We start from the raw sequence: 111,062 nt of genomic DNA, 5'->3' as shown, positions 1-111,062 counted from the left end.
CGGCACCAGCAAGACCACGCCGGAGGAGATGCGCGGGATCCCGCACACGATGATCGACGTCACCGAGCCGGTGCGGAAGCTGGAACTGGAGACATTCGTCGCGGAGGCGCGGCAGCATATGGACGAGTGCTGGAACGCCGGTGGTGTCCCGGTCGTCGTGGGTGGCACGAGCGTGTACGTGCGCTCCCTGCTCGAAGGCTGGGAGGTGGACGCGGTCGCGGAGGCGCGGAACGCCGTCCGGCGGGACTTCCCGCGCAGCATGGCCGAGGACGCCTACGCGGTCCTGAGTCGGCTCGATGCCGGTGCCGCCGCGAAGATCCACGAGAACAACTACGACGCGATCGTGAACGCACTGGCGCGTGCCATGGGCAACGATCCGGAACGGGCCGTCGCGCCGGCCACCCGGCAGGTCGTGCTCTCGGTCGACCGTGCTGCGAGCGAGATCGATCAGCGGGTCGCGGCGACGTACGACCGGCAGGTCGAGCTCGGCCTCCGCGACGAGGTCCTCGGGTTGGACGAGCGGTACGACGTACTGACGCAGTACCGCCGCCTCGGCCAGAAGTCCCCGAACCAGGTCGTCCACACCCACGGCTACACCGAATGGTTCGACGTGGCACTCGACCGCGGCAAGTCGCTCGAGAACCTGGCCGGGCCGGACCTCGACGAGGTCCGCACCCGCGTCGTCGAGCGCATCCAGACCCACACCCGCCGCCAACGCTCGGCCATCCCCAAACTCACCGGCGTCAAGCCCGCCCGCAACGCCAACGACGCCTTCGCCGCGGTCAAGAAGGCCCTCGAGGCCGGGCCGCCGGCCCCGGCGCCGGCGAAGAACACGAAGCAGAAACCGGGACCGCGACGTCCGAAACCGCAACGCTCAGGGGCCGGCCGCCCCGACGGGTCGCGCCGGCGCCGAACCTGAAGTGGCCGGGGGCAACCGATCGACGGTTCCCCCGGCCGCCGTCCTAGCCCCGGCCGTTGCCCTTCTTCTTCTCGTCCTTCTTCGTCTGAGCATTTTCGCGGCCGCGACGAGTGTTCGGGTTCGTGGACCGATTCTGGTCGGCCTGCTTGCGGGACGCGCCCCTCTCGTGCCTGGGCGTGTTGCTGGGGCTCTGGTTGTTGGTGTGTTCCTGCGGCTTGCCTTTTTTGCTGAAGGGCATGGTCCCGTTCCTCCTGTCGAAGCCGCGAGACGCGGCGCATGATCGGTCGTGTGTGCAGCAGACGTTCCGAACCCGCAGGCTGGTTCCCTGCGGGTTCGAAGGCGCGACAGGCTAGTCGCGACCCTGGCCCTGCCCCCGCGGCTTACGCGCCGGGGTCAGGATCGGGAGATCCTTGGGCGGCGTCGCCTTCTTGTCCTGCTTGGGCTGGGGCTTGTCCTTGCTCGAGTCCTTGCTACCGAACGGCACCTGATGCTCCTTGCGACGAGAGCCGCGAGACGCGGCTGGGATCGGTCTTGTTGTCCAGCAGACGTTGATCGACGCCGGCCGGTTCCCCACTGGTTCGAAGCATCGGAAGGCTAACCACAACTGGGGTTCATCTGGTGTTCAGCCAAGGGCGGAACCGCTCGGGTGATTGACCGGCGCGTCGGCTATCGTTTCGGCGTGGTCAATCTCGCCCCCATCAACGTGCTGACCGCGCTCGGTGCGGCGGGTTGGTCGCGACCGGACGCGATGGCGTACGAGATCGCGCAGGAGGGTGTGCGGCAGGCGATCGGGTTCTGCGCCCGGCCGATCGAGGCCGAGGAAGCCGCGGCCGATCCGGATGCCGCTGCGAGCCGGCGGACCGACCAGGAGGCCTGGGCGGCGCGCGGACAGGAGCTCACCCCGCTGGACACCCGCGCGGTCAAGCGGATCCGCAAAGAGGTCGACGATCTCCTCATCATCGAAGACGAAGACGACGACGACGAGGACGAAGACGACGATCTCGACGAGGGCGATCAAGACGACGAAGACGACGAAGACGAAGAAGACGACGGGACGCTGGAGTAGTCGTGACGAGTCCGTGGGGGATCGGGCCGGTGGAAGCTGATCGGGAGCCGCTGGACGCGGGGGAGAGTGCACAGGTCTTTCGCGAGCGGATCGTGCCCGACCAGCTCGCCGGGAGCCCGCAGCAGCAGCCGGTCGTGGTGTTCGTCGGTGGTCAGCCGGGTGACGGCAAGGCCACGATCACCGCGCTGGTCGCCGCGATCCTGCGCCGCCGCGGCCGTCCCGTCGTCCTCAATCCCGCCGCCTACGAGCCGTACCATCCACGCTTCTACCAGCCGATCACCGACGTACCGCCGGTGCCGAGCCACGACGTCGAAGCCGACGGCCGGCGCTGGTACGCGATGGCCGAGGCGCACGTGATCGAGCAGCGGTACGACGCGATCGTCGAGACCGAACTCCTGGATCCGGACGCGTTCGCCGAGTCGGCCCGGAGCTTCAAGGCGGCCGGCTTCCAGGTGGAGGTCGCGATCCTTGCGGTGCCGGAGGCGTTCAGCCGCCTCGGCGTCCTCGAACGGCATCTGCGCGCATTGGAGGCCTACGGCTTCGGCCGGCTCGTCCCGCAGAGCGTCCACGACGCCGGCTATGCGGGTGTACTGCAGGCCGCCGAGCTGGTCGACAACGGCGAGTGGGCCGACCGGATCGCCGTACTGCGTCCGGACGGGCAACTGCTCTACGGCAATCAGCGCGACGCCGGCGGTGGGTGGCAGCAACCCGTGCGGACCGCGGAGGCGATCACGTACGAGCGGGACCGCCAGTGGACCGTGGTGGAGTCGCGGAACTTCCTGGAGATCGCCTCGCAGGTCGGCCGGATCGGGCTGGCAGCGCATGTGCAGTGGATTCGGGACGAGTCGGTCGAGGGCGACAAGGTGGTGACTGCGATGGCCCGCCCGCGGTTGCATCCCGACGCGGTGACGATGCACATCGCGACCGCCGGCACCAATCAGTAGGAGATGTCGCCCACATCCTGACTCCCCGCGGCGTCCTCGGTGGTGAGCAGCGATTACCGTTGGGAATCCTCAGGACGGAGGAGGACGGTGTCACAGTCGGTGAATGGGTGGCGACAGCGGGACGCGGAGTTGCTCTGGCATCCGTACTCGTCGCTGACCGAGCCGTCGCCGGTGCGGGTGGTCCGGGGCGCGTCCGGCGTACGGCTGCAACTGGACGACGGTACGGGCGGGACGGTCGAGGCGATCGACGCGATGGCGTCCTGGTGGTGCATGATCCACGGCTACCGGAACCCGGTGCTGGATGCCGCGCTGAAGCGGCAGGTGGACGAGTTCAGCCACGTGATGTTCGGTGGACTGACCCACGAACCGGCGGTCCGGCTGGGCGAGCGGCTGGTGGAGATCACGCCGGAGCCGCTGCGGCACGTGTTCTTCTGCGACTCGGGGTCGGTCTCGGTCGAGGTGGCGATCAAGCTCGCGCTGCAGTACCAGGTTGCGCGTGGCAACCATGGCCGGACGCGAATGCTGACCGTCCGGGGCGGGTACCACGGCGACACGTTCGCGCCGATGAGTGTGTGCGACCCGGTCAACGGGATGCATTCGCTGTTCACCGGCGCGCTCCAGGAGCAGGTGTTCGGGCCGCAACCGCCGGCCGGCTTCGACCGGCCGGACAACGATCCGGAGCTGCAGGCCTGGGCCGACGCGATGGCCGCGGTGGCCGAGCAACGTGCGGGTGAGATCGCGGGCATCATCGTGGAGCCGGTCCTGCAGGGCGCCGGTGGGATGTACCCGTACAGCCCCGCCTGCCTGCGCGTTCTCCGCGAGCTCGCCGACCGGCACGGCTTCCTGCTGATCTTCGACGAGATCGCCACCGGGTTCGGCCGCACCGGCACACTGTTCGCGTCCGAGCACGCGGGCGTCGACCCGGACATCCTGTGCGTCGGCAAGGCGCTGACCGGCGGCTACCTGTCGCTGGCCGCGATGCTGTGTACGACGGACGTCGCGCACACGGTCTCGAACGGACCGGGTGGTGCCTTGATGCACGGGCCTACCTTCATGGCGAACCCGCTCGCGTGTTCGGTCGCCCTCGCCTCGATCGACCTGTTGCTGTCGCAGGACTGGTCGTCTCGGGTGGCTGCGATTTCTGCGGGGCTTTCGTCCGGGCTTGCTTCGGCGCGTGAGCTGCCGGCCGTGAAAGACGTGCGGGTGCTCGGCGCGGTCGGCGTCGTACAGCTCGGTGGGCCGGTGGATCTGCCGCGGCTGACCGAGGCTGCGTTGCGTCGTGGGGTCTGGGTGCGGCCGTTCCGCGATCTCGTTTACACGATGCCGCCGTACATCTGCACCGACGACGACATCGCCACCATCGGCGCGGCGATCACGGCTGCGGTCGAGGAGGCCGGCTGATGCTGGAGGACTGGCTCGCCCCGAAGGCGGCCGCGCTGGAGGCCCGCGGCCTGACCCGACGGCTCAGCGCCCGGGCCGCGGACAGTGACCTGATCGACCTCGCGGGCAACGACTACCTCGGTCTCGCCCGCGATCCGCGCGTGGTGGCGGCCGCGGCCGACGCCGTACGCACCTGGGGCACAGGCTCCACCGCGTCCCGCCTCGTCACCGGTACGACGGAACTTCACGAGGAGCTCGAATCCGCGCTGGCGGGGTACGCCGGGCAGGGGTCCGCGCTCGTGTTCTCGTCCGGGTACCTCGCGAACCTCGGTGTTGTCACCGCGCTCGGCGGACCGGGAACGTTGCTGGTCTCCGACGAACACGTGCACGCCTCGCTGGTGGATGCCTGCCGGCTGGCGCGGTCCCGGGTCGAGATCGTCCCGCACAACGACGTCGACGCCGTCGAGAAGGTACTTGCCGAGCGCAACGAACCGCACGCGGTGGTGATGACCGAGTCGGTGTTCAGTGTGCTGAGCGACGAGGCGCCGCTGCTCGAACTCGCCGCGGTCGCTCGCGCGCACAACGCCGTACTCCTGGTCGACGAGGCGCACGGGTTGGGGGTCAGCGGCAACGGTCATGGGTCCGTGCATGCGGCGGGTCTGGCTGGGCTCGAGCACGTCATCGTGACCATGACGCTGTCCAAGGCGCTGGCCTCGCAGGGCGGGGTCGTCCTCGGGCCGTCGGTACTCCGCGAGCACCTCGTCAACCGGGCACGTCCCTTGATCTACGACACCGGTCTGAATCCGGCCGCATGTGCCGCGGCCCTTGCTGCGCTTGGGGTTCTGCAGGCCGAGCCCGACCGTCCCGCGGCGATCCATGCGGCCGCGGCGCGGTTGGCAGCTGCTTGCGAGGTGCCGCCGTCGCGTGGTGCGGTCGTCTCCGTCCCGATGCCGGGTCCGCGCGAGACCGTCCGCGCGGCCGAGCTGTGCTTGCGGAACGGCGTACGCGTGGGGAGTTTCCGGCCGCCGTCCGTGCCCGACGGCATTTCCCGGCTGCGGCTCACCGCGCACGCCGGGTTGTCAGCAGCGGATCTCGATCGCGCGTGTGCCGTGATCGTCGAGGCGATCGGCCAGGTCTCATGATCACCTTCGTCACCGGTACCGACACCGACATCGGCAAGACGATCGTCACGGCTGCGCTCGCGGTGCGCGCCGGCGAGTCGGTCGCGGTGGTCAAGCCGGCCCAGACCGGGGTCGCCCCCGACGAACCGGGCGACCTCGCCGACGTCGGCCGGCTCAGCGGTGTGAAGGTGCTGCACGAAGGCGTCCGGCTGCCCGAGCCGCTCGCGCCCACCACCGCCGCCCGGCGCGCCGGGATCGCGCTGCCGTCGGTCGAGGAGTACGCCGCGTCGATCGACGACCTCGCCCGCGAGTACGACACCGTGCTGGTCGAGGGCGCCGGCGGACTGCTTGTCGGACTTGATGCCGACGGCAACAACCTCGCGGATCTCGCGGAGCATCTGACGTCGCCGTTCAGGTTCGTGGTGGTGACCCGTGCCGGGCTCGGCACGCTGAACCACACCGGGCTGACTGTCGAGGCGCTGCGGTCGCGGGAACTTCCGGTCGAGGGACTCGTGATCGGGTCGTGGCCGGCCGAGCCGGATCTCGCGGAGAGCTGCAACGTGGAGGATCTCCCGGCGACGACCGGGGTCCCGGTGATCGGGCGGATCCCCTCCGGGGTCGGCACCTGGAGCCGCGAGGAGTTCCGGGCCGCCGCACCGGGATGGTTCGAGTGAGCGTGCCGGGGCGGTTCGCGTGAGTGGGTGTCCGGCCAGGTACGACGAGACGCTCGGGTACTGGGTCGTCGACGACCCGGCGCTGGCGCGCGAGGTGCTGCTGGACCCGCAGACGTACCGCCCGGACAACGCCGTACTCGCCCACACGCCGCTGTCCGTGAAGGCGCTCCGCGTCCTGTCCGGCGTCGGCTTCGCGCTGCCGCCGACGCTGGCGAACAACGCGGGCGAGTCGCACCGCCCGATCCGTGCCGCCGTCGCCCGCTTCTTCAGCCCCGCCCGGGTCGCCGCCGCCGAACCGCTGACCCGGTCGCTCAACGTTGCACGAGTCACGGCTGCCGCTGCATCACTTGCGGACGGTCAACAGGTCGACCTGGTGCAGGCGATCGCTGCGGAGCCGCCAGCCCTCGTCGTACTGCACCTGCTCGGCCTGACGGACGTCGACGTACCTGCACTGAAGGCCTGGAGCCTGGACTCGCTAGAACTGTTCTGGGGCTGGCCCGACGAGGACAGGCAGCTGGAACTCGCGCACACCGCGGCCGAGTTCTACGCCTGGCTGCGCGCCCGTACGACGGCCGCTCGCAAGGCTCCGGGCACCGATCTGTTCGGTGTGCTGGTCTCACTGGGGCTGACCGATGAAGAGGTGTGCGCGGTCGGCTACTTCCTCCTGATCGCCGGCCAGGAGACCACAACCCAACTCATCTCCACGACCTTCCAGCACTGTCTGGACGATCCCGATACGACGGTGGACCGGGTCCTCCGGGAGGCGTCGTCAGTCCCCACCTGGCGCCGAACCACCGCCAAACCAACAACCCTCGGCAACGTCGAGCTACCAGCCGACGCACCCGTCCTACTAAGCCTCACCGCCCACGGCGGCCCACCCGACCTAGCCTTCGGCCTAGGCATCCACCGCTGCCTAGGCACCGCCCTCGCCCGAATGGAAACCCAAGCCGCCCTGGACTGCGCACGGGAGCTGCTGAGCGGAGTGCGGCTGACCGAGCCCCCGCCGATCATCGACCTCCTGTCCTTCAGAGCCCCGGCGCGGTTGGTGGTGACTGGACGCAGCGTGAGGGTCTGAGGCTTACGGCTTGGTCTTCAGAGTCGCACTGACGCGCTGCCGCGAGACGAACCACGTTTCTAGGGCCGGATCGATCGCAAGCAAGACGGTCCTCATCCGGGTCAGCCGGTCCGCAACCATGCTGGAGTTGAGCAGTGGTTCGAGATGAGCGACGCGGTTGCGCAGTTTATAGATGTTGTCGACGTGATCCACGAGGTCCGACGGTGTGCCTGTAAAGCTCGGGAACGCGGCGGCTAGCGCCTTGCTCCAGAGATGCTGTCTGCCGGGATCGTTGTCGGGCAGCAAGAACCGCCAGGTGCCGAAGCTCAATTGGGCGAGTACGTCGGGGTGCCCAGGTGCCCTACCGGCACCACGTAGGGCGGTCTGTGCTCTCCGAGTGGCCTTGCGGATGTCGTCGCCGGCCAATCGTTGGAGCAGGCGGGCGGGGTCCATGAGCCAGTCCGACGCGTGTGATCGGCCCGTTTGCCGATCCCGCTGAACGGCGTTCCACCTGCAGAGCTGTTCGTCGAGCGCGTTGCGCAGGATCACCTCGAATCGATGTAGGCACTCGTACACCGCGCCCGAGAGTTCGACACTCCATTGGTACAGCGCCAGCGCTCGGCGGACATTGCCTTCCGTCGCCGCGAGGTACGGCGCGAGACGCGGTCCGCTGATCTTGGCGGCGACCACAGCGTGATAGAGGGCGGTTTGATTTGCAGGAGGCATGATCCTAAACTTCTTCGTGAAGGCGGAGGCAGGTCTCTCCGTTACATGAACACCTGAGGGCCCGTCGGTCTACGCCGACGGGCCCTCAGCATGTCCGCGGAGTTCTTCGTCGATGTTAGGTCGTCAAACGATCCGATCCGTAATCGGCTGGTGACTGTTCGACAGAGTTCAAGCGTCTTTGGGTTGTAACTGTCGGTAACACGGCTGACAACTAGCGGGGCTAGCGTCGGGGCTCGTGAGCTTTCCGAGTCGGCACCGCGTGCGGCTGTGGTTCGGTCCCCATCAGATCTCCGACTACATCGGTGAGCAGGCCGGTGCGGCTCGGTACGAGGCTGCTATGCGGCGGCGGTTTCCGGGGCTGGAGGTCACCAACGAGCTGTTGCCGGTGACTCCTCGACCGGCGGATTACAGCACTGCTGACCTGCACCGATAGGCTTTGTGCGTGGCCCAAGAATATGCACAGCATGAGTTGGTGCTAGTCGTCGACTTCGGGGCGCAGTACGCGCAGCTGATCGCGCGTCGCGTGCGCGAGGCGAAGGTGTACTCCGAGATCGTGCCGCACTCGATGCCGGTCGAGGAGATGCTGGCGAAGGGCCCGAAGGCGATCATCCTGTCCGGCGGACCGCAGTCGGTGTACGCCGAGGGCGCGCCGCGGGTCGACTCCGGGCTGTTCGAGGCCGGCGTACCGGCGTTCGGCATCTGCTACGGCTTCCAGGCGATGGCGCAGACGCTCGGCGGCGAGGTACGGCGTACCGGACTGCGCGAGTTCGGCCGTACGCCGGTGACCGTGAGCGAGGCGGGCACGCTGCTCGCCGACATCCCCGAGGACCTGAACGTGTGGATGTCGCACGGTGACGCGGTGCACGCGCCGCCCGCCGGGTTCGCCGTCCTCGCGGCGTCCGAGGGCGCGCCGGTCGCGGCGTTCGAGGACCTGGACCGGCGGCTGGCCGGTGTGCAGTGGCACCCGGAGGTCCTGCACTCGCAGGCCGGGCAGGCCGTGCTGGAACACTTCCTGTACGAGATCGCCGGCTGCAAGGGCGACTGGACCACGAGCAACGTGGTCGAGGAGCAGGTCGAGCTGATCCGTGAGCAGGTCGGCGACAAGCAGGTGCTGTGCGCGTTGTCCGGCGGTGTCGACTCCGCGGTCGCGGCGGCCCTGGTACACAAGGCGATCGGTGACCAGTTGACCTGCGTGTACGTCGACCACGGTCTGCAGCGGGCCGGTGAGTCGGAGCAGATCGAGAAGGACTTCGTCGCCGCGATCGGGATCCGGCTCGAGGCGATCGACGCGGAGGAGCAGTTCCTGACCGCGCTGGCCGGGGTGACCGATCCGGAGCAGAAGCGCAAGATCGTCGGCCGGGAGTTCATCCGCACCTTCGAGGCGACCGCACGCAAGGTGGACGCCGAGCGGCACATCGAGTTCCTGGTCCAGGGCACGCTGTACCCGGACGTGGTCGAGTCCGGCGGCGGTGCCGGTGCCGCGAACATCAAGTCGCACCACAACGTCGGCGGGCTGCCCGACGACCTGCAGTTCAGCCTGATCGAGCCGCTGCGGACGCTGTTCAAGGACGAGGTCCGCGAGCTCGGCCTGGCGCTCGGTCTGCCGGAGACGATGGTCTACCGGCACCCGTTCCCGGGCCCCGGCCTGAGCATCCGGATCATCGGCGAGGTCACCCGCGAGCGGCTGGACATCCTGCGCGCCGCGGACCTGATCGCGCGCACCGAGCTCACCGCGGCCGGTCTCGACCGCGACATCTGGCAGTTCCCGGTGGTGCTGCTGGCCGACGTACGGTCCGTCGGTGTCCAGGGCGACGGCCGGACGTACGGCCACCCCGTCGTACTGCGTCCCGTCACCAGCGAGGACGCGATGACGGCCGACTGGGCGCGCCTGCCGTACGACGTGATCGAGCGCATCTCGACCCGCATCACCAACGAGGTCGACGAGATCAACCGCGTCACCGTCGACGTCACCAGCAAGCCCCCGGGCACCATCGAGTGGGAGTAGCGTCACGGTGGGTGACCCCGACGGCTGTTACGGTCGTTGTGTTGCCCGTTGACCACGGCGGGTGACTTCCTCGGGGGAGGAGACCGTGGTGTTCCGCGTTCATTTCGAGTGTGCGGATCTGGCCAGGACGACGATCGCGCAGGAGCCCGATCCGTTGTGGGAGGTCCTGCTGGGTCTCCACGTCCTGCAGACCGATGACGAGCCGGAGACGTTCGGCACCTGGCGGGAGCGGGCGAGGGCCCGGCTGAGCGCGCTGGAGCAGGAGCTGCTCGCGCTGGCGCCGCCGGTCGGGTATTCACCGGATTTCCTGACACCGCGCGCCGCGGGTCAAGGACTCGAGGCGGGACTGGCGGCCGTTGCCGCCACACCGCCCGGGCAGCTGAGATCCGAGTTGGGCAGGTTGTCGGACAGCGTGCGGCTGCCGGCCTGGAGCCGGCGGCTCGCGGCCGGTGAGAACGGCGTGATGACCCGGCTCGTGCACGGGCTGCGGTCGTTCCACCGGACCAAGATCGCGCCGCAGATGCCGATGATCGCGCCGGCGATCGAGTCGGCCGTTGCCAGGCACAACGACACCGTCGCCAACGACGGGTTCGAGTCGCTGATCCCGCAGCTGCACCGGACGCTGCGCTGGGAGGCCCCCGTGCTGTCGGTCGACACGCCGCACATCGACCGGGATCTGCACCTGAACGGCCGGGGGCTGCGGCTGGTGCCGTCGTTCTTCTGCTGGAAGTACCCGATGATGCTGCTCGATCCCGCGCTACCACCGGTGCTCGTGTACCCGGTGCGGCACGCCGGCCGACCAGAGTCCGTCGTACGCCGTGCCGATCGCGATCGTGCCGTGGCCGACCTGCTCGGGAAGACCCGGGCACGGGTGCTGAAGAGCATCTCGAGCGGCGCGTGCTCGACGAGCGAACTGGCTGCCAGGGCTGGGATCTCGCTCGCGTCGGCCAGCGAACACGCCCGGATCCTGCACAACACCGGCCTGGTCACGACGCACCGCATCGGCAGCTCGGTCCGGCACATCCTCAATCCGATCGGCGCCGACGTTCTCACCGGATCCCGCACCTAGGGCTGGATGCCGTCGAGGAGGCGGTCGAGGCCGTAGCGGTACGAGTCGGCGGCGGCTTCGCGGGTGCTGGACTGGTAGCCCTTGGCGTGCCAGATCGTGGTCATCGCGGGATGCCGGTCGACGTCGAAGTACGTCTCCCAGAGTTCGTTCCGCTCGCCCCACCAGGCGTCGTTGGTCTGACCGGTCGCCCGCTCGACCAGTTGACTCTCCGCCTCGAGGCTCGCCGCGGAGTCGACGTACGTCGTGATTGCGAGCGCGGCTGTGTTCGTCTCGAGCGCTCCGAGTCCTAGACCGAGTAACGCGGACAGGAGGTACTCGCGACCCGCCAGCATGCCCGGCCCGACCGGTGGGCGGATCGTTGAGACCTGTGACAACCACAGGTGCCGCTGGAACATCGCACGGGTCTGCCGCGAGTAGAGCTCCACCTGCTGCCGCCAGTCGTCCGGTCGCGGCTCACCCGGGCCGGGCAGCTCGCGTTCGCCGAGCACCTGGTCGACCATCAGATCGAGCAGCTCGTCCTTCGACGGCACGTACGTGTAGAGCGTCATCGTGCCGACGCCGAGCTCCTTCGCGAGCCCGCCCATCGACGCCGCCGCGAGGCCCTGGTCGTCGGCGAGCTGGATGCCTGCCTGCACGACGTCGTCCACGTTCAACGACGGCCGCCGGCCGGCGCCGCGCTTTCGGTCGGTGGACTCGTCAGCTGTGGGGTGGCGGTGGTTGCGCCACAGCAACGCCAGCGTCTTGTCCGGCTGCCCCTCGCCACTCCGCCGCTCGCTCACGGGCCAACGATAGGCGCTTCCTTGAATTCTCGTATACCCTACGAGAATTCTGATCGAGAGGGGATTTCGGATGACGATCCTGGTGACGGGTGCGACGGCGAGCGTGGGGCGGCTGCTCGTCGACGAGTTGGTGGCGGCGGGTGCGCCGGTGCGGGCGCTGACCAACAAGCCGGTCCGGGCCGCGCTGCCGGAGGGCGTGGAGGTGGCGCGCGGGTACCTCGGCAAGCCGGAGACGCTGCCTGCGGCGCTCGCCGGCATCGATACCGTGTACCTCGCGCCGCTTCCGGCGTACGTCGACGACTTCGTCCGCTGCGCGCGGGACGCCGGCGTGCGGCGGGTCGTCGTACTGTCCGGGGAGCCTGCGGAGTACGAGGCGCAAGGGGATCCGTCGACGTGGCACTACTACCGGATCGAGCGGGCGATCGAGGCGGGCGGCTTCGACTGGACGTTCCTGAGGCCGGGGCAGTTCATGAACAACACGCTCGACTGGGCTCCGTCGATCAAGGCGGACGGGGTGGTGCGGGCGCCGTACGCCGGTGCCGTGCAGACGCCGATCGATCTCGCTGACATCGCCGCGGTGGCGCGGGTGGTGCTGCTGTCGGAGGAGTACGGCGGGCAGAAGATCACCATGAGCGGACCCGAGGGAATCACGCAGCCGGAGGAGGTCGCGTGTATCTCGGAGGCGATCGGGCGGGAGGTGCGGTTCGAGGAGCAGACGCCGGACGAGTACCTCGAGCGGCTGACGCCGGTGATCGGGCGCGAGACGGCGCAGTGGCTGCTGGACGGTTTCCGGATGATGGCCGAACATCCGATGAAGCCGGAGCCGGCGGTGTTCGACCTCACGGGCCGACCGGGTACGACGTACCGCGAATGGGCTCGCGCCAACGTGGCGGCCTTCGTCTGAGGCATGATGCGCGGTTGTGAAGGAAAAACTGCACGGCTACCTCCGTGAGGCCCGCGAGGCGATCGTCTGGAAGCTGGACGGGCTCGGCGAGTACGACATCCGCCGGCCGTTGACGCCGAGCGGGACCAACCTCCTCGGCCTCGTCAAGCACCTGTCGATCGTCGAGGCCTGGTACTTCGGGAAGACGTTCGACCGGCCGTTCCCCGAAGAGCTGCCGTGGTGGGACGACGACGCCGAACCGAATGTCGAGATGTGGGCCACCGCGGACGAGACCCGCGCCGAGATCGTCGACCGCTACCAGCGGGCGTGCGTGCACGCGGATGCGACGATCGAGGCGCTCGCCGTGGACGCGCCGGGCCAGGTGCCGTGGTGGCGCAACCCGTCGGTGACGCTGCACGGCATCCTCGTCCACGTCCTCGCCGAAACCAGCCGCCACGCGGGCCACGCCGACATCCTCCGCGAACAGCTGGACGGCGCGGCCGGCATGCGCCCGACCAACTCGAACCTGCCCGAGCAGGACGCGGAATGGTGGGCGGCGTACCGCGCTCGTGTCGAGGAGGCCGCCCGGGCTGCCGCCGTTTGACGTTCGTGCGAACATGTGTTCGACTATGAGGCATGAGGTGGGCCGGGCAGCGGGTTGATGCCGAGACTCCGGGGACGTTGCCGGGGCTCGGGTCGATCGCGGGGCTGGTCCGGTCGGTGACGACACCGGAGTTCCAGGGGATCACGTTCCACGAGGTGCTGGCGCGGTCGGCGCTGAACTCCGTCCCCGGTACGGCGCTGCCGTTCAACTGGACCGTCAACCCGTACCGCGGCTGCTCGCACGCCTGCCGGTACTGCTTCGCCCGGCCCACCCACCAGTACCTCGAACTCGACGCCGGCCTGGACTTCGACCAGCAGATCGTCGTCAAGACGAACGTGGCCGACGTCCTGCGCCGTGAGCTCGCCCGCCCGTCCTGGCGCCACGAACAAGTTGCCCTGGGCACCAACACGGACCCGTACCAGCGCGCCGAGGGCCGCTACCGCCTGATGCCCGGCATCATCGAGGCCCTCGCCGGATCGGGCACACCGCTGTCGATCCTCACCAAGGGCACCCTGCTCCGCCGGGACCTGGAGCTGCTGTCGGCGGCCTCCGCCGAGGTCTCCGTCGGCATCGGCCTCTCCCTCGCCCTGGGCGACGAAGCCCTCCGGCGCCGCCTCGAACCCGGCGTCCCCTCGATCCGCGGCCGCCTCGACCTGATCCGAGCCGTCCGCAACGCCGACCTCCCCTGCGGCGTCATGGTCGCCCCCGTCCTACCCTGGCTCACCGACTCGACAGACCAACTGGACGACCTCCTGGCCCAACTGTCCGAGGCCGGCGCCACCGGTGTCACCCCGCTACTCCTCCACCTACGCCCCGGCGTCAAGGAGTGGTTCATGCAATGGCTCTCCGACGACCACCCCAACCTCGTAAGCCGCTACAACTCCCTCTACGCCCACGGCCCCAACGCCGCCCCTAGCTACCAAAAATCCTTCACCCAAAAACTTCACCCCCTCCTGACCAAACACGGCTTCGCCAGAACCTCCCCCCATCGCGCAGCCCCCATCAACGGCACGCACCGCCCTGAGTCCAGCCAAGAAGCCCTCTTCTGACCCACTCCGCCATGGCGTGAATCCGCGCCCGGCTCATGACGTCTCGTCGCGGAGGTTTCCGGCGTGAGTCATGTTCAGCGGTGGAGTTGGGCGGATTCCGCGAAGGCGTGGGGGATCGTCAGGATGGCGGCCGCAGAGCGAACTGATAGGGGCAGAGACGAGAGGGTGAGCGGCTCGGCCGGAGTCCGCTGTGGCTACCTTGGGCACCGATCAGCCGTTTTCTGCCGTGCATTGTGGTTGACCCGCGCTCAAGGTGGTCACAGGCAAGTGCCGAAACCTCTGGCCGGGTGTGGGGAGTGCTGTTGCCTGTTCTGGGTGGGTAATCCTCCCCAGACCCGAGGAAGGGCCGATGACCGCGGTGGTCGCAGCGCCGGCCGACCGTCGCCGGAGCAGCGTTCTCGCACCCGGCGCGTCCGTGGACATCGACCCAACGCCGGCCACAGTCCGTCGACGATGTCTGCTGGCTTGGTGGTGTGGGGAATCCTGCTGGTCGTTTCAGGTGGGTAGGACTCCCCAATCCCCCTACGTACTGCGTGCAGGAGAGTCCGCTCGGCCAGCGTGCTCTCCGCCGCCGAGTTCGGCTACGGGAGGGTGAGGATCTGGGGGCCTTCGGGGGTTAGGGCTACGGTGTGTTCGGCGTGGGCGCCGCGGGTTCGGTCGGCGGAGCGGAGGGTCCAGCCGTCTTCGTCGATGCTGTAGGTGGAGCCGGGGCCGGACCAGAACCAGGGTTCGATGGCGAAGACGTGGCCGGCGCGGAGTCTGAGGCCGCGGCCGGGGCGGCCGCCGTTGGGGATGTGTGGCTCTTCGTGCATGCGGCGTCCGACGCCGTGGCCGCCGAAGTCCAGGTTGGTGCCGACGCCGGCTCGATGGCCGACTTCTCCGATCGCGGCGCCGATGTCGCCGATCCGGTTGCCTTCGACTGCGGCCGCGATCCCCGCGGCGAGGGCCTCTTCGGTCGTCGCGATCAGTTCCAGGTCCTCGGCCCGCGGCGTACCGATGCAGAAGCTGATCGCCGAGTCCGCGCACCATCCGTCGATGGAGGCGCCGCAGTCCACGTTGAGCAGGTCTCCGTCGGCGAGCCGCTGGTCGGACGGCAGCCCGTGCAGTACGGCGTCGTTCACCGACGTACAGATCACGCCGCTGAAGGGTGAGGTCGCGAACCCGGGCTGGTATCCGTCGAACAACGACACCGCCCCGGCGGAGCGCAGTACGTCGCGGGCCACCTCGTCGAGTTCACGCAAGGAGACGCCGACCGCGGCCTCCTTCTTCACCGTTGCGAGCGCGGTGCCGACGACCCGCCCGGCCGCGTGCATCTGCTCGATCTGCTCCGGTGTCTTCAACTCGACCATGATTCCTCCGGGATAGTTATACCGGTACTACTACCACAACCCCAACTAACACTCCCTGCGCAGCGTCTTCAACGACAACTAGGGTTTGGGGGTCGGGATGGCGGTACGACGACGCGCGGTGCTCGGGGGATTGCTCGCTGGAGCCGCGGCGGTTGCGACGAGTGGATGTCTGGCTGACACGTTCGCCGATACGGGTGATCAGCCGACGAAGACGGCGGAGCCGAAGCAGAGCAAGCCGCGGAACGGATCACGGTCGTCGCGACCGGCGACGTACTGCTCCACGAACGTCTGTGGACCACCGCGAAACGCGACGGCGACGACGGCCGCTGGGACTTCGCGCCGCTGATGAGCAGCGTGAAACCCCTTGTCCAGAAGGCGGATCTCGCGATCGCGCATCTGGAGACACCGCTGGCGCGCGACGGCGGGCCGTACCACGGCTACCCGCTCTTCCAGGGTCCGCCGCAGATCGCCGCGGCGCTCAAGCAGACCGGGTACGACCTGTGCACGACCGCGAGCAATCACAGCTTCGACGGCGGCGCGGCCGGCGTCGACCGGACGCTCGACACCCTGGACAAGGTCGGGCTGAAGCATGCCGGTACGGCGCGGTCGCGGGCCGAGGCCGAGCAGATCACGATCGTCGACGTCGGGGGAGTGAACGTCGCGTCGCTCAGTTTCACGTTCGGTTTCAACGGCCTGCCGTACCCGAACGGCGAGACCTGGCGGGCGGCCACGATCAGCGCGAAGACGATCAAGTTGAAGGCACAGGAGGCCCGTGATCGTGGTGCCGATCTCGTGCTGGTCAGCTGCCACTGGGGTACGGAGTACTCGAACAAGCTCAACGACCAGCAGCGTGAGGTCGCTCCGCAACTGCTTGCCGACAGCAACATCGATCTGGTGATCGGCCACCACGCGCATGTCGTGCAGCCGATGGAGGAGATCGACGGCAAGTGGGTCGCGTACGGACTCGGCAACCTGGTCGCGGCGCATCGCGAACCCAACAGCACCAAGGCCGAAGGGCTCCTGGCCCGCTTCACGTTCACCCGCACCGGCGACCGCTGGACGACCGCGGCCGAGTACGCGCCGCTGCTCATGACGGACGTGCTTCCGGTCCGCGTTCTCGACGTACGCCGGGAGCTCGCGAAGGGCGACTCGGTGGCGAAGCGGAGCCGGCTCGAGCTCGCGCAGCGCCGTACGACGGAGACCGTGACGGCACTGGGCGCGACGCCGAAAATGCTTTGAGCCAAGGCGTCGTGGCGGTCTAGGGTCGAGTGCATGATTACGTACTTCGTGATGGTCCGTCGTGCCCGCCTCCGGGCAGGCGAGGGGTGCCTGGGGATGGCATCCGCTCGATAGTCGTTGGGCCCAACGGGTTGTGGACGCGGCCGGGATCGAACCCGGCGAGCTCGTCCTCGATGTCGGGGCCGGACTGGGTGCGCTGACCGCGCCGCTGGTCCAGGCCGGCGCCCGGGTGGTCGCCGTCGAACTCCATCCCGGTCGTGCCGATCGGTTGCGCCGGCGGTTCGCCGACGCGCCGGTGACGGTCGTCCGGGCCGATGCCGGTGATCTGCGGTTGCCGTCGCGGCCGTTCCGGGTGGTGTCGAGTCCGCCGTACAACATCTCCACTCTGTTGCTGAAGCGCTTGCTGGCGCCGGGTTCACGCCTGGTGTCGGCGGATCTGGTGCTGCAGCGGCAGGTGGCGAATCGGTGGGTTCGCGGAGACGCACCCGGGGCGAACCGGTGGTTCCGCCACTACAACCCGTCCCTCGGACTTCGCCTTCCCCGCAAAGCTTTCACCCCACCGCCACATGTCGATTCAGCAGTCCTGGTACTGCGCAAACGCTAGAGGGGCGCAACCCCCACAAGGTCAGAGGTGACCTTGTGGGGGTTTCTGCTGTCAGCCGTGCCAGGAGGTCCAGAGGGCGGCGTAGGGGCCTTGGCGGGCTACTAGTTCGTCGTGGCTGCCTAGCTCCGAGATGCGGCCGTCCTCTACTACGGCGACGCGGTCGGCGTCGTGGGCGGTGTAGAGGCGGTGGGCGATCGCTATGACCGTTCGGCCTTCCAGTACGGCGGCCAGCGAGCGCTCCATGTGCCGCGCAGCCCGCGGGTCGATCAGCGACGTCGCCTCGTCGAGCACCAACGTGTGCGGGTCAGCCAGCACCAGACGCGCCAGCGCCAACTGCTGCGCCTGCGCCGGCGTCAACGCCAGCTGCCCGGACCCGACGCGAGTGTCCAGCCCGTCCGGCAGCGCCACGGCCCACTCTCGCGCGTCCACTGCTCCAAGTGCGTCAAGCAGGTCCGCGTCCGTTGCGGACGGACGCGCCATCGAGAGGTTGTCCCGGAGCGTTCCGACGAAGACGTGGTGCTCCTGCGTGACCAGAGCGACCTGCTTGCGCAGCTCGTCCAGCGGCAGCTCCGTCATCCCCACACCGCCGACCGTCACCGAACCGGTCCGCGGCGGATGGATGCCCGCGACGAGCCGGCCCAGCGTCGACTTGCCCGCACCGGACGGCCCGACCATCGCGATCCGCTCGCCTGGCTGGATCGTGAGGTCGACGCCGTGCAGCACGTCGCGGCCGTCGACGTACGAGAACCGCACGTCACGTGCCTCAACGAGCTCACCGGACGGCTCCCGCCCCGACGGCGTCCGGTCGTCCGGTACGTCGCTGATGCCGAGCAGTCGCGCGAACGCGGCGCCGCCGGACTGGAGCTCGTCCAGCCAGGACAGCAACCGGTCGACCGGGTCGATCAGTTGGTTCACGTACAGCACGGCGGCCGTCACGGCGCCGAGCGTGACGTGCCCGTTGAGGTGCAGCCAGCCGCCGAACAGCAGCGTGCCGACGACCGGCACGAGGTACCCGAGCTCGGCGGCCGGGAAGTACACGGTCCGCAGGAACATCGTGTAGCGCTCAGCCAGGTAGCTCCCGCGGATGTCCACGTCACCGCGCCGCACACGGTCGTCGTACCGCCGCAGGGCCTCGACCGTCCGCGCGCCTTCGACCGTCTCCGCGAGGGAGCTGGTCATCTGCGCGTACGCCGCGTTCTCGCGGAGGTACCCGTCCTTGGCGCGGCCCAGGTACCACTTCGTGCTCAGCCAGAGCAGCGGGACCATCGCGAGCATCGGCACCAGCACCCAGACGCCGACCAGCAGCGTGGCGACCGCGGTGAAGATCACGGTCACGAACGCGATGATCGTCTCCGGTACGGCGAACCGCACGGTGCGGGACAACGTGTCGACGTCGCGCGACGTCCGCGACAGCAGGTCACCGGTGCCGGCCCGCTCGACCGTACCGATCGGCAGCGCCAGCGCGTTGTCGACGAACTCCTCGCGCAGCTCGGCCAGCACCTGCTCGCCCAGCGCGAACGACCGGTACCGCGCCCACCGGGTCAGCAGCGACTGCGCGACGATGAAGCCGGCGATCACGATGATCACCACGTTGACCTTGGCGGCGGTCGTGCCGTTCTGCACGTCCTGCACCAGATTGCCGATCAGCCGCGGCGCCGCGAGCCCGCTGACTGCCGCGAGCCCGTGCAGGAGCAGTGCGATCGTCAGGTTGCGCGGGTGCCGCCGGGCCAGTCGCCGGGCGTGCCGCCGAATCTCGGCCGGCCCGGCCACGGGCAGGATCTGCCTCATCGAAGGGCCTCCTCTTCTTCGGTCTGGCGGGTGACGGTCCTGCGGTACTGCGGGGTGCTCTCGAGCAGCTCGCGGTGCTTGCCGGTGGCAACGACGCGCCCGGCGGCGACGAAGATCACCTCGTCGACGCGGTCCAGCAGCAGCGGGCTCGCGGTCAGTACGACGGTGCTGCGGCCGGATCGGTGGTCGCGCAGCCGGTCCGCGATCCGTGCCTCGGTGTGCGCGTCGACGGCCGACGTCGGCTCGACCAGGACCAGCACGGACGGGTCCGCGAGCAGCGCGCGTACCAGGACGAGCCGCTGGCGCTGTCCACCGGAGAACGAGCGGCCCTTCTCCTCCACCTCGGAGTCGAGCCCGTCCGGCAGCGCGACGAGCACGTCCTCCGCGGACGCCGTACGCAGCGCGGCCATCAGTTCGTCATCGGTACGACGACCTGCTGGGTCCAGCTCCGTTCGCAGCACACCGGTGAACAGCTGAGAGCCCGTGTCGCTCACCAGGATCTGCTCCCGGACGTCTGCGCGCGTAGCGCTGGCCAGCGTGACACCGCCGTACCTGACCTCGCTTGCCTCGTCGTACCGACCCAGGCGGTCTGCGAGCTTGTCGTAGCTGTCCAGCTCGGCGGAGACGACTGCGGTGAGCAGTCCGTCGCGGGCGCGGACACCGGAGACCGGATCGACCAGGTCGCCGTGGTCCGGCAACTGCACCGGTGTCTCCGGGTCGGTGATGTCGGTCTCCAGCTTCAGCACTCGGATGACCCGGCCTGCTGCGACCAGTCCACGCATCAGCTGGTTGGCGAACTCGGTCGCCGTACGCAGTGGCAGCACCAGGAACGTCGCGTACCCGTAGAACGCGACCAGCGAGCCGGCACTGAGGTCACCGCGCAGAGCGAAGTGCGCACCCAGACCGACCACCAGTACGACGAAGATGCCTGGCAACAGCACCTGTGCCGCGTCCAGCACGGACTGGATGCCGGCCACCCGTACGCCGGCCTTCCGCACCTCCTGTGACTCGCTCCGGTAGCGCTTGGAGAACGACTCCTCACCGCCGATGCCGCGCAGCACCCGCAGACCGGCCACGATGTCCGAGCCCAGTGAGTTCAGCTCGCCGACCGCCTCGCGCTGCGCGGACTGCCGCTTGTGCAGCGGCCGCAGCATCGGCCCGAGGCAGAACAGCATGATCGGTACGCCGATCAGCACCACCAGACCGAGCACGGTCGACGACGACAGCAGGATCGCCGCGACCACCACGAACGCGACGATCGCGCCGGCGAACCGGGCCGAGATCTCCATCAGGTTGCCGATGTAGGACAGGTCGCCGGCGCCGATGCTGACCACCTCGCCGGTGGCCAGCTGCTTGGGCAGTGTCGCGCCGAGGTCGGCCGACTTCCGCGTCACCACCTGGACCGTCCGGTACGCCGCGATCAGCCAGTTGGTGACCGCGAACCGGTGCCGCATGATGCCCGCGGTCGCCTGCACCACACCGACCGCGAACAGCAGCGCGGTCCAGCGCAGCAGCCGCTCGCCGTCGCGGGCCGCGACGCCCTCGTCGATCGCCCGCCCGAGGATCGCCGGGATGAACGCCTGCGACGCCATCCACAGGATGCCGAACGCCATCCCGCCGGCGAGCGTGCGTGCCTGACCGCCCGCGACCCACCACAGGTAGCGGGCCGGCGAGCGATGATTCGGGACGCCGGGATCGGCGAGCGGCAGTTGTCTCATAGCCTTCTCAGGCTAGGTGCCGCGACCGACAGTCGCATGCGAATTAATCGCACCTGTGGACACTCCAAACACGCGCGGTGACGGTGACGGTCGGTAGACCTTCACCTTGCGTTGGGCAACGGGTTCCCATCGGGTCATGTCCGGCCCCTGTCCTGGACCCATGTTGGTGATCGCGCATCGGGGAGCGAGTGGCTACCGCCCGGAACACACACCGGCGGCCTACCGCCTGGCCGCGGCCCAGGGAGCCGACTTCCTGGAGCCCGACCTGGTCGCGACCCTCGACGGCGTCCTGGTCTGCCGGCACGAGAACGAGATCTCCGGTACGACGGACGTCGCGGAGCACCCGGTGTTCGCCGACCGGAGGATCACCAAGATCGTCGACGGGACCGCGGTCACCGGCTGGTTCGTCGAGGACTTCACGTTCGCCGAGCTGCGGACGCTGCGGACCCGGGAGCGGATGCCCGCGCTCCGGGCGAACAACACGGCGTACGACGGGCTGGAGGAGATCCCCACCTTCGACGAGGTGGTCGCGCTGGCGCGCCGGGAGTCGGCGCGGCTGGGACGGCCGATCGGGGTACTGCCGGAGATCAAGCACCCGACGTACTTCCGGCGGCTCGGCCTGCCGCTGGAGGAGCTGCTCACCGAGCGGATCCTGGCGCTCGGGCTGCGTCCGGACGAGATCATGATCCAGTCGTTCGAGCCGACGAGCCTGCGGCGGCTGTCGGTGATGACACGGGTGCCGCTGGTGCAGCTGATCGACTCCGAGAGCGCACCGAACGACTTCCTGCGGACCGGTGACGGGCGCACGTACGCCGACCTGATCGAGCCTCGGGGGCTACGGGAGATCGCGACGTACGCACAGGTGCTGGCGCCGTACAAGGACCTGGTCGTGCCGCGCAGCGCGGACGGGTGCCTCGGGGAACCTACTCGCCTGGTCGACGACGCCCACCGTGCCGGTCTGGGGGTCCAGGTCTGGACGTTCCGCGCCGAGCGCCGCTTCCTGCCGACCGGGACCGATTTCACCACCGAACTGACCCGCTTCGCCGCCCTCGGCCTGCAGGGCGTCTTCTCCGACCACCCGGACCAGGCAGTAGCCGCCCTCCGCAAACCGGCTCTGAACGTCTAGCGGAGACTCGCGCGTAGTTCGGCCAGGGCCTTCGCGGCTGTCGGCTGGAGTTCGTGATCGATGGCGCGGCTGCGGTCGATTCCCAGGTCCAGACGGGCGGTGGTGGCGGGACGGCTGCGGAGGAGCCTGGTGCGGAGGTACGTCGGCGGGTGCGTCGCGTCGGTCCTCGTGTCGCGGAGGCGGCTGACCCGCAGACGGCGTTCGATCTCCCGCGCCGGGACTTCGGTCACTTCCCGCCGGACTGCCTCCAGCGGCTCGATCTCGGTCGGGAAGCGGACCGCTCGCTCCAACGCACGGTACGACGCGCCGGCCAGGACCAGCCGCTCGAGCGCTTGTGCGGTCGCCTCGGAACCGGCGATCTCACCGGCTTTGCGGTCGGCGAGATACTCCGCCCGCTGGCCGCCGCGCAGCGCCAGCCGCTCGAGCAGCCAGGCGACCCCTCGCACCAAGGTGCCGATGGTCGCGTTGAGCATCCGGCTGACCATAGTGGCACCGGTCGGTTCGTCGTAGCCGAGCTCTCGCCTGATCCGGTCGCCATGCTGCTCCGTGAAGGTCTCCTGCAGCTCATGCAGAACCGACCAGGCGGCGCCGACCAGCCAACCGCTCCGGGCATCGCCGTGCCGCCCGTGGCCGAATTCGTGCGCCAGGACCGCGATCCGCTCCTGCGGTCGCAGACCTGCCCAGAGCGGCAGCCCAATGCCGACGACCGGACGGAATCGCCAGCCGATCTGCTGGTACCAGACGTTCGCCTCCACGTTGACGACGACGGTCGTCACCCGCCTGGTGCCGATCGCGTCGGCCAGTTCGTCGAGGACGGCGTACAGGGTGGGGGCCTGGTTGCGCGGCACCGGCTGCACGTCCTCGGCTAGTCGCGCAGCGCGTGGGTGGAAGAGGAACGCCACAGCGAAAGCGAGGAGCGCGAGCATCCCGCTGAGCCAGAGTGGTCGGTAGAAGACGATCAGCGCGACGCCGGCCAGGAAGGCGATCAGCGGTAGCAGGAGGATCAGAGCGGACAGGACATGTGCACTGATCCTGGCGGCGTCCCAGCCGGGGCGGTGGATGCTCCCGGCCTCCAGTTCACGGTAGAGGGCTTCGGCGAGGCGGTGCTCGAGCCGAAGCCGCCAGGGCGGCGTCTGGTCGTCTACAGGTGTGGGGTCGACGTTCCAGTCGCACTTGTCACACCAGGTGACGTACCGCCGGTCGACCCGGATCTGATGCCCGCACTCGGGGCAGTTGGAGATCTCTTCGGTGCGCTGCACCACGGCAGTGTTGCAGCGCGGCGGCGGGGTGGCGAGTTGTCGTCACCCCGCCTGGGGTGCTGCGCCTCTGGTGGGCGCAGTCATGCTCACGCCGCCGGGGGCTTGTTGTTGGTGTCGTCGTAGAGGCGGGAAGCGATGTCGTTCTCGGTCGTGTCCTGGTTCTGGTTGACCGACTGCTGGACGTTCTGCCAGACGGCCTTGCCGTCGGACTCCGGGATCACGATCCAGGCGACCGCGTAGCCGATCAGCGCGGCGCCGCCGGTGATCAGGGTGAGGCCGACCCAGCCGAGGCGGACCAGCGTGACGTCAACGTTCAGGTAGTCGGCGATGCCGCCGGACACCCCGGAGAGCATCCGCTGGTTGGCGGAGCGACGGAGGACCTTGCCGGACAGGTTCTGGAATGGTGCGTTGGAGTTCGTCATGGCTCCACTGTCCCGTTCCAGGCACCTCCAGCACATCAGGATCGGTACCGACCTACCCCTGACCCGCCCCTGACGACTTTCGTGACAAGACGCTTCGCCGGCGCGGAGACTTAGGGGGTGGAGCCCCCGCGCGACGGTACGTCCCGCAGCCGCGGCGTGCTGGCGTCGGCCGCCGCCGCGACCACTGTGGTGGCCGTCATCGGCGTCACCAACCTGCTGAGCTCCAGTGGCACAGGGACCCTGATCCCGACCCCAGAGCCGACCCCGGAGCCTGTGGCGATGCGGACGGTCGGCTACGGGCACGTGGCGATCACCGTGCCGAAGGCCTGGGGCACGAACGCCAGTCGCTGCGGTACGCCGCACCGGGACACCGTTCTGATCGACGACCCGTCCGCTGCGTCGTACTGCGACCTGCCGCGCCCGCCGGACGTTGACAGCGTGGAGCTCGTCACCGCCCCGCCGAGTGGCTTCCGGAGGGACGAGACGATCACCGTGGACGGTGTGTACGCCGAGCGCCGCAAGACCGGCTGTGCGAGTGACGACGTGTGCTGGGGCGCAGTGGGCTTCCCGTCCTTGCACGTCTGGTTCAGGGCCTCGTCGTCCACAAGTGCCGACGAGGTGGATCAGATCCTCGCCCGGATCCAGATCCTGCCGGACCGGGTCGGCGTACCGAGCTCGTGGTCGTTGGACGAGAGCCGAGACGGTACGACGTACGCGCAGCGCATCCGGGCGCTGGGCCTGAAGACAGCGTTCCGTACCAGGACGTCGACCGTGTACAAGGCAGGCCGCGTCGTCGGCGTCTCTCCGCCTCCCGGGACCCTGCTGAGCCCCGGTGAGACAGTCACGCTGACAGTCAAGTAGGCCGGAACCTCAGGGACCCATCACCCTGTCTGTAGGGGTGAGGGAGGGACATGGACGAGTTCACCGAGTACGTCACCGCGCGCTGGCCCAAGCTGGTCCGTTCCGCGGTTCTGCTCGGCTGTACGCCGTCTGAAGCGGAGGACCTCGTCCAGTCCGCGCTGGAGCGATGCCTACTCAAGTGGAACCGGGTACGGGCAGCGGAGGACCGTGACGCGTACGTGCACCGCGTACTGGTCAACTGCTTCCGCTCCTCCCGCAGACGCCGCTGGCACGGTGAGCTGCCGTCCGCGTCCGTGCCGGAGTCCCCGGGTGGTGACCAGACAGCAGGTGTCGACGAAACGGACGCCGTGATGCGCGCACTCGACCGCCTGCCGGGCGACCAGCGCACGGCCGTCGTACTGCGGTACTACGCGCACCTGAGCGAGCAGCAGATGGCGTCCGTACTGGGCGTCGCCGCCGGCACGGTCAAGAGCCGACTGTCCCGAGCAGTGAAGGCCCTGGCACAGGACCCACACCTGGCAGAACTGCGAGAACCCCGATGACCGACCTGACCGACCTCCTGGAACGCACCGCCAACCAGACCCCCGTAGGCCCACCCCCACTGGACGCCCTCCGAGCCGGAGCGACCCGCCGCCGACGCCGCCGTACGACGGCACTCACAGTCACCGCTGCCGTCGCCGTCGCAGCTGTCATCGGCGGGACCACCCTGCTGACCTCCCGCGAACCAACCGCCCCTGTGACGTCACCAACCCCGACCCCGGTCGTGCCGGCGACCCGACTGGTCGGCTTCGGCCACGCCGCCATCGCCGTTCCGGCGGACTGGCCGACCAACAAGAGCGCGTGCGGCACACCGAAACAGGACACCGTCCTGATCGACGACCCGAGCGCTGCGACCTTCTGCCTGGCCTACCGCCTCCCAGGCATCGAGAGCGTGGGGCTGTACTACGGGAAGCCGAGAGTCGACTTCCGCGCTGACGAGACGTTCGAGATCGACGGTGTGCGCGCCGAGCGGCAGCGGACGACCTGCTCGACGTCCAACTACCCCAAGGCCAATACGACGACCTGTGTCAGCACTGTGAGCATTCCGTCGCTCAAGGTGTGGTTCCTGGCGGACTCGTCGACGAGCGCGCAGGAGGTCGAGCGGATGCTCGGCTGGATCCAGATCGTGCCGGACCGGTCCGGCGTACCCAGCTACTCCTCGCTCGCCGGCACGCCCATCAACCCCGTCGCGGGGGCCTATGCGCCGGAGCTGGCGGCAGCCGGACTCAAGCCGCAGTACAAGCGGGTGACGTCGCCCAGCTACCCGACCGGCACCATCCTCGGCGTGTCACCGGCCGTGGGCACGATGCTGGCTGTCGGCTCGAGCGTGACGGTGACGGTCGCGCGCTGATCCGAAATGTCGGTGGGGCCGCCTAGCGTGCTGGATATGGACGTGCAGACGGTGGTGAAGGTGATGGCGGGGTTGCCGGGCACCGAGGAGCAGGAGGGGTGGGCGGGGCAGCCGGTCTTCAAGGTCCGCAACAAGAGCTTCGCGTACCTGTCCGAGGATCAGACCCGCCTGCACCTCAAGGCGCTCCGCGAGGAGCAGGAAGCCCTCGTCGCCGAGAACCCGGAGGTCTACACGCCCTCCTGGGCCGGCGGCCGCTTCGCCTGGATCCTGATCCAGGTGGACCTGGCTGACTCCGACGAGCTCCGCGAACTGGTCACGGAAGCCTGGCGCCTGACCGCCCCGAAGTACCTCATCGGCCAGCTGGACAGCTAGGGGCTGGCTTGCACTCGTTTGGGTCGAGTGCTAATACTTGGTTAGCACTCCATGGGTGAGAGTGATAAGTGCTCGCGCCCGCTGGAGTGTGCAAGATGACGGCCTCGATGAGGTGCCGTTGCGCGGCGGGACATGAGCGTCGCGGATCGGTGCCGTCCGTCGCGGGCATCCGGGCCGGCTGAACCACAAAGACTCGACGCGGGAGGACTCGCGGAGAATGCCCAAGCTGATTGCTTTCGATGAAGAGGCGCGCCGCGGCCTCGAGCGGGGAATGAACACCCTCGCCGACGCCGTCAAGGTGACGCTTGGCCCGAAGGGCCGCAACGTCGTTCTGGAGAAGAAGTGGGGCGCCCCCACGATCACGAACGACGGCGTCTCCATCGCCAAGGAGATCGAGCTCGAGGACCCGTACGAGAAGATCGGGGCCGAGCTCGTCAAGGAAGTTGCCAAGAAGACCGACGACGTCGCCGGTGACGGTACGACCACCGCCACCGTGCTGGCTCAGGCCCTCGTCCGCGAGGGGCTGCGCAACGTCGCCGCCGGCGCCAACCCGATGGGCCTGAAGAAGGGCATCGAGAAGGCGACCGAGGCCGTCAGCGAGCAGTTGCTGGCGCTGGCCAAGCCGGTCGAGACCCGCGAGCAGATCGCGGCGACCGCGTCCATCTCGGCCGCGGACACCCAGGTCGGCTCGATCATCGCCGAGGCGATGGACAAGGTCGGCAAGGAAGGTGTCATCACCGTCGAGGAGAGCAACACCTTCGGCCTCGAGCTCGAGCTCACCGAGGGTATGCGCTTCGACAAGGGCTACATCTCGCCGTACTTCGTGACCGACACGGACCGGATGGAGGCCGTCCTCGACGACCCGTACATCCTGGTCGTGAACAGCAAGATCGGCAGCATCAAGGACCTGGTCCCGGTGCTGGAGAAGGTCATGCAGACCGGCAAGCCGCTGGCGATCATCGCCGAGGACGTCGAGGGCGAGGCCCTGGCCACCCTGGTCGTCAACAAGATCAAGGGCACCTTCAAGGCCGTCGCCGTCAAGGCGCCGGGCTTCGGTGACCGCCGCAAGGCCATGCTGGTCGACATCGCCGTCCTCACCGGCGGCGAGGTGATCTCCGAGGAGGTCGGCCTCAAGCTCGACACCGTCGACCTGGAGCTGCTCGGCCAGGCCCGCAAGATCGTCGTTACCAAGGACGAGACGACCATCGTCGAGGGCTCGGGCGACGCGGACCAGATCACCGGCCGGGTGAACCAGATCCGCGCCGAGATCGAGAAGTCGGACTCCGACTACGACCGCGAGAAGCTGCAGGAGCGTCTGGCCAAGCTGGCCGGCGGTGTTGCGGTCATCAAGGTCGGCGCGGCCACCGAGGTCGAGCTGAAGGAGCGCAAGCACCGCATCGAGGACGCCGTTCGCAACGCGAAGGCGGCCGTCGAGGAGGGCATCGTCGCCGGTGGTGGCGTCGCGCTGCTGCAGGCGTCGGTGATCGCGTTCGAGAAGCTGGACCTCGAGGGTGACGAGGCGACCGGTGCGGAGATCGTCCGCAAGGCCGTCGAGGCGCCGCTGAAGCAGATCGCCGTGAACGCCGGCCTCGAGGGCGGCGTCGTGGTGGAGAAGGTTCGCAACCTCGAGCCGGGCTGGGGCCTCAACGCCGCATCCGGTGAGTACGTGGACCTGATCAAGGTCGGCATCATCGACCCGGCCAAGGTGACGCGCTCGGCGCTGCAGAACGCGGCGTCCATCGCGGCCCTGTTCCTCACCACCGAGGCCGTCATCGCCGACAAGCCGGAGAAGGCAGCAGCCGCTCCGGGCGGCGCGCCCGACATGGGCGGCATGGACTTCTGATCCAGTAGTCCAGCAGCACACCAAAAGGTCCCGGGCTAGCGCCCGGGACCTTTTGTGTTGCGGGGTGCGAGTCCAACAGCTGGCGGGGTGCGAGTCCGGCAGCTGCTGGGGCGGTGGCCTCTTGTGTCTGGGGATTGCACAGGAACTGGGGGCGGTGCACCGGTTATTACCTGTTCAACGGGCCCGGCGCGCGGGGGGTGCCCCGACTCTTGGCTGTCAGGTGCCGGTGATGAGGTGGTGGGCGAGGAGCGGGGAGAAGGTTCGGGTGGGGAGGTCTGGTGTCAGGCCACACGGGCCGTCGGATTCGCCTGGTGTGCGGAGCCAGAGGTGCAGGTCGACCGGGGCGGGGGTGCGCGCCGGGGGCGTGCCGAGTTTGCGGGCGGGTGGGTTGCAGGAGCTGCCGTCGGAGCCGTTGCCGTTGCGGCTGGTGTCGATGACGTAGTGGGCGCCGCCGCCCAGCGCCTGCAGGATCTCGGTGCCGCGGGCCCCCGACTGCTCGGTGGTGAAGTAGTTCGCGGTGTTGAGGGCGAACCCGCGGACCTTGCCGATGTCCGCGAGCCGCAGCCGGCGCGCCATCTCCTTCGCGTCACCGGACGTCACGTTCCCGGCGTCGAGGTACGTCCACGTGTTCGGGTTCTTCGCCGCCAACACGCCCACGGCGTACTTCAGCAGTGCGATCCGCCCGTCCCACTCCGACGTCGGGTAGCAGTCGAGCCGCGCCAGAGCGTCCGGCTCGAGCACCACCACCGCCGGCCGCGTCCCGATCCCGGCCGACACCGCCGCGATCCACGTCCGGTACGCCGCGTCCGACGCGGCCCCGCCACCGATCCCGCACTGGCGGCCCGGAAGGTTGTCCGTCACCAGTACCGGCAACTTTCCCGCAGTGTCCGCTGCCGTCGTGTACGCCGTGACGCCCGCCTTCACGTCTCCGCTCCACGCGCCGACCCACCGCGCCGACGCCTGCGCGGCGATCTTCGAGGCGAGCTCGGTGTCCTCCGGATGCCGCCGTACGTAGGCAGCCGCGGGCGAGTCCGGATCGACGTAGAACCCGGTGGTGAGCTTCAGCGGATCGCCGGTCGCTTCGGCCAGCCCGGACTCGGGCCGGCCGAAGACGAGCAGCGCGGCGGTCAGCACAAGGAAGGCAAGTACCGGACGCGGGGTCGGCATCGTGAAGGATCCTCCTGATCACTCAACGTGCCGACGACATTACTCGCAGACAGCTCAGCTGTTCTCGTCGACCTCGCAGAACGAGGAGTAGTGGTCGCCGGTGTAGTAGACGTGTGTGGGTGTGGTCAGCGCGCCGCCGCCGACCAGCCGGCGCGCGCCGCGGTCGGGGGAGCCGGGCGTGATGACGGTGTACTCGTGGTAGTACCCGCTGGATTGGGCCGGAAGAATGCCCTCCCGGTTGGAGAAGACGGTGCCGTCCTGGTCGTACGGGAACGGTCCGCCGGAGTGGATGAGGTCGAGGGTGTCGGCGGCCTGCGACGGCAACGAGCTGAGCGCGCAGGTGTCGATCGCGGCAACGTGCGGAGCGGCAACGTGCGGAGTGGCGACGTACGACGAGGCGACGTACGACGAGGTAGTGGAGGGGGTTGGGGCGGCGTAGGCCGTGGAACCGAAGGCGGCGGTGGACGCCAGGGTCACGGCGGCGATGAGGGTTCTCATGCCCGAAGGCTTCCCGGCCGAAGCATCCCCGGTACATCCCAGCTGTGAATAACAGCTGGACTATGACCCCGGCGTACCCCTAAAGTCTGGCCCGGCGAGAGAGATCCCGGAGCGGAAGGAGCGACCGATGAAGACACTGACTTGTTTCCCGGCGCGCCCGACCCGCTCGTACAGCTCGCACTGAGCGGAGCAGCGCGCCTCCTGCTGGAGGATCTGTGACCATCCGCAACACCGTCGAGGCCGACCTCGACACCATCCTTGCTCTGATCGAGCAGAAGTCCGTCAACACCGTCACCGCCGAACGTTTCCGCGAGTACGTTGCCAGCGGCTACTACAAGCACGACTGGAACTGGGTCGTCGAGGAGAACGGCGCGATCCAGGCCCTGGCGATCTGGTGGGGCGTCCCGGGCGAGACCCACCCGTACAGCATCGACGGGCTCTACTACGCCGGTGAGGGCGACCCGGTCCCGGTGTGGACCGATCTGCTGACGTACGCCGTCGCGTCCCGGCCGGCCGACGCCGAGCCGCCGGAGTACCACTTCTTCCTGGACAGCGACTGGCAGGACAAGCCCGACGTCGTCGGGGCGCTGCAAGCTCGGAGCCAGGCGGCCGCCGCGGTCGGGCTGACTGGGATCACCGATCGGCTGCGCTACGAGTGGAAGCCGGCGTTCGGGCTGCCGGAGCGGTCCACCCGGCTGAAGTTCGAGCCGGCCGACGACGAGGCGTTCGTCGACGTGTTCATGCGGGTCAGCGAGGGCAGCCTGGACGCCGCGACCGCGCGGGAGATCGCGCGGCTCGGTGCCGAGGGCGCGGCCCGCGAAGAGCTGGCGATGTACAAGTCGATGCCGGGCGAGCGGGACTGGTGGCGGCTGGCGCACGACGGTGACGGCGAACTGGTCGGGTTCGAGATCCCGTCGGCGAACGCGGGCGGGCCGGTCGTCGGGTACCTCGGGGTCCTGCCGGCGCACCGCGGGCACGGGCTGAGCGACGACCTGCTGGCCGAGATCACGCACCAGTTGGCGGAGACCGGCGCCGAACACATCCGGGCCGACACCGACTTCGGCAACGTCCCGATGGCGAAGAGTTTCGAGCGCCAGGGGTACCGAAAGTTCGCCGTACGCCGGGTCCTGGCGTTCCCTGAGAACTGAGCGCCGAAGTGCAGACGCGCACGCCCCGAATCCCTATGCTCCCTGACATGTCAGAGAGCTTCAGGGGAGCGGGGCGATGCGTGACATCGCACTGATCCTGCATGTCATGGCCGGTGTGCTCGCGGTCCTGTTCGGCCCGTTGGCGATCGTGCTCACCCTGCGCCGCCGCGGGCTGAACTGGGCCGGCGAGGTATACCACTGGGCGATCGCGCTGGTCTGCCTGACCGCGCTCGTGATGGTCCCGTACGACTGGGGCCGGCTCTGGTTCTTCTGGCCGATCACGATCGCGTCGTACCTGTTCGTGTACGTCGGCCAGCGCGCGGCCGAGGCACCCGGGGGACTCTGGTACCGCGGCGTGCTCCGCGGGTACGGCGGCGGCTGGGTGGCCCTGTGGACCGCGATCGCGGTCGTCTCCCTGCCGCACCAGTGGTGGGCCTGGGCGATCCCGATCGTGGTCGGCTCGGCCGTGATCGAGTGGCTGTGCTTCAACCCGTCGCCGGGCTGGACCCAACAGGCCCAACCCGGCGCGAAGGCGTAGAGCTAGGCCTGGCCGGCCTGCTCTTCCGGGGTTGCCTTGCGGACCACGAGACGGGTCCAGGCGCCGACGTAGACACGGTCGTCCGAGTTCAGTTCCTGGCGCTGGCCGGGGATGATCGGCGTCTCCGGGAGCGGTCCGGCCGCTGAGGCGACGTACGTGCCGTTGGAGGACTGCAGGTCCTCCACCCACCAGCGCTGGCCGTCGGTGGTCAGCTGGGCCTGCCGGCGGCTGACGCCGGTGTCGTCGCCGCAGTCGATCTCCGGCGAGATCCCGCGGCTACGCGACGGCCGGCCGATCAGCAGGCTCTTCTCGGTCAGCGGGATCACCGTCGGCAGTCCTGGCGACGGACACGGGTCGTCACTCTGCTGTACGGCGTACCAGTCCGGGTCGACCCAGCGCTCGACGACCCACTCGGCCAGTGCGGCCGGTGCCGACGGGGCCGCCGGTGGGGTCGCTGTAGCCGGACCGGAGGACAGGTCGAGTGACGAGGCTGCTCGCGGCATGGTGCCAGTGGTGAAGTCGTAGCCGCAGTTCTCGCAGAACAGAGCGTCCACCGCGGCTGCTTCGGAACAGTTCGGGCACAACTGTCCCGCTGGAGCTGCATCGGGCACCGTGGGGGAGGCGTCGGGACCAGGGGCGGTGGTCGACGCCGACACAGCGGGTGCCCCGGCGGGGATGGGCAGACCGCAGACGTCGCAGTAGTCGGTGGAGGTGGAGGGGTGTCCGCTAGGACAGTTCACGGTCATTTCCGCACCCGGGTGGTCTTGGTGGAGGCCGTGTCGAGCGCCATCTCATCGGCTTTCTCGACCGTCCGCTTCAGCCGCACCGTACCCGTATCCTGGTCGTCGATCTCGACAACCTTCCGCAGCCGCGTGGTCGCCTCTTCGTTGCCGGTCTGCGCGGCGAGCTGCACTGCGCGACCGAGCTTGGTGGTCGCGGTCGCCGTGTCGCCGATCGCCTTCGCGGCCAGACCGTCCTGGATCGCCTGCGCCAGCTCGGTCTGCCCGGTGTAGTGCGCGACCTCCGGGTTGATCCGGGTGGTGAGCGCCTCGTCCGCGGACCACAGCGCCTTCACCAGGCCCTGCGCAACCGTGTCGTCGCCCAGCACCAGTTGCACGCGCGCAGCGAGCTGCTCCTGTCCGACCGCCTTCGCGGCCAGCCGGATCGCCACGTGGTAGTCGCGGGACTCGTCACCCCACGAGCCGGTCGGGTACGACCCGGTCAACGGGTTGATCGCCGTACGCCGGGACGTCAGGTCCTCGACTGTCGGCGCGACCTGCCTGACGAACAGCACCTCGGCGCCCTGCGGCGCCCACACGCGCAGATCGGCCTGGGCGACACCGCGTCCCATCGCGTTCTGGATCAGCTTGGAGAACTCGGCGGCCAGCTGGTCCGGCGCCGGGATGATGTCGACGGTACCGAGCAGGGCCTGCGCGATCCGGCGTACCTCGTCCACCTGCCAGGCCACGCCGACGCCGCGGGTGTCGCACTGGAACTGGCCGGTGACCGCCTGGATCGTCTGGGTCAGCGCCTCGGGCGTCTCGTGCTGGTTCTCACCGTCGGTCAGCAGGATCGCGTGCTTCTGGGTCAGCGACGGCACGGTCGCGAAGACCCTCGACGCCAGCCGCAGCCACGTGCCCATCGCGGTCCCGCCGTCGGCGTAGAACCGGGACACGGCGTCCTTGGCGGCCTGCCGGGTGTACGGATCCATCTTGACCATCACCGGCTCCGCGGACGGCGGGAACGCCAGCTGGGCGCGGTCGTTGCCGGAGATCACCGCGAACCAGACACCGTCGAGGATCTGGTCGAGCGCGGTCTGCGCGGCGTACGCGGCCGCCTGGACACCGTCGCGACCCATCGAGCCGGACGTGTCGACGATGATGATCTCGCCCGCATCGCCGCTGCCGGACTGCCCTGCGGCGCCGGCACCGGTGCAGGTCACCGTGACGATGGCGTGCACGTCGGTCCCGCCGTCCGGCAGGAACTCGTTCTGGTAAACGGAGGCGGTGAAGTCGGCCATCTCGGTCAGCCTTTCCTTAAATCCGTGCGAGCGCGACGGTGATGTTGTCCTGGCCGCCCTGGGCGTTGGCCCAGTCGACCAGGGCGGACGCGGTGGCCTTCGGCTCGCCACCCTTGTCCGCAGCTGTCTGACGTACGAGCTCGGCCAGCGGTGCCGCCTCCGAGCAGTAGTTCCAGAGGCCGTCCGAGCAGACCAGCAGCCAGCCCGGCCCGCTCACCTGCAGCGTCGTGGTCCGTGGCGTGTGGTCCGGCGCGTCCTTGCCGAGCCAGCGCGTGATCGCGTGCGCGTGCGGACCGGACTCCGCCTCCTCGCGGGAGACCCCGGTGGCGATCAGCTCGGCCGCCCAGGAGTCGTCGACCGTCAGAGCGACTGGCTCGTCCGTGTCCGGGAACCAGTACGCGCGGCTGTCGCCGACACTGCCCGCTACCAGCATCCCGTTCTCCAGGACGGCTGCCACGAACGTGCAGGACGCCGGGTTCGGGCTGTCCGGACTGGTGCTGTCGAGTACGGCGTCACTCGCCGCATCGGCCGCCGCCTTGAGCCGCGCCGCGATCGCGCTCGCCCGCGACGAGTCGGTGCCGAGGCCCTGCGCGTGGCCGGCCTCGAGCACCTCAAGCGCTGCCCGGGCGGCCGCGAGCGAGGCGACATCGGAGTCGAGTGACGAGCTGACGCCGTCGCACACCACCAGTAGTGCGCGGCTGCCCGGCTCGGCGTCCGCGGCGATGGCCATCGCGTCCTCGTTCCGGCTGTGCCGGATTCCGCGGTCGCACACCCCGGCCACCCACGGAGCGGGCTGCTCCTCGAAGTGGTCGCGCGGCTTGGCCGCCTTGGTGCCGCAGGTCTCGCAGTACCCGTCCGCGCTGACAGTGCCGCCGCACGACCTGCACGGGCCGATGGCCGCAGCCTCCGCTCCGGGCACCGCACCGATCTCCACGGTCGGCTCGGTGTCGGTGTCCAGCGCCGGTGAGGTCGGGGCGGTCCCCGGCTTCAGCTCGGCACCGCAGGCCTCGCAGAACAGGTCCGCCTCGGACACCGTCCCGCCACAGCTGGGGCAGACCGTGTCGGTCGTACTCGTCATCGCAACGTCCATCCTCGAACCTCGTTGGCCTGGTCGACCAGGGCGATCCGCTCCGGCCGGGTCTGCGCCTGGTCGGCCAGCAGCCGGTAGGTGGCCTCGAGCCCGTCCCGCAGGGAGGTCTCGGTGGCTGCCCGTCCGTCGATCCGCAGAGCTTCCTGCGGACCGGACTGCTGAACCTCGGTGAGCGCGGTCCGGAACACGTTCGCGGCCAGGTTGGCCCGGTCGACCGGGTCGATGGTCAGCGTCGCGATGCTGTCCATCGCCTGGGCGAGCGCGGGAAGGCCACGCCCTGATCCTGCCAGCACACCGGCTCGCTGGCGACGCGCCCGTACGTACTCGCCGCTGGTCCGCGGCACCAGGTCGAGCGCGGTGAGCGCGCCGTCCAGGTCGTTGCGCGAGATCCGGATGTTGGCCAGGCCGAACGCCGACGGAGCAATGTAGTTGGCGTCCGTGCGTGCGCAGGTCAGGTAGAGGCCCTCGGCAACGTCGAACTCGCCGCTCTGCTCACAGGCGATCGCCAGGGCCAGTTTCGGCGCCAGCTCACCCGGCACCTGGCCGTAGACGGCGTTGAACGCGGACTGCGCGGCTGCCGAGTCGCCACGGGCCAGCGCGACCAGTCCGGCCATCCAGACCGCACGCCACTCCCACGGGTCCTCGTTGAGCAGGTCGGCCACTGCGGTGTCGACCATGTCGTAGCGCTCCGGTCCGACCTCCAGCGCAGCCTCCGCGACCTCCAGCAACGTCTGCGGCGACTGCTCCGGCGCATCGACCAGCAGCTCCAGCCGCTTGGCCGGGTCCGGCAGGCTGACCGTCTTGAGCCAGCTGGCCATCTTGTCGCTGTCGTCCGGTGCCAGCGACGGCAGCTGCTGCCACGGCTGGGTCGCCTCGCCCAGTCCGCCGGACTTGTCGCCCGGTGTACCGAACAGGAGCGACGACGCCGAGTGCTGGGCCGCCTTGACGCCTTGCTTGTCAGCCACGACCTCCCGCAGTACGCCGAGCAGCTGCACGCGGAACTCGTCGGCGGACTGGAAGCGGTCCGCGGGGTCCTGCGCGCACGCCTTGGCCAGCAGGCGGTACACCGAGTCGTACTTCTGGAAGAGCGGTACCTCGGCCACCGGCGGCAGCGTGTCGACGTACCGGCTCTGGTAGCCGCGGAACTCCATCGCCAGCACGCACAGCGTCCGGCCGAGCGTGTAGATGTCGGAGGCGACCGACGGTCCGACGTCGGCGACCTCGGGTGCCTGGAAACCGACGGTGCCGTAGATCGCCGAGTCCAGGTCGTCGATCCGCCGGACACCGCCGAGGTCGATCAGCTTGACCGCGTCACCGACCTGGATGATGTTGTCCGGCTTGAAGTCGCAGTACACCAGGCCGAGGTCGTGCAGGTACGAGAACGCCGGCAGGATCTCCAGCAGGTACGCGATCGCCTGGTCGATCGGCAGCGCGTCGTACTGACCGTTGTTGGCGGCCATCCGCTGCTTGAGCAGGGTCTTCAGCGAGGTGCCGCCGACGTACTCCATGACGATGTAGCCGGCGCCGTCGTGGGTGACGAAGTTGTAGATCTCGACGATCAGCGGGTGCTCGACGCGGGCCAGGAACTGCTGCTCGGCGATCGCTGCCGCGACCGCGTCCGGGTCCTCGGAGTTCAGCAGGCCCTTCAAGACGACCCAGCGGTTGGACACGTTCTGGTCCTGGGCCAGGTAGATCCAGCCGAAACCACCGTGCGCCAGGCAGCCGCGGACCAGGTACTGCCCGCCGACCAGGTCGCCGTCCTGCAGCTTCGGCGAGAACGAGAACCGGCTCCGGCAGTTCGGGCAGAAGCCCTCGGTCCGGCCCGGCTGGCCGTCGCGGGAGCGGCCGACCGCGTGGCCGCAGTTCGGGCAGTTCCGGCGGTCCTCCGGGACCATCGGGTTCGCCAGGATCGCCTTGCTCGCGTCGATCGCGGGGATCGTTGGCACGTGGGTCAGTCCGGCGCCGAGCCGCGCGCCGCGCAGCCGGGTGGACGACGTACCGAGCTTGCGGGTCAGCTTCGAGCCGGCCTGTCCCGCGCGGGCAGAGCCGAGTGGCGTGGACGCCAGTCGGTTGGAGGCGCGGGAGACGGTCGACACGGTGCTGAGCGCGTCCGGCTCGGCAGCAGTCGCGGTGCCGCCGCCTGGCGCGGGCGAGCCGCACACGTCGCAGTACCCGTCGACGTACGTCCCGGTGCAGCCCGGCTGTGTGCAGGCGCCGGTAGCCGGGGCAGCCGCACTAGGTGCAGCGGGGGAGCCGCAGACGTCGCAGTACCCGTCCACGATGGAGCCGGTACAGCCCGGCTGGGTGCAGGCGGTGGTGGTCGTCATTTGGTCCCTTCCAGGTAGGCCTGGTAGGCCGCTACCAGTGCGCCGAGGCGAGCCAGTTCCACCGGCTCGGTCTCGATCACCGCTCGGCCGCGCCGGTACAGCTCGGCGAGATCTTCGTTGCCCGGGGCAACACTTGCCGCCTTCACCTGATACGCGTCCAGCAGTTGGGTCAGCTCGTCACGTCGTTGCAGGGCCGAGCCGTACGCCGCCTGCGCCTGACCGAGCGCCCGCCGTACGGCGTCCAGCCGGGTCAGGTACTTCTCCAGCTCGGCCGGGGTGTTCGGCACCGCCCCGAGCGCAGTCACATCCGGTACGGCGAGCCGCGGGGCCGGACTGACCGTCGCGACCGCCTTGTCCGCCAACGCGCGCACAGCCGTGCCTTGTGCTTCCAGCTCGCTGCGTACGGTGCGGGCTCGGGCGACGTCGGCGGCGCGTTCCTTGCGGGTGGCGGCGCCGACGATCAGGTCCCGCTCTGTGCGCGCCGCGTCCATGTCCAGCGGGCCGATCAGCCCGCCGATGTCGGCGCCGCGTTTGTTGCGTTCGGCAAGATCCGTCAGCCGGCGGTCGAGGTCGTGGTGCTTGGCTAGCGCGTCGTTGCGGACGTTCGCCGGCTCCTGCTTGACCAGGTCGCTGATCCGCTCCACCTGCGCCCGCAACTGCCGCAGCCGGGCGGCGAGGTCGGCGTCGCCGGGCTGGAGCATCAGTTTCGCCCGCAGGCTGGACGCCAGCGCGTCCGACAGTTTGCACGCCTCGGGCAACGAAACTGCGAGCGAACCGCCCGCGCCGCCGGCGTCGAGACCGCCCCAGATCAGCGTGGAGATCCGCTCGGTCTCCGTTTGCCCCACGCGACCCGAGTCCCAGGTGACGAGGATCAACTCGTACCGGTCCGAGACCGCCTTCCACACCGTCATACTGAGCACGATGTCAGCACTGAGCGCGTCCCCGTCGGGCGAGTGCAGCGCCGCCTGATCCAGCTCGTCCAGCTCCGCCTTCCGCCGATCCCGCCACTCCCCAAGCGCACCGAGAAACGAAAGCAGCTCCCCAGCAGGAACACTGCTCCCCATCCTCCCCGGCGGCGGAGGCGCCGAGACAATCGGCGTACGAACTGTCATTTCGGCGGCACTGGTCGGCCGTAGACGGCTACCGGCGGCACCGGCGCCTTACCCAGCGCCGGCATCAACCACCTGTCGTACGACGTCTTCCAGTAGCCGTCGATCTTGATCTGCTCGAGCACTCCGTTCACGAACTTCACGAACTCCGGGTGCAGCAGTGAGATGCCCAGACCGTACGGCTCCTCGCTGAACCGCTGCGGGAGCACCTTCGCGTACGGGTCCTGAGCGACGTCACCGGCCAGCACGGTGTCGTCGCCGCTGATCCCGTCCGCCTTGCCCTGCTGGAACAGCGTCAGGCACCCGGTGTCGGTATCGGCCGTGACGGGAATGACCTTCGGGTTCTGCTTCTTCAGGTTCTCCAGGCTGGTCGAGCCGGCCGGAGCACAGATCGTCTGGCCGTTCAGATCCTCGACCCTGGTGGCCTTCGAGTCGAGCTGAACCAGCGTCTTCTGGCCTGAGCGGTAGTACTCGGCGGAGAACGCGATCTGTTCCCAGCGGGAACAGTTGATCGTCATGTTCCGGGCGACGATGTCGACCGGGTTCTTGGTGTCGCGCAGCGACGGGATCCGGGCCGGGCTGGAAATCACCCGCAACTCGACCTTGTGCGGCTCGCCGACCGCAGGCTTGCCGAAGATCGCGTCCGCGACCGCGTAGATCATGTCGATGTCGAAGCCTTGGATCCGACCGGTGATCGGGTCCCGGTAGCCGAGGTTGAAGCTGTCGGCGGACACACCGGCGATCAGGCGGCCGCGCTTCTTGATGGTCTCCATCAAGGTGCCGGCCGGCATCGGGCCCGTCGGATCCGGCAACGGACCGTCCGGCTTGTACGACGCGAGTGGATCGATGCCCTTGCAGTCCTGCGGCGCAGGCGTGGCCGGCGCGGCGACCGACGGCGACGGCACCGGCGGGATCTGGGTGGCGGTGTAGTTGCCGTTGCCGCAGGCGGTGAGGAGTAGGGCGGTGGCGGCGGCTAGTGGGATCAGTTTCTTCATCGGTACTCCTCCAGACGCTGCGACATGCCCCAGGCGACCAGTAGTGCGGCCAGGATGCCGATCGGTACGCCGAGCCAGCCGATCGGCGGGAGCCCGTCGCGTGCATCCTTCAGTTCGCTCTGCACCGCGGTACTCGTCTGGGTCAGCTGCTGGTTGGACGAGGAGTCGAACGCGCTGAAGGTGTCGACCGAGTTGTTGGCCTTGTCCTTGCCGACGGCCATCGCGACGGCGCCGTCCCAGTTGCCGTCCGTGCCGTCGGTCTTCCGCACCTTGGCGTGGACCGTCTTGTAGGCGGTCCACAGCTGCTGGAGATTGCCGCCGTTGCCGCCGACCTTGCCCAGTTGCTCGTCCACCTGGGCGGCCGCCGTGTTGTACGCCTTGTCGAACGCGTCGCCGGAGCCGCGGGCGATCAGCGTCAGGCTCTCGTTCGAGCGGGCGTCGTACGCCGCGATCCGGGCGCGGGACAGCGCCAGGGTCCGCTCGTACTCGGAACTGCGCGTGTCCTTCGCGGAGCTCGACGCGCCGGCGAGGGCGACTCCGCCGATGACTGTGGTCAGCAGGACGAGGACGGCGCCGGCGGCGATCGGGACGTTGAGATAGCGGTGCGTACGGCGGGCCAGCCAGCGCAGCGTGATCGCGAAGACCACCAGGCTCAGCAGACCGCCGACGAGGACCCAGATGGTGCCCTGGCCGATCCCGTCGAACTCGGTGTCGACGCGCTTCTCGTTCGCCTCGACCAGTGCCTTCACCAGCGGCAGCGAGTCGTCCTGCAGCACCGAGTTCGCGTCCTTCAGGTACTGCGAACCGATCGGGAGACCCTGGCGGTTGTTGGCGCGGGCCTGCTCGATCAGGCCGCCGTACGTGATCAGCGTCTTGTTCAGCGCGCCGAGCACGTCGCGGTCCGCGGGCTGCGCGGTCGCGGCCTCGGCGATGAGCCCAGCGGCCGCGGCCAGCGAGTTCACGAAGTGCGCGCGCTGCTCCGGCGGCTCGAGACCGCCGACCAGGAACGCGTTGGTGGCGTCGGCGTTGGCGCTGACCAGGTTGGTGTGGATCGCCTGGATGCGGACCAGTTGCGCGGTGTTCGCCTGCGCCCGGTCGAGAGCGCCGTCGGACTGGCTGAAGCCCTGCGCGGCGGCGAGACCGAACACGACGCTCATCGCGGCGGCCAGGATCAGGAACGCGCGCATCCGGCCCGGCGTACCCTCGAACCACTGCGCGACGGCGCCGCGTGGACCGGCGGTCCGCGCCTGCAGCGTCGTACCAGGCGCCGGGGCCGGCGACACGGTCGCGGGCGGCGCACTCTGCGTCTGGGTCACGCCTCTTCTCCTTGCTCGTCAGCCTGCTCGCTTACGTCCGAAGAAGCGGCGACACGTCCCGCCGGTTCTTCGGACGTAAGCGAGTCGGATGGGTCGTCAGTCAGGTCTTCGGCGAGGATCTGACGCAGCTGGGTCGTCGTGGGTGCCGGTACGTCGCGCAGTCGCCAGGCCTGCCGTCCGATCGCGGCCTCCAGCACGTTGCGCGCGAACCGTCCGTTGCCGAACGAGCTGTCCCGCGGGGTCGTCGCGAGCTCCTCGTGGAACTTGTCCACCGCCTCCGGGACCAGCTCGTAGTCCGCGGCCTCGGCGAGCCCGGTGAGAATGTCGGTGAGCTCATCGTCGCTGTAGTTCTCGAACTCGATCGTGGTCCGGAACCGGCTGGCCAGCCCGGGGTTCGCGGAGATGAACGCCTCCATCGGCTCCGGGTACCCGGCGACGATCACGACCAGGTCGTCGCGCCGGTCCTCCATCTCCTTGACCAGCGTGTCGACGGCTTCCCGCCCGTACTGGTCGGCGCCCAGGTCACCCGCGGTCAGGCTGTATGCCTCGTCGATGAACAGCACGCCGCCCGCCGCGGAGGCGACCACCTCGGCGGTCTTCGTCGCGGTCTGCCCGAGATACCCGGCGACGAGCTCGGAGCGGTCGACCTCGACCAGTTGTCCCTTCGACAGCAGGCCGAGCGCCTTGTAGATCCCGCTCACCAGCCGCGCGACGGTCGTCTTCCCGGTGCCCGGATTGCCCACGAACACCAGGTGCCGAGTGATCGTCGGGCTCTTCAGACCCGCCTCGGTCCGCAACTTCTCAACCCGCAGTACGGCGACCTGCCGGTGCACCTCCCGCTTGACCCGAGCCAGCCCGGTCAGCTCGTCCAGCTCCGCCAGCAACTCCTCAACCGTCTTGGCCGGCTCTTGCACTGCGGCTTCTTCTTGCGGTGCTTCCTGGGGCGTCGGTGGCGGGGTTGATGCAACCTGCAGCGGGCGGGCGCCTGCCGCCTGCAGCTGTGCAGCTGCTGCCACGGACGCGTTGCCGACGACTCGCATCGTGGGTTCGCCCAACGTGCAGGCCGCGGACGCCACCTCCGCCAGCGCTTCGGCGTACGCCGCCTTCTCGGTCGAACCGTTGGCGATCAGCTCGGTCAGTACAGCCGTCGGGGCACCGCGCCAACGTCGTCCGCGGACGGCGGCGTCGAAGAAGTCCTGCACCGTCGCCCCCTCGAAGACCTTGCCCCAGTCGGCCGGTGCACCAGGTGCGGACTCGGCCAGTGCGGCGGCCAGCGCCAGGGCCTCCGACCTGGCTCGATCGTCCGCGACACCGGCGCGGCCGGCGACCACGAGCAGCTCGGACAACGCCTGCTGCAGAGACTTTCCCCCCGCGCCGCTCATGACCCTCCTCGTCCAGGTGGTGGTGCCAGTGGTCCCGCCGGTCCCATATCGGGCGGCGGGGTCGACTCGGTCGGGCCGAGCGCCAATCCTCCGCCGGTGGAGCCGGTGCCGAACTTCTCCTGCAGGAACCTGCCGTGGGCGATCAGCGCTGCCGCGTCGGCCCGGTTCACCGCGTCGAAGACCTTGTCCATCGTGGCGGCCAAGAGGTCCAACTGGTCGATCAGGATCATCAGCGACGTCTTGCCACGGTCCACCGGACGCGTGTCGGCCCACTGCCGCGGCAGCCGCAGGTACCCGCCGATGGCCTCCGGCAGGTAGTCGGTCGCCGTCGCCATCACGGAGTACGCCTGCACGCTGCCGCCCAGGTTCCCGAGCCGCGGGATGGTCTCCCGTACGACGCGAACCACCCGGGCGACCCGCGACGCGACGACGGCCGGTACGGCGCCGCCCGCGACCAGCTGCTCGACGCGGACCAGCGCCGCCAGCAGGTCGTCGTTCGTCGGCGGCCGGGGGATCGGGGCAGGCTCGGGCTCCTCCTTGCGACCGGTCAGCCGCGCAAAGAAGTCGCCGAGCGCCATGCAGTCCCCCGTCTCTCGCTGTCAGATGATGGTGGTGTGATCAGCGACCGAGGTTCAGGTCGAGGCTGCCGTGGACGACCTGCTGGTTCTGCTGGGAGACCCGGTCCAGGTACGTCCGGGACTTGGTCACCTCGGTCTCCAGCGTGCCGATCGTCGCGGCCATGTTGTCCAGCGCCTCGACCTTGAACGTGTCGATCGCGTCCATGGTCGCGTAGATGTTGGCGAACGCGGCCTGCAGCTGCGGCAGCCCGATCGTCGCCGACGCGGCCTGCTGCTGGATCGCGACCGAGTTGTCCCGCAGCATCTCCGAGGTCCGCTCGATCATGCCGCTGGTCGTGGTGTTCAGCGCGGTGATCTGGTCCAGCACGAGCTTCTGGTTGCCGAGCGCCTGCGCGACGATGACCGCCGTACGCAGCGCCGAGACCGTGGTCGTGGACGCCCGGTCGACGCCCTTGATCAGCTCGATGTTGTTCTTGATCACGATGTCGATGGCCAGGTAGTTCTGGATCGACACGGCCAGCTGGGTGAGCAGGTCCTGGTGCTTCTGCCGGACGTAGAACAGCACGTCCTCACGGAACGCCTTCGCCTTGTCCGGGTTGGTCACCTCCAGCTCCGCGATCGCCGCGGACAGTCGCGCGTCGAGGCGCTCCGCGACGTACACGTACTGGTTCAGCCGCGTCATCGCGTCCCAGAGCTGCTGCTTCTCCAGGTTCAACGCGGCGTTGTCCTTGCCGAGCTCGTCCTGGCCGTTGCGCAGGGCGTGCAGGATGCCCTCGAGGTGGCTCTGCGCGGTCTGGTACTTGCGGAAGTAGTCCTCGATCTTGTCCCCGAACGGGATCATCCCGAGGAGCTTCTTGACCCCGGTGGCTTCCTTCGGGTCCAGGTCCTCGACCGTACGGCGCAGTTCGAGCAGCGTCTTGCCGACGGTCGAACCCTCCGACAGGCCGCCTTCCTGCAGCGCCCGCACCGGCGACTGGAGCAGCCGGTTCGAGCTCTCGGCGGCGGCGCGGATGTCGAGGTCGCCCATGCTGCGCACGTCACTGGCCTTCGACGCGAACTCCGGCGAGCGCGGCTCGACCGCCATCAGCGCGGTCAGGAAGGTGTCCACCTTGGTGTCCAGCCCCGGCAACGCGGCCGGGTCGACAGCCGGAGCCATACTCGGCGCCGCGGTCTCGGCCACCGGCTGTGACGGCGGCGGCGCAGTCAGTATCAGTCCCGGCGCGGTCGCCGTCGGCGGCTGCAACGGAGCCGCAGCAGCAGCCTGAGCAGCGGTGTTGTCGGCTTCAGTCATCGTGTTCCCCTCCGAGAGGTGCCCCTGGATACCTCCGTGACGCGCGCCCAATCTAGTCGGTTCCGGGTCCCCACGGGCAGCCCGTTGCCTACTCGTTGTTAGCTGCGGCGATAGCTAACGAAGGAGAAGCCGTCGTGGGCTTCGCGGGCAGTCTCGATCCAGGTGCTGGGGTCGACGGCCGGGAACGTCACGTCGCCGTCGGGGGACTGGTTGACCTCGGTGAGTTCGAGTGCGTCGGCGTACGGGAGGGCCTGGCGGTAGATCTCGCCGCCGCCGGCGACGTACAGCGTGCCGTCGTACTTCAAGGCTTCTTCGACCGAGTGCGTGACGTCGACGCCGGCCGCGGACCAGTCGGGTTGCCGGGTGACGACGACGGTACGGCGGCCTGGGAGCGGGCGGCCGATCGAGTCGTAGGTCTTGCGGCCCATCACGAGGGTGTGGCCGAGGGTGAGCTGCTTGAACCGTTGCAGGTCCTCGCGGATCCGCCAGGGCAGGTCGTTGTCCCGCCCGATCACACCGTTCCGTCCGACCGCGGCGATCAGGATGATGCTCATACGGCGATGGGCGCCTTGATCCCCGGATGCGGGTCGTAGCCGATCAGCTCGACGTCGGCGATCTCGTAGCCGTCGATCGAGTCGCGCTGCGCGAGCTGCAGCGTCGGCAGCGGCCGCGGCTCGCGGGTGAGCTGCAGGCGGGCCTGGTCCAGGTGGTTCAGGTACAGGTGCGCGTCGCCGAGGGTGTGCACGAAGTCGCCGACCTCGAGCCCGGTCTGCTGCGCGACCATGTGGGTGAGGAGCGCGTACGACGCGATGTTGAACGGCACGCCCAGGAAGATGTCGGCCGACCGTTGGTACAGCTGGCAGGACAGCCGGCCGTCCGCGACGTAGAACTGGAACATGGTGTGACACGGCGGCAACGCCATGTCGTCCACGTCGGCGACGTTCCACGCGTTCACGATGTGCCGGCGGGAGTCCGGGTTCTTCTTGATCGACGCGATCAGGTTGGCGATCTGGTCCACGTGCCGCCCGTCGGGCGTCGGCCAGGACCGCCACTGGTAGCCGTACACCGGACCGAGTTCGCCGTCGGCGTCGGCCCACTCGTCCCAGATCGAGATGTTGTTCTCGTGCAGCCACTTGATGTTGGTCGAGCCGCTGAGGAACCAGATCAGCTCGCCGATCACCGACCGCAGATGCAGCTTCTTCGTCGTCACCGCGGGGAACCCGTCCCGCAGGTCGTACCGCGACTGGTACCCGAACACGCTCAACGTGCCCGTCCCGGTCCGGTCGCCCTTCTCCGCCCCGTTGTCCAGCACATGCCGAAGAAGATCCAGGTACTGCCGCATGCCGCCACGCTACCTCAGCTCTTGATCTTCCCCACCGCATCTCGGAACGCGTCGCTCAACGTGCTCTGACCGAAGTGCCCGACCGGGAGCAGACTGAGCGCTGCCGGAATCAGCAAGCTCAGCCTGACCGTGACCAGATCGGACGACTCGATCCCTGGAAGCGCCCCGGCGAGCAGGGCGGCCAGTCCGAGGACCACAGGCGGGTAGAACCGGGCGAGCCGCCGACGCCAGGTCATCCGGGGCAGCACGTCTCCGTCCGGTCCGACCGCGTCCCACGCGCCATTGGCCAGCTCCGTCGTCGTACGCCGCACAGTCGTCACCAACTCGTCGTACGAGCGCTGCTGGTCGACCCGAGTCGCCGACGCCGGTCGCGTCGAGGACTGCTTTGCGGCGGAGCAGTGGGTCGAGGGCGGCCCGCTCGACGGGCGTCGCACCGAGGTTGTGCAGCCGATTCCGCCCGTCCTCGCGCAGGATGCGGGCATTCTCGAGCACCGGCCAGCCCAGGTCGGTGGCTGGTGGATCCGGCGTGCTGTCTGGCATTGTGCGGTCCTGCCGTGTTCGGTGGGTGACAGGAGTTTCACACAGCTCACCGATCCGGGCCGATCGGCTCGTGTCGCGGGGCTACTGGAAGACTCGCGGCGTGGAACAGGTGTTGACGCTTGTGGTGCGCGTCGAGAAGAACGGGCGGCCGGGGCAGACGGATGCGCTGGAGACGGCGGCGCGGGCGGTGCTCGCGATTCTGGCCGATGAGCGGTCGTACGGCGAGGGCGAGTGGGCGCCGGCGATGACGGCGTGGCAGGACAACCGGATCCGGAAGATCACCAAGCGGGCCCGTGGCGCCGAGTGGCGACGTACCGAGGCGTTGCCCGGGATCACGGTGCACGGGACGGGCGTCGGGTCGGACGGGGCCGCGGCGGAGGTGCGGGTGTTTCCGCCGACGGCGGTGGACGACGTACCGCCCGAGTTGTTCAAGCTCCAGGTAGCAGGCACCGACTTCGAGGACACCGCCGACCTCCCGCCGCTCGAACCCGGCGTACCGGTCTTGTGGGTCAACCCCGCCCTGGAAATGTCCAGCGGCAAGGCAATGGCGCAGTGCGGGCATGCCGCCCAACTCGCCTGGTGGGCGCTCTCACCGGAAGCCCGCAAGGAATGGGAAGCGGCCGACTTCGCCCTGGCAGTCCGCACCGCGACCCCACCCCAATGGACCCACCTGCTGACCACCAACCTCCCTGTAGTCCAGGACGCCGGCTTCACCGAGGTCGCCCCGGGCTCCCGAACGGTGATCGCGGATCATCCTTTGCTGACGCGGTAATGCAGGTGGGTGACGCGGTCGCCTTCGATCACCTTCGGGTCGTCGAGCAGGAGCTGCTCGCCCGCGTAGTCGCCGAAGAAGCGCTTGCCGGTGCCGAAGATCACCGGGACCAGGTTGTACGAGAGTTCGTCGACCAGACCGGCCCGCAAGGCCTGTCCGGTCAGGTTCCCCGCGGCCAGTGAGATGTCGCGGTCGCCGGCGAGTTCCTGGGCCTTTGCGACGGCCTGCTCGATCCCGTTGACGAACGAGTACGGCGCATCGGGGAACGGCCAGTCGGTCGGCGGCTGGTGCGTGACGACCACGACGTGCTCGCCGAACGGCGGGATACCTTCCCAGCCGTTGGTGATGTCGAACAGATGGCGGCCGCACAGCACCACACCGACCCTGCCCCAGGCCGAGCTGATGTAGTCCGCACTCGCCTGGCTGACGTGGAACGGGCGGCCGGGATCCGTCCCGTACAGCTCGATCGGGCCGTTGTTGTACCAGTCGAACAACGGCCCGACCTCGTCCTCGGTGGTTGCGACGAAGCCGTCCAGCGAAACGACGGCAGACGCGATGACGTTGCCCATGGCTACACCGAGATGCCGACGACGACCTGGCTCATGATCAGCTCTCCTTCGCGAGCAGCTCGGCCAGGCGGTCCATCGAGTCGTTGATGCCGTTCTCCATGCCGTACTCGATCGACTGGTCGCGGGCCTCGACGGACGGGAACACCGACTGCTGGTGCAGCCGGACGCCCTTCTCGGTCGGCTCGAGCGTCATCTTCTCCAGGCAGACCTCGCCCGGCGCGCCTTCCCACTCGAAGGTCTGGATGACCAGCTTGTCCTGCTCGACGGCGTGGAAGACTCCGCGGAACGCGTACTCGCCGGAGTCGTCACGGTGGATGTAGCGGTACTTCCCACCGGCGCGTACGTCGTACTCCTCGATCGTCGCGTCGAGGTCGCGCGGGCCGAGCCACTCGGCGACCAGGTCGCGGTCGGTCATGATCCTGAACAGCTGCGCCGGCGTGGCGGCGAACTCACGCGTCACCTCGACGAACGGGGTGCCGGCCGGGGCGTTGATGGTGGTGCCACTCATGATCCCTGCTCCTTCAGTAATGCTTCCATCCGTCGGAAGCGGCGTTCGGTTTCGAGCCGGTGCTCGTCGATCCAGCTCGTCAGTGCTTCGAGGGCGGCCGGCACCAGATGGCACGGGCGGCGCTGGCCGTCCCGGGTCCGGGTGATCAGCCCGGCGGCCTCGAGCACCTGGATGTGCCGCGACACCGCCTGCTTGGTGATCGGGAACGGTTCGGCCAGCTCGTTCACGGTGGCCGGCCCGCGCGACAGCCGCGCGACCATCGCCCGCCGCACCGGGTCGGCCAGCGCCGCGAACGCCCGGTCGAGCTGGTCGTCGTCAACCATCATCTTTATCAACCATTCCCTTGATCAACCGATAGATTGACTATAGGCATGGTCGACTGCTGCCGTCAAGCGGCTCAGATCGTCTCGAAGGCCGCCATCATGGCCATGTCCTCGTGTTCGAGGTTGTGGCAGTGGATCAGGTACTTGCCTTTGTGGGCGGTGAACTTGACGAGGACCTCGACGACCTCGGCGGGGCGGATGTCGACGGTGTCCTTCCAGCCGTGGTCGTACGCCGACAGCTTGCTGCTCCCGCCGCGGGTGAGGACCTGGAACGGCGCGAGGTGGACGTGCACCGGGTGATGTACGTCGGTGACGAACGACCAGATCTCGTACTGGTCCAGCTTCACCTGCGCCTGCATCACCGCGGGATCGAACGCCTTCCCGTTGATCGTCCAGCCCCGGTGATCGCCCGCGCTCCCGCGACGGAACCGCCACTCCCGCCGTACGACACCAGCCGGCTTGGGCGTCACGGCGTACGACGAGAGCGTCGCCGGAATGCTCGTGTCATCGGGCGCCTTGCGGGCGATCTTGAAGCGCAATACGCCGGAATTGTTGTCGAGCTTGTTGACGACCGTGACCTCGTCGCCTGGCTGGTACTGCGAGAAGTCGACGATCACGTCGAACCGCTCGGCCGGCGCGATCGCCAGCGTCTTGTGATCGACCGGCTTGTCGAGCAGTCCGCCGTCGCTGCCGATCTGCACGAACTTCGCGGGCCCCTTGTCGAAGGCGAGCTCGTACCGGCGGGCGTTGCTGGCGTTGAGAATGCGGAAGCGGTACCGGACCGCGTCCACCTCGTGCACCGGCCAGGGCGCGCCGTTCACCAGCGTGACGTCGGCGACAACACCTTCCATGTACGCCGACTCGACGCCGGGGCCGTCCTTCGCGGCGGGGTACAAGAAGGACCCGTCCGCGTCGAACGCACGGTCCGCGATCACCAGCGGGATCTCCCGATCGTCCTTCGGTAGCGGGAGGTTCGCCTCCTCGTCGTCCCGGATGATGTGCAGACCGAACAGTCCGCGGTAGACCTGTGGTGCGGTGTAGTCCATCGTGTGGTCGTGGTACCAAAGGGTCGCCGCGCGCTGCGTGTTCGGGTACGTGTATGTGCGCTTGCCCATCGCCATGTCGCCGCCGGACATGTGGTGGCCGGTGTGCTGTCCGTTCGCGGGCATGGTGAGGTCGAGCGGCCAGCCGTCACTCGGTGCAGGGGTGTGGCCGCCGTGCAGATGCACCACGGTCGATACCTCGAGTTGGTTGACCTGCTCGACCACGGTGGTGCGTCCGCTGCGTACGTCGAACGTGGGGCCGGGCAGCAGGCCGTCGTACCCCATGACCTCGGTCTTGAGGCCGGGGAGGATCTCCACAAGAGCTTTGCGCTGCACGACCTGGTAGTAGTCGGCGTTGGCATCGGAGCGGATCGGCTTCTTGACCGGTGGGATCGGCAGTGGCACCTGAAAGGGTGTGGGCAGTTTCGCCCTGCTACGCAGGAGTTCTCCGGCCTGTGCGGGCTTGGCCTCCTGGCCGCAGCCGCTCAAGGTCAGGGCAGCGCCGGTAACTGCAATGAACCCGCGGCGGGACATCTTCATCGTTTCGCCTCCCGGCGGTTCAGGCGTGCGGTGCGGCGGAACGACCAGACCGTCATCCAGCAGACGGCGCCGACGATGGCGGTCCCGAGCGGGACGTGTACGGCGAAGTTCTGCAGGTAGCCGAACGTGAGTTGGACGAACTCGGCGACGACCAGGAGCGGGGAGACCAGTGCGGGCCAGATCCGGCCGCGGCCAACGAGTGTGTAGCAGGCGGCCGCGACGGACTGGAGAAGCGCGAACATCCAGATGGAGCCGCCGATCGTGCTGTGCACTTCGGTCATCGCGTCGACGTTGCCGGCCAGGAAGTAGCCGGCTGCGATCGGCTGCGCGATCACGAACGCGGCGTGCAGAACCAGCGTGATCCGCAGTACGTGCAGGCTGACGCGCGGCCGACGTACCTTGGCCGCCGGCTGCGGTTCGAGGGCGATCATGCGGCGACCAGCTGTCGCTTGTTGACCCAGAGCGCGAAGGAGACCGTGGCCGCGACCAGCGCGATGCCCAACGGGACGTGGATCGCCAACTGGCGGCTGTAGCCCATGGCGATCTCGACGACCTCGCCCGCGACGATCAGCAGACTCGCGGCGGGCGCGGTCCAGCGGCCGTCCCTCCGCCACCAAACCGTCGCCACCAGGAACTGCGCGAGTCCGAGGAAGGCCAGGGCGAGCCCGATCGGTTCGTGCATCCGCAGGCCGGAGGGGGAGCCGTCCAGGTAGACCCCCGCGAACACCGGCTGCAGGCAGATCGCGAGGGCATGGACGCCGGCCGTCGCTCGGAGCACGTTCAGGACCTTCATGTAGACAGACAATAGTAGTCTGGCTACATGTAGGGCAATCAGGTATTACCCGGAGGGGTCAGGTCAGGTGCCCCAGGGGTGCGACGGAGATGCCGGCACGTTCGCAGACCCACTGCGGGTCAGGGCCGAGCTCCGGCTCGATGCGGAGCTCGTGGTCGTGCAGGTCGTCGCAGGCGGTGCAGCGCGGCCAGCGGACCCCCGAGTCGGCCAGGTGATCCTGGACGTCCTGTGCGACCAGGCCGGCGATGTGTTCGGCGCCGTCGGGCCACTGATCCAGCCACCACTGACGACCGGCGACGGCGTCCTCCAGCAAGGACACCATCACCGCGTCGTCGAAGCCACGCGCGGCGAGGTCGTGCAGCACCATCGCCCGCGCGGTCAGCAACACCCCTGGCTCGTTCATCGCCCTTCAGAGTGCCAGACGCCTCCGACAAATCCACGCGACGAGCTCTTTGAGCCCCCACCAACCAGATTTCCGTCGCGGATTCGGTTGGTGGGTGCTCAAAGTTGGGTCAGCTGAGGGAGCAGGTGGGGTCGATGCGGTTGGCGAGGCGGACCTCGCGTTCGGCGGCGGCGCGCAGTACGGCGCCGATGCGGGTGCGGATCGCGAACGCGCGACGTGGCGTGGGCTCGTCGTACGGCTGCTGGGGAGCGTTCGGGAGCGCCGACTGGGTGAGGCTGCGGGCGTTCTCGACGGCGGTGTTGCCGGCAATGAAGTACGTCATGGTTCTGCTCCCTCCTGAGAGCGTGATCGTTCGACCCGGGAACCGAGTGGTGTCCGGGGAGTGTGTGGAGTTGTCAGTGCTTGGGCGCCGGTCCGCTGGTGGAGCGGACGATCAGCTGGGTCGGCATCAGGAGCTGGCGTTCGGTGGTGGCCGGGTCGAGCAGGATGCGGCCGACCGCCCGCCCCTTGTCCTTGATCGGCTGCCGGACCGTCGTCAGCCCGGCCGCCGACGCGGCGGGGATGTCGTCGAATCCGGCCAGGCTGAGATCGCGACCCGGGGTCAGGCCCCGGACCTTCATCGCCTCCAGTGCACCGAGCGCCTGGACGTCGCTCAGCCCGACGATCGCCGTCGGCCGGTGCTGCGAGTCGAGCACGAACTCCGCGCCCCGCAGTCCGGAGGCGAATGCGTTGTGCCCGCCGGAGACGATCCGCAGCCGCGCGTCCGGCATCGCCTTCTGCAGGCCCCGGATCCGCAGCTCGCAGTCGGTGTACCCGACCTCGTCGAGCGTCAGCTCCACCGGCCGGCCGCCGGCTGCCTGCGCGTTGTCGACCAGTACGACGACGTCGCGGTGACCGAGCCGGGCCAGGTGCTCGCCCAGTTGCGCGGCCGCCTCGACCTCGTCGATCGCGACCCAGGACAGGTCCGGGTGATCGCCCCGATCGGTCGACACCGCGGGGATCCCGCGGTTGGCGAGGATCTCGAGTGCCGGATGACCGCCCGGCACACAGAAGATCGCCGCCCCGTCGATCGCGGCCTGCTGGACGGCGGTGCTGCCGCCGACGATGTCCGTGGAACTGAGCGGCATCAGCAGCAGGCTGGTGGCGAACTCCTCGGCGACCTCCGCGAGCCCGGCCAGGAAGCCGACCGCGTAGGGGTCCGAGAAGGCGTAGGCCAGCTTGTCCGTGAACAGCACCCCGACGGCGCCGGCCTTACCGCTGCGCAGGGCGCGCGCCGAGGCGTCCGGTCCGGCGTACCCGAGCTCCTGGGCGGTGGCCAGGATCCGCTCGCGCAGCGCGGTGGAGAGCTGGTCGGGCTTGTTGTAGGCGTTCGAGACGGTCGACGGCGACACGCCCACGGCCTTCGCCACGGTCTTCAGCGTCACGCCGGCCATCGTCTTCCACCTCTTCTGTATCGTTCTTCTAAATCGTTCTAGAAAAACGATACAGAAGACCGTGCGGGAGTGCAACAGCAATCTGGGAGATGATGGCGCGCATGGGTTCGTTGCTGGAGATCATCGCGCTGCATCCCGCGGATGCGGAGGCGGCACAGGAGGGTGGGGCGGACCGGCTGGAGCTGTGCGCCTCGATGGAGGCGGACGGGTTGTGCCCGTCGGTGTCGACCGTCAGTGCGATCCGGCGGGTCACCGACCTGCCGTTGCGGGTGATGCTGCGGCTGGAGAACTCGTTCACCGCGAACGGCGCCGACCTGAACCGGCTGACCGCGATGGCGCAGTCGTTCCTGTCCGCAGGGGCAGACGGCTTCGTGCTGGGGTTCCTGACCCCGGACAACCAGGTGGACGTCGAGTCGTTGTCCGCACTGGTCAGCACGTTCGCCGGTACGCCGTGGACGTTCCACCGCGCCATCGACGCAGTACTCGACCAGCAACCTGCCTGGCGTGCACTGCGCACCCTGCCCGGGCTGGACTGCGTACTGACGGCTGGCTCGTCCATCGGTGTCAGCCACGGTCTGGATGACCTGTGCAAGCTGGCTCGCGAGGACTCTGCTGTAGCCGGCGTGATGATGGCAGGTGGCGGTCTGCAGCCCGAACACGTGCCCTGGCTGTTCCAGAGCGGCGTACGGCGTTTCCACGTCGGTACGTCGGTCCGCCAGGACGGCTCGTGGACGAAGGCGTACGTGAACTCCCGCTTCGTGCGCTCCTGGCGCAACCTGCTCGACGCCCAGGACGCGCGCGAATGATCCTGATCGATCCGCCCGCCTGGCCCGCCTGGAACCGTGTCTGGTCGCACCTGGTGAGTGACGAGTCCTACGAGGAGCTCCACGCGTTCGCGAAGGCGGCCGGCATTCCGGCCCGCGGCTTCGACCGCGACCACTACGACGTACCCAGTGACCGCTACGACGACCTGATCGCCGCCGGCGCCGAACCTGTCGACAGCCGCGAGCTCGTGCAGCGGCTGATCGCTGCAGGTCTGCGGCACCGAAAACGGCCCCCGACCGGTTGAGGTCGAGGGCCGTTCTTGTTCAGTCGAGCAGTTCGGTCACTGTGCCGGCGGCGACCGTGTGGCCGCCTTCGCGGACGGCGAAGCCGAGGCCGACGTCCATCGCGATCGGCTTCTCCAGTTCCACGCCGAGCTCGATCGTGTCGCCGGGCATCACCAGGGCGATCTCACCCAGGTCGATCCCGCCGGACACGTCCGTGGTCCGGAAGTAGAACTGCGGCCGGTAGTCCGCGGCGAACGGGGTGTGCCGGCCGCCCTCGGCCGTGGACAGCGCGTGCAGGTTCGCCCGGAACTTCCGGTGCGGCTGCACACTGCCCGGCAACGCCACCACCTGGCCGCGACGGACCTCGTCGCGCTTCACGCCACGCAGCAGCACCGCCGCGTTGTCGCCCGCGTCTGCGGACTCCAGCGACTTGCCGAACGTCTCCATACCGATCGCCGTGCTGGTGACCGTCGGGCCGAGACCTACGACCTCGACCGCGTCCCCGAGCTTCAGCGATCCGCGCTCGACCGCACCGGTGACCACTGTGCCGCGGCCGCTGATGGTGAGCACGTTCTCGATCGGCATCAGGAACGGCTCGCCCAGCTCACGGTCCGGGACCGGCACGTAGTTGTCGACCGCGTCCAGCAGCTCACCGACCGCGGCGGTCCACTGCGGGTCGCCTTCCAGCGCCTTCAGACCGGACACGCGCACGACCGGTACGTCGTCACCCGGGAAGCCGTACTCCGACAGGAGTTCACGGACCTCCAGCTCGACCAGGTCGAGCAGCTCGGGGTCGTCGACGGTGTCCGCCTTGTTCAGCGCGACCACCAGGTACGGCACGCCCACCCGGCGCGCGAGCAGCACGTGCTCCCGCGTCTGCGGCATGGCACCGTCCTGTGCGGAGACGACCAGGATCGCGGCGTCCACCTGGGCGGCGCCGGTGATCATGTTCTTCACGTAGTCGGCGTGCCCGGGCATGTCGACGTGCGCGTAGTGCCGGGTCGCGGTCTCGTACTCGACGTGCGAGATGTTGATCGTGATCCCGCGCTGCATCTCCTCCGGCGCACGGTCGATGCCGTCGAAGGCGACGAAGCGGTTCACACTCGGGTCGCGCTCCGCGAGCACCTTGGTGATCGCCGCGGTCAGCGTGGTCTTGCCGTGGTCGACGTGACCCATCGTCCCGATGTTGAGGTGCGGCTTGGTCCGCACGAACTGGCTCTTGGCCATGAGAAATCCTTTGTCTGTCAGAAGATTCGGAATGAGCCAGGACCCTCCGGCAAGCCCTCCAGTGCTGTCACCGCGTGGAGGGGGCCGGTTCGAGCCACCCTCCTCCGCGGGTCCTGCGCAGCAGGAGGAGGGTCAGCTTCGAGTGGCCGAATCGACTGACAGTGCCCACGTGGGAGCGCCCGTCAGGCCGGTGCCTGACAGGTCTAGCTCTAGAACCACGCGGAACATGTTGGTCACGGTAGATAGGAACGCTGCCCGGAGCAACAGAAATTCCCGCGGCTCAGTTCAGCGCGAAGAGCCGGGTGCCGTCGGAGAAGATCGGGCGTGCGGCGGCGACCGTGACGGCCGGCTTGTTGCAGGTGACTTCCTCGGACTTGGCCACCGACTGCGTGTTCGGGCTGGGCAGGATCGGCCGCGACTGGATGCCGGTGGTGCCGATCATCACGGGAGAGCAGCTGCCGTTCGGCTGCGGCATCAGCGTGACCACACGTCCGTCCGGCAGCAGTCCGAACCCGTTCCGCGGGTACTCCGGTTGCTGCAGACGCGGCGGCACCTGCAACAGGTGATGCCACTGCGGTGTCCCGTCAGCAGGGCTCGACGACGACACGTCGTACGTCTGGGGCTGTCCGGGGTCGTTGCCGGTCCGGCAGGTGATCAGCACCAGTGAGGCGTGTGTGGCGGCCAGTTGTGCGTCGCAGGACGAGGACCCGAGCCGTGGCCGCGGTGTGCCGGGCACGGGGGTCGCCCAGATCAGGTGGCCTTCGCTGGTGTCCACGGACCACTGGTACAGCGTGCCGCCGGCGGCAGCCGTCCAGACCAGCCCGGAGACCTCACGGGTGTCCGGTACGGCGACCAGCTCGCCGACCCACGTCGACGGGTCCAGCTCCGCGCTCAGGTCGATCCGCGCGCCCAGGTCGACCTCCCACCGCTGTGCCCCGGTCTTGATGTCCAGACCGCGTACGACGGCACTGTTCCCGGCACAGGCGTCGACGACGACCGCCTGGTCGCCGACCAGCTCGCCCTGCGTCACGTTGCAGCGCACCTGCGCGCGCCAGTGCGTCGGGCTGCTCACGCCGTGCGCGACCACGTAGTTGCCTTCAGCCACGAGCAGCTGGTCCGCGTCGACGGCCAGCGCGGTCCCGTCGGTGTCGACCTCTGTCAGCACCTCACCGCTCACAGCGTTGAGTACGGCGTACGTCGGCAGCTTGATGCCCGCGGGTTCGCGGTAGTCGGAGCGGGGGAGGTGCGCGACGATGGTCCGTCCGTCCGCCGACACCAGCAGTCCCTTGGCGCCACTGGACGCGGCGTCCTGTACGTCGGCCCGGGCGTAGCGCCACCGGATCTGACCCGTGGCCGCGTCGGACATGACCACGCCGTCCGACCGCAGTTCCGCGACGCCACCCGCCGTACCGATGATGGCACCGGTCGCCGGTACCTGACGGCTCCAGGCCAGCGTCCCGTCGAGCTGCACCGGCAGCTGCGTCGGCTGGGCTGTCGTGGTCGTGCTGACCGTGTTGGCGGTCTCCAGCCGGGCCTGTACGAAAGGCTCACCAGCCGACACCACGACCCACGCCAGCAGCGCGCCACACACAGCGGTCGCACCAACTCCCAGCCAGCGCGGGGGAGCCTGTGCGTACGGCGGTGCGAGCCGCAACCGTCGCGCCAGCGCCAGCAACGCGCCGGCCAGGACCAGTGCGACAGAAGCGAGCAGCAGGTACGGCCAGCGCTCCGACATGGCCGCACCGGGCTGCGCCACCGGCCAGCGCCACCAGCACACGCCGATCGCGATCAGGCCGACGGCAGCGAAGACAATCGCCGGGATGGTCACCAGGCGCTGCTGCGAGCGCCGGAACCACGCACAGGCCAGTCCGGCAGCCGCAGCGGTACCGGCGATCGGTGCCCAGACCGGGAAGCCGCCGATGTCGGACGGTTCGGCCGGCCACTTGGCGGCCGCTCCGAGGCCGCGGCCCAGCAGGACCGAGGAGGCGACGACCGCACCGAGGGCAGCACCGAAGTAGATGACCGGGACCAGCCCGCCGATCGGCCGGGCCGCCTTAGGGCCCAGCGACCCGACCTCCCGGGTCAGGTTCTCTCTGGCCGGTCGTTCCCACTCCTCGTGGCCTCGCGGGGTCGCGTACAACCGCGTCTCGCTCAGGCTCTGCAGGAACGACATCCGGCCGCGGGCGAAGTCCCGGTCGGCGACGTGCGCGTACTCCTGCCGGATCCCGGCGGCGTACTCGTCGTACCGCGCTTCCGGCAGGCTCAGGATCCGCAGGTCGGCGTCGCAGAGCACCGCGCCGTTGCGGTCGTCAGCGGCGCAGTCGTGCTTCGCGGTCAGCCGGACCAAACGGCCGATCTCCTCGACCCGCTCGGCCTCGACGCCGTACGCCGCCAGTTCGAGCTCGGCCAGCTGGGCCGAGACTTCCTCGTTCTCGCCGGGGTCGGCCTGCGGGTCGTAGATCGCGTCGTGGAACCAGGCCGCCAGCCGGACCGCGTCCGCGTCGTCGGCGTACTCGGCCAGCTCGTCGACGGTCTGCAGGACCTCGATCAGGTGCTGCTGGTCGTGATAGTGGCGATGTTGCTCTGCGTAACGAGCCAGCAGATCATCGCCCAACGGCTGCGCGTGCGGCAGCAGGCGATTCCACCGGTCGCGCAGGTCCATGGCCAAGGAGTCTGGCACCGGTAGGGACCCTCGGCCGACCGATCCGGGGTTCCCGGATCGGTCCGTGGCCAAAGCGATATCGGCTCGTCACCTGACCGCTCCGACAGGGGCGTTTCGCAACGAATTGCAGCCGTGGAATTGCGGTCTACGTCACACTCCGAGACGGGCCGGCGGGCCATCGACCGAGGTCGACTACGCGGAGTCACTAGCGCAGGGCGATGACCGTGTTCGGTCCGGAGGTGAGGACCAGGTTGCCGACGGCCCGCGGGTCGCGGCTGCAGGTGATGCCGGCGGGCAGCCGGACCTGCCGGAATCCGGCGCGGCTGACAACGTTCGCGACGCAACCGGCCGAGCCGCGGCCCAGCGAGATGACCCGGCCGTCCGCCGTCACGGTGATCTTCGTCCGCGGGCTCACCGGCGCCAGGGTCTGCCAGGCGGTCAGGCCGGTGTTCGCGTCGATCGCGGTGACGACGGTCCGCCGGTTCTCCTGACTGCTCGGCCCCGGGCAGTCGACGACGATCAGGTACTTCCCGGCCGCGTTCAGCAGCGTGCGGCAGGCCCAGGACTTCGGCACGTCCCAACGCCAGCGGACGTCGCCGGTGCGTGGCTCGATCGCGGTCAGCGCGGCAGGTACGTCGGAATCGCCGCCGGGCTCGGCCACGACCACCAGACCGGCCACGACGACCGGGCGGCGGTAGCTGTCTGCCGAGGTCCTGGTCCACAGCCTCTTGCCCGACTGGACGTCCAGCGCGGTCATCTCGTCCGGACGGTCGTCGCAGGTGTGGCTGACGAAGGTGAGCACGGTCTCGGCGGTGGCGATGGCGCCGAGCTCGGTGCAGTCGCCGGAGTCGTAGGTCCAGCGTTCGTGACCGTCCGGGTCGACACCGTGCAGCTTGCCGGAGCGTTCGCCGGTCAGGAGGGGCTGGGTCTGCAGGATGAAGCGGTCCCGGGTACGGCCGGGCCATGCGGCCTTGCGGTGACCGGTGTTCGCGTCGAGGAGCAGGTAGCCGACGTCGGCGAACTGGGCCAGTACGTAGTCGCCGTTGCCGGTAGCCGCGATCACTGGCTTCTCGTCGGAGTCGGAGCGGCTGTAGCGCCAGCGCAGCGCACCGGTGGCCGCGTCGAGCATTTCGACCACACCGCTCGGGCGGGGGACCGCGACGCCGTATCTGGTGCCGATCGCTTCCTCTGCACCAGTGCCCGCGACGGAATCGCTGACCCACGCGACGCTGCCGTTGAGGACCGACGGGCTGGCCTTGCCTGCGTCCCGCGGTGTTCCCTCGACTCGCTCATTGGAGCTGAGTACGTAGCCGCGGGACAGGGGCTGGACGATCAGCAGCAGGATGAGAGCGACTGTTGCGGGTACGGCGAGCCATGCGAGCTGCTGACCGAGGTTGCGCGCCGGGAGGAAGCGAGCCGTCCGCGTGCGGAGCAGTGAGGCTACGAGGGCTGCTGCACCGGCAACCAGCAGCAGGATCAGTGCGGACATCAGCAACGGGACGCGGAGGCCCACGCCGACGGCGACGTTGGTTCGCGGTGCTCGGGCCCAGGCGATGAGCAGTCCGGTCACCGCAATCGCCAGTACGGCGCCTGCGATCAGGCGGGCACGCTGGCTCGCGCTACGGGCGCACCGGAAGAGGATTGGTGCGCTGAAGAAGGAGAGGACGGCCAGCGCGACTGTCGGCCAGCCGGCCTCGCTGTCGGCTGCTGGTGTCTGCCAGGACGCACCGGAGGCGGCGATCGCGACCACCGCGGCTGCGATGGCAGTGAAGGTAGCCGTGGCAGTGAGAGTGGCTTGTTGCCAACCGCGCCACGGTGCGGGGAGTTCACTGTCCAGTCCGGCGAGCTCTGCCTCCAGATTGACCCGGGCGACCGGGCTGAGGCGCTGCCGTGCCAGTTGCGTGCGGTAGAGGTGTCCGTCGAGCAGTTCGCGGACTTCGTCGTACCGGTGCTCCAGCGCGGTCTTCCGGTCGCCGGCGTCGCGTCGTACCTCGGCTGTGTGGACGGCGTACCGGCTGGGGTCGGAGGCGAGGATGGCGTTGACGGCGTCCAGCAGTACGTCGCCGTTCGCATCGCGGCGGGGTGGGGCGTAGGCGTCCGGAGGTGGCGTGGCGAGGTCACCGGTCAGACGGATCAGCCGGGCGACCTCGGCGATCCGGATCGGCGGTACGCCGTACTGCGGGAGGAGGCGCTCGGCGAGCCGGGCCGATGCCTCGGCGTCCTCGGACGGGGTGCCGCCCGGCTCGTGGACGGCGCGGTGGAACCAGGCGGCGAGCCGGACGCTGGTGGGGTCCGTGGAGAGCTGGATCAACGAGTCCAGCGCGGTCAGGACGATGCCGAGGTAGTGGTCACGGTACGCCCGGCGCGTGCGTTCGACGTACCGCGCGACCAGCTCGTCCGCGAGGGAGGCAGACCCCGGCAACAGGTCGTCCCACCGCGCCCGGAGCTCCACTGCTTCAGTCTGCCAGCCGCACTTCTACAACCAACCAACCGCAACCTTGCGGTTGGTTACTGCTTCGCCGACAGAATGCCCGTCAGTAGACCGGGATAGAGGGCCTCGAGGTCTTCGCGGCGCAGGATGCTGATCCGGCGGGTGCCGTCGGTGTGGGTGGACAGGACGCCTGCCTCGCGCAGGGTCTTGAGGTGGTGGGCGCGCGTGGACGCCGTCACCGGCAGCTCGATCTCGCCGCAGCAGACGCCCGCCGGGTTGTCGGCGAGCGCGCGGACGATCGTCAGCCGGATCGGCTCGCCGAGCGCCTGGAGAACGGCCTCGACGCGGATCTCGTCCCGCTCCGGTTGCGGGAGGACTTTGCTGACCATGCGTCCATAGTACGACGCCGGTCGAAGTTCGACGATGATCGTAGTACGATGACGGTCGAACTAGTGAACCTCGACCGGAAGGTCTTCGATGTCCGCACGGATCTACCTGCTCGGCGCCGGTGCGTTCGCGGTCGGCACCAGCGCGTACGTCGTGTCCGGTGTCCTGCCCGACGTCAGCTCGGAGCTGCACGTCTCGCTGACCGCAGCCGGCCAACTCGCCACCGCGTTCTCGCTGTCGTACGCGATCGGTGCGCCGCTCCTGTCCACGCTGACCGGCCGGTGGGAGCGCCGTACCCTCCTGATCGCCGCGCTGGTACTGGCTGCGCTCGGCAACCTGATCGCCGCGCTGGCGGTCAACTACCCGATCCTGATCGTCGGCCGCGTCGTGGCTGCGTTCGGAGCCGCTCTCTACACGCCTGCGGCCACACTGTTCGCCACCGGCCTGATGCCACCCGAGGAACGCGGTAGAGCAGTGGCCATCGTGTTCGGCGGTCTCACATTCGCACTGGTGCTCGGCGTACCCGCAGGCACGCTGCTAGGCCCCACACTCGGCTACAAGGGCGTCTTCGCACTCATCACCGCCGTCACCGTACTGGTCGCCATCGCCGAGCGCGCCGCGCTACCGAAGGTCGACGCGCCTCCTGCGGTCAGCCTGCGTGAGCGCTTCGCCGGTGTGGCGGACCGACGCGTGCAGATCATTCTCGCAATGACTGTCATTGCCGTGCTCGCTGCGTTCAGCGTGTACATCTACATCGTCCCGCTGCTCAAGCACACTGCCGGTCTGACCGGAAACGTCACCGGCCTCCTCCTGCTCCTGTACGGCGTGGGCGCGGTCATCGGCAACTTCCTCGGTGGCCGGATCACCGACCGGTTCGGCAGCCTCCGCACCCTGGTCGTCCTGATGATCGGGATCACCGCCGTCCTTTCCACCCTCGACCTGACGCTGACGACAGAGGTCGGCGCCGGCGCCGCTCTGGTCGTGTGGGGCATGCTGACCTGGGCCTTCAACCCACCGATCCAGAACCTGCTGCTTGAGCTCGGCGGCGGGCTGCTCATCTCACTCAACGCGTCCGCGATCTACCTGGGTGCCGGGCTGTCCGCTGTGGTCGGCGGACTGGTCATCCAGACGCTCGGCGTCGGCTATCTCCCCGTGCTGGCCTCCGCACTGTCGCTGGTCGTACTGGGCCTGCTCTACCTGCTCTGGCGCGACACCTCCCTGCAGCGGGTCGAGGAGCTCGAGCGTGACGAGGACATCTACCTCACAGCAGCCGCGGACTGAGGAGGACCTCTAGTAGGGCACTCTTTGGCCCATGCGTTTGCTTGCCGGTGTGCTGTTGCTCGCCACCACCCTGACGGGGTCCAACGACCCCGCCGCGGTGGTCGACGGGTGGAAGACGTCACCTGTGTACGTCGATCCGACGCAGCGGTCACTGGTACCGGACAAGGACGCCGCCGAGCTGGTTGAACGAGTGAGCGGGCGCGACCCGGCGATTCGCATCGCGGTCGTGCCCGCTGCCGCATTGGGCGCCGGCGACCAGAGCGCGGCAGCTCGTACGTACGTCGACCAGCTGGTGGATCGTCAGCAGGCGGACGGCATCTACCTGGTGGTTTTCGGTGGCGCGATCACCTGGGGGAGTGCGGTCGGGGTCGACACTCCGATCGCGGGCATCCTCACTGATGAGCTGGGCAAGCACAGCCGGTCCGATCCCGTTGGCACGCTCAACGGGGTGCTGGACCAACTCGACGTACCTAAAGCCTCCAAAGGCGCGCCCGGTTGGCTGTGGCCGTTGCTGATCGCGTTGGTGGTTCTGGCAGCCGGCCTGCTCTTGTGGAGGATGCGGTCACGCAAGGACGCCGGGCCTGCGCTCTACCGGCCGTCGTACGACGTGTTGCCGGACGAGGTCGACACGTTGGACGAGCGGCGTGCGACCGCGCGGGAGGACGTCACGCGCTTCGGCGAGGAACTGGATGCCGCGGACGTGCGTCTGGACGGCATGGATACGGCAGCGGACGTGCAGGCGGCGATGGACGCATACGCCGATGCCGGACGCGTGGTCGACGGGGAGCCCGACGACGACAAGCTGCGCGAGGTGCGGTCCACGGTCGAGTACGGGCGATGGCGGCTGGCCTGTGCGCAGGCGAAGGTCGCCGGAACACCCGCACCTGCCCGCCGTGCCACCTGCTTCTTCGACCCCGGCCACGGCACCTCCGTGACGGACTGGATGTACACGCCACCTGGTGGGCGGCCCCGGGAGGTCCCGGTCTGCAACGCCTGTCGTGAACGGCTCTCGGGAGGAGCACGATGAACCGTCTGCTCGGCGCGCTCGCCGTCATCACCCTGTGGGTCCTGCCCGCGCCACTGGCGCACGCGGACGGCGACCCCGACGCATACATGAGCACCGTGGCCAGTCACCTCGGCGACCCCGGCGTCTGGGTCGACCCAGACGTGACGGAGCTGAGCGCCAGCGAGACCGCCCAGCTCGATGCGGCCGCGAAGAGCGCCGGCGCACCGATCCGGATCGCCGTGATCCCCGTGGACAAGATCAGCAAGTCGGAGAGCAGGTACTACTCGCAGCCCGCCTGGGAAGGCGAGGAGATCGCGGACCAGCTGTACGACCGCGTCGGCGTCGAGGGCGTGTACGCCGTACTCGTCGACGCCTCGTCGCAGTCCGCCGGCCGGGGGTTCCACGCCGTACAGCGGGCCGACCACGGGCCGACGTACTTCGTGGGCGATGCGGTGGACCAGGCGGTCGACTGCTGCGCGCCGGACTACGAGTCGATGCTCGAGAGATTCATCCAGCGCGCCCAGGTCGTGAACAAGCCGTTCTACGTCGACGCCGCGCCGTACGCGGGTGGCGTGGCCGGGATCATCGGGCTCTGGGTCACCGTGACCGGACTGGGTGCCCGGCGGGCGCGGCGGCAGGACGAGAAGGCGCACCTGAAGGTCGCGCAGCCGCTGCTCAACGAGGAGGTCATCACGCTCTCGCAGCAGGTCTCCGCGTTGCCGACGACCTCGGACGCGCAGGAGTCGAAGCTGTCCAAGGACGTGCTCGACACCGTCGAGAAGGCACGGCACCGACTCGACCAGACCAAGGGCGACCAGGACATCGAGGCGGTGACGACACTGCTCGGCTCGGCCCGCTACGGCCTTGTCTGTCTGGAGGCGGTGCGTGCGGGCAAGCCGATCCCGGAGCCGACCGCTCCCTGCTTCTTCGATCCGCGGCACGGTCCAAGCGTCGCCGAGGTGCAGTGGAAGCCCGAGGAGGGCGCTGCGCGCAGTGTGGACGTCTGCGCGGCGTGCAAGCAGCGCGACGAGGCCGGCGAGAAGCCCGAGATCCGGATGGTGAAGGGCTGGCAGATCGAGCGGCCGTACTGGGAGTTCGGTGAGGAGCTCGCCGCGTACGTCGACGGGTACTGGTCGCAGGGCGACGGCAGGGTGTGGTGGTTCCCGGACTCCGACTTCCGGCGTCGTGGCGAGGAGATGCGGTCGCGTTGGCGGTCCCGCCGACCAGGTGCGCGCTTCGGCCGGTTCAGCTCGAACGTCGGTAGCTCCGTCGGTGACTGGGCGGCCTCGTCGAGCAGCGGTTCCGACGACGACGGTGGGAGCTGGTCCAGCGGCTCGAGTCGGCGCAGCTCCTGGTCGTCGCGGACGCGCTCCAGCGGAGGCGGCTCGTCCCGGCGCTCGTCACGCCGCTCCGGCGGGTCACGGGGTTTCTAGTACCTCAGGTAGGTCTTCATTGTGCAGAACGACCAGTGATGTGACAGCACGGGTCAGACAGACGTAGAGGCGTCGGAGTCCGGTCCGCTCGTCGGCTTCACCAGCCACGATGCCGGCCGGCTCCACCAGCACCACGTGGTCGAACTCGAGACCCTTGGCGAGAGACGCCGGTACGACGTCCAGGTGTGCATCGACGTCGTCTTCGTCGCCGAGGACCGAGAAAGCGATGCCCTGCAAGGCTTTCCGGGTTGCGGGGACCAGTGCATCCGGGACGATCAGGCCGATCGAGCCGAGGCGCTCTGACACCTCGTGGACCGCTGTCACCGCAGCAGCCAGGCTGTCCGGTACGCGAGTAATGGTCAGCTCACCACGCGCCCGTCGTACCGCTGTGGGCGGCTTGAGGTGCGGGGCGATCAATGGGAGGAGGCGGGCGGCGTACTCGATCACCTGGCCGGGGACACGGAAGCCGGCGGTCAGCTCCTCGGTGTGGGCGCTGGTCTTGCCCAGGTGCTTCAGCGCCTCGTCCCACGACGGTGTGGCCCACGGTGTGGTGCCCTGCGCGATGTCACCGAGCACCGTCATCGAGCCGGTCGAGCAGCGACGGCCGACTGCGCGCAGCTGCATCGCGGAAAGGTCCTGTGCCTCGTCCAGCACCACGTGTCCGAGTGACGGCGTACGGTCGACCAGGTCGGCGATCTCGTCGATCAGAGTGGCGTCGGCAACGGACCACTTGGCCGCACCGGGCGACCGCGGCACCTTGTCCCAGATCAACAGCGCCTGCTCCTCCGCGGTGAGGATGCCGTCGGCGTGCTCGGCGAGGACGTCCGGGTCGGTGAAGAGGCGGAAGAGCAGCTTCGCCGGGTCCACAGCCGGCCAGAGCGCGTCGGCGTACTGCTTGACCGGACGGCTGCGCGCGACAGCGTCCTGCACGCGGTCGTCGGGGGAGTCACCTGCCGCCTCCATGCGCAGCAGCACCGCGTGGGCCAGGCGCTGCGGAAGCATCGCGCGGCCGGCGCCGTACCGGATGCCACGGCCACGCAGCTCGGTGACCAGTTCCTCGGCCTGGTACGCCGCTACTCGCCAGCGGTGTGCGCCCCGTGGCACAACGAGCGACTCGTCCGGCATCTTGACGTGCGACCAGACGGCCCGGTGCAGTACGTCGGCCATGCGCGCGTCGCCCTTGAGTACGTCGACCACTGCCGGCCCCGGACCCGCCACCTTCACGCGGGAGACCAGCTCCTCGACGGTGGTCTGCTTCGCCTCGATCTCGCCCAGCGCGGGAAGGACGTCTCCGATGTACCGCAGGAAGCTCGCGTTCGGACCTACCACGAGCACACCGGCCCGGCTGAGCTGGTCGCGGTACGCATAGAGCAGGTACGCCGCCCTGTGCAGCCCGACCGCGGTCTTGCCGGTACCAGGTGCTCCCTGCACGCAGATGGTGTCGTCGACGCCGGCCCGGACGATCACGTCCTGCTCCGGCTGGATGGTGGCCACGATGTCCCGCATCGGGCCCGAACGCGGGCGCTCGATCTCTGCGTCCAGGATGTCGCTGTGCTGTTCGTCCTGACCGGTCGCGGTCAGGTCCTCGTCCTCGAACGCGGTCATCTCGCCGTGCGTGAAGCCGAACCGCCGACGTACCCCGACACCCATCGGCTCGGTCCTGCTGGCCCGGTAGAACGGCACCGAGATGTCCGCGCGCCAGTCCACCACCAGCGGCTCGCCCAGCGCGTCGTTCACATGCCGGCGCCCGATGTGGAACGTCTCGTCGGTCGGCTCCAGGTAGTCCAGCCGCCCGAAGAACAGCGGCACGTCCGGGTCGTCCTCCAGCTCCTTCATCCGCCGGAAGATGGCCGCCTGCAGGTACTCCTGGTTGACCCGGTCTGCGCTGTGGATCTCCAGCGCGCCGGTCTTCTCCCGCATCAGCGCCAGCGCGGCCCGGGAGGTCTTCAGGTAGTCCTTCTCGTCCTGGAGAGTGTCGGACGTATCTGAGGGCATGGCGAAACCTCCGGCGAGCAGTGGGGGAGAGGGCTGTGTCGACACAGCCCAGCCACGTTACTTGAGCACCTTGCCCGGCGGTACCGAATTACGGCTCTGTGATCAGCCCTTCACGGCACCGGTGAGGACACCCTTCGCGAAGGCATGGGGCCTCACTTCCGTCGGAAGGCCACACCATGACATAGTACGTCCTATGTCTTCAAGAGTTGGCACGGTCTTCGATCCGGCGGGGAGCGGGTATCACACGTTCCGCACCCCGTCCGTGCTCGCTCGCGGCTCGCTGGTGCTTGCCTTCTGCGAAGGCCGGCTGCACGGGGCCGGTGACGCGGGCGAGATCGAGGTCGTACTGCGGCGCTCGCTCGACGGCGGCCGGACCTGGCTGCCGCTGCAGGTGGTGTCGGCGGAGCCCGGCAAGACCTGTGGAAACCCGGTTCCGTTGGTCGACCCCACGTCCGGGGACATCGTGCTGGTGACGGTGCAGAACGGCGCCGACGCGGTCGAGCTGTCGCTTGCCCGGGGCACCGATCCTTTCGACGGCCGGCGTGTTTTCGTGCAGCGCTCGTCCGACGACGGCGCTTCGTGGAGCCCCACCGCTGAGATCACGGAGCAGGTGAAGCCGGGCGACTGGGGCTGGTACGCGACGGGTCCGTGCCACGGCATCACGCTGCGCTCCGGGCGTCTCGTCGTACCGGCCAATCATTCCTTTGTCCCGTCCGAGCCTGTGGACGACCTGATCCGGTTGAACGGCGGGCACTGCATCTACAGCGACGACGGCGGCGTTTCCTGGTCGGTCGGTTTCGTCGACCGCAACGACGGCGCGGAGATCAACGCGAACGAGACCGCCGTCGCCGAGCTGCCGGACGGGCGGCTGTACTTCAACGCCCGCAACCACCAGGGCACCGGCCCGGCCCGCGTGCATGCCTGGTCGTCCGACGGCGGTCAGACCCTCGATGCGCCGTACGCCGGGATTCCCGAGATCACCGCACCCGGTATCCAGGGCAGTGTGCTCTGCCTGCCCGACGGGCGGTTGCTGTTGTCCACACCTGTTGATCCTGCGGTACGCCGAGAGCTGACCGTCTTCGTGTCGGAGGACTCCGGCGCGGCGTGGAAGCCGAGCCTCGTCGTGCACGAGGGCATGGCCGGGTACTCCGATCTGGTGCTGCTCGCCGACGGCTCGATCGGGATCCTCTACGAGGCCGGTGAGACCTCCTCGTTCGCGACGTTGCGCTTCGCCACATTCGCCCTCTAGAGGTTGGAGATGTTTTGACCGAGTCCGCCCAGTTGACCGGCGTCGTACCGCCGCTGGTCACCCCGCTCACCCCGTCGTACGACGTCGACACTGCATCGCTGGCCCGGCTGATCCAGTACCAGCTGACCGGGGGTGTGGACGGGGTGTTCGTGCTCGGCACCTCCGGTGAGGGCACGTTCCTGACCGACGAGCAGCGCCAGGTCGTGCTGGAGACGGTTGTTACGGAGGTGGCCGGGCAGGTGCCGGTGCTGGCCGGTGTCATCGACACGTCGACCAGTCGGGTCGCTGCGCACGTTTCTGCCGCGTTGAAGGCCGGTGTGGACGGCATCGTCGCCACGGCCCCGTTCTACGCGGCTACTCATCCCGCTGAGATCGAGCGCCACTTCGTTCGGCTAGCGTCGCTTGCGGGTGACACGCCGCTGTACGCGTACGACATCCCGCCGCGGGCCGGTACGAAGCTCCCTGCCTCTCTCGTGATGGCTTTGGGGGAGCAGGGGGTGATTGCCGGCGTGAAGGACTCTTCTGGGCAGGAGACGTCGCTGCGAGAGCTGGTGCTGTCACGGCGGGAGGCCGGGTTCGACGGGTTTGTGATCATGACCGGGTCCGAGGTGACCGTCGACTCGGCGCTTGCGTTCGGGGTGGACGGCGTCGTACCTGGTCTGGGGAACGTGGATCCGGCCGGGTACGTGCGGTTGTTCAAGGCTGCGGTGGGCGGTGACGCGGCCGCGGCGCGGGACGAGCAGGACCGGTTGTTCCGGCTGTTCGACATCATCAACGTGGCGGACCGGTCCCGGATGGGGGCCAGTTCGGCGGCGCTCGGCGCATTCAAGGCGGGGCTGTACCTGTTGGGCGTGATCGACTGCCCGGTCACGGCGTACCCCTCCATACCCTTGAACGACACGGAGATCGCCGCGGTCCGGCCCCTGCTGGACCGGGCCGGATTACACTGAGCGATCCTGACCAAGGGAGGCCGGCAGTGACAACGGGTGGGCTCAGCCGGGCACGTGGTGCGGCGGGCAATCAGTCTTTTATCCGGGACGCGATGAAGTCGTACATCCTGGAACGCGGTCTGAAGGCGGGTGACCCGCTGCCGAACGAGCAGGACCTGATGGCGCAGCTCGGCGTCGGCAGGCACCCGCTGCGCGAGGCGATGAAGGCGCTGCAGGCGGTCGGCATCATCGAGATCCGGCACGGGTACGGCACGTACGTCGGCGAGGTTTCACTGCAATCGCTGGAGGACGGGCTGGCCTTCCGGATGTCCCAGTCGATGGCCGGCGACCTCCGCGACGTCCAGAACGTCCTGGAGGTCCGCCAAGCGATCGAGGTCGGCCTCGCCGACGACGTGGTCGGGCATTTCAAGCAGCACGGGTACGACGCGCTCGAACCCATCGTCGAACGGATGGAAGCCAAGGCCGCCGAAGGCCAATACTTCCCCGACGAGGACTGGGCCTTCCACCAGGCCCTCTACGAGCCCCTCGGCAACGCCCTCGTCATCGACCTGCTGTCGGTCTTCTGGCGAACCTTCGCCCAGGTAGACGCCCGCCTCCCCGGCGCCCGCTACACCCCCGCCGACGCCGCCGCCTGGCACCGAGACCTCCTCAACGCCCTGGAGTCCGCCAACCCCGACACCTACGCCCACTCCATGAAACGCCACTTCAACGGCATCCACACCCGCCTCGGCGAATAGCGCGTGCAAGCTCGACAGGACATATACGTCCACTGAAGAGCATCTGCGAGTCAGCTGAGCGTGTATCGCCCCCTCGGGCCGGGACATGTCCTGTCGACCTTGCCACCTGTGGACAACTCAAATCACCACTCGTCCCGTTTGGGGCACCATCCTCGGATGGAACCGGTCGATGAGGTCCTCGCGCGCCGCGGCGGTTGGGCGACGCGAGCTGAGCTCGTCGCCGCGACTTCCCGCAGGGGCGTCGAGGCAGCGATCCAGCGGGGTGCGATCCAGCGGATTGCCCTGGGGATCTATGCGCTGCCTGACCTTCCGGCCGACGAGGCGGCCGTGCTGGCGTACGACGGAGTCCTCTCGCACGTGAGTGCTGCGAAGACGCTGGGGCTTCCGTTACTGCTGACACCGCCGAAGCCCCACATCATCGTCCCGCCCAAACGCCGCCCACGTCCGGGACCACCCGCTGTCCTGCATTGGGCTGAAACCAGCTCCGGTGAGCGCCGGAACCGGCTGACCTCTCTGCTGCGGACCGTCGTCGACTGCTCCCGCATCCTCCCGTTCAGCGAGGCATTGGCGGTGGCGGACGCAGCCCTCGCGACCGGCAGGCTCAGCCAGGACGAGCTCCTTGCCGCTACCGCCGCGATGGGTGGCTACGGCTGTCCGAACGCGCGCAAGACAGCCGCCGCCGCTACTCACCTCTCGGACAGCTTCCTCGAGTCGATCCTCCGGGGGCTTCTGATCAGTGCAGGCGTCGACGGCTTCGAAGCGCAGGTCCTGGTGACTCATGGGCAGTTTCGGGCCAGGGTTGATCTCGGGCACCGAAAGGCCCGGTTGGCCCTCGAGGCGGAAGGCTTCGAGTTCCACGGATCTCGGCGGGACTTTGCTGCTGACTGCCACCGGTACGACGAGTTGGTGGCGGCTGGGTGGCTCGTGCTCCGGTTCACCTACGAGCAGGTCGTCGGAGACCCGGCCTGGGTTGTCGCGACCGTCCGGGCCGCGTTGGCTCGGCGTCTTGCCGGCTGACTACGTACAACCTCGACAGGAGATGTCCCTCGAACCCCGCTTGAAACCGCAGGCGCTGAGCGTGGCGACAAACTGTTGACTCCGACATCTCCTGTCGACCTTGCACATCACGCAAACAGGTTTTCTGCGTCCACGATGGTGTAGGCGTAGCCCTGTTCGGCTAGGAAGCGTTGGCGGTGGGCGGCGAATTCGGCGTCGATGGTGTCTCGGGCGACGATGGAGTAGAAGCGGGCGGTGCGGCCGTCGCCTTTGGGGCGGAGGACCCGGCCGAGGCGCTGGGCCTCTTCCTGGCGGGAGCCGAAGGTGCCGGAGACCTGGATGGCGACCGACGCCTCGGGGAGGTCGATGGAGAAGTTGGCGACCTTGCTGACCACCAGCCGTTTGATCTCGCCGGTGCGGAACGCCTGGAACAGACGCTGCCGTTCCTTCACCGTGGTCTCGCCCTTGATCACCGGGCACTCCAGGCGTTCACCGAGCTCGTCCAGCTGGTCGATGTACTGACCGATGACGAGCAGCGGCTCGTCGGCGTGGTGCTCGGCGATCCGCCGTACCAGTTTCGACTTCGCCGGGGTGGAGGCGGCCAGGCGGTAGCGGTCCTCGGGCTCGGCGGTCGCGTACACGAACCGCTCGGTCTGCTCGAGATCCACGCGCACCTCGATGCAGTCCGCCGGCGCGATCCAGCCCTGCGACTCGATGTCCTTCCACGGTGCGTCGTACCGCTTCGGGCCGATCAGCGAGAACACGTCGCCCTCGCGGCCGTCCTCGCGGACCAGTGTCGCGGTCAGTCCGAGGCGGCGCCGGGTCTGCAGGTCGGCGGTCATCCGGAAGATCGGCGCGGGCAGCAGGTGCACCTCGTCGTACACGATCAGGCCCCAGTCGCGGGCGTCGAACAGCTCCAGGTGCGTGTAGACACCCTTTCGGCGCGTCGTCATCACCTGGTACGTCGCGATCGTCACCGGGCGGATCTCCTTGCGCGCACCGGAGTACTCGCCGATCTCCTCCTCGGTGAGGCTGGTGCGCTTCAGCAGCTCGTCCTTCCACTGCCGCGCGGACACGGTGTTGGTGACCAGGATCAGCGTGGTTGCGGACGCCTGTGCCATCGCGGCCGCACCGACGATCGTCTTGCCGGCACCACAGGGGAGTACGACGACACCGGAGCCACCGTGCCAGAACGAGTCGGTCGCCTGCTCCTGGTACGGGCGCAGCTGCCAACCGTCCGTCACCAGGTCGATCTGGTGCGCTTCACCGTCGACGTACCCGGCCAGGTCTTCAGCGGGCCAGCCGAGCTTCAGCAGGGTCTGCTTGAGGTGACCGCGCTCCGACGGGTGCACCAGGACGGTGTCGTCGTCGATGCGGGCGCCGAACATGGGCTTCACCTTGTTGCTGCGCAGTACCTCCTCCAGCACCGGCCGGTCGGTCGTCACCAGCACCAGACCGTGCTGCGGGTGCTTCTCCAGCCGCAGTCGCCCGTACCGGTCCAGCGTCTCGGCGATGTCGACCAGCAACGAGTGGGGGACCGGGTACCGGCTGTAGCGCAGCAGTACGTCGATCACCTGCTCGGCGTCATGCCCCGCGGCCCGCGCGTTCCACAGGCCCAGCGGTGTCAGCCGGTACGTGTGCACATGCTCCGGCGCCCGCTCCAACTCCGCGAACGGCGCAATAGCCTTCCGGCACTCACTCGCCTCCGCATGCGCCGTCTCCAGCAACAAGGTCTTGTCCGACTGCACGATCAAAGGACCGTCCGACACCCGCAACTCCTATCCTCGCCCCGACCCTCCATTGTGCCTGACCGAACCAACAACCAACCGCGGCTCAGTCCACTGGGCGGGCTGTGGAGATTCGGTGGAGGGCGTAGGTTCGGGGGGTTTCGGTGGTGTCGTCGTAGGCGGTGAGCCAGCCGTCGGCTACTCGGACGGGTTCGACGATGCGTTCGGAGGAGTGGCCGTTGTGGTCGACGTACGCGATCCAGGTGCGGGTGTGGGCCTCGGCGGCGTTGGTGAGGACGGCGATGGTTTCGGCGGGGGCCGCGGGTTCGATGAGGCCGTCGTCGCCGGGGCGTTCGGCGGCGATGCGGTCGCCGGTGCGTACCTTCTCGATGACCGCCTTCACCTGGTCGTCGCTCAGGTCGAACGCGCTCTCGTTGAAGTCCCGGCTGGTACGCCGACGCGGCGCCTCGCCACGCCGCGGCGCACCGGTCACATGCAACGCACCGTCGAACGTCTCCGCGAGCGGCGCCAAACCAGCGTCCCGCAATCGGCTCAGCACCATGTCGGGTGGTGACGGCGACACCACCACTGTCGGCGCCAGCCGTCGGAACCGCACACCGGGCAGGTTCGAGTTGAGCAGCTGGGTCAGCACTGTCTCGTCATCACACCGCAGGTACGTCGACGCAGTCCCTAGCCGCAGTACGCCGTGCCGTCGCGCCACGTCGTCGACCAGGTACGCCAACGGCTGAGGCACCGGCGTACGGGAATGCTCCTCCAACCACGCGTGCAGCTGCTCCGCGGTCCGCCCGAGGTCGAAAGCACGCCGTACGGAGCTCTCACTGAACCGGTAGACGCCAGCGCCGCCGTCCGACTCCACGTCCGCCATCGCCGACAGCTCGTCCTGCACAGTGCGCACCAATGGGCCAGGAGCGATCGCAGTGAGGTCAGCCTGCAGCAACACCTCAGACACCGGCTCTGGCATTAGCGGACTGATTGCCTCGGCCAGCTCGTCAGCTGTCGGCTCGGGTCCCAGCAGCGGCTTCGCATGTACCGCCAGCGCGCCCAACCCGGTCAGCCCGAGCAGTGCGGCCTCTGACACGCTCCACTCGACCAGGTCGTCCCGGAACTGCCCGCCGCGCCGTGGACGATGCCAAGCCACCCACATCACCACAGTCTCCGGAGCCGGCGCAGTACCCGCACCAGCCTCGGCCAACGCCTGCAACGCCAGCACCCGGATCTCCGGTGCCAGCAACCGCTCCAGGTCCGGTGCCAACGCGTTGATGAGCCGCTCCCGCGCAGCCGCAGTACTGCCGGTGCTGTCCCGACGCCCGATCAGTCCGATCGCTCTGAGGCCGGAGAACCACGCCATGACGAGCTGAGCCCACCGATGCGCCAGGTCCAGCTCCAGCCAGTCGTCGTACGCACTGGTCGGCAGCCACAGCTCGCTGGTCCCGACTTCCACCGCAGCAACGAGCCCAGCGGCGTACGCCATCTCCAACACCGCAGCAGCGGTCTGCTCTTCCGCACCGATCTTCGCGGCCAGACTGCGCACTTCACGGACACCAACGCCGCCTGTGCGCAGTACCGGCGGCGGCTCGGTCCCCAGCTGCTCCAGAGCCCGGTCAACCAACCGCACCATGTCGAGCGCAGCACCAGCCGCAGCACGGTCGGCAATAGTGGCCGACACCTTCTTGCCGTCCAGCGGCGGCGGCACCGGACGTGTCGACGCCAGCACCCGCCCGCCCCGCAGGTGCAGCCCGATCTGCCGCGGCAGCACGACCGTGTTCGCGTCCTTTGGTACGACGAGACCGCGCGCCAGCAATCGCTCCACCGGCGTGCGCGCAGACGCGATCGTCACCGGCCGGTCGGCCTTCTCCACCGAACCGGTCGGCGGACCCCACGTGAGTTTGTCGAGTACCGCGCGCGCGTCCGGGCCGGCGTCGTCGATCAGGTGGTCCAGATCACCGAAGTGCCGCGTCGTACTCGGACCGAGCCCGGCCGGCGTCGGACCGAGCAGCTCGTGTACCGCACGGATCGGCCGCAGGTCGTCCTCGGTACCCCAGACCAGCGCGAGGTCCAGCAGCTCAGCCACCCGCGGCTGAACCACCTCCACCGGCTGGCCGACGCCCTGCGACAACAGCTCCAGGTCCACCGGTTCCGGTAATGCGGACAGTGACTCCAGCAGGTCCACACCGAACTCGTCCAGCCGGTTGATCGCCCGCGCAGCCGACGCATTGCTCGTCGCACGCGCAGCCAGCTGCCCGGTGTCCGCAGGGATCGGCAGAGCCAGGTCAGGTCGCCGCCGCAGCAGTTCACCGAGCGCGGCGTCACCCCAACCCCGCAACGCCTCAGCGAGGGTACGGGGGCGAGTCGGCTCGGTTGTGCTCATCCCTCCAACGGTACGGGATCCTCCCCAAGGTCGGTCAGGATCTTGGCGACGGTCTCGTCCAGTGCACTGTCCGGGCCGATCACGGTCTGGTCGATGCCGTCGAGTACGTCGTGCTCCCGGTACCAGTCCTGCATCATGTCCGGGCTGACACCGCGCAGGTCCCGGGTGCCGTGCCGTACGACGGTCTCCTCGAACGGGATGTCGAAGTAGTAGTGCAGTGTCGTCCCGCGGTGGTCGGACGTGAGGCGCCGCAGCATGTCGCCGTACCGGGCGGCGTCCATGATTCCCTCGAGCACCACGTCGTACCCGTGGTCGAGGGCGTAGCGGACGTTGAGGTCGATGAGTCCGACGTTCACGCCACCTGGGAGGTCGTACTCGCGGAGCAGGATCCTGCGGATGTAGTCCTGCTCGACCCACGCCGTACCGCGGCCGAGACGTTCACGCAGCGTTCGGGCCGTCGTCGACTTGCCGGAGCCCGAGTTCCCGCGCAGTACGACGAGGCGGGTACTAGGACTCCCGGTCACTCAGCTGCTCCGGCGTACCCGATCCGGTGGAAGCCGACGCGCTCGTAGACCGCAGCGACCGCGTCGGACTCGGCGGACAGCAGCACCACGTCCACACCGTTGTCCAGCGCGTGCTGGACGAGTGTCGAGGTCACAGCCGCAGCAAGGCCGCGGCGACGGATGGAAGGCAGTGTGCCGACGCCGACGATCTCTGTGGTGGAGCCGACCGGCTGGTGAGTCCCGCTGGCCACCATGCCGTCGTCGGTGAACGCACCGGCAGTTACTGCCACGCCGCGAAGGGCCCTGCTCTGCAGCGCTAAGACCGTGTCTTCCGACATCGCAGCAGCCGCTGAATCCCTCTCGGCCGGTCCAGCCGTGCCGACGGCCGTACCCGGCTCACCGAACGCGAGTCCGGCGACAGCACGCGACTGCCGGACCACCTCCTCGTCAGCGGAGAGGATCTCGCAGCGGGCATCAGCCGTGGCAGGGCGGAAGTCAGCACGCTCCAGCACCAGCAACGGGTGCTCGACCACACCGAGGCCAGCTGCGGCCGCAGCGTCGCCCAATGAGGGACAGGTCTCCACGACCCACTCGAAGCTCAGGGGGATCTCCAGCTCGGCACACCGCGCGCGCACCTGCTCGATGTCCGCCAGCTCGATCTTCACCCCGGAGCCGGGCACCGGGCGCGCGTAGTACGGCCAGACCGTCGTACTGCGGAACAAGGTGAACAGTCCGACCTGTTCGGCGACGGAACCGGACAGCGGGACCTTGTGCAGGTATTCATCGACTCTGGTGATCATCGCGAAGCAGTGAACCACCCAGAAAGTCCACACGCCACCAGATATGTCGAAGCGTCCCGAACGGCTCCGACGTCCCGTACGTCAGCAACGACGACGGAGGAGCAGCAGATGCAGAAAGTGACATCCGCGGACGGTACGACGATCGCCTACGACCGCCTGGGCAGCGGAGACCCGCTGATCCTGGTCGGGGGAGCACTGTGCGATCGGCACTCGCTCCGCCCGCTGGCCGACGAGCTGGCGAGCCACTTCGACGTAGTGACGTACGACCGCCGCGGCCGCGGTGACTCCGGCGACAACCCGCCGTACGACGTACTACGCGAGGTCGACGACATCGCCGCGCTACTGAGCGCTGTTGGCGGTACGGCGGCGCTCTACGGGCACTCGTCCGGTGCGGGACTGGCCGCGATCGCAGCGAGCAGACTGCCGTTCACCAAGGTCGTGCTGCACGAGCCGCCGTACGGCCCGGATGACGTGGACCCGTCGGACGACGGCGAGCAGGTGCTCGAACTGATCCGGGAAGGGCAGAACCAGGAGGCGGTCGAGCTGTTCCTGCTGATGACGGGCATGCCCAGACCCGAAGCGCTGCAGATGGCCCCGGGCGTCGCCGAGTTGGCGCCGACGCTCGCCTACGACTTCGCAGTCATGGGCCACGAAGGCACCACCCCGGTCGAAACGCTCCGAGCCATCAAGCCGCCGACCCTTGTCATCGCCGGAACCGCGACCGCGCCGTTCATGCTCGACGCCGCGCACCGCATCGTCCCGATCCTGCCGAACGCGAAACTCAGAGAACTACCCGACCAGAATCATGTCGTACCGCCCGAGCTGCTCGCCCCAGTAATTCAGGCGATGATCTCGATCGACACCTTGTCCGGGTAGAAGGCGACGTGGTCGCGGATGTCCGCAACCGCGTCGTACGGCTGCTCGTACGTCCACACCGCGTTCTCGCCGTCCGCCCCGGCGGGGAGGACGCTGTAGTACGACGCGTCACCCTTGTACGGGCAGTAGGTCTGGTGCTCGGTGCGCTCGAGTTGCGTGAAGTCGACGTCCGCGCGCGGGATGTACTGCACCGCGCCGTAGTTCGCCTCCTGCAGCGAGAGCGCGTCCCGCGTGTCCGCGATGACCTGGTCGCCGACCTTCACAACCACCCGGTCCGGGTTCTTCCCCACTGTGATCGGGTGGTCCGGTCCAGGGATCTTCACAGTCTTCTCCGCCATACCGCTGACAACCCCGCGCGCGCCGGTGCCATTCCCGGATCCGCGATGATCTGCAGATGGAGTTACGGCAGATCCAGTACTTCGTCACCGTCGCCGAGGTGCTCAACTTCGGCCGCGCCGCCGAGCAGCTCGGCATCGGGCAGCCAGGCGTGAGTCAGCAGATCGCCCGCCTGGAGCGCGAGCTGGACATCCTCCTGTTCGACCGCTCGGCCCGCGCCATCCGGCTCACCGAGGCGGGCCAACGCTTCCTCCCGGCCGCCCGCGCCGTACTCGCCTCCGTCGAAGCCGCCCGCGCCGCCGCCACCGGCAACCCCGGTCGCAGCCTCCGCCTGGGAACCAGCACCGGGCTGGGGGAACGGCTCGAGACCGTTGTCGCGGAGCTCGCCTCCGAAGGGCTCCACGTCGAGCTGATCAGTACGTCGACCCGCGCCCGCCTGGACCGCGTCCGCAGCGGCCAGCTGGACGCAGCCTTCGTCCGAGGACTCGACGAGGCCGCCGGCCTGGAGTTCGTGCCGGTCTGGGACGACGCGCTCCTCATCGCTCTGCCCAGGTCCGTCGCCCCGGACGACGAGATCCTGCTGAAGGACCTCCGCGAGCTGCCGCTCCGGATCACCGAGCGCCGTACGAACCCACCGCTGGTCGACCTGGTCATGTCGGCCTGCGCCGCCGCAGGGTTCGAGCCGGTGCTCGGCCCGCGTTCGAGCAGCCTGCAGGACACGCACGCCGCGATCGGCGCCGGCAGCCCGAGCTGGACGGTCATCTACGAGTCACACGCCCGGCTGCTCCGCGAAGGGCGGGTGGTGTACCGGAGACCAGCTCCGCGGCTTGCGCTGACCACAAGCCTCGCGGTCCCGGCCGGTACGACGGTCGGCGGCGACCTCGCCGTACTGCTCGAGGCGTGCCGGAAGGCGTCCGATCAGTTCGAGTGATGGGAGGACATCGGATCTATGCCTCGTTCCCGAGCGCGAGGAGGACTGGAATGGGCTCAGAACCCACCAACGAAAGGAAATCCGATGCCCATCGTCACCGTCCTGCAAGGCCCCCGGACGCCGGAGCTCAAGCGCGAACTGGTCCAGAAGGTCACCGACGCGTTCGTCGACAGCCTCGGCGTCCCGGCCGAGAGCGTCCAGGTCTGGATCCAGGAGACGCCCCCGGACAGCTGGGCCGTCGGCGGCACGCTCACGGCCGACAAGTAGCTCCACCCGCAGCGAACGTTCCGGTCCTGGCTGGTCGTCGACTCACTCTGCGGTGAGCTCGACGACCAGGCACGGGCCGCCGTCGAAGGCGCCGCCGTCGATGCCCAGGACGAGACCGTCGGCGTACAGGTGCGGGCCGGTCAGGAACTGCGGGTCGATGCCGAGCTGATCGGCGACGATGCTGTGGCCGTGGACGATCCGGCGCCCGCCGAGGTGCTGGAGCAGGATCCGGGCCACCTCCGGGCCGCTCGGCCCGCGGAACGCGTACCGCGAGGTCGTCCGGCGCCAGATCTCCCACCACACCTCGATGTCGTCGGAGTGCAGCTCGGCCGCGGCCGTGGAGTTGATCTGCTCGACCGTGTCGCCCCACTCGACGTACTCGGCGGTGTCGGAGTGCATCAGCAACTGGTCCGCGTCGAGACCGACCAGCGGCTGGTCGAGCAGCCAGGCGACCTCGTCGTCGGTGAGCAGCTCCTGGTCGCGGTCCTGGCCGCCGTTCAGGGCCCAGGAACGCTCGAAGCTACGCAGGGTGATGCCGTCGTGCGGGATGAACGTGTCGCCGAACTTGAACATCCCGAGCGCGAGGATCTCGTGGTTCCCGAGCAGCATCCGGACCGCGCCGTCGGGCGCCTGGTCGATCAGGCCGCGGACGTACCGCAGTACGCCGATCCCGTCCGGGCCGCGGTCGAAGAAGTCGCCGAGGAACCACAGCCGGGTGTCCTCACCGGTCTCACCGACCCCGGTCCAGTTGCCCTCGGCATCGGTGAGGCCGGCGGTGTGCAGTGCGGCGGTCAGTTTCTCCAGGTGGCCGTGGATGTCGCTCACGGCGTACACCCGGGTCACGTCATCCCCGCAGGGTCAGCACGATCAGTACGACGTTGAGGGCCGTGACGGCGGTCGCTACCAGGCATGCGGCGAGAGTAGTCGCCTTCCGGTTGACGAGGTCACCCATGACGCGCCGAGAGGCGGTCAATCTCACCAACGGCCACAGCGCGCACGGGATGCCGAAGCTCAGCACGACCTGCGAAACCACCAGCGCGCGGCTCGGGTCGATGCCGATCGCAAGGACCACCAGGGCGGGGATCAAGGTGATCAGGCGCCGGACCGGCAGCGGGACATGCCGTTTCCAGAAGCCGTCCAGGATGACCGAACCGGCGTACGTCCCGACCGAGGACGACGCGAAACCGCTGGCCAGCAGGGCGAGCGCGAACAGCAGGGCCGGCAGCTGACCGAGCCGGTCGCCGATCGCGATATGGGCGGCATCGAGCGAGTCGGCGCCACTACCCTTCAGCGCGGCCGCGGCCAGCACGACCATCGCCAGGTTGACCGCTCCGGCGAGTGCCATCGCCACCGCGACATCCATCCGGGTGGCACGCAGTACGCGCGACTTGCCGCTCTCGGAGCGGATCGTCTTCCAGTGCCGGTCGGTCACCAGTGCGCCGTGCAGCCAGATCGCGTGCGGCATCACCGTCGCGCCGAGCATTCCGGCCGCGAGCACCAGCGACTGCGTGCCGTCCAGCCGCGGCACGAGGCCGCCGATCACGCCGCTCGCCGACGGCTCCGATTTCGCCGTGGACACGACGAAGCCGATCAGTACGACGGCGAGCAGGCCGATGATCGCGGCCTCGAACGGCCGCTGGCCGCGCTTCGACTGATAGATCAGCAACGCGAACGAGACCACACCGGTGATCACACCGCCGATCAGCAGCGGAATCCCGAACAGCAGGTTCAGCGCGATCGCGCCGCCGACCACCTCGGCCAGGTCGGTCGCGATCGCCACCACCTCGGCCTGCGCCCACAGCCCGGTCGACGTCGACCGCCGGAAGTGGTCACGGCACAGCTGCGGCAGCGTCCGCCCGGTCGCGATGCTCGCCTTGGCCGCCAGATACTGCACCAGGACGGCCATCAGGTTGGCGCCGACGACCACCCAGCACAGCAGATAGCCGTACGTCGCGCCGGCGGCGATGTTGGTGGCGAAGTTGCCCGGGTCGACGTACGCGACGGCAGCAACGAACGCCGGTCCGAGCAGTAACAGCCCGGACCGACTCAGTTGCCGCCGCAGCGGCGCCGGTGCGTACATGAGAGCAGTCTGTACGACGCCGCCGACAACGCAACCCCTGTGCTCGTTTTGAGACGCGCGTTACGCCCAGGCGAAGTGCACGTTGAGAGTGGCCACGACGCTCTGGTCGTCGGGCACGATGTTGATGCTCGAGTCGTACGCCTTGGACGCGGACAGCCGTACCTCAGGCATCAGTGGCGCGTTCCCGTGGTTCTCGGAGATCGCAGTGACCGAGCCGAGCGAGAACCCGGCCAGCCCGGCCAGGTGCGCCGCCTTCGCCTTGGCCTGCTGGAACGCCAGCTCCCGGGCCTGGATCAGCAGGTCGGTCTTGTCCTCGATGTCGAACTGCAGCCCGTGCAGCGCGAGACTGTTGCCGACAGCATCCACGGCCGCGTTCAGCAGCGTGCCGAAGCCGGTCAGGTCCTTCGTCTCGACCTGGATCGTGTGCGACGCCCGGTACGCCGCATCCGTGCCGGGTTCCCGGTACTCCTGGAACACGTTCACCGCACTCGTACCCAGCTGCGACTCCTGCACCCCCTGCGCCCGCAGCGCGGCGATCACCGCGTCAGTGCGCTCCCCGACCGTCGCCACAGCAGCCGCGACATCCGGCGCAACCTGCTCGACCCCGAACGTGACGCGCAAGATGTCCGGCGTACCACTGACCTGCCCTGACCCGACAACACTCACCCCTGTGTCCATAACGGCCAGTCTGGCACCACCCACAAGTCATCTGTGCCATCCGCAGGAGTCGGAGAGTCAGCTGGCGCGGGGGATTATTCGGGCGGGGATGTTGTGGTTGTGGCAGAGGGCGAGGAGGGCGGTGCCGTCTATGAGTTGGAGGGGTTTGCCGTTGGCGAACTGGTAGCTGGTGGGGCCGAAGCCGGAGGTGGTGATGAGGATGCCTTTGGTGGCGCCGGCGTCGACGACGGTGCCGAAGAGGTCGCGGACGGCGGACGGGGGGACGGTGCGGGTCCAGAGCTTCGCCTGGACGACGAACTTGCCGCCGGTGATCGGGCGGGGGTCGTAGGCCACGCAGTCGATGCCGCCGTCCGTGCCGCGCCGGAACAACCTGGTCTCCAGGCCCATCCGCGTGAGCAGGTTGTGGACCAGGTGCTCGAAGGACTCGGGACTGAGCTCCAGCAGGTTCGGGCGGGCATCGATCTCGCTGATCACATCCACTGCCTCGACAGTGCGTGGATCGGTCAGGTCGAACTCCAGCACCGGCTCCACCGGCTGGAGCTCCTCCGGGTGCTGTGACACCTCCGCCGCGAAGTAGTGCCGTACGCACGCCACCGGGTCGAGCTGGTCGAGCACCAGTGCCTGGTACTGCTCCCGCGTCGCCCGCAACGTGATGAGGCACGGCCGCACGGTCTGCCCGGTAGTGAGGTCGACCGACTCCACCATCCCGTTGAACACGACCGTCTCAACCACGCCGTACCGATCACTCCCGAAGACCAAGTGCAGTGCACGCAACGCCAGCTGCGCCACCAGCTGCTGGTACAGCCGCCGCAGCTCCAGCGGGTCCCGTGGCACGGCCAGTACGGCGTCCACCGAGCGGTCATAGCGGTACGACGCCTCAGCCGGTACGACGTTGACGTCGGGCAGATCCCACTCCACCGCGAGCAGTGTCGACTCGGGGACGTACCCGACCTTGCGCCGGCGTGGAAAGTCGAGCGGCTCGGGCAACCGGTCCAGCGCCTTGGTGAAGTACCGGGTGACGGCGGCCCGGTCGTGGTTCTGTACCGCGCGTTCGTACGCGTCGATCCGCGCGTGCTGTTCCGCGGTCGCCTCGTCGAGCCGGCGCTGGTGCTCGACCTGCTCCCGCAGCGCCTTGGTGAGCCGTTCCCGGCGGGCCTCCTCTGCGGCTATGCGCCGTTCGATCGCCTCCGCGAACCGGTCCTCCGCGTCGGCGAGTCGACGCGCGAACCGGCGCTCGGCGCCCCACCAGCGAAAGCGGCCCGGCGGGTGGGGCACGAACGCATCCCAGACAGGTCCGGGATGCGCCTCGAGATCGGTCGGCGACACAGTCGGCGGCGCCCGTCGCGGCGCCCGCTTCAGGCTCTGCAGATCGGTGCCCTGGACGTCGACGGCCAGCGCGTCGGCCAGTATGCCGTCCAGGACCTGGACGCGTTCCTGCACCGCAGCGGTACGTTGCGCCGCCTCGGCTGTACGCCCGGGCGGACGGTCGCTGCGGGCGTGACCTTCCACAGATCGGCCCATCGCCTCACACCTCTCTCCTCCAATGTAACGGTCCAACCACGCTCAGCAACCGAAAATGACAGAGAGTTGGTAAGGACATTGCTTGCCGTCCACTCCCTGTTTCCTGCTGCACGTGCCCCAAGGGGCTGTTGCCTCGCCCCCTGCGTGCTGCGCGGCACTCGGCGGCGCATCTCGCTGCACTGGACCGAAGGCCACGATGCTCCGCATCGAGACCTTCGCCCCAGCACACCGAGCTACACCCCCGAGCACCTGCTCGCGACTGCAGGGGGCGAGGCAACAGCCCCTTGCCGACGCATCTGGCCGGCGTGAACATGGCAATCATGAGCCAGTCGTCGTACGCGTCCGGAGTGTCCGAGGTTCCGTTGCTGGGCGAGACGATCGGCGCGAACCTGAGACGCACGATCGGCACGTACGGCGACCGCGAAGCCCTGGTGGAGGTCCAGACCGGAAGGCGCTGGACGTACGACGAGTTCGGCGCGGAGGTCGAACTCGTGGCCCGCGGCCTGATAGCCCGGGGGATCGCGAAGGGTGACCGGGTCGGCATCTGGGCGCCGAACCAGGCCGAATGGACGATCACGCAATACGCGACCGCGCTGATGGGCGCGATCCTGGTGAACATCAACCCGGCGTACCGCACCCACGAACTGGCCTACGCGCTGAACCAGTCCGGTGTCCGGCTGCTCGTCTCCGCGACCGCCTTCAAAACCAGCGACTACCGGGCGATGGTCGACGAGGTGAAGCCCGACCTCGCCGCGCTCGAGGAGACGATCTATCTCGGCACCGGCGACTGGGATGCGCTCCGCGACGATGCCGCGCGGATCCCGCTCGACGAGCTGCACGCCCGTGAGGCGGAGCTGTCGTTCGACGACCCGATCAACATCCAGTACACCAGCGGTACGACGGGCTTCCCGAAGGGCGCGACGCTCAGCCACCACAACATCCTGAACAACGGCTTCTTCGTCACCGAGACGATCGCGTTCACCGCCGACGACCGGCTGTGTATCCCGGTGCCGTTCTACCACTGCTTCGGCATGGTGATGGGCAACCTCGGCTGCACCACGCACGGCGCCTGCATGGTGATCCCGGGCCCGGCATTCGACCCGGCCGCGACGCTGAAGGCCGTCCAGGACGAACGGTGCACCGGGCTGTACGGCGTACCGACGATGTTCATCGCCGAACTCGGGCTGCCGGACTTCGCGGACTACGACCTCACGTCGTTGCGGACCGGCGTGATGGCCGGATCACCGTGCCCGATCGAGGTGATGAAGCGCTGCGTCGCGGACATGCACATGGCCGAGGTGGCGATCTGCTACGGCATGACCGAGACGTCGCCGGTGTCCACGCAGACGAGGCGGGACGACGACCTGGATCGCCGTACGTCGACGGTCGGCCGCGTGATGCCGCATGTCGAGGTGAAGCTGGTCGACCCGGCGACCGGTCTGGTCGTACCGCGGAACGAACCCGGGGAACTGTGCACCCGCGGGTACTCGGTGATGCTCGGGTACTGGGACGAGCCGGAGAAGACCGCGGAGGCGATCGACGAGGCGCGCTGGATGCACACCGGCGACCTCGCGACGATGCGCGCGGACGGGTATGTGAACATCGTCGGCCGGATCAAGGACATGGTCATCCGCGGCGGCGAGAACGTCTACCCGCGGGAGATCGAGGAGTTCCTCTACACACATCCGTCGATCGCGGACGTCCAGGTCATTGGTGTCCCCGACGAGAAGTACGGCGAGGAACTCTGCGCCTGGATCAAACTCAAGCCCGGCGCGGACCCGCTCGACGCGGACGCGATCCGGACGTTCGCGGCCGGCAAGCTGGCGCACTTCAAGATCCCGAGGTACATCGTCCTCGTCGACGACTTCCCGATGACCGTCACCGGCAAGATCCGCAAGGTCGAGATGCGCGAGAGATCCGTGGAACTCCTGGGACTCGGCTGAGTCCGGGTTACACACGCGAAACGCGGGAGGCCGGTTCGGAAACCTGAGTTTGTTCCGGAGGCAATCGTGCGGCAATCGGGCGGTCCTTCACTGGATGTCATCCAGAACGGATCGAGAACCCGGGAGCCGGCATGCAATTCACCGACGGTGCACACCTACCCGTCGTCGTGGTCGGCGGCGGGCAGGCCGGGCTGGCGACGAGCCGGCACCTGGTCGCGCAGGGCCTGGATCACGTTGTTCTGGAGGCGGATCGGGTCGGCAGCGAGTGGCGTAACCGGCGGTGGGACTCGTTCTGCCTGGTGACGCCGAACTGGCAGTGCCGGCTGCCGGCGTTCCCGTACGACGGCCCGGACCCGGACGGCTTCATGGTCCGCGACGAGATCGTCGACTACCTCGAGGCCTACAAACGTTCGTACGACGTACCGCTCGTCGAGGGGGTCCGGGCGACGCGGCTCGAGGCCGGGTTCCGGCTCGCGACGTCCGCGGGCACGATCACCGCCGACCAGGTGGTGGTAGCGACCGGTCCGTACCAGCGGCCCCGGATCCCGCGGATCGCCGAGCGGATCGACGTACCGCAGCTGCATTCCTCGCAGTACCGGAATCCTGACCAGTTGCCGCCCGGCGAGGTCGTCGTGGTCGGGACCGGGCAGTCCGGCTGCCAGATCGCCGAGGACCTGCACCTCGCCGGACGCACGGTGCACCTCGTCACCGGCAGCGCGCCGCGGGTCGCCCGGTTCTACCGCGGGCTCGACGTGGTGGCCTGGCTGGACCGGATGGGCTATTACGGCAAGGGAATCGACGAGTTCGACGACGTCGATGCGGTGCGGTTCCGGGTGAACCACTACGTCACCGGCCGGGACGGCGGTCGCGATATCGACCTGCGAAAGTTCGCCCTGGAAGGGATGCGGCTGTACGGCCGGATGGTCGATGCGGACCAGGCCACCCTGTATCTGGCAGGCGACCTGAAGCAGAACCTGGACCAGGCCGACGCGGTCTCCGAAGGCATCAAGGACACGATCGACGCGTTCATCGCGGCGGAGGGAATCGAAGCGCCCGAGGAGCCGCGCTACCAGCCGGTCTGGGAGCCGACCGACACGCCTGAAACCCTTTCACTACAAGGGATCAGCGCGATTGTCTGGAGTACCGGCTTCCGTCGGGACGACAGTTGGATCCAGGTGCCGGTGTTCGACGGCCGCGGGTACCCGACCCACCGGCGCGGGGTGACGAGCGTGCCGGGTCTGTACTTCATCGGCCTGCCGTGGCAGCACACCTGGGGATCCGGACGCTTCGGTGGTGTCGCCGACGACGCGCAGTACGTCGTCGAACGCATCGTCGAGCAACGAGCCGGCGTGCACTGGATCGCCGGCACGCATCGGGTGGTGGCGTGAGATGCCCGTCCACGATGCCCACCGCCACCTCGGCGTACTGCCCGCGTATCCCTTCTACGGCGGGCCCCCGGTCAGCCCCGACGTCACCGCCCGCGCCACGATCGACGAGCTGATCGCCGATCTCGATGCCGAGGGCACCGAACGCGCACTGGTGATCCCCAACTACGGCGTACCCGATGTCGCGGTGTCGTTCGGCTTCAACGAGCTCGTGGTCGAGGCCGCGGCACGCGACGACCGGATCCGCGCCGGCCTGTGGGTCTCCCCGCGACCGCAGGACGCCGAACTCACCGCGAAGGCGCTGACGCTCGCGACCGAGCCCGGAGTACGAGCACTCAAGCTCAGCTTCCTGCTGGGCGGCCACCCGACCGATGACGCCGTACGCCCGCAACTCGACGAGATCTTCAACGCCGCAAGGGCTCACGGGCTCGTCGTGCATGTCCACACGTCACCCGGCGCCGCGTCCGACATCGACCATATCGGCCATTTGGTCGAGACGTACGCCGACGACGTACCGCTGCACCTCGTCCACTTCGGCGGCGGGATGAGCGGGCACATCAAGCTGATCGGCTCCCGGTTCTTCGACTGGATCGAGGCCGGGAAGCAGCTCTACACCGACCTGTCCTGGGCGATCGGGTTCGCTCCGGGCTGGCTGGCCGCCGAGATCGAACGCCGCGGCGCCGGGCACGACCGGGTGCTGTTCGCCAGTGACCAGCCGTGGGGCGACCACGCCGGCGAACTGGCCCGGCTGCGCGCCGCGATGGGCGACGGCGAACTCGGCGACCAGGTTTTCCACCGCACCTTCTCCCACCTGTACGACTGACCCAAGGAGTAACTGAGATGCCCGAAACCGCCGAACTGACCGACCTCGAGACCAAGAGCCTGGGCGAGATCCCGCACCCGTCGCTGCCGCAGGGCTCCAGCATCTACGGCGGGACCAAGGTGTTCCCGGACTACCAGGCCGAGGACGGCGAGACCTACTTCACCCTCGTGCACGGCATCGCGCACGAATCGTCGGTGAGCTTCGTCGCGATCCTGCAGGCGACCCGCGCACAGCGGAAGGGTTTCGAGTCCGCGATCTACTTCTACGGCCCGGGATCGCTGAACTGCCTGGCTACCCGCGGCTTCCCGACCACCGGCAACTCGGCCTTCCCCGGCGAGCACAACATCAACGAGTCGCTGAAGACGTTCATGGCCGAGGGCGGCAAGGTGTACTGCTGCCGGTTCGGTCTGTCCCTGCACGGCGCCCGCGAGGAGGACCTGATCGAGGGCGTCATCCCGACCCACCCGCTGGACGTGCAGGACGCGTTGATCCACTACGCCCGCAAGGGCGCCATCATCAACTCGACGTACATGTTCTGAGGGGACGATCATGAGCGTTGGCGACCTCGCCACCCGGGCCGAGATGGCCGTGTACGGCGTTCAGGTGGACGCCCCCGTCCGCCGCAGCAAGGGCGCCGGGCCGAGCGACGACGGGCACCTGGTCGTCGACGGCGCCAACGCGACCCTCCCGATCGTTGCCGACAGCCCCTATCAGGTTCGGGACGGTGCGGTGTTCCGCAACGGCCTGAACCTGGGCCTGTCGGTCGAACCGGTCCGCCGGCCGCGGTTCTACGACCTGACCACGGCCGACGGCGTGCCGTACCAGCAGATCGCCTTGCTGCACGGCAAGGACGTGCTCGCGACGACGGTCGTGCAGACCTGCATCCGGTACGACGAATCGACCCGCTGCCGGTTCTGCTCGATCGAGGAGTCGCTCCGGGCCGGCGCGACGATCGCCGCCAAGACGCCGGCCCAGCTGGCCGAGGTCGCCGAGGCGGCGGTCCGGCTGGACGGCGTCACCCAGATGGTGATGACGACGGGTACGACGACCGGCCCTGATCGGGGCGCCCGCAACCTGGTGCGGTCGGTTCGCGCCGTACTCGCGGCGGTGCCTGGTCTGCCCATCCAGGTACAGATCGAGCCGCCGGGTGACCTGTCCGTCCTGACCGAGTTGCGGGACGCCGGCGCGACCTCGATCGGTATCCACGTGGAGTCGCTCGACGACGCCGTACGACGCAAGTGGATGCCGGGGAAGTCGACGGTGAGCCTCGCGGAGTACGAGGCGGCGTGGGACGAGGCTGTGCGCGTGTTCGGCCGGAATCGCGTGTCGACGTACCTGCTGATCGGTCTCGGTGAGGATCCGGACGAGTTGGTGGCCGGGGCGGGGCGGCTGATCGAGCGTGGCGTGTACCCGTTCGTCGTACCGCTGCGGCCGATGCTCGGGACGCTCGCGCGCGCCGACGGGGTGGCGGCGCCGGAGCCCGCGCTGGTTCGGGACATCACTGCTCGCGTTGCCGCATTGCTCGCCGAGGCGGAGATGCGTGGCGCGGATCAGGGCGCGGGGTGTGCTGCGTGCGGTGCTTGCAGTCTGTTGTCGGCGGCCGGCGCATGAGTACGACGGTGGTGCAGACGGCCGGCGTGATGCGGGCCGCGGATGTGCGCGCGTTGCTCGGCGATCCGCCGCCGGCCTTCCTGATCGAGGAAGCGGACGGGGCCGCCAAGCGGGCGTACTACGAGTTGCGGCGGCGCGCATTCGTCGAGCAGCAGGGCCTGTTCGATCGGACCGATCTGGACTCGCGCGACGAAGACCCACGCACGATCGTCCTGGTCGCGCGCGATCCGGGTGGCGTGGTGCTCGGTGGGGTTCGCCTCGGTCCGGCCACAGACGGCCCCGACCTCGGCTGGTGGCAAGGCGGCCGCCTGGTCGCTGCACCGGGAACACACAGAGGTGTCGGTGCGGCGCTGGTGCGCGCGGCTTGTGCTCGCGCCGAGGCCGCGGGTGCGCTGCGGTTCGACGCGACGGTGCAGACGTCTACCTATCGGTTCTTCCAGCGGCTCGGGTGGGAGACGGTCCGGCCGGTGACTGTTGCGGGCGCGCCGCATGTGTTGATGCGCTGGCCGATCGACCGGATCGCACAGTTGGCGACGGCAACCAAGAGCGAGCTGGGCCCTTTGTTACAAGGGATCGGGCCGACTGGGTACGTCGGTGACGACGGGGCGCCGGTGCCGGACAGCGATCTCGTGGCGGCGTGTGACGCGATCCTGCCGGCGATGGTCGAGCGGGATCCGGAATGGTCCGGCTGGTGCTCGGTGCTGGTCAACGTCAACGATCTGGCTGCGATGGGTGCCGAACCGGTCGGTCTGCTCGACGCGCTCGGCGCCCGCGACGCAACGCAGGCGAGCCGCGTGCTGGCCGGTCTGAAACGAGCCGCCGCGGCGTACGGCGTACCGATCCTCGGCGGGCACACGCAGCTTGGTGTCCCGTCGGCGTTGAGCGTGACCGCGCTCGGCCGGACCGCCCACCCGGTCGCCGGTGGCGGCGGGCGGCCGGGGCAGCGGCTGAGGTTGACGGCCGATGTCGGTGGTGGTTGGCGGCCCGGGTACGCGGGACGGCAATGGGATTCGACCAGCCACCGGCGACCTGACGAACTGCGCGCGATGGTGGCCGCGGTCGGCACGGCCCGCCCGGCGGCGGCCAAGGACGTGTCGATGGCCGGCGTGGTCGGGACGCTAGGGATGTTGGCCGAGGCGAGTGGCTGCGGTGCGGTGCTCGACGTTGCCGACGTACCGAAGCCCGAGGCGGCGTCGATGGGGGATTGGCTGACCTGCTTCCCCGGCTTCGCGATGCTGACCGCCGGTCCGCAGGAGCTCGACGCCGGACCCGCCGTCAGTGCGGAGTGCGGCGAATTGACAACCGGACAAGGCGTCGTACTGCGTTGGCCGGACGGAGACGTCACCCAGGCGCTGAGCGCCGGAGTGACCGGGATGGGAGCAGCATGACGCTCAAGATGGCGGCCGTGGCCGCGAACTTCGACCGCGACCTGGAAGCCGACTTCGCCCGCGTCGCGGCCCTGATCGAGCAGGCCCGCGCGTCCGGCGTCCAACTGCTCGCGTTGCCCGAAGGCGCCCTCGGCGGCTACCTACTCAGCCTCGACGGTACAGCGGAACCGCCGCCCGCGTTCACCGTGGACGGACCCGAGATCGCTCGCCTCGCACAGCTGGCCGGTGATCTCGTCGTCACGGCCGGGTACGCCGAAGCGGACGGTGGACTGATCTACAACAGCGCGGTCTGCGTCACGGGGGACGGCGTACTTGGGCATCACCGCAAGGTCCATCAGCCGTTGCGGGAAGACGAGCACTACGCGGCCGGTGACCGGTTCGAGGCCTTCGACACACCGGTCGGGCGGCTCGGGCTGATGATTTGCTACGACAAGGCGTTCCCGGAGGCGGCGCGGACCCTGGCGCTGGACGGCGCCCAGATCATCGTCTGCATGTCCGCCTGGCCGGGCGCGCGGACGAACCCGGACCCCGACCTGGCCAAGGATCGGTGGAAGCGGCGGTTCGACCTGTTCGACCGGGCCCGCGCGCTGGAGAACCAGGTGGTCTGGCTGTCGGCCAACCAGTCCGGGATGTTCGGCTCGCTGCGGTTCGTGGCGAGTGCGAAGGTGGTCGACCCGGGCGGCGAGATCCTTGCCGACACCGGGGTGACCGAAGGGATGGCGATCGCGGAGCTGGACGTCGAGCAGGCGCTCGAGCTGGCCCGGCGGTCGATGGGCCACCTGCGGGACCGACGGCCGGAGACGTACGGATCGCCCGAGCTTGCGACGGTCTGAGCGTGCTCAGGATCGGCGCGGTGGCGGCCGGGTTCACCCGGGACCTGGAGTTCGACCTGTCCCGGGTGGAGGCGCTGATCCGGCACGGCCACCGCGAGCAGACCCGGTTGCTGGTGCTGCCGGACGCGGCGCTGGGCGGGTACCTGACCGATCTGAGCAGTCCGTCCCACGACGACCTCCCGCCTGCGCTCGCCCTCGACGATCCGCTGATCGCCAAGGTGATCGCGATGGCCGGCGAGATGGTCGTGTGCTTCGGCTTCTGCGAGGCGGACGGAGCAGATCGCTACAACACCGCGCTGTGTGTCACCGGTGACGGCATCCTCGGCAAGCACCGCAAGGTGCACCAGCCGCCGGGCGAACGGGCGATCTATGCCGCCGGCAACGAGTTCGCCGCCTTCGACACCCCGGTCGGCCGGATCGGCATGATGATCGACTACGACAAGACGTTCCCGGAGGCGGCGCGGACACTCGCGGTCGATGGCGCGGACGTGATCGCCTGTCTGTGCGCCTGGCCGACCAGCATCACCAACCGGGCGCCGCGGATGAACGAGGACCGTCAGTCGCGGCTGTTCGACCTGTACGACCGGTCTCGTGCGGCCGAGAACCAGGTCGTGCTCGTCTCGTCCAACCTGACCGGGTCGATCGGCGGCCTGCGGTTCCTCGGTCAGTCCAAGGTGGTCGGTCCGGGTGGCGACATCGTCGCGCGCACCTGGTCGAAGGCCGGGATCGCGATCGCGGACGTCGACGTACGCGCCGAGATCGAGACCGCCCGCCGGGTCCTCCATCACCTCGACGAACGCCGCCCGGAGGTCTACTGATGCGGATCGCGCTACTCAGCTACTCGACCAAACCGCGCGGCGGCGTCGTACACACGCTCTATTTGGCCGAGGCGTTGGCCGCGACCGGCGCAGATGTGACCGTGTGGTCGCTGGCGCGTGGTGGTGACGAGGGTTTCTACCGGCCGGTCGATCCGCGGGTGAACGTGTCGCTGGTCCCGTTCCCGGATCGGCCCGGTGAGGATGTCGGCGCGCGGATCCAACGTTCGATCGCCGTACTGCGGGACGCTTTCGACGGATCGCAGTACGACGTGGTGCACGCGCAGGACTGCATCAGCGCGAACGCAGCCGGCCGGTGCATCCGCACCGTGCATCACCTCGACCAGTTCACCACGCCCGAGCTGGCCGCCTGCCACGAACGCGCGATCGTCGAACCGTACGCCCACATCTGCGTGTCCGCCGCTGTAGCCGCCGAGCTACACGCCGGATGGGGGCTCGAGGCAACAGTAATCCCCAACGGCGTAGACGCCGCCCGCTTCGCCCAAGCCGCTGCAGACGACCCGGCCCTGGGGAGGTGGCGGGCTCGGCTTGGGCGGTATGTGCTCACGGTTGGCGGGATCGAGCCGCGGAAGGGATCGCTCGAGCTGCTCGAGGCGTACGCCCTGATAGGCGACCCGGACCTGCAGTTGGTGATCGCCGGCGGCGAGACCCTCTTCGACTATCGCGACTACCGCTCGCGCTGGGAGAAGCGCGCCGCAGAGCTCGGTGTCGCCCCGGTCGTGCTCGGCCCGGTCGACGACGCCGACCTACCGTCCCTGGTCGCGGCCGCCGAAGTCTTCGCCTTTCCTTCCGTCAAAGAAGGTTTCGGCCTGGCGCCGATGGAGGCCCTGGCCGCCGGCGTACCGCTCGTCGTCTCAGACCTCCCAGTCTTCCGGGAAATCTTCCGCGACGCCGCGTCGTACGCAACCGGCCCACAAGACCTGGCCCGCCATCTCCTGGCAGCACCCCGAACCAACCGCGCCGCCCGCGGCCGCGCCCTAGCCGCAACCTACTCCTGGCCAACCGCAGCAGCCGCCCACCTGGAGTTCTACTCGCGGGTCCTGAACACGAGCCAGCGCAGCGCGCAGTACATGTAGACGGCCTCGCAGGCACCCGCGATCACGCGGCTGACGTGGTACTCGACGCCGAGTGCGCTCAGCCCGGCGCCGACCCCGAGGATCCAAACGAGGTAGTTGACCGCGACCACGACGACGTACACCGCGACCTGCCGTCCGACCGCACCATGCGAGTGGAAGTTGAGCGTCCGGTTGAGGACGTAGCTCAACCCGAAGGCAGCGCAGTACGCGACGGTGATCGCCAGCCAGATCGGCAGTCCCACCGCCGACCGCAGCACGGTCAAGAGCGCGAGGTCCACGCCGAACGTGAACCCGTTGATCACCACGAACCCGACGAAACTGGCCGGAACGACCCGCGACAACCCCCACGGCAACCGCCGGACGACCGCAGCCATCAACGAGCTGAACCTCGCGCCCCGTTGCTCGGCGCGGCTCAGCACCGTTGTCATGAGCCCCATACTGCCAGCCCACTCAACTCAGGCCGGACGCGGGCATAAGAACAGGTAGTGCACCGCTGAGACGCTGTACGCGCGAAGGCGATCACGCTCAGGTGCACTACCCGGACGCCCGATACCTCCTGTCGTTAGGCCCGCAGATGCTCGGCGAAGGCCCGGACGGACGGGGTCTGCTCGCCGCGGCGCCAGATGAGGGCGAGGGCGGAGTCGGCGACACCGGTCAGGGGGACGGTGACGATGCCGGTGCGGCCGTTGAGGGCGGCGGTGGGTTGGCAGATGAGCATCGCGCCGCGGTTGGCGGCGATCAGCGAGAGGCCTTCCTGCACGTCCGCTCCTCGAGCCGCACACCGGCCCGGCGCTGATCGGCACCCTGCTCCTCGCGTACGGCGTGGCGGGTGTCGCCGGCAACTTCCTCACCGGCGCCCTCCGCCCGGCGCGGGCCCTCGCCGTCATCGCGGGAGGCATCGCGATCGCCACCCTCGCGATGTCCTTCGCCGGCGCCACCCTCTCCGGATCGCTTGTCCTGCTGGTGATCTGGGGCCTCGCGTACGGCGGAACCAGTGTCAGCACCCAAGCGTGGGGACACGCGGCGGCGCCCAATGCCCCCGAATCATCGTCCGCTGTCCTGGTGGGGGTGTAGAACGGATCGATCGCACTGGGCGCCTTCACCGGCGGCCAGGTCGCCGACCGCCTCGGTACGACGACGGTCACCTGGCTTCCCGCAGTACTGGCGACTGCGGCGCTCGTGGTCCTCCTAGCGAACCGCCGCCAGCGCGGCTGAGTCCTCGTCGCCGAAGTCGTCCTCGAGCTTCTCCGGGGAGTAGTCGAGGTCGATCCCGGCCACGTCCGCGCCGACGGCCGACTCGATCGCGCCGAGCCGGCGCGTCGCGCGATCGCCGGCGTACGTCATCAGAGCGGTCGGGTTGATCTCCGGCGGCAGCTCCTGCGAGTTGTCGAGAGCCCACTGGATCTGGGTCAGCGCGTGCGGGAGGAGTTCCTCCATCGTGTCGGTGACCACCTTCCAGTTCGACGCGTCTCCGGCGACGTGCCGGCGGCAGGTGAACGTGCCCCAGGCCATGTGCCGTCGCTCGTCGTCGCCGATCCGGCGGATCAGCTCCTGCATCCCGGGCAGGACGCCGCGCGCCGTACAGAGCAGGTTCCAGGCGTGGTACCCGGTGAGCGCCAGCGTCCCTTCCACCACGTGGTTGTAGGTCACCGACGCGCGGACCTGGTTGGCCGGTGACGGGTCGTCGGCCAGCGACTTGAGCGCGACCGGCAGCGCCTCGTAGAAGATCGCGCGGTAGCCCGGGTTGTTCTCGACGTACCGGTGCAGGTCCTCGGTGACGCCGACCGCGTCCAGCCAGAGCCGGAAGACCGCGGTGTGCTTGGCCTCCTCGAAGCAGAACTGGGTCAGGTACATCTCGTCGCCGAACCGGCCCTCGGCGGCCATCGCCTGCAGGAACGGCTGCAGGTCCTCGGTCACCGCCTCCTCACCCGCGATGAACTGCGCGCAGAGCAGTAACGCGTTGTCCTTGTCGTTCTCGCTCAGCTCCTGCCAGTCCTTGGCGTCCTGGCTGAAGTCGATGTCGCGCGGGTTCCAGAACTTGCCGTTGCCCTTGTCGAACAGCCGCAACGGCAGCGCGTCCCAGTTCAGCCCGCCGGCCCGGAGCGAGGTGAAACCTTGCCTGTGCAACTCGTTCATACGTGCAACCTCCTGGACTCGGCTAAGAAGGGCGAGAGGACGCGAGCCAGCTGCGCCGCCACCACCGCCGGGGGAGGGCCCGGGGTGACGATGTGGCTGATGACGACGCGCAACGCGACGTCGACGCAGTTGGTCGCGTCCTCCGCGGGAACCTCCGGCCAGTGCTCTCTGACATGAGCGTCCAGCCGAAGGTGTGCCAGCTCCAGCACCTGCTGCCCCCGTGTCGTCAACAGCTGGCTGGCCTGGTCCGATCCCGGCTGGCCGAGCGCCGCCTTCACCAGCGGGTTCTCCCCGGCCAGTGTGAGCGCCCGCTCGACCGCAGCCTGGAGGCCGTCGATCGGGTCGGACTGCTCGGCGAGCGCCGCGTTCACATCCAGCAGGAATCGTTCGGTCTCGCGTGCCGCGACGGCCTCCAGTACGCCCCACTTGTCGCCGAACTCGTTGTAGACGGTCTGCCGGGACACCCCGGTCCGACGAGCCACTTCGGCCATCCGAAGCCCGTCGTACCCACCTGTTTCGATGGCGTCCTGCGCAGCGTCCAGCAACTCGTCACGCAGCCGGCGTTTGGTTCGATCGGCAAACGAGTCCATGCCGACGAGGGTTTACAAAATGGCTCCAGATGTCAAGTGCTCGGACATCGTGTCGTTAGTTGTCCAGTGCGGAGAAGTGCGATGCGTCGCCCGTTCGCGGCGTACTGCGGACGCCGTCCACGCTCACCGGTACGTCGCCGGCGAGCGTGATCCGGTGCAGCCTGCGGGGCTGATCGTCGTAGTCGGCGACGCCGTAGTGTTGTGTCGCGCGGTTGTCCCAGATCGCCAGGTCACCCGGCTGCCACTGCCAGCGAACGGTGTTGTCGAGGTTCGTGACCCGGTTCTGCAAGAGCTGGAACAGCGCGGTCGTCTCGGTGCTGCTCAGTCCAACGAACCGGCGTACGAAATGACCGAGCACGAGCGAACGCTCGCCCGTCTCCGGGTGGACGCGGACCACCGGGTGCTCGGTCTCGAACAGCTTGGAGACGAACTGCTTGCGATGCTCCTCGACCTTCACGTCGACACCGCCGATCCGGCTCTCGTCCTTGTGGCCGGCGTAGTCGTACACATTGCTGTGCACCGCCCACAGCCGGTCGACGAGGGCCTGCAGTGCGATCGGCAGGTTCGCGTACGCCGTGACCGTGTTCGCCCAGGTCGTCGCGCCGCCGTACGCCGGCAGCGTGACCGCGCGGAGGATGCTGATCGCCGGGATCCGGTCGACGAACGTGACGTCGGTGTGCCAGCTGTTCGCCTTGCCGTAGTCGGAGTCGATCGGCAGGACCTCCGCCGCGCCGTCGAGGCTCTTCGAGGTCGGGTGCGCGAGCGTCGGCGTACCGAGCAACTTCGCGAAGGCGAGCTGGCCGGCGTCGTCGAGGTGCTGTTCGCGGAAGAAGATCACCTTGTGGTCGAGCAGGGCCTGCCGGATCGCGGCGACCGTCTCCGGCGCCAGGTCGCCGCCGAGCTCGACGTTGCCGATCACCGCGCCGATCGCCCCGCCGGCCTTGGCGACGGTGATCTCCGGTGCTTCCAGTTGCGTCGTCATGATGACTCCCTCACGGTCGGTTACTTATATAATCCGACTGATTTACTAGACATATCGGCCGTTTCGGGATGCGAGACCGGGCCGGCGGCGGGAGCACGTAGGGTTGGGGACGTGTCAACCGCCGCTCTTGAACCCGCTCCCGATACCGCCGACGTTCCGGAACTGGTGGTCGGATTCGACCTGGACATGACGCTGATCGACTCCCGGCCGGGGATCCAGGCCGTCTGGGACCTGCTGGCCGCGGAGACCGGCGTGCCGATCGACACCGACCTGGTGGTGAGCCGGCTCGGGCCGCCGCTGACCTGGGAGATGGCGAACTGGTTCCCGGCCGAGCAGGTCGACGCCATGGTCGCGCGGTACCGCGAGCACTACCCATCCCACGCGATCACCGGCAGCCTGCCGCTGCCGGGCGTGGCCGAGTCACTGGCCGCGATCCGGGCGTTGCGCGGGCGGACGATGGTCGTCTCGGCGAAGTACACCCCGTCGGTCCGGCTGCACCTCGAGCACCTCGGCCTGGATGTCGACGAGCCGGTCGGTGACCTGCACGGCGCCGAGAAGGGTACGGCGCTGCGCGAGCACCAGGCCACGATCTTCGTCGGCGACCACACCGCGGACATCGACGGAGCGCACGCGGCCGGTGCGGTCGCGGTATCGGTCGCGACCGGCCCGTTCACCGCGGACGAGTTGCGCGCGTACGGCGCCGACGTCGTACTGAACGATCTGACCGAGTTCCCGGCCTGGCTCGACGAGTACGTGCTCGAGCAGCGGCTCGAAGCGCTCATGCGGCGACTGTCGTCGTACGACAAGATGGTGGTCGCGTTCAGCGGCGGCGCCGACTCGGCGTTCCTGCTCGCGGCCGCGGCGCGGGCGATCGGTCCGGCCAACGTCGTCGCGGCGACCGCGATCTCCCCCTCGCTTCCGGCGGCCGAGCTCGAGCCGGCGGCGCGCTTCGCGGACACCATCGGCGTACGCCACGTCACCCCGCACACGCACGAGATGGAGCGCGAGGGGTACCAGGCGAACTCGGGCGCCCGGTGCTACTTCTGCAAGGCCGAGCTGGTCGAGACGCTGCAGCCGATCGCGGACGAGTTCGGGATCACCGCGATCGCCACCGGGACGAACGCCGACGACGCGATCGCCGGCTTCCGGCCGGGCATCCGGGCCGCCTTCGAGCGCGGCGCGCTGACGCCGCTGAAGGACGCGCGGCTGACCAAGGCGCAGATCCGTACGGCGTCGCGCAGCTGGGGTCTCGAGACGTCGGACAAGCCGGCCGCGGCGTGCCTGTCCAGCCGGATCGCGTACGGCATCCGGATCACCCCGAACCTGCTCGCGCGTGTCGATCGCGCCGAGCAGACGGTCCGCGCACGGCTGGCGTCGTACGACGTGCAGAACGTGCGCGTGCGTGATCTCGGCGAGAGTGCGTCGATCGAGATCGACTCCGATCTGCTGGATCGGGTCGACCACCAGGAGCTGGTCGATGCGGTCGTCGCCGAAGGGTTCGCGACGGCGCTGGTGGACCCGCGCGGGTTCCGGTCCGGGTCGATGAACGAGCGGCTCGCGGAACCCGAAAAGTATCGGAGTTTGTGATGTGCGGGAAGACTGCCGGATCAGGTAGTTTCCCGGAGGCGCGGTTGCGCCGGGTCACGTACGCTGGGTTTCCTGATCGGGCCTCACGGCTCGATCGCTTCCGACGATACTGATGAAGAGGTTCCCGTGCCCGTTGGCAAGGTGAAGTGGTATGACTCCGAGAAGGGGTTCGGATTCCTCAGCAAGGAGGAGGGCGGGGACGTCTACGTCCGCGCCGAGGCCTTGCCGTCGGGTGTCACCAACCTGAAGCCGGGCCAGAAGGTCGAGTTCGGTGTCGTCGAGGGACGTAAGGGCGAGCAGGCGCTCCAGGTCCGGCTGATCGACCCGCCGCCGTCGGTGGCGAAGGCGATGCGGCCGAAGGCCGAGGACATGCAGGTCGTCATCGAGGATCTGATCAAACTCCTCGACCGCCTCGGCGAGGGCTACCGCCGCGGCCGCCAGCCCGACAACAAGTCCGCCCGCCAGGTCGCGACCGTCCTCCGCGGCGTCGCCGACAAACTCGACGTCTGACCCTCAGCCCGGCTCAGCGGGTCGCGCGGGTGATGCGGGTGTGGATGCCGTCGAGGACGGTGTCCAGGCCGAAGGTGAATTCGGCGGCGTCGAAGTCGCCCGCGTAGCCCTCGTCGAGGGGCTGCTCGAGCGTGGCCGCGATCCCGGGGAAACGGTCCGGGGTCGCGAGCATCGTCAGGCGCTGCGTGTAGAGCCGGTCGGCCTCGCGGACCTCATCCGGTTCGGTGAGCATGTTCGCGGTGAGTTGCGCCGTACCGCGAACGTAGATGTTCACCAGGAGCATCGCGGACAGCCGGTCCGGCGGCGTGAGCGGCGTACCGTCGAACGCGTTCAGCCCGGACTCCATCCAGGCCAGCTGGTTCGGTGACAGCGGCGGCTCCTGGATCGGGATCTGCAGGATCCACGGGTGCCGCCGGAGCCCGTCGCGGAACGCCTCGGCCCAGGCGGTGATCCGGCCACGCCAGTTCAGGTCAGGGTCCAGGACCGGCGGCTCGGCGAAGGCGTGCTCGAGCATCACGACGTACAGGTCGTCCTTGGCGTCGACGTACCGGTAGAGCGACATCGTGGTGAAGCCGAGCTCGGCCGCCACCTTGCTCATCGAGACCGCGGCCAGCCCGCCCGCGTCGGCCAGCTTGATCGCGGCTCGCGCGATGTCGCTGATGTGGAACGCCGGCTTCGGCCCCGGCCGACTCCGCCCCTCGATCCCCCACAACTGTTGCAGGACCCTTGGCAGTTCGCTCTCGTCCATGGTCACCATGGTCTCCACTCTATCTGTTTACAGCATAGACAGTCTTGTGTATGGTCTGTGTACGGCGCACACAGTGTGCGGCGTAGACAGATAATCGGAGGGGTGTCATGGGTTCGACAGAACGGGCGGGACGCAAGGAGTGGATCGCGCTCGGTGTGCTCGCGCTGCCGCTGCTACTGGTCTCGATGGACGTGTCGGTGCTGTACTTCGCGGTTCCGTTCATCAGCGCGGACCTCGGCGTGAACGCGACCGAGCAGCTGTGGATCTTCGACATCTACGGATTCGTGCTGGCCGGCCTGCTGATCACCATGGGCTCGCTCGGGGACCGGATCGGCCGTCGCAGGCTGCTGCTGTTCGGCGCGATCGGGTTCGGGGTCGCCTCGGTCGCGGCGGCGTACGCGCAGAACCCGGAGCAGCTGATCGCGGCGCGTGCCCTGCTCGGGATCGGCGGCGCGACTCTGATGCCGTCGACCCTGGCGCTGATCCGGAACATGTTCCACGACCCGAAGCAGCGGTCGAAGGCGATCGCGTTCTGGAGCGCGGTGATGATGGGCGGGATCACCCTCGGTCCGGTGCTCGGCGGGTTCCTGCTGGAGCACTTCTGGTGGGGTTCGGTGTTCCTCATCAACACCCCGGCGATGGTTCTGCTGGTCGTCCTCGCGCCGGTGCTGCTGCCCGAGTTCAAGGCTCCGGTACGCGGGCGGTTCGACCTGCTGGGTTCGGTGCTGTCGCTGGCCGCCGTACTGCCGGTGATCTGGGGGATCAAGGAGCTGGCCGCTCATGGTGCGGCGGTCGTGCCGGTGGTGGCGATCGTGGGTGGGCTGGTGTTCGGGGTGCTGTTCGTGCAGCGGCAGCGGACCGCGGCGCACCCGATGGTCGACCTGTCGATGTTCCGGAACCGCGCGTTCAGCGGGTCGCTGGCGGCGAACACTATCGGGACCCTGGCGCTCGTGGGCAACGCGGTGTTCCTGACCCAGTACCTGCAGTTGGTGCACGGTCTGAGCCCACTGAAGGCGGCGCTTTGGTCGCTGGCCCCGTCGGTGCTGGTCGGTGGCGCGGCTCCGCTCGCCACCGCGCTCGCCGGGAAGCTGGACCGCGCGTACGTGATCGGTGGCGCGTTCGTCCTCGCGGCTTCGGGGTACGGCGTACTCACCCAGGTCCACGTCGACTCGTCGCTGGCAGTGCCGCTCGCCGGTGCCGGTCTGCTGGCCGCCGGTCTGGTGATGGTGATGACTCTGGTGACCGAGGCCGTCGTCGGTTCGGTGGCTCCGGAGCGCGCCGGCTCGGCGTCCGCTGTGATGGAGACGTGCGCGGAATTCGGCGGGGCCCTCGGGATCGCGGTGCTCGGATCGATCGGTACGGCGGTCTACCGCGCCGACATCCCGTCCAACCTGCCGGCTGGTGTCGCGGCCCCTGTCCGCGCGGGTCTGCCCGCGGCGACTGCCGCAGCCGCCCACCTGCCCGCGCAACTGGCCGACACGGTCTTGGCCACTGCCCGCCACGCCTTCACCCACAGCATGAGCGTCGTCGCGCTGGTCGGCGCCGTACTCCTCCTCGCGACCGCAGTAGCCACCACCCTCACCCTCCGCGGCACCACCCACACCTCCGCTCCTACCGAGGAGGCTGACTTAGTTTCTGCAGCCTGAACCCCGCAACCAGCGGCGGCCGAGTCGAACTCTCCACTCGGCCGCTGCCGTGTCCTGTCAGCGGGGTGGGCGGCGTGGGGGTTCGCCGCCGGGGCGGCGATTGGAGGGGTGGTTCCGGTCGCGTTCGACGGTTGGTTCTTCCGACCAGGGCGTTGTGTTCTCGCCGGTGTTCTCGTCCTCGTCGGGCTGACCGCTCCACCAGCGGCCCATGGGCTGTTCGGGCGGTGGTTTCTCGTCGCCGGTCCGCCATTCGACGGTCGGCTCGTCGTGCGAGGTCGAGCGGCGCTCGCGGTTCGCGCGCTGCTCGGCGACGCTGAGGATCGTCCGCGACGTGCTCCCCGAGTGCTGGTCGGCGCGCGGACGCTGACGCTCGGGCGCGTGCCCAGGGGCGTGTGCGTCGGTGCGCGGTCCACCGAGACCGCCCGGGCGAAGCGTCTCCGGCGTCTGGCGGGAAGACGGGCGCATCCGCAGTACCAGGAACACGGCGATCAGCAGGACGCCCGCGAGGAACCCGAACCCGAGTCGGGGGATCAGCGGCATCACGATCCCGCATCCGCCACCGAGCACCCACGCCAGCTGCAGCACCGTCTCCGATCGCGCGAACACCGACGTACGCACGGATTCCGGGACGTCGCGCTGGATCATCGCGTCCAGCGACAGCTTGCCGAGCGAACTGCACAGACCCGCGACGAGGCCGAGCGCGATCAGGATCGGCAGGCCGTACAGCACGGCGACCGCGACTGCGACGGTCGCGTCGGCGAGCAGTACGACGAGTACGACGGCTTCCGGTTTGCGTGACCTGAGCAACGATCCGAGGAGCGTGCCGGCACTGTTCCCGATCCCGGCCGCGGCGATCACCGCGCCGGCCGCGACGGCGCCCTTGACCCCGCTGATCGGCTGGTCGCGGAGCAGGAACGCCAGGTACATGGTCAGGAACCCGGACACGAACCGCAGTCCCAGGTTGCACCGGATCCCGCGAGCCACCGCGGCGGTGATCGCGCGGCGGCGTGCGTCGCGTCCCGCCGTACCCGTCACTTCTTCGTCGGTGGGGGAGTCGACCGCAGACGGCAGCCGGATCGCGAGCACCAGGCCGACGATGTACACCAGCGCGGCCCAGCGCAGCGACCACTGCGGGCCGATCGCGGCGAACGCGCCGGCGATCCCGGCGCCGATGGTCGCGCCGGCGACACCCGCGAGCGAGATCCGGGAGTTGGCCGTGACGAGCGTGATCTGTTTGGGGAGCAGCCGCGGTACGGCGGAGGCGCGCGTCACGCCGTACGCCTTGGATGCGACGAGGCAACCGAGGGCGGCCGGGTACAGCCAGGCCGAACCGTGGCCGGAGATCGACGACGCCAGGCTCCAGACCAGGAACGCGCGAACGCCGAGGGTCGCGCCGATCGCCCAGCGGCGACCGTGCCGGAACCGGTCGAGGATCGGGCCGATCAGCGGCGCCATCAACGCGAACGGCGCCATCGTCAGCAACAGGAACAGCGCAACGCGGTCGCGCGCCTGATCGCTCGGCACGGTGAAGAACACCGTCCCTGCGAGCGAGACCGCGAACGCTGTGTCACCTGCCGCGTTCACCGCACCCAGCTCGATCAGCCGCGACAGGCCTGATTCGCCTGCGCCTTGGGCGCTGGTCAGCCCGCGGATCCGGCGCCCGGTCGCGCGCCCGACCTTGCCGCCGACCTCAGCAGCCTTCTTCGATGCCGAAGCAACCCCTTCGGCCCCAACCTTCGAGGCGTGCCCGACCTTCTTCCCCGCACTCCCGACTCGCTCGCGGGCTTCGGTCAACCGCTCGCCGGTCGACTTCCCGGCGCCCTTCGCACTGTCATCGCCCGCTGAGCCTTCACCCGTTGGGCGCCCCCCAGGGCTCCGCGCACTGGCTCGTGCGTCACCCGCGTCCCGGCGACCGCTCGCCGATTCGCCGCGCGACTGACCGCCCGCGGCGTTTCCACCGGGAGTCGCCTTCGGGTCGGCGGGGTCGGGGGTGTGCATGGAACCATCCTGCCTCCTGCCGGGGACAGACGGCAGCCACGGCGCGTACGCGCGTAGAGGTCGCACCGAGAGATGACGCCTGCTGCGCGTCGCCCAGCGGCCTCCCTTCTCCACCTTGCGCAGTACTCTGCGGGACGACGCTACGTCTCCGCGCGGCCCCTGGATCGCGGGTGGGTGACGGTGGTTCGGCGTACGGCGGGCGGCGTGCGAGAATGGGCGATTGTGACTCCCGTCAAAAGCCCGGAACCGGTACGTGCGAAGCCCGACGCCGTCTGCGTCGCGGCGGTCGGACCGGCCCGCGAGGCCGCGATCGTCGAGGCCGGCGCCGCGCAGGTCGGGGAGCACCTCGGTCATCTGGTCGAGGGCGAGCGCCTCGTCACCCACTACTTCGCCTCCACCCACCCCGGGTACCGCGGCTGGCGCTGGGCCGTCACGGTGACCCGTGCGTCGCGCGCCAAGACCGTCACGATCAACGAGGTCGTGATGCTGCCCGGCGACGAGGCCGTCGTCGCGCCCGAGTGGGTCCCGTGGTCGGAACGCGTCCAGCCCGGCGACCTCCGCCCCGGCGACCTGTTCCCGACCCACGCCGACGACCCGCGCCTCGAGCCCGGGTTCACCGACACCGCCGACGCACCGGAGGACGTGCTCACGGTGGTCGAGGAGCTCGGCCTCGGTCGCGAGCGCGTGCTCTCGCCGTTCGGACGTGAAGAGGCCGCGGAGCGCTGGTACGCGGGGGAGTTCGGCCCGACGTCCGCGATCGCCCAGGCCGTCCCGTACAAGTGCTTCTCGTGCGGCTACTGGATCCGCCTCGCGGACAGCCTCGGCCAGGCCTTCGGCGTCTGCGCCAACGAAATGGCCCCCGGAGAGGCCCACGTAGTCGCCTACGACTACGGCTGCGGCGCCCACTCCGACGCCACCATCGACCTCGCCGAACCCCCCACCCCCGACCACGCCTTCGACACCACCGGCTACGACACCCTCGAACTAACCCCCACCGACGACTGAACCCACGCCGCAACCCGTGGCAGCGAACACCCCGCCGTGCCTCTGAACAGGCAATAACCTGTTCAACGGCCCCGCAGAGGGTACCCAGGGTCCGGCGCCGGACCGGCCAGCCGGAGGCGGCGCGGGGAGCCGTCAGCTTGGCGGTGTTGGATGGGTCAGTCTTCGGTGGCGGGGCGGTGGCCTGCTTGGATGGCGGTCCAGCGGTGTTTGCAGTACCAGAGGCCTATGAGGCCTAGGCCGAAGCCGGCTACCGGGACCCAGAGCCACCAGTCGAGGCCGTCGGCCTCGAGGCGGTTGCGGAAGAAGAAGAGTACGACGCCGGCGACGGCCCATAGGGCGATGCCGGTGATGACGCTGGGGATGCCGGACAGGTCGAGCGGCTTGACCTCGGCGTGCACCAGTTCGCCGCGGGCGAGTTGGCTGGTCGGGTCGGTGCGCTTCTTGTCGGCGCGCTCGGCGCGCTCCCTGGCCGGCTCCTGCTCCTCCGTCACATCACTACCTTAGCTTCGTTTGCGATTAGTACTCGCAACTCCCCGGCAGGAACTGGCACGATGCGGTCATGAGCTCGCCCCAGGCCGCGACGGCCCGCTCCGGTTCCGGTCCTCTGGACTCGTTCTTCAAGATCAGTCAGCGCGGATCCACGCTCGGCCGGGAGGTCCGCGGCGGGCTGGTCACGTTCTTCACGATGGCGTACATCGTCGTGCTGAACCCGCTGATCATCGGCACCGTCAAGGACGGCACCGGCCAGTTCGTCGGCGGCGGCACCGACCCGGCGGCGGCGATCGCGAAGGTCGCGGTCGCGACGGCGCTGGTCGCCGGGATCGTCACGATCCTGATGGGCGTGGTCGCGAACTTCCCGCTCGCGCTCGCCACCGGCCTCGGCCTGAACGCGTTCATCGCGTTCTCGGTCGCGACCAAGATGACCTGGGCGGACGCGATGGGCCTCGTGGTCATCGAGGGCCTGATCATCCTGGTCCTGGTGCTGACCGGCTTCCGGAAGGCGGTGTTCGAGGCCGTACCGCTGCAGCTGAAGATCGCGATCAGCGTCGGCATCGGCCTGTTCATCGCGTTCATCGGCGTTATCGACGCGGGCTTCGTACGCCGTCCCGCGGCGCTCAGCGGCCCGCCCGTCGAACTCGGTGTCGGGGGCAACCTTCGCGGCTGGCCGGTGCTGGTGTTCGTGGTCGGCCTGATCCTGATCGTCACGTTGTACGCCCGGAAGGTGAAGGGCGCGATCCTGATCGGCATCCTGGCCGCGACGGTCCTGGCGATCGTGATCGAGTCGGTCGCGAACATCGGCGCCCGCACCGACAAGAACCCGGGCGGCTGGGGCCTGAGCGTGCCGAAGTTGCCGGACCAGTGGTTCACGAAACCGAACCTGGACACGGTTGGCGAGTTCAACCTGTTCGGCTCGTTCGACAAGGTCGGTGTGGTGTCGGCGCTGCTGCTGATCTTCACGCTGATGCTCGCGGACTTCTTCGACACGATGGGCACGATGACCGCGATCGGCGCCGAGGCGGGCCTGAACGACAAGGACGGTATCCCGCCGAACTCGCAGCGGATCCTGATCGTGGACAGTGTCGCGGCGGCCGCCGGTGGCGCCGCGTCCGTCTCGAGCAACACGTCGTACATCGAATCGGCGTCCGGCGTCGGCGAAGGTGCGCGGACGGGCCTGGCGAGTGTGGTGACCGGGATCTGCTTCCTGATCTCGATGGTGGTCGCGCCGCTGGTGACGCTGGTCCCGTACGAGGCGGCGACGCCGGCGCTGATCCTGGTCGGGTTTCTGATGATGACGCAGGTGAAGGGCATCGACTTCGACGACCTCGAGGTCGCGTTCCCGGCGTTCCTGACGATCGTGCTGATGCCGTTCACGTACTCGATCTCGGCCGGTATCGGCGCGGGTTTCGTCTCGTTCGTGATCCTCAAGACCGTCCGCGGCAAGGCCCGCCAGGTGCACCCGCTGATGTGGGTCGTCGCGGCCCTGTTCGTCGTCTACTTCGCGATCGGCCCGCTGACCGACTGGCTGACCTGATTCAGTTGCCGAAGGCACGCAGAAACGTCTGTACGGCGTTCTGCGTGACCTCGGCGAGTTCCTTTGCCGGGACCTTCCGCGTGCCGAGGCGGGACCGGGCGTCGAAGGGTGCGGTCAGTAGCGCGCCGAACTGTTCGGCCGCGACGGCCGGGTCCGTGATGCGGAGGTGGCCGGCCAGCGCGAGCCGGGCCAGCCGGTCGGCGAGGGCGTCGTTGACCTTGTCCGTGGCGCGTTCCCGCACGATGTCCTGGAGTTCCGGCATGCTCGCGAGCTCTGCGTGCAGCAGCCGTCGGAGCGCCCACGACTTCTCGTCGCAGTAGCACTCGGCGAGCTTCCGGCCCACCTCGGTCAGCGCCTCCGCCGGGTCGCGGTCCGGGCGCAGCGACTCGACCGCCGCCAGGTTGCGGGTCAGCGCATCGTCCGCGAGGGCGCTGACGGCTGCCCGGAACAGCGACTGCTTGTCGCCGAAGTGGTTGTAGATGGTGTGCTTCGCGACCCCCGCGGCGGCCGCGACCGTGTCCACGCTCGCGGCCCGGTACCCGTCGCGGGCGAAGACCGTGAAGGCGGCGTCCAGGATCGCCTGGCGCTTGTCGATACGTCCGCGGGTCGCTGTCACCTGGTCAGGGTAGCTTGCTGAACTTCGGCGTACAGTAGAATGCACTGACCAGTGCATTTCTAAGGAGGAGAGCGGATGATCGTCAACCTGTTGCGGATCCGGTTCAAGGACGGCGTGAGTGTCGCGGAGCAGGAGGAGGTGCTGGCGGTGATGCGCCGGACCGCCGCACTCGATTCGGTCGCGTTCGGCGCCGTCGGCAAGGACTTCGGCAACCCCGAGGACGGCTTCACCCACTCGTACCTGGCGGCGATCCCGGATCTCGACGCGCTCGAGCGGTACATGCACGACCCGGTGCACCTCAGCGGCGACGACCTGATCCTCGACAAGCTCGAGAAGATGAGCGCCGTCCGCTTCAGCGACGACGGCGACCCGGAGATCGGCAAGGCCGTGTACGGCGTGGCCGCCCGCAAGATGGAGCAGTACCCCGAGTGGGCCCGCCGCATCGACGAGCTGTTCGGCGCGAACGTCTAAGAGGGCGTCTGAGGGCTCTGCGCCTACTGCGCGGCACTCGGCGGGCACCTCGCCGCACTGGAGGAAAGGCCACGATGAAACCACATCGAGGCCTTCCCTCCAGCACGCCGAGGCACTCCGCCGAGCACCTGCTCGCTACGACGCAGAGCCCTCAGACGCCCTCAGCGGTACGCCGAAGTTCGAGGTACTCGGCCCGCGCGGTGAAGAGTTCGCGGAGCTCGTTGCTGACGTGATCGAGGAACTCCGTGCGGTACGTCGAGTCCGTGAGCAATGCGATCGAGTAGTAGAGCCCGGTGAAGTTCGCGATGCCGACGGCGACCTTGATCAGGGAGGCGCTGAGGACGAGCGGATGGTGTAGCAGTTCGACATGGTACGACCACGAGCCGGCGTCGACGCCCCATTGCCGGTAGATGTGTTCGCTGATCGCGAGCATGCCGAAGGCAACGAAGAACAGGCCGACGCCGGCGCTCACCACGAGCACCTGCATCCACTGCCGGATCACCAGGCTGACGCTGACGTTGAACCGCTGGCTCCGGCTCAAAGGCGGACCGGAGCCGGCGGTGCGCTCGATCGCGTCCACCTCCAGCGGCAACCGGATCAGCAGGAACACCGTGCTCAGCAGTGTGAAGGCGACTACGGAGAAGACGATGAAGGCGGCCGGCATCCACGCGAACACCTGCCACATGTCCGCGGTCATGAACAGCACCAGCGAGAAGACCAGCAGGAGCGGTAGTGCCCGGATGAAGCTGGCGACCGAGTTGGCCAGCTCGCGGACCAGCTGCCGGATGCCCCAGACGACGGTCGCGATGAAGCCGTAGCCGACCACGACGTACACCACGCCGACCAGCAACAAGTTGCCGAGGGCCACGCCGAAGAACTGCTTGACCTGTCCTTGCGTGACGACTGGGAGCAGCGCCGGCAGGAACACGAACACCATCAGCTCCGGAATCCCGAAGCGGGTCGGCAACGACCCGAACGGTCGTCCGCGCAACCCGTTGAGCAGGCCGAACCCGAGGACCAGTGCCAAGAGTCCGCCGAGCGCGGCCAACAGGTTCTGCCACCAGACCCATTCGAGCGAGGTGGCGCCGAGCATCTCGGCCAGGAACACCAGCACCAGCAGTGGCGCCGCCCGCGTGAAGATGTCGTGCGTCGGCGAGAAGTCCTCGATGAACAGCGGCAGTCCCGCCCGCCGGAATTGCTGCTCGTACCGCTCCAGCTCGGCCGTCGTCCCCATGACGCGGAACTCTATCGCCTCGGGAATACCACCCGGCCGTCCAGCGTTTTCCTTAGCAAAGGTAATGAGTTAAGGTAAAGACATGCCCGAAGTCGTAGCGCAGCAGGTGAAGAGTGATGTCGGGCTGGCGAGTGCCCTGCGGTCGTCGACCCTGCGGCTGTCCCGGCAGATCCGCCGGCAGCGTGAGCCCGGTCACGACCTCACCGCGAACCAGCTCAGCGTGCTCGGCGCGCTGTCCAAGCACGAGGCGATGACGATCGGCGAGCTGGCCGCCCACGAGCAGGTGAAGCCGCCGTCGATGACGCGGATCGTGACGAACATGGAGGAGGCGGGTCTGGTGGTCCGCCGCCCGCACCCGACCGACAAGCGGCAGATCGTCGTCGAGCTGACCGACCGCGCCGACGAGCTGATCCTGGCGAACCGCCGGCGCCGCGACGAGTGGCTGCAGACCAAGCTGAAGCAACTGACCCCTGAGGAGCGCGACATCCTGCGCAAGGCAGCACCTGTTCTCGAACGACTGGCGGCTCGATGAGCCCCACTTTCCGCGCGTTCAAGGTCCGGAACTTCCGGCTGTACGCCTCGGGCGCGATCGTCTCCAACGTCGGCACCTGGATGCAGCGGGTCGCCCAGGACTGGCTGGTCCTGGAGCTGACCCATTCCGGTACGGCGCTCGGTATCGTCACCGGCCTCCAGTTCCTGCCCGCGCTCCTGCTCGGCCCGTACGCCGGTCTGGTCGCCGACCGCTTCCCGAAGCGGACCGTGCTGACGCTCACCCAGATCGCGATGGCCACCGTCGCCCTGATCCTCGGTGGTCTGACGATCGCCGGCGTCGTGCAGACGTGGCACGTGTATCTGCTCGCCCTGTTGTTCGGTGTCGGTACGGCGTTCGACGCCCCGACCCGGCAGGCTTTCGTGGTCGAGATGGTCGGCCGCGACGAACTCTCGAACGCCGTCGGGCTGAACTCGGCCTCCTTCAACGCGGCCCGGCTGCTCGGCCCGGCGCTGGCCGGTCTGCTGATCAACTGGATCGGCACCGGTCCCGTGATCATGATCAACGGGTTCACGTACGCCGCGGTGATCGTGTCGTTGCGACTGATGCGCACCGGAGAGCTGCACACCCCGAAGGTCGCGGCGCGGGACAAGGGCATGATCCGCGACGGCATGCGCTACCTGTGGCGGCGGCCCGATCTGATGATGGTGCTGGTCGCGGTCTTCTTCGCCGGCACCTTCGGGCTGAACTTCCAGATGACTTCGGCGCTGATGGCGACGAGCGCGTTCCACAAGGGTGCGGGGGAGTACGGCATCCTCGGCTCGATCCTGGCGATCGGTTCGCTGTCCGGCGCGCTGCTCGCGGCCCGGCGGGTGCGGATCCGCGCGCGGCTGGTGATCGGTGCGGCGGTGGCATTCGGTCTGCTCGAGATCGTGAGTGCGCTGATGCCGACGTACCTGACGTTCGCGCTCGTGCTGCCGCTGGTCGGGCTGACGTCGCTGACCATGCTGACGTCGGCGAACGCGACGATGCAGCTGAGCATCGAGCCGACGATGCGCGGCCGGGTGATGGCGCTGTACATGACGGTTCTGATGGGCGGTACGCCGCTCGGGTCGCCGTTCATCGGCTGGATCGGGCAGGTGATGGGCGCCCGCTGGTCGCTGATCGTCGGCGGTGGGCTCACCGTGGTCGGCGCGGTCGGCTCGGTGCTGTACTTCTCCCGCCGTCGCGGCCTCGCGATCCGCCCGCGGCTGCTCCCGCGCCCCCACCTCGAGGTCCTGCCCCAGACCGAACTACTCGGCGAGAAAGCAGTCGTCGACGCCGCCGACCTTCCGAAGAAGGACATCGGGCACCAGGTCGCGTCCGCCTAGGGGCGGATGCGCGTCAGTAGGCGGGCGGCGAAGAACAGGGCGTCGGCCTCAGCAGGGCGCCGAGTGAGCATTGCGGCCGGGTCGTGTCTCGGTTTCGGGCGTACGTCGGGGGTTGCGGCCGTGGTGATTCGGAGGAATCCACGCGCGCCGAGACCGCCCTGCGCCGGCGCCCACTCGACGTCGACGATGTCCCCGAGCGGCACCGACCACGGATCGCCGAGCGCCTTCTTCCGGCGGCTCGCGGACCGGTGGTACTTGAACGTGAGCCGCCCGCCCGCCACCGCGAGCGTCGCGTCCCGCCCCTCGATCCGGTCGGGCGCGGCCGGTGGCGCGACGAGCCACGCGGTGGCAGCCGTCGCCGGTACGTCGCGACGCACGAGAGCCTGGCCGATGTCACGGGCGATCCCCGCGGCCGCATCGTGGTCGACACCCGGGAAGTCGTAGAGCTCGATCGGCTGCGTCACCGACTGCAGCGGGTCGGCGCCCTCGCGGAGGACGAGCCGGAGCCCCGCGTCGGTGACCTCCACGGTGCGCAGCGCCTCGATGGGCACGATCCGCTCGCCCAGGCGAGATCGTAAGAGCGTCCCGCCGTACCGCACCCGGAGGGTTCCGATGCCGTCCCAGACGACCGTGCCGTACGTGCTCGTCAGCTCACCACCTGCCACCCGCCCTATCTTTCCTCGTCCGCGGGTCCAGCGCAGGTCCGGTGCACGGTCCGGTGCAGGGTCCGGTGTGTGGTCCGGTGCCGGGTCCTTGGCCGTAAGGGTCAGAATGGGGCGTGACCCATTACGACCTCGTCATCATCGGGACCGGCTCCGGTAACACCATCGTCAACCGGCGGTTCGCCGACCGGAAGGTGGCGATCGTCGAGCGCGGTACGTTCGGCGGCACCTGCCTGAACGTCGGGTGCATCCCGACCAAGATGTTCGTGCACGCCGCAGACGTGGCCGCGACCCCGTCGGTGAGTTCGCGGTACGGCGTCGACGAGCAACTGCTCGACGTCCGCTGGACCGACGTCCGGGACCGGATCTTCGGCCGGATCGATCCGATCGCGGAAGGCGGCTCGGAGTACCGGCACCACAACCCGGACAACGCGAACGTTCATGTGTACGACGGGACCGGCCGGTTCACCGGGTTCAAGGAGCTGACCGTCGACAACAAGGACGGGTCGACGAGCGTGTTCAGCGCCGACCAGTTCGTGCTCGCCACCGGCAGCCGGCCGATCGTGCCGCCGATCCCGGGGCTCGAGGAGACCGGGTTCCATACCTCGAACACGATCATGCGGCTGGACGACCTGCCGCGTCGGCTGGCGATCATCGGCAGCGGGTTCGTCGCGGCCGAGTTCGCGCACGTGTTCTCGTCGTTCGGGGTCGAGGTGACGGTCGTCGCCCGCTCGAACGAGTTGCTCCGGCTCGAGGACGGGGAGATCTCCGCGCGCTACACGGAGATCGCGCAGGACAAGTACGACGTACGGCTCAATCATGAAACCGTCCGGGTCGCACGACGCGACGACGGCTCGATCAAACTCGTGATGCTGCACCCGGACGGCGCCGACGAACTGATCGTCGACGAGCTCCTGGTCGCGGTCGGACGGGAGCCGAACTCGGACCTGCTGAACCTGGACGCCACCGGGGTCGAGGTGGACCGCGAGGGCCGCGTGGTCGTGGACGCGTACCAGCAGACCACCGTCGACGGCATCTACGCGCTCGGTGACGTGACGAACCCGCACCAGCTGAAGCACGTCGCGAACCACGAGGCGCGGGTGGTGAAGCACAACCTGCTCAACCCGGACGACCGGATCGAGGCGGACCACCGCTTCGTCCCGCACGCGGTGTTCAGCTCGCCGCAGATCGCGTCCGTCGGCCTCACCGAGGAGCAGGCGCAGGAACGCGGAATCCCTTATGTGAAAGCGGTTCAGCAGTACGCCGATATCGCGTACGGCTGGGCGATGGAGGACACCACCGGGTTCGCGAAGGTGCTCGCCGACCCGGAGACCGGGCAGATCATCGGCTGCCACGTGATCGGCCCGCAGGCGCCGACCGTGATCCAGCCGGTGGTCCAGGCGATGAGCTTCGGGCTGGACGCGTACACGATGGCGCGCGGCCAGTACTGGATCCACCCGGCGATGCCCGAGCTGATCGAGAACGCCCTGCTCAAACTGGACTTAGGTCGTGGCCGGTGATCCAGCGCCTACTGCGGGGCACTCGGCACGGCACCTCGCCGCACGGGTGCAAAGGCCACGATGCTCCGCATCGAGACCTTCGCCCCCGCA

At 68.9% G+C, this 111,062-nt stretch carries 113 protein-coding genes (1 of these 113 running past the window's edge); 55 read left to right on the top strand and 58 right to left on the bottom strand.

The window, feature by feature from the left end; translation table 11 throughout:
- A protein-coding gene (locus ACWF0M_RS24420) for a hypothetical protein (RefSeq protein ID WP_452238011.1) crosses the window boundary here: on the top strand, window positions 1-919 show its 3' portion. Its footprint begins 164 nt before the window's first position; 919 of the gene's 1,083 nt are visible here — the last part of the coding sequence; its start codon lies off the left edge, out of view; the stop codon is at window positions 917-919.
- Between the two features lie 43 nt (window positions 920-962).
- On the opposite strand, the gene ACWF0M_RS24415 is transcribed toward ACWF0M_RS24420, so the two are convergent.
- The gene (locus ACWF0M_RS24415; RefSeq protein ID WP_452238010.1) at window positions 963-1,157 is read right to left on the bottom strand and encodes a hypothetical protein; all 195 of its coding nucleotides are present in this window, start codon (window positions 1,155-1,157) and stop codon (window positions 963-965) included.
- 111 nt (window positions 1,158-1,268) lie between these two features.
- Window positions 1,269-1,403, bottom strand: coding sequence for a hypothetical protein (locus ACWF0M_RS24410; RefSeq protein WP_452238009.1), 135 nt, complete (start codon window positions 1,401-1,403; stop codon window positions 1,269-1,271).
- Window positions 1,404-1,598: 195 nt separating this feature from the next.
- Here ACWF0M_RS24410 and ACWF0M_RS24405 point away from each other — a divergent pair, with 195 nt between their 5' ends.
- From ACWF0M_RS24405 to ACWF0M_RS24380, 6 genes are all read left to right on the top strand, one after another.
- Window positions 1,599-1,985 (top strand): hypothetical protein, encoded by a 387-nt coding sequence (locus tag ACWF0M_RS24405; protein ID WP_452238008.1) that lies wholly within the window; start codon window positions 1,599-1,601, stop codon window positions 1,983-1,985.
- A gap of 2 nt (window positions 1,986-1,987) precedes the next feature.
- Entirely contained in the window at window positions 1,988-2,929 is a 942-nt protein-coding gene (locus ACWF0M_RS24400) for a zeta toxin family protein (RefSeq protein WP_452238007.1), read from the top strand.
- A gap of 129 nt (window positions 2,930-3,058) precedes the next feature.
- A complete protein-coding gene (gene bioA, locus ACWF0M_RS24395; RefSeq protein WP_452238055.1) occupies window positions 3,059-4,330 on the top strand; it encodes an adenosylmethionine--8-amino-7-oxononanoate transaminase in 1,272 nt (423 codons plus the stop codon).
- Complete coding sequence (locus ACWF0M_RS24390) at window positions 4,330-5,451, top strand: 8-amino-7-oxononanoate synthase (RefSeq protein WP_452238006.1); 1,122 nt, start codon at window positions 4,330-4,332, stop codon at window positions 5,449-5,451. Before bioA ends, ACWF0M_RS24390 begins: the two co-directional genes overlap by 1 nt.
- Window positions 5,448-6,104 carry a dethiobiotin synthase gene (gene bioD / locus ACWF0M_RS24385; RefSeq protein WP_452238005.1) on the top strand — a complete coding sequence of 219 codons (657 nt, stop codon included), beginning with the start codon at window positions 5,448-5,450 and terminating at the stop codon, window positions 6,102-6,104. Before ACWF0M_RS24390 ends, bioD begins: the two co-directional genes overlap by 4 nt.
- A gap of 19 nt (window positions 6,105-6,123) precedes the next feature.
- Window positions 6,124-7,179, top strand: a complete 1,056-nt coding sequence (locus ACWF0M_RS24380; protein WP_452238004.1) for a hypothetical protein — start codon at window positions 6,124-6,126, stop codon at window positions 7,177-7,179.
- A gap of 3 nt (window positions 7,180-7,182) precedes the next feature.
- Here the strand turns inward: ACWF0M_RS24380 and ACWF0M_RS24375 are convergent, their stop codons facing one another.
- Window positions 7,183-7,884 carry a hypothetical protein gene (locus ACWF0M_RS24375; protein WP_452238003.1) on the bottom strand — a complete coding sequence of 234 codons (702 nt, stop codon included), beginning with the start codon at window positions 7,882-7,884 and terminating at the stop codon, window positions 7,183-7,185.
- A gap of 235 nt (window positions 7,885-8,119) precedes the next feature.
- Between ACWF0M_RS24375 and ACWF0M_RS24370 the strand changes: the two genes are divergently transcribed.
- The 3 genes from ACWF0M_RS24370 to ACWF0M_RS24360 all read left to right on the top strand — a co-directional run bounded on the left by ACWF0M_RS24370 (window position 8,120) and on the right by ACWF0M_RS24360 (window position 10,958).
- Window positions 8,120-8,317, top strand: a complete 198-nt coding sequence (locus tag ACWF0M_RS24370; RefSeq protein ID WP_452238002.1) for a hypothetical protein — start codon at window positions 8,120-8,122, stop codon at window positions 8,315-8,317.
- Between the two features lie 9 nt (window positions 8,318-8,326).
- Complete coding sequence (guaA, locus tag ACWF0M_RS24365) at window positions 8,327-9,889, top strand: glutamine-hydrolyzing GMP synthase (protein WP_452238001.1); 1,563 nt, start codon at window positions 8,327-8,329, stop codon at window positions 9,887-9,889.
- Between the two features lie 88 nt (window positions 9,890-9,977).
- Window positions 9,978-10,958: an ArsR/SmtB family transcription factor gene (locus tag ACWF0M_RS24360; protein ID WP_452238000.1), complete on the top strand. Its 981-nt coding sequence runs from the start codon at window positions 9,978-9,980 to the stop codon at window positions 10,956-10,958.
- On the opposite strand, the gene ACWF0M_RS24355 is transcribed toward ACWF0M_RS24360, so the two are convergent.
- The gene (locus ACWF0M_RS24355) at window positions 10,955-11,737 is read right to left on the bottom strand and encodes a TetR/AcrR family transcriptional regulator (protein WP_452237999.1); all 783 of its coding nucleotides are present in this window, start codon (window positions 11,735-11,737) and stop codon (window positions 10,955-10,957) included. The genes ACWF0M_RS24360 and ACWF0M_RS24355 overlap by 4 nt on opposite strands.
- Window positions 11,738-11,807: 70 nt before the next feature.
- On the opposite strand from ACWF0M_RS24355, the gene ACWF0M_RS24350 reads away from it, so the two are divergent.
- From ACWF0M_RS24350 to ACWF0M_RS24340, 3 genes are read left to right on the top strand one after another with little or no spacing between them, the layout of a single operon-like run.
- Window positions 11,808-12,641, top strand: a complete 834-nt coding sequence (locus ACWF0M_RS24350) for an NmrA family NAD(P)-binding protein (protein WP_452237998.1) — start codon at window positions 11,808-11,810, stop codon at window positions 12,639-12,641.
- A gap of 16 nt (window positions 12,642-12,657) precedes the next feature.
- Entirely contained in the window at window positions 12,658-13,224 is a 567-nt protein-coding gene (locus ACWF0M_RS24345) for a DinB family protein (RefSeq protein ID WP_452237997.1), read from the top strand.
- Window positions 13,225-13,256: 32 nt separating this feature from the next.
- Window positions 13,257-14,273 carry an Rv2578c family radical SAM protein gene (locus ACWF0M_RS24340; RefSeq protein WP_452237996.1) on the top strand — a complete coding sequence of 339 codons (1,017 nt, stop codon included), beginning with the start codon at window positions 13,257-13,259 and terminating at the stop codon, window positions 14,271-14,273.
- A gap of 581 nt (window positions 14,274-14,854) precedes the next feature.
- On the opposite strand, the gene map is transcribed toward ACWF0M_RS24340, so the two are convergent.
- On the bottom strand, window positions 14,855-15,622 hold the full coding sequence (gene map, locus ACWF0M_RS24335) for a type I methionyl aminopeptidase (protein ID WP_452237995.1): 768 nt from the start codon (window positions 15,620-15,622) through the stop codon (window positions 14,855-14,857).
- Window positions 15,623-15,868: 246 nt separating this feature from the next.
- On the opposite strand from map, the gene ACWF0M_RS24330 reads away from it, so the two are divergent.
- Both ACWF0M_RS24330 and ACWF0M_RS24325 read left to right on the top strand, forming a co-directional pair.
- On the top strand, window positions 15,869-16,861 hold the full coding sequence (locus ACWF0M_RS24330; protein ID WP_452238054.1) for a CapA family protein: 993 nt from the start codon (window positions 15,869-15,871) through the stop codon (window positions 16,859-16,861).
- 61 nt (window positions 16,862-16,922) lie between these two features.
- Window positions 16,923-17,465, top strand: coding sequence for an rRNA adenine N(6)-methyltransferase family protein (locus tag ACWF0M_RS24325; protein WP_452237994.1), 543 nt, complete (start codon window positions 16,923-16,925; stop codon window positions 17,463-17,465).
- Between the two features lie 51 nt (window positions 17,466-17,516).
- On the opposite strand, the gene ACWF0M_RS24320 is transcribed toward ACWF0M_RS24325, so the two are convergent.
- On the bottom strand, window positions 17,517-19,253 hold the full coding sequence (locus tag ACWF0M_RS24320) for an ABC transporter ATP-binding protein (protein WP_452237993.1): 1,737 nt from the start codon (window positions 19,251-19,253) through the stop codon (window positions 17,517-17,519).
- On the bottom strand, window positions 19,250-20,971 hold the full coding sequence (locus ACWF0M_RS24315; protein WP_452237992.1) for an ABC transporter ATP-binding protein: 1,722 nt from the start codon (window positions 20,969-20,971) through the stop codon (window positions 19,250-19,252). The genes ACWF0M_RS24320 and ACWF0M_RS24315 overlap by 4 nt, the downstream gene beginning before the upstream one ends.
- A 160-nt stretch (window positions 20,972-21,131) precedes the next feature.
- On the opposite strand from ACWF0M_RS24315, the gene ACWF0M_RS24310 reads away from it, so the two are divergent.
- Window positions 21,132-22,097 carry a glycerophosphodiester phosphodiesterase gene (locus ACWF0M_RS24310; protein ID WP_452237991.1) on the top strand — a complete coding sequence of 322 codons (966 nt, stop codon included), beginning with the start codon at window positions 21,132-21,134 and terminating at the stop codon, window positions 22,095-22,097.
- Here the strand turns inward: ACWF0M_RS24310 and ACWF0M_RS24305 are convergent.
- Both ACWF0M_RS24305 and ACWF0M_RS24300 read right to left on the bottom strand, forming a co-directional pair.
- Window positions 22,094-23,356, bottom strand: coding sequence for a M48 family metalloprotease (locus ACWF0M_RS24305; RefSeq protein WP_452237990.1), 1,263 nt, complete (start codon window positions 23,354-23,356; stop codon window positions 22,094-22,096). The genes ACWF0M_RS24310 and ACWF0M_RS24305 overlap by 4 nt on opposite strands.
- 86 nt (window positions 23,357-23,442) lie before the next feature.
- The gene (locus ACWF0M_RS24300) at window positions 23,443-23,778 is read right to left on the bottom strand and encodes a PspC domain-containing protein (RefSeq protein WP_452237989.1); all 336 of its coding nucleotides are present in this window, start codon (window positions 23,776-23,778) and stop codon (window positions 23,443-23,445) included.
- A gap of 117 nt (window positions 23,779-23,895) precedes the next feature.
- Here ACWF0M_RS24300 and ACWF0M_RS24295 point away from each other — a divergent pair, with 117 nt between their 5' ends.
- The 5 genes from ACWF0M_RS24295 to groL all read left to right on the top strand — a co-directional run bounded on the left by ACWF0M_RS24295 (window position 23,896) and on the right by groL (window position 28,244).
- Window positions 23,896-24,639, top strand: a complete 744-nt coding sequence (locus tag ACWF0M_RS24295; protein WP_452237988.1) for a PASTA domain-containing protein — start codon at window positions 23,896-23,898, stop codon at window positions 24,637-24,639.
- A 50-nt stretch (window positions 24,640-24,689) separates the two neighbouring features.
- Entirely contained in the window at window positions 24,690-25,181 is a 492-nt protein-coding gene (locus ACWF0M_RS24290; RefSeq protein ID WP_452237987.1) for a SigE family RNA polymerase sigma factor, read from the top strand.
- Window positions 25,178-26,029 (top strand): PASTA domain-containing protein, encoded by an 852-nt coding sequence (locus tag ACWF0M_RS24285; RefSeq protein ID WP_452237986.1) that lies wholly within the window; start codon window positions 25,178-25,180, stop codon window positions 26,027-26,029. Before ACWF0M_RS24290 ends, ACWF0M_RS24285 begins: the two co-directional genes overlap by 4 nt.
- A gap of 36 nt (window positions 26,030-26,065) precedes the next feature.
- Complete coding sequence (locus tag ACWF0M_RS24280; protein WP_452237985.1) at window positions 26,066-26,401, top strand: MmcQ/YjbR family DNA-binding protein; 336 nt, start codon at window positions 26,066-26,068, stop codon at window positions 26,399-26,401.
- 217 nt (window positions 26,402-26,618) lie between these two features.
- The gene (gene groL / locus ACWF0M_RS24275; RefSeq protein WP_452237984.1) at window positions 26,619-28,244 is read left to right on the top strand and encodes a chaperonin GroEL; all 1,626 of its coding nucleotides are present in this window, start codon (window positions 26,619-26,621) and stop codon (window positions 28,242-28,244) included.
- 216 nt (window positions 28,245-28,460) lie between these two features.
- On the opposite strand, the gene ACWF0M_RS24270 is transcribed toward groL, so the two are convergent.
- Together ACWF0M_RS24270 and ACWF0M_RS24265 are read right to left on the bottom strand one after the other, a co-directional pair.
- Window positions 28,461-29,411, bottom strand: a complete 951-nt coding sequence (locus tag ACWF0M_RS24270; RefSeq protein ID WP_452237983.1) for a glycoside hydrolase family 6 protein — start codon at window positions 29,409-29,411, stop codon at window positions 28,461-28,463.
- Window positions 29,412-29,465: 54 nt separating this feature from the next.
- Window positions 29,466-29,909 carry a ribonuclease domain-containing protein gene (locus ACWF0M_RS24265; RefSeq protein ID WP_452237982.1) on the bottom strand — a complete coding sequence of 148 codons (444 nt, stop codon included), beginning with the start codon at window positions 29,907-29,909 and terminating at the stop codon, window positions 29,466-29,468.
- A 215-nt stretch (window positions 29,910-30,124) separates the two neighbouring features.
- Here ACWF0M_RS24265 and ACWF0M_RS24260 point away from each other — a divergent pair, with 215 nt between their 5' ends.
- Entirely contained in the window at window positions 30,125-31,057 is a 933-nt protein-coding gene (locus ACWF0M_RS24260; RefSeq protein WP_452237981.1) for a GNAT family N-acetyltransferase, read from the top strand.
- Window positions 31,058-31,133: 76 nt separating this feature from the next.
- A complete protein-coding gene (locus ACWF0M_RS24255; RefSeq protein WP_452237980.1) occupies window positions 31,134-31,595 on the top strand; it encodes a hypothetical protein in 462 nt (153 codons plus the stop codon).
- Window positions 31,596-31,597: 2 nt separating this feature from the next.
- Here ACWF0M_RS24255 and ACWF0M_RS24250 read toward each other — a convergent pair whose 3' ends face one another.
- The 13 genes from ACWF0M_RS24250 to ACWF0M_RS24190 form a co-directional block, all read right to left on the bottom strand.
- Window positions 31,598-32,149: an FHA domain-containing protein gene (locus tag ACWF0M_RS24250; protein ID WP_452237979.1), complete on the bottom strand. Its 552-nt coding sequence runs from the start codon at window positions 32,147-32,149 to the stop codon at window positions 31,598-31,600.
- Between the two features lie 188 nt (window positions 32,150-32,337).
- On the bottom strand, window positions 32,338-33,615 hold the full coding sequence (locus ACWF0M_RS24245; RefSeq protein ID WP_452237978.1) for a VWA domain-containing protein: 1,278 nt from the start codon (window positions 33,613-33,615) through the stop codon (window positions 32,338-32,340).
- A 16-nt stretch (window positions 33,616-33,631) separates the two neighbouring features.
- On the bottom strand, window positions 33,632-34,705 hold the full coding sequence (locus tag ACWF0M_RS24240) for a PP2C family protein-serine/threonine phosphatase (protein ID WP_452237977.1): 1,074 nt from the start codon (window positions 34,703-34,705) through the stop codon (window positions 33,632-33,634).
- Window positions 34,690-37,032 carry a tetratricopeptide repeat protein gene (locus ACWF0M_RS24235; RefSeq protein ID WP_452237976.1) on the bottom strand — a complete coding sequence of 781 codons (2,343 nt, stop codon included), beginning with the start codon at window positions 37,030-37,032 and terminating at the stop codon, window positions 34,690-34,692. Before ACWF0M_RS24235 ends, ACWF0M_RS24240 begins: the two co-directional genes overlap by 16 nt.
- Window positions 37,029-38,096, bottom strand: coding sequence for a hypothetical protein (locus ACWF0M_RS24230; protein WP_452237975.1), 1,068 nt, complete (start codon window positions 38,094-38,096; stop codon window positions 37,029-37,031). Before ACWF0M_RS24230 ends, ACWF0M_RS24235 begins: the two co-directional genes overlap by 4 nt.
- Before the next feature lie 44 nt (window positions 38,097-38,140).
- Complete coding sequence (locus ACWF0M_RS24225; protein WP_452237974.1) at window positions 38,141-39,136, bottom strand: glutamate ABC transporter substrate-binding protein; 996 nt, start codon at window positions 39,134-39,136, stop codon at window positions 38,141-38,143.
- Window positions 39,133-40,452 (bottom strand): hypothetical protein, encoded by a 1,320-nt coding sequence (locus tag ACWF0M_RS24220; protein ID WP_452237973.1) that lies wholly within the window; start codon window positions 40,450-40,452, stop codon window positions 39,133-39,135. Before ACWF0M_RS24220 ends, ACWF0M_RS24225 begins: the two co-directional genes overlap by 4 nt.
- Complete coding sequence (locus ACWF0M_RS24215; protein ID WP_452237972.1) at window positions 40,449-41,834, bottom strand: AAA family ATPase; 1,386 nt, start codon at window positions 41,832-41,834, stop codon at window positions 40,449-40,451. Before ACWF0M_RS24215 ends, ACWF0M_RS24220 begins: the two co-directional genes overlap by 4 nt.
- The gene (locus ACWF0M_RS24210; RefSeq protein WP_452237971.1) at window positions 41,831-42,412 is read right to left on the bottom strand and encodes a hypothetical protein; all 582 of its coding nucleotides are present in this window, start codon (window positions 42,410-42,412) and stop codon (window positions 41,831-41,833) included. Before ACWF0M_RS24210 ends, ACWF0M_RS24215 begins: the two co-directional genes overlap by 4 nt.
- Before the next feature lie 40 nt (window positions 42,413-42,452).
- A complete protein-coding gene (locus ACWF0M_RS24205) occupies window positions 42,453-43,703 on the bottom strand; it encodes a toxic anion resistance protein (protein WP_452237970.1) in 1,251 nt (416 codons plus the stop codon).
- A gap of 98 nt (window positions 43,704-43,801) precedes the next feature.
- Complete coding sequence (locus ACWF0M_RS24200) at window positions 43,802-44,257, bottom strand: dihydrofolate reductase (RefSeq protein WP_452237969.1); 456 nt, start codon at window positions 44,255-44,257, stop codon at window positions 43,802-43,804.
- Entirely contained in the window at window positions 44,254-45,045 is a 792-nt protein-coding gene (locus ACWF0M_RS24195) for a thymidylate synthase (RefSeq protein ID WP_452237968.1), read from the bottom strand. The genes ACWF0M_RS24200 and ACWF0M_RS24195 overlap by 4 nt, the downstream gene beginning before the upstream one ends.
- A 14-nt stretch (window positions 45,046-45,059) precedes the next feature.
- Window positions 45,060-45,479 (bottom strand): hypothetical protein, encoded by a 420-nt coding sequence (locus ACWF0M_RS24190; protein WP_452237967.1) that lies wholly within the window; start codon window positions 45,477-45,479, stop codon window positions 45,060-45,062.
- Between the two features lie 206 nt (window positions 45,480-45,685).
- On the opposite strand from ACWF0M_RS24190, the gene ACWF0M_RS24185 reads away from it, so the two are divergent.
- Window positions 45,686-46,357 carry a peptidyl-tRNA hydrolase gene (locus tag ACWF0M_RS24185; RefSeq protein WP_452237966.1) on the top strand — a complete coding sequence of 224 codons (672 nt, stop codon included), beginning with the start codon at window positions 45,686-45,688 and terminating at the stop codon, window positions 46,355-46,357.
- On the opposite strand, the gene ACWF0M_RS24180 is transcribed toward ACWF0M_RS24185, so the two are convergent.
- From ACWF0M_RS24180 to ACWF0M_RS24140, 9 genes are all read right to left on the bottom strand, one after another.
- On the bottom strand, window positions 46,336-46,926 hold the full coding sequence (locus tag ACWF0M_RS24180; RefSeq protein ID WP_452237965.1) for a dihydrofolate reductase family protein: 591 nt from the start codon (window positions 46,924-46,926) through the stop codon (window positions 46,336-46,338). The two genes, ACWF0M_RS24185 and ACWF0M_RS24180, sit on opposite strands and share 22 nt — an antisense overlap.
- 37 nt (window positions 46,927-46,963) lie before the next feature.
- The gene (locus ACWF0M_RS24175) at window positions 46,964-47,434 is read right to left on the bottom strand and encodes an SRPBCC domain-containing protein (RefSeq protein WP_452237964.1); all 471 of its coding nucleotides are present in this window, start codon (window positions 47,432-47,434) and stop codon (window positions 46,964-46,966) included.
- Window positions 47,431-47,760 (bottom strand): ArsR/SmtB family transcription factor, encoded by a 330-nt coding sequence (locus ACWF0M_RS24170; RefSeq protein ID WP_452237963.1) that lies wholly within the window; start codon window positions 47,758-47,760, stop codon window positions 47,431-47,433. The genes ACWF0M_RS24175 and ACWF0M_RS24170 overlap by 4 nt, the downstream gene beginning before the upstream one ends.
- Before the next feature lie 71 nt (window positions 47,761-47,831).
- On the bottom strand, window positions 47,832-49,205 hold the full coding sequence (locus tag ACWF0M_RS24165; RefSeq protein WP_452237962.1) for a multicopper oxidase family protein: 1,374 nt from the start codon (window positions 49,203-49,205) through the stop codon (window positions 47,832-47,834).
- Window positions 49,206-49,336: 131 nt separating this feature from the next.
- The gene (locus ACWF0M_RS24160) at window positions 49,337-49,771 is read right to left on the bottom strand and encodes a hypothetical protein (RefSeq protein ID WP_452237961.1); all 435 of its coding nucleotides are present in this window, start codon (window positions 49,769-49,771) and stop codon (window positions 49,337-49,339) included.
- Entirely contained in the window at window positions 49,768-50,133 is a 366-nt protein-coding gene (locus ACWF0M_RS24155) for a hypothetical protein (RefSeq protein ID WP_452237960.1), read from the bottom strand. Before ACWF0M_RS24155 ends, ACWF0M_RS24160 begins: the two co-directional genes overlap by 4 nt.
- Window positions 50,134-50,191: 58 nt before the next feature.
- Window positions 50,192-50,536 (bottom strand): hypothetical protein, encoded by a 345-nt coding sequence (locus ACWF0M_RS24150; protein ID WP_452237959.1) that lies wholly within the window; start codon window positions 50,534-50,536, stop codon window positions 50,192-50,194.
- A 109-nt stretch (window positions 50,537-50,645) separates the two neighbouring features.
- On the bottom strand, window positions 50,646-50,858 hold the full coding sequence (locus ACWF0M_RS24145) for a hypothetical protein (protein WP_452237958.1): 213 nt from the start codon (window positions 50,856-50,858) through the stop codon (window positions 50,646-50,648).
- Window positions 50,859-50,931: 73 nt separating this feature from the next.
- The gene (locus ACWF0M_RS24140) at window positions 50,932-51,969 is read right to left on the bottom strand and encodes a LacI family DNA-binding transcriptional regulator (protein ID WP_452237957.1); all 1,038 of its coding nucleotides are present in this window, start codon (window positions 51,967-51,969) and stop codon (window positions 50,932-50,934) included.
- 101 nt (window positions 51,970-52,070) lie between these two features.
- Here ACWF0M_RS24140 and ACWF0M_RS24135 point away from each other — a divergent pair, with 101 nt between their 5' ends.
- Both ACWF0M_RS24135 and ACWF0M_RS24130 read left to right on the top strand, forming a co-directional pair.
- The gene (locus ACWF0M_RS24135) at window positions 52,071-52,775 is read left to right on the top strand and encodes a copper homeostasis protein CutC (RefSeq protein ID WP_452237956.1); all 705 of its coding nucleotides are present in this window, start codon (window positions 52,071-52,073) and stop codon (window positions 52,773-52,775) included.
- Window positions 52,772-53,038: a DUF4031 domain-containing protein gene (locus ACWF0M_RS24130; RefSeq protein WP_452237955.1), complete on the top strand. Its 267-nt coding sequence runs from the start codon at window positions 52,772-52,774 to the stop codon at window positions 53,036-53,038. Before ACWF0M_RS24135 ends, ACWF0M_RS24130 begins: the two co-directional genes overlap by 4 nt.
- Window positions 53,039-53,057: 19 nt before the next feature.
- Here ACWF0M_RS24130 and tuf read toward each other — a convergent pair whose 3' ends face one another.
- From tuf to ACWF0M_RS24110, 4 genes are all read right to left on the bottom strand, one after another.
- A complete protein-coding gene (tuf, locus tag ACWF0M_RS24125; RefSeq protein ID WP_452237954.1) occupies window positions 53,058-54,245 on the bottom strand; it encodes an elongation factor Tu in 1,188 nt (395 codons plus the stop codon).
- A gap of 280 nt (window positions 54,246-54,525) precedes the next feature.
- Window positions 54,526-56,925 carry a hypothetical protein gene (locus tag ACWF0M_RS24120; protein ID WP_452237953.1) on the bottom strand — a complete coding sequence of 800 codons (2,400 nt, stop codon included), beginning with the start codon at window positions 56,923-56,925 and terminating at the stop codon, window positions 54,526-54,528.
- Window positions 56,926-57,112: 187 nt separating this feature from the next.
- Window positions 57,113-59,359, bottom strand: coding sequence for an outer membrane protein assembly factor BamB family protein (locus ACWF0M_RS24115; protein WP_452237952.1), 2,247 nt, complete (start codon window positions 59,357-59,359; stop codon window positions 57,113-57,115).
- Window positions 59,360-59,415: 56 nt separating this feature from the next.
- Complete coding sequence (locus tag ACWF0M_RS24110) at window positions 59,416-59,727, bottom strand: ArsR/SmtB family transcription factor (protein WP_452237951.1); 312 nt, start codon at window positions 59,725-59,727, stop codon at window positions 59,416-59,418.
- A gap of 88 nt (window positions 59,728-59,815) precedes the next feature.
- Between ACWF0M_RS24110 and ACWF0M_RS24105 the strand changes: the two genes are divergently transcribed.
- Genes ACWF0M_RS24105 through ACWF0M_RS24095 form a run of 3 tightly spaced genes read left to right on the top strand, consistent with a single transcriptional unit; the run spans window position 59,816 to window position 63,445 of the window.
- The gene (locus ACWF0M_RS24105) at window positions 59,816-61,006 is read left to right on the top strand and encodes an MFS transporter (protein WP_452237950.1); all 1,191 of its coding nucleotides are present in this window, start codon (window positions 59,816-59,818) and stop codon (window positions 61,004-61,006) included.
- A 31-nt stretch (window positions 61,007-61,037) separates the two neighbouring features.
- Window positions 61,038-62,033, top strand: coding sequence for a hypothetical protein (locus tag ACWF0M_RS24100; RefSeq protein ID WP_452237949.1), 996 nt, complete (start codon window positions 61,038-61,040; stop codon window positions 62,031-62,033).
- Window positions 62,030-63,445 (top strand): hypothetical protein, encoded by a 1,416-nt coding sequence (locus ACWF0M_RS24095; protein ID WP_452237948.1) that lies wholly within the window; start codon window positions 62,030-62,032, stop codon window positions 63,443-63,445. Before ACWF0M_RS24100 ends, ACWF0M_RS24095 begins: the two co-directional genes overlap by 4 nt.
- Here the strand turns inward: ACWF0M_RS24095 and ACWF0M_RS24090 are convergent.
- Window positions 63,431-65,440, bottom strand: coding sequence for a HelD family protein (locus ACWF0M_RS24090; RefSeq protein ID WP_452237947.1), 2,010 nt, complete (start codon window positions 65,438-65,440; stop codon window positions 63,431-63,433). The genes ACWF0M_RS24095 and ACWF0M_RS24090 overlap by 15 nt on opposite strands.
- 193 nt (window positions 65,441-65,633) lie before the next feature.
- Between ACWF0M_RS24090 and ACWF0M_RS24085 the strand changes: the two genes are divergently transcribed.
- The 4 genes from ACWF0M_RS24085 to ACWF0M_RS24070 all read left to right on the top strand — a co-directional run bounded on the left by ACWF0M_RS24085 (window position 65,634) and on the right by ACWF0M_RS24070 (window position 69,393).
- Window positions 65,634-66,689 (top strand): sialidase family protein, encoded by a 1,056-nt coding sequence (locus ACWF0M_RS24085; RefSeq protein WP_452237946.1) that lies wholly within the window; start codon window positions 65,634-65,636, stop codon window positions 66,687-66,689.
- Window positions 66,690-66,703: 14 nt separating this feature from the next.
- Window positions 66,704-67,639 carry a dihydrodipicolinate synthase family protein gene (locus ACWF0M_RS24080; RefSeq protein ID WP_452237945.1) on the top strand — a complete coding sequence of 312 codons (936 nt, stop codon included), beginning with the start codon at window positions 66,704-66,706 and terminating at the stop codon, window positions 67,637-67,639.
- A 26-nt stretch (window positions 67,640-67,665) separates the two neighbouring features.
- The gene (locus ACWF0M_RS24075) at window positions 67,666-68,376 is read left to right on the top strand and encodes a FadR/GntR family transcriptional regulator (RefSeq protein ID WP_452237944.1); all 711 of its coding nucleotides are present in this window, start codon (window positions 67,666-67,668) and stop codon (window positions 68,374-68,376) included.
- 156 nt (window positions 68,377-68,532) lie between these two features.
- Window positions 68,533-69,393 carry a DUF559 domain-containing protein gene (locus ACWF0M_RS24070; protein WP_452237943.1) on the top strand — a complete coding sequence of 287 codons (861 nt, stop codon included), beginning with the start codon at window positions 68,533-68,535 and terminating at the stop codon, window positions 69,391-69,393.
- Between the two features lie 107 nt (window positions 69,394-69,500).
- Here ACWF0M_RS24070 and ACWF0M_RS24065 read toward each other — a convergent pair whose 3' ends face one another.
- The 4 genes from ACWF0M_RS24065 to ACWF0M_RS24050 form a co-directional block, all read right to left on the bottom strand.
- Entirely contained in the window at window positions 69,501-71,141 is a 1,641-nt protein-coding gene (locus ACWF0M_RS24065; protein ID WP_452237942.1) for a DNA repair helicase XPB, read from the bottom strand.
- A gap of 64 nt (window positions 71,142-71,205) precedes the next feature.
- Window positions 71,206-73,488, bottom strand: a complete 2,283-nt coding sequence (locus tag ACWF0M_RS24060) for a helicase-associated domain-containing protein (RefSeq protein ID WP_452237941.1) — start codon at window positions 73,486-73,488, stop codon at window positions 71,206-71,208.
- Window positions 73,485-74,012: a kinase gene (locus ACWF0M_RS24055; RefSeq protein ID WP_452237940.1), complete on the bottom strand. Its 528-nt coding sequence runs from the start codon at window positions 74,010-74,012 to the stop codon at window positions 73,485-73,487. The genes ACWF0M_RS24060 and ACWF0M_RS24055 overlap by 4 nt, the downstream gene beginning before the upstream one ends.
- Window positions 74,009-74,791, bottom strand: coding sequence for a GNAT family N-acetyltransferase (locus tag ACWF0M_RS24050; RefSeq protein WP_452237939.1), 783 nt, complete (start codon window positions 74,789-74,791; stop codon window positions 74,009-74,011). The genes ACWF0M_RS24055 and ACWF0M_RS24050 overlap by 4 nt, the downstream gene beginning before the upstream one ends.
- Before the next feature lie 108 nt (window positions 74,792-74,899).
- Between ACWF0M_RS24050 and ACWF0M_RS24045 the strand changes: the two genes are divergently transcribed.
- Window positions 74,900-75,667, top strand: a complete 768-nt coding sequence (locus ACWF0M_RS24045) for an alpha/beta fold hydrolase (protein WP_452237938.1) — start codon at window positions 74,900-74,902, stop codon at window positions 75,665-75,667.
- Here ACWF0M_RS24045 and ACWF0M_RS24040 read toward each other — a convergent pair.
- Entirely contained in the window at window positions 75,631-76,005 is a 375-nt protein-coding gene (locus ACWF0M_RS24040; protein ID WP_452237937.1) for a DUF427 domain-containing protein, read from the bottom strand. The genes ACWF0M_RS24045 and ACWF0M_RS24040 overlap by 37 nt on opposite strands.
- Window positions 76,006-76,061: 56 nt before the next feature.
- Between ACWF0M_RS24040 and ACWF0M_RS24035 the strand changes: the two genes are divergently transcribed.
- Window positions 76,062-76,934 carry a LysR family transcriptional regulator gene (locus ACWF0M_RS24035; RefSeq protein ID WP_452237936.1) on the top strand — a complete coding sequence of 291 codons (873 nt, stop codon included), beginning with the start codon at window positions 76,062-76,064 and terminating at the stop codon, window positions 76,932-76,934.
- 84 nt (window positions 76,935-77,018) lie between these two features.
- A complete protein-coding gene (gene dmpI / locus ACWF0M_RS24030) occupies window positions 77,019-77,201 on the top strand; it encodes a 4-oxalocrotonate tautomerase DmpI (RefSeq protein WP_131335020.1) in 183 nt (60 codons plus the stop codon).
- A gap of 42 nt (window positions 77,202-77,243) precedes the next feature.
- Here the strand turns inward: dmpI and ACWF0M_RS24025 are convergent, their stop codons facing one another.
- The 4 genes from ACWF0M_RS24025 to ACWF0M_RS24010 all read right to left on the bottom strand — a co-directional run bounded on the left by ACWF0M_RS24025 (window position 77,244) and on the right by ACWF0M_RS24010 (window position 81,480).
- Entirely contained in the window at window positions 77,244-78,026 is a 783-nt protein-coding gene (locus ACWF0M_RS24025; protein ID WP_452237935.1) for a metallophosphoesterase, read from the bottom strand.
- 19 nt (window positions 78,027-78,045) lie between these two features.
- Window positions 78,046-79,281, bottom strand: a complete 1,236-nt coding sequence (locus ACWF0M_RS24020) for an Nramp family divalent metal transporter (protein ID WP_452237934.1) — start codon at window positions 79,279-79,281, stop codon at window positions 78,046-78,048.
- 60 nt (window positions 79,282-79,341) lie between these two features.
- The gene (locus tag ACWF0M_RS24015) at window positions 79,342-79,947 is read right to left on the bottom strand and encodes an SIMPL domain-containing protein (protein WP_452237933.1); all 606 of its coding nucleotides are present in this window, start codon (window positions 79,945-79,947) and stop codon (window positions 79,342-79,344) included.
- Between the two features lie 69 nt (window positions 79,948-80,016).
- Complete coding sequence (locus tag ACWF0M_RS24010; RefSeq protein ID WP_452237932.1) at window positions 80,017-81,480, bottom strand: restriction endonuclease; 1,464 nt, start codon at window positions 81,478-81,480, stop codon at window positions 80,017-80,019.
- 320 nt (window positions 81,481-81,800) lie between these two features.
- Here ACWF0M_RS24010 and ACWF0M_RS24005 point away from each other — a divergent pair, with 320 nt between their 5' ends.
- The 9 genes from ACWF0M_RS24005 (at window position 81,801) to ACWF0M_RS23965 (ending at window position 91,375) form a co-directional block, all read left to right on the top strand.
- Complete coding sequence (locus ACWF0M_RS24005) at window positions 81,801-83,423, top strand: AMP-binding protein (RefSeq protein ID WP_452237931.1); 1,623 nt, start codon at window positions 81,801-81,803, stop codon at window positions 83,421-83,423.
- A 131-nt stretch (window positions 83,424-83,554) separates the two neighbouring features.
- The gene (locus ACWF0M_RS24000) at window positions 83,555-84,811 is read left to right on the top strand and encodes an MSMEG_0569 family flavin-dependent oxidoreductase (RefSeq protein ID WP_452237930.1); all 1,257 of its coding nucleotides are present in this window, start codon (window positions 83,555-83,557) and stop codon (window positions 84,809-84,811) included.
- Window position 84,812: 1 nt separating this feature from the next.
- Window positions 84,813-85,631: an amidohydrolase family protein gene (locus ACWF0M_RS23995; protein WP_452237929.1), complete on the top strand. Its 819-nt coding sequence runs from the start codon at window positions 84,813-84,815 to the stop codon at window positions 85,629-85,631.
- Between the two features lie 17 nt (window positions 85,632-85,648).
- Complete coding sequence (locus tag ACWF0M_RS23990) at window positions 85,649-86,170, top strand: MSMEG_0572/Sll0783 family nitrogen starvation response protein (RefSeq protein WP_209693026.1); 522 nt, start codon at window positions 85,649-85,651, stop codon at window positions 86,168-86,170.
- Window positions 86,171-86,180: 10 nt separating this feature from the next.
- Window positions 86,181-87,242 carry an MSMEG_0568 family radical SAM protein gene (locus ACWF0M_RS23985; RefSeq protein WP_452237928.1) on the top strand — a complete coding sequence of 354 codons (1,062 nt, stop codon included), beginning with the start codon at window positions 86,181-86,183 and terminating at the stop codon, window positions 87,240-87,242.
- Complete coding sequence (locus ACWF0M_RS23980; RefSeq protein WP_452237927.1) at window positions 87,239-88,630, top strand: MSMEG_0567/sll0787 family protein; 1,392 nt, start codon at window positions 87,239-87,241, stop codon at window positions 88,628-88,630. Before ACWF0M_RS23985 ends, ACWF0M_RS23980 begins: the two co-directional genes overlap by 4 nt.
- Entirely contained in the window at window positions 88,627-89,463 is an 837-nt protein-coding gene (locus tag ACWF0M_RS23975; protein WP_452237926.1) for a carbon-nitrogen hydrolase family protein, read from the top strand. Before ACWF0M_RS23980 ends, ACWF0M_RS23975 begins: the two co-directional genes overlap by 4 nt.
- A gap of 2 nt (window positions 89,464-89,465) precedes the next feature.
- Window positions 89,466-90,281 (top strand): carbon-nitrogen hydrolase family protein, encoded by an 816-nt coding sequence (locus ACWF0M_RS23970; protein ID WP_452237925.1) that lies wholly within the window; start codon window positions 89,466-89,468, stop codon window positions 90,279-90,281.
- On the top strand, window positions 90,281-91,375 hold the full coding sequence (locus ACWF0M_RS23965; RefSeq protein WP_452237924.1) for an MSMEG_0565 family glycosyltransferase: 1,095 nt from the start codon (window positions 90,281-90,283) through the stop codon (window positions 91,373-91,375). The genes ACWF0M_RS23970 and ACWF0M_RS23965 overlap by 1 nt, the downstream gene beginning before the upstream one ends.
- On the opposite strand, the gene ACWF0M_RS23960 is transcribed toward ACWF0M_RS23965, so the two are convergent.
- Both ACWF0M_RS23960 and ACWF0M_RS23955 read right to left on the bottom strand, forming a co-directional pair.
- Window positions 91,327-91,803 (bottom strand): GtrA family protein, encoded by a 477-nt coding sequence (locus ACWF0M_RS23960; RefSeq protein WP_452237923.1) that lies wholly within the window; start codon window positions 91,801-91,803, stop codon window positions 91,327-91,329. The two genes, ACWF0M_RS23965 and ACWF0M_RS23960, sit on opposite strands and share 49 nt — an antisense overlap.
- 134 nt (window positions 91,804-91,937) lie before the next feature.
- Complete coding sequence (locus tag ACWF0M_RS23955) at window positions 91,938-92,135, bottom strand: hypothetical protein (RefSeq protein WP_452237922.1); 198 nt, start codon at window positions 92,133-92,135, stop codon at window positions 91,938-91,940.
- Between the two features lie 62 nt (window positions 92,136-92,197).
- Here ACWF0M_RS23955 and ACWF0M_RS23950 point away from each other — a divergent pair, with 62 nt between their 5' ends.
- A complete protein-coding gene (locus ACWF0M_RS23950; protein ID WP_452237921.1) occupies window positions 92,198-92,449 on the top strand; it encodes a hypothetical protein in 252 nt (83 codons plus the stop codon).
- Window positions 92,450-92,563: 114 nt separating this feature from the next.
- Here ACWF0M_RS23950 and ACWF0M_RS23945 read toward each other — a convergent pair whose 3' ends face one another.
- The 3 genes from ACWF0M_RS23945 to ACWF0M_RS23935 are packed head-to-tail and all read right to left on the bottom strand — an operon-like array spanning window position 92,564 to window position 95,083.
- Window positions 92,564-93,511, bottom strand: a complete 948-nt coding sequence (locus tag ACWF0M_RS23945) for a R2-like ligand-binding oxidase (protein WP_452237920.1) — start codon at window positions 93,509-93,511, stop codon at window positions 92,564-92,566.
- Window positions 93,508-94,101, bottom strand: a complete 594-nt coding sequence (locus ACWF0M_RS23940; RefSeq protein WP_452237919.1) for a TetR family transcriptional regulator — start codon at window positions 94,099-94,101, stop codon at window positions 93,508-93,510. The genes ACWF0M_RS23945 and ACWF0M_RS23940 overlap by 4 nt, the downstream gene beginning before the upstream one ends.
- Before the next feature lie 55 nt (window positions 94,102-94,156).
- Window positions 94,157-95,083 (bottom strand): TauD/TfdA dioxygenase family protein, encoded by a 927-nt coding sequence (locus ACWF0M_RS23935; RefSeq protein ID WP_452237918.1) that lies wholly within the window; start codon window positions 95,081-95,083, stop codon window positions 94,157-94,159.
- A 111-nt stretch (window positions 95,084-95,194) separates the two neighbouring features.
- Here ACWF0M_RS23935 and larE point away from each other — a divergent pair, with 111 nt between their 5' ends.
- The gene (gene larE / locus ACWF0M_RS23930; protein ID WP_452237917.1) at window positions 95,195-96,670 is read left to right on the top strand and encodes an ATP-dependent sacrificial sulfur transferase LarE; all 1,476 of its coding nucleotides are present in this window, start codon (window positions 95,195-95,197) and stop codon (window positions 96,668-96,670) included.
- A gap of 126 nt (window positions 96,671-96,796) precedes the next feature.
- Window positions 96,797-97,180: a cold-shock protein gene (locus ACWF0M_RS23925; RefSeq protein ID WP_452237916.1), complete on the top strand. Its 384-nt coding sequence runs from the start codon at window positions 96,797-96,799 to the stop codon at window positions 97,178-97,180.
- 13 nt (window positions 97,181-97,193) lie between these two features.
- Here ACWF0M_RS23925 and ACWF0M_RS23920 read toward each other — a convergent pair whose 3' ends face one another.
- Window positions 97,194-97,937, bottom strand: a complete 744-nt coding sequence (locus ACWF0M_RS23920; RefSeq protein ID WP_452237915.1) for a TetR/AcrR family transcriptional regulator — start codon at window positions 97,935-97,937, stop codon at window positions 97,194-97,196.
- A gap of 98 nt (window positions 97,938-98,035) precedes the next feature.
- Between ACWF0M_RS23920 and ACWF0M_RS23915 the strand changes: the two genes are divergently transcribed.
- Complete coding sequence (locus ACWF0M_RS23915) at window positions 98,036-99,574, top strand: MFS transporter (protein ID WP_452237914.1); 1,539 nt, start codon at window positions 98,036-98,038, stop codon at window positions 99,572-99,574.
- Window positions 99,575-99,631: 57 nt separating this feature from the next.
- On the opposite strand, the gene ACWF0M_RS23910 is transcribed toward ACWF0M_RS23915, so the two are convergent.
- Window positions 99,632-101,572: an MFS transporter gene (locus ACWF0M_RS23910; protein WP_452237913.1), complete on the bottom strand. Its 1,941-nt coding sequence runs from the start codon at window positions 101,570-101,572 to the stop codon at window positions 99,632-99,634.
- 222 nt (window positions 101,573-101,794) lie between these two features.
- On the opposite strand from ACWF0M_RS23910, the gene ACWF0M_RS23905 reads away from it, so the two are divergent.
- Window positions 101,795-102,577, top strand: a complete 783-nt coding sequence (locus tag ACWF0M_RS23905) for a DUF3027 domain-containing protein (protein WP_452237912.1) — start codon at window positions 101,795-101,797, stop codon at window positions 102,575-102,577.
- Between the two features lie 155 nt (window positions 102,578-102,732).
- On the opposite strand, the gene ACWF0M_RS23900 is transcribed toward ACWF0M_RS23905, so the two are convergent.
- A complete protein-coding gene (locus tag ACWF0M_RS23900; RefSeq protein WP_452237911.1) occupies window positions 102,733-103,068 on the bottom strand; it encodes a DUF2530 domain-containing protein in 336 nt (111 codons plus the stop codon).
- A gap of 68 nt (window positions 103,069-103,136) precedes the next feature.
- Here ACWF0M_RS23900 and ACWF0M_RS23895 point away from each other — a divergent pair, with 68 nt between their 5' ends.
- Window positions 103,137-104,609 carry an NCS2 family permease gene (locus ACWF0M_RS23895; RefSeq protein WP_452237910.1) on the top strand — a complete coding sequence of 491 codons (1,473 nt, stop codon included), beginning with the start codon at window positions 103,137-103,139 and terminating at the stop codon, window positions 104,607-104,609.
- 1 nt (window position 104,610) lies between these two features.
- Here ACWF0M_RS23895 and ACWF0M_RS23890 read toward each other — a convergent pair whose 3' ends face one another.
- On the bottom strand, window positions 104,611-105,225 hold the full coding sequence (locus tag ACWF0M_RS23890) for a TetR/AcrR family transcriptional regulator C-terminal domain-containing protein (RefSeq protein WP_452237909.1): 615 nt from the start codon (window positions 105,223-105,225) through the stop codon (window positions 104,611-104,613).
- Window positions 105,226-105,300: 75 nt separating this feature from the next.
- Here ACWF0M_RS23890 and ACWF0M_RS23885 point away from each other — a divergent pair, with 75 nt between their 5' ends.
- The gene (locus ACWF0M_RS23885; protein WP_452237908.1) at window positions 105,301-105,696 is read left to right on the top strand and encodes a Dabb family protein; all 396 of its coding nucleotides are present in this window, start codon (window positions 105,301-105,303) and stop codon (window positions 105,694-105,696) included.
- A 151-nt stretch (window positions 105,697-105,847) separates the two neighbouring features.
- Here the strand turns inward: ACWF0M_RS23885 and ACWF0M_RS23880 are convergent, their stop codons facing one another.
- Window positions 105,848-106,930 carry a hypothetical protein gene (locus ACWF0M_RS23880; protein WP_452237907.1) on the bottom strand — a complete coding sequence of 361 codons (1,083 nt, stop codon included), beginning with the start codon at window positions 106,928-106,930 and terminating at the stop codon, window positions 105,848-105,850.
- A gap of 82 nt (window positions 106,931-107,012) precedes the next feature.
- Between ACWF0M_RS23880 and ACWF0M_RS23875 the strand changes: the two genes are divergently transcribed.
- Window positions 107,013-107,462 (top strand): MarR family winged helix-turn-helix transcriptional regulator, encoded by a 450-nt coding sequence (locus tag ACWF0M_RS23875; RefSeq protein ID WP_452237906.1) that lies wholly within the window; start codon window positions 107,013-107,015, stop codon window positions 107,460-107,462.
- Window positions 107,459-108,790, top strand: a complete 1,332-nt coding sequence (locus ACWF0M_RS23870) for an MFS transporter (RefSeq protein ID WP_452237905.1) — start codon at window positions 107,459-107,461, stop codon at window positions 108,788-108,790. The genes ACWF0M_RS23875 and ACWF0M_RS23870 overlap by 4 nt, the downstream gene beginning before the upstream one ends.
- On the opposite strand, the gene ACWF0M_RS23865 is transcribed toward ACWF0M_RS23870, so the two are convergent.
- Entirely contained in the window at window positions 108,787-109,455 is a 669-nt protein-coding gene (locus ACWF0M_RS23865) for a DUF4429 domain-containing protein (protein WP_452237904.1), read from the bottom strand. The genes ACWF0M_RS23870 and ACWF0M_RS23865 overlap by 4 nt on opposite strands.
- 113 nt (window positions 109,456-109,568) lie before the next feature.
- On the opposite strand from ACWF0M_RS23865, the gene ACWF0M_RS23860 reads away from it, so the two are divergent.
- Complete coding sequence (locus tag ACWF0M_RS23860) at window positions 109,569-110,972, top strand: mycothione reductase (RefSeq protein ID WP_452237903.1); 1,404 nt, start codon at window positions 109,569-109,571, stop codon at window positions 110,970-110,972.
- Window positions 110,973-111,062 lie beyond the last annotated feature (90 nt).

This window comes from Kribbella sp. NPDC055110, assembly GCF_053607525.1.
Note: the sequence above shows the minus strand (reverse complement) of the source record. Positions and strands in the feature narration are given on the sequence as shown.

Bases quoted from the DNA above. Each gene is read 5' to 3' on its own strand.
- ACWF0M_RS24415 (WP_452238010.1), bottom strand. From the start codon at position 1,157: ATGCCCTTCAGCAAAAAAGGCAAGCCGCAGGAACACACCAACAACCAG.
- ACWF0M_RS24390 (WP_452238006.1), top strand. From the start codon at position 4,330: ATGCTGGAGGACTGGCTCGCCCCGAAGGCGGCCGCGCTGGAGGCCCGC.
- bioD (WP_452238005.1), top strand. From the start codon at position 5,448: ATGATCACCTTCGTCACCGGTACCGACACCGACATCGGCAAGACGATC.
- ACWF0M_RS24375 (WP_452238003.1), bottom strand. From the start codon at position 7,884: ATGCCTCCTGCAAATCAAACCGCCCTCTATCACGCTGTGGTCGCCGCC.
- ACWF0M_RS24350 (WP_452237998.1), top strand. From the start codon at position 11,808: ATGACGATCCTGGTGACGGGTGCGACGGCGAGCGTGGGGCGGCTGCTC.
- ACWF0M_RS24340 (WP_452237996.1), top strand. From the start codon at position 13,257: ATGAGGTGGGCCGGGCAGCGGGTTGATGCCGAGACTCCGGGGACGTTG.
- map (WP_452237995.1), bottom strand. From the start codon at position 15,622: ATGGTCGAGTTGAAGACACCGGAGCAGATCGAGCAGATGCACGCGGCC.
- ACWF0M_RS24320 (WP_452237993.1), bottom strand. From the start codon at position 19,253: ATGAGGCAGATCCTGCCCGTGGCCGGGCCGGCCGAGATTCGGCGGCAC.
- ACWF0M_RS24315 (WP_452237992.1), bottom strand. From the start codon at position 20,971: ATGAGACAACTGCCGCTCGCCGATCCCGGCGTCCCGAATCATCGCTCG.
- ACWF0M_RS24310 (WP_452237991.1), top strand. From the start codon at position 21,132: ATGTTGGTGATCGCGCATCGGGGAGCGAGTGGCTACCGCCCGGAACAC.
- ACWF0M_RS24300 (WP_452237989.1), bottom strand. From the start codon at position 23,778: ATGACGAACTCCAACGCACCATTCCAGAACCTGTCCGGCAAGGTCCTC.
- ACWF0M_RS24290 (WP_452237987.1), top strand. From the start codon at position 24,690: ATGGACGAGTTCACCGAGTACGTCACCGCGCGCTGGCCCAAGCTGGTC.
- ACWF0M_RS24285 (WP_452237986.1), top strand. From the start codon at position 25,178: ATGACCGACCTGACCGACCTCCTGGAACGCACCGCCAACCAGACCCCC.
- ACWF0M_RS24280 (WP_452237985.1), top strand. From the start codon at position 26,066: ATGGACGTGCAGACGGTGGTGAAGGTGATGGCGGGGTTGCCGGGCACC.
- groL (WP_452237984.1), top strand. From the start codon at position 26,619: ATGCCCAAGCTGATTGCTTTCGATGAAGAGGCGCGCCGCGGCCTCGAG.
- ACWF0M_RS24270 (WP_452237983.1), bottom strand. From the start codon at position 29,411: ATGCCGACCCCGCGTCCGGTACTTGCCTTCCTTGTGCTGACCGCCGCG.
- ACWF0M_RS24265 (WP_452237982.1), bottom strand. From the start codon at position 29,909: ATGAGAACCCTCATCGCCGCCGTGACCCTGGCGTCCACCGCCGCCTTC.
- ACWF0M_RS24255 (WP_452237980.1), top strand. From the start codon at position 31,134: ATGCGTGACATCGCACTGATCCTGCATGTCATGGCCGGTGTGCTCGCG.
- ACWF0M_RS24245 (WP_452237978.1), bottom strand. From the start codon at position 33,615: ATGGCCGACTTCACCGCCTCCGTTTACCAGAACGAGTTCCTGCCGGAC.
- ACWF0M_RS24240 (WP_452237977.1), bottom strand. From the start codon at position 34,705: ATGGACGTTGCGATGACGAGTACGACCGACACGGTCTGCCCCAGCTGT.
- ACWF0M_RS24235 (WP_452237976.1), bottom strand. From the start codon at position 37,032: ATGACGACCACCACCGCCTGCACCCAGCCGGGCTGTACCGGCTCCATC.
- ACWF0M_RS24230 (WP_452237975.1), bottom strand. From the start codon at position 38,096: ATGGGGAGCAGTGTTCCTGCTGGGGAGCTGCTTTCGTTTCTCGGTGCG.
- ACWF0M_RS24225 (WP_452237974.1), bottom strand. From the start codon at position 39,136: ATGAAGAAACTGATCCCACTAGCCGCCGCCACCGCCCTACTCCTCACC.
- ACWF0M_RS24215 (WP_452237972.1), bottom strand. From the start codon at position 41,834: ATGAGCGGCGCGGGGGGAAAGTCTCTGCAGCAGGCGTTGTCCGAGCTG.
- ACWF0M_RS24210 (WP_452237971.1), bottom strand. From the start codon at position 42,412: ATGGCGCTCGGCGACTTCTTTGCGCGGCTGACCGGTCGCAAGGAGGAG.
- ACWF0M_RS24205 (WP_452237970.1), bottom strand. From the start codon at position 43,703: ATGACTGAAGCCGACAACACCGCTGCTCAGGCTGCTGCTGCGGCTCCG.
- ACWF0M_RS24200 (WP_452237969.1), bottom strand. From the start codon at position 44,257: ATGAGCATCATCCTGATCGCCGCGGTCGGACGGAACGGTGTGATCGGG.
- ACWF0M_RS24195 (WP_452237968.1), bottom strand. From the start codon at position 45,045: ATGCGGCAGTACCTGGATCTTCTTCGGCATGTGCTGGACAACGGGGCG.
- ACWF0M_RS24180 (WP_452237965.1), bottom strand. From the start codon at position 46,926: ATGGGCAACGTCATCGCGTCTGCCGTCGTTTCGCTGGACGGCTTCGTC.
- ACWF0M_RS24175 (WP_452237964.1), bottom strand. From the start codon at position 47,434: ATGAGTGGCACCACCATCAACGCCCCGGCCGGCACCCCGTTCGTCGAG.
- ACWF0M_RS24170 (WP_452237963.1), bottom strand. From the start codon at position 47,760: ATGATGGTTGACGACGACCAGCTCGACCGGGCGTTCGCGGCGCTGGCC.
- ACWF0M_RS24160 (WP_452237961.1), bottom strand. From the start codon at position 49,771: ATGATCGCCCTCGAACCGCAGCCGGCGGCCAAGGTACGTCGGCCGCGC.
- ACWF0M_RS24155 (WP_452237960.1), bottom strand. From the start codon at position 50,133: ATGAAGGTCCTGAACGTGCTCCGAGCGACGGCCGGCGTCCATGCCCTC.
- ACWF0M_RS24150 (WP_452237959.1), bottom strand. From the start codon at position 50,536: ATGAACGAGCCAGGGGTGTTGCTGACCGCGCGGGCGATGGTGCTGCAC.
- ACWF0M_RS24145 (WP_452237958.1), bottom strand. From the start codon at position 50,858: ATGACGTACTTCATTGCCGGCAACACCGCCGTCGAGAACGCCCGCAGC.
- ACWF0M_RS24140 (WP_452237957.1), bottom strand. From the start codon at position 51,969: ATGGCCGGCGTGACGCTGAAGACCGTGGCGAAGGCCGTGGGCGTGTCG.
- ACWF0M_RS24135 (WP_452237956.1), top strand. From the start codon at position 52,071: ATGGGTTCGTTGCTGGAGATCATCGCGCTGCATCCCGCGGATGCGGAG.
- ACWF0M_RS24130 (WP_452237955.1), top strand. From the start codon at position 52,772: ATGATCCTGATCGATCCGCCCGCCTGGCCCGCCTGGAACCGTGTCTGG.
- tuf (WP_452237954.1), bottom strand. From the start codon at position 54,245: ATGGCCAAGAGCCAGTTCGTGCGGACCAAGCCGCACCTCAACATCGGG.
- ACWF0M_RS24110 (WP_452237951.1), bottom strand. From the start codon at position 59,727: ATGGTCAGCAAAGTCCTCCCGCAACCGGAGCGGGACGAGATCCGCGTC.
- ACWF0M_RS24105 (WP_452237950.1), top strand. From the start codon at position 59,816: ATGTCCGCACGGATCTACCTGCTCGGCGCCGGTGCGTTCGCGGTCGGC.
- ACWF0M_RS24100 (WP_452237949.1), top strand. From the start codon at position 61,038: ATGCGTTTGCTTGCCGGTGTGCTGTTGCTCGCCACCACCCTGACGGGG.
- ACWF0M_RS24095 (WP_452237948.1), top strand. From the start codon at position 62,030: ATGAACCGTCTGCTCGGCGCGCTCGCCGTCATCACCCTGTGGGTCCTG.
- ACWF0M_RS24090 (WP_452237947.1), bottom strand. From the start codon at position 65,440: ATGCCCTCAGATACGTCCGACACTCTCCAGGACGAGAAGGACTACCTG.
- ACWF0M_RS24085 (WP_452237946.1), top strand. From the start codon at position 65,634: ATGTCTTCAAGAGTTGGCACGGTCTTCGATCCGGCGGGGAGCGGGTAT.
- ACWF0M_RS24070 (WP_452237943.1), top strand. From the start codon at position 68,533: ATGGAACCGGTCGATGAGGTCCTCGCGCGCCGCGGCGGTTGGGCGACG.
- ACWF0M_RS24060 (WP_452237941.1), bottom strand. From the start codon at position 73,488: ATGAGCACAACCGAGCCGACTCGCCCCCGTACCCTCGCTGAGGCGTTG.
- ACWF0M_RS24050 (WP_452237939.1), bottom strand. From the start codon at position 74,791: ATGATCACCAGAGTCGATGAATACCTGCACAAGGTCCCGCTGTCCGGT.
- ACWF0M_RS24045 (WP_452237938.1), top strand. From the start codon at position 74,900: ATGCAGAAAGTGACATCCGCGGACGGTACGACGATCGCCTACGACCGC.
- ACWF0M_RS24040 (WP_452237937.1), bottom strand. From the start codon at position 76,005: ATGGCGGAGAAGACTGTGAAGATCCCTGGACCGGACCACCCGATCACA.
- ACWF0M_RS24035 (WP_452237936.1), top strand. From the start codon at position 76,062: ATGGAGTTACGGCAGATCCAGTACTTCGTCACCGTCGCCGAGGTGCTC.
- dmpI (WP_131335020.1), top strand. From the start codon at position 77,019: ATGCCCATCGTCACCGTCCTGCAAGGCCCCCGGACGCCGGAGCTCAAG.
- ACWF0M_RS24020 (WP_452237934.1), bottom strand. From the start codon at position 79,281: ATGTACGCACCGGCGCCGCTGCGGCGGCAACTGAGTCGGTCCGGGCTG.
- ACWF0M_RS24010 (WP_452237932.1), bottom strand. From the start codon at position 81,480: ATGGGCCGATCTGTGGAAGGTCACGCCCGCAGCGACCGTCCGCCCGGG.
- ACWF0M_RS24005 (WP_452237931.1), top strand. From the start codon at position 81,801: ATGAGCCAGTCGTCGTACGCGTCCGGAGTGTCCGAGGTTCCGTTGCTG.
- ACWF0M_RS24000 (WP_452237930.1), top strand. From the start codon at position 83,555: ATGCAATTCACCGACGGTGCACACCTACCCGTCGTCGTGGTCGGCGGC.
- ACWF0M_RS23995 (WP_452237929.1), top strand. From the start codon at position 84,813: ATGCCCGTCCACGATGCCCACCGCCACCTCGGCGTACTGCCCGCGTAT.
- ACWF0M_RS23990 (WP_209693026.1), top strand. From the start codon at position 85,649: ATGCCCGAAACCGCCGAACTGACCGACCTCGAGACCAAGAGCCTGGGC.
- ACWF0M_RS23985 (WP_452237928.1), top strand. From the start codon at position 86,181: ATGAGCGTTGGCGACCTCGCCACCCGGGCCGAGATGGCCGTGTACGGC.
- ACWF0M_RS23980 (WP_452237927.1), top strand. From the start codon at position 87,239: ATGAGTACGACGGTGGTGCAGACGGCCGGCGTGATGCGGGCCGCGGAT.
- ACWF0M_RS23975 (WP_452237926.1), top strand. From the start codon at position 88,627: ATGACGCTCAAGATGGCGGCCGTGGCCGCGAACTTCGACCGCGACCTG.
- ACWF0M_RS23965 (WP_452237924.1), top strand. From the start codon at position 90,281: ATGCGGATCGCGCTACTCAGCTACTCGACCAAACCGCGCGGCGGCGTC.
- ACWF0M_RS23960 (WP_452237923.1), bottom strand. From the start codon at position 91,803: ATGACAACGGTGCTGAGCCGCGCCGAGCAACGGGGCGCGAGGTTCAGC.
- ACWF0M_RS23945 (WP_452237920.1), bottom strand. From the start codon at position 93,511: ATGAACGAGTTGCACAGGCAAGGTTTCACCTCGCTCCGGGCCGGCGGG.
- ACWF0M_RS23940 (WP_452237919.1), bottom strand. From the start codon at position 94,101: ATGGACTCGTTTGCCGATCGAACCAAACGCCGGCTGCGTGACGAGTTG.
- ACWF0M_RS23935 (WP_452237918.1), bottom strand. From the start codon at position 95,083: ATGACGACGCAACTGGAAGCACCGGAGATCACCGTCGCCAAGGCCGGC.
- ACWF0M_RS23920 (WP_452237915.1), bottom strand. From the start codon at position 97,937: ATGGTGACCATGGACGAGAGCGAACTGCCAAGGGTCCTGCAACAGTTG.
- ACWF0M_RS23915 (WP_452237914.1), top strand. From the start codon at position 98,036: ATGGGTTCGACAGAACGGGCGGGACGCAAGGAGTGGATCGCGCTCGGT.
- ACWF0M_RS23910 (WP_452237913.1), bottom strand. From the start codon at position 101,572: ATGCACACCCCCGACCCCGCCGACCCGAAGGCGACTCCCGGTGGAAAC.
- ACWF0M_RS23895 (WP_452237910.1), top strand. From the start codon at position 103,137: ATGAGCTCGCCCCAGGCCGCGACGGCCCGCTCCGGTTCCGGTCCTCTG.
- ACWF0M_RS23885 (WP_452237908.1), top strand. From the start codon at position 105,301: ATGATCGTCAACCTGTTGCGGATCCGGTTCAAGGACGGCGTGAGTGTC.
- ACWF0M_RS23880 (WP_452237907.1), bottom strand. From the start codon at position 106,930: ATGGGGACGACGGCCGAGCTGGAGCGGTACGAGCAGCAATTCCGGCGG.
- ACWF0M_RS23875 (WP_452237906.1), top strand. From the start codon at position 107,013: ATGCCCGAAGTCGTAGCGCAGCAGGTGAAGAGTGATGTCGGGCTGGCG.
- ACWF0M_RS23870 (WP_452237905.1), top strand. From the start codon at position 107,459: ATGAGCCCCACTTTCCGCGCGTTCAAGGTCCGGAACTTCCGGCTGTAC.